The following is a 115,343-nucleotide window of genomic DNA, read 5'->3' on the forward strand; positions in this document are numbered from 1 at the left end:
TGGTTCGAACCCAGCTAGGACCACCATCGAATTTAGTTGGCCCGCCCCAGTAAGTAGGGGGCGGGCCATATGCTATTTCTGGGCCTAGCGGTGGGCCCCTGCCTGGTCTGGTCGAGGTCCCTCTTTCACCTGCCCGAGAATGTCGGGAGATAGGGGATAGGCTCAGGTGAAATGTGGGCGCAGAATGTGATGTTCACTCTGAATTAACCGGAACGGGAACTAAACCGGGGCGCCCGCCGACTATCTCAGGCAGTGCGGCGAGTTCCCCACCGCACATCTGCCGTCAACGAGGAGGAACCACTTCGTGAGTTTGACCCGCACCCGTACCCTGTCCTATCGGCCGTTGCTCGCCGCTGGCGCTGCCGCCACCCTGACCCTGATGTCAGGGGTGATAGGCCTGGGTCTTCCCCATGCTCAAGCCCATGACTCGGTCATCGGTGGCAACCCGGCCCCGGATGCGATCGTGGAGGAATTCCCGGACACCATCGAGCTGGAATTCTCCGGTATCCCGCAGGAATCCTTCAACACGGTCGCGGTCAGTGACACCGACAGCGGCGAGGTGCTCTTCTCCGGGGAACCCACTGTGGAGGACCAAATGGTGGTTCTTCCGGTACCTGAGGATGTGACTCCGGGCGCCGGCAGCTACACCGTGGGCTTCCAGATCACCTCCTCCGATGGGCATGCCACCCGGGGGTCCATCGCTTTCGAGGTCGCCGGCGAAGCCACCGATGAGGCGGCCGCTGAGACAGCCTCCGCCGAGGTCACCGATACTCCCACCACGGCGGAGCCCGACGAGACCACCTCCCCTGAGGATCAGCTGCTCTCGGGACCCCTGGGCTGGGTCTTCGGGGGTGTGGGCGTGGTCCTGGTCATCGGCGTGCTGATCATGATGATCACCAAGAACCGTAACCAGCCCTAGTCGACTGGTACACCCGCACTAATACAGCTGACCCGCACAACCTTTTTGAGAACCAGGAATGATGATCTTGAAGCGCACCCGTCTGTTCAGCATGTCCCTGCTCGCAGTCTCTTCCCTCACCCTCGCCTCCTGCGGGAACAGCTCGGAGGAGGGTGCCACCGGCATGACCGCGGCTGAGTCCGCTGCGGCCGCCACCAGCTCGGCGAGTACCGCCACCGATACCGTGGTCTCCCTTGCCGACGGTGTCATCCGCGCCTCCACCGAGGACAACCCGATGACCGCCATCTTCGGGGAGCTGCACAATAACTCCGCCGAGGAGATCACCATCACCGGCTTCATCGCAGCTGTCGAGGCCGGTTCCTATGAGATCCACGAGACCGTCAACGGCACCATGCAGCAGAAGGCGGGCGGCATCACGGTACCCGCTGGTGAGGATCATGAACTGGAACCCGGTGGCGACCATTTCATGATGATGGAGCTGGCTTCCCCGGTGGCGGCCGGTGAGGCGGTCACCCTGACTCTGGAACTCAGTGACGGTTCCACCGTTGAGCTCGGCGAGGTCCCGGTGCGTACGATCGCCGCCGGCGATGAAGATTATGGCGATATTGATGATCACGGCAGCCATGACATGCACGATGATGCTGATGAGGAAACGGGGAATGAGCACTAACAGCCGTACCGGTCTCTCCCGTCGGGGTTTCCTTTCCGGGCTCGGACTCGGTGCCGGCGGCATGGCCCTGACCGCCTGCACCACCGCGCCGGCCGAGGTGCCCACCAGCACCGCGCCGGAGCCACACCTCGGTACGGCGACCGTCGCCTTTGACGGCCCCCACCAGGCGGGTATCGCCACGCCGGCGCAGGCCAACCTGAACCTGATCGCCTTCAACCTCCGGGACGGCGTCGATAAGCGGGGTGTGCAACGCCTGATGCGATTGTGGACCGAGGATGCGCGCCGGCTGACACAGGGGCAGGCACCGCTGGGCAGCCTCGAGCCTGAGCTTGCGGCGGCGCCCGCCAACCTCACCATCACCTGTGGTTTCGGCCCCTCACTTTTTGCTGCCGTGGGCATGGCCGAGCAGCGCCCGGCCTGGCTGGCCCCGATCCCCGATTTCAGCCGCGACCAGCTCGATGGGCGCTGGGGGCAGTCGGACCTGGTGGTGCAGATCTGTGCCGATGATCCCCTGGCCCTGGCGCATGCCACCCGCCATATGATCCGGGCCGGGGTGGACTATGCCCGGACATACTGGATCCAACAGGGATTTCTCGATGCCCGCGGTGTTCGGCAGGAGGATGAGACCCCACGCAATCTCTTCGGCCAGAAGGACGGCACCGTCAGCGCCCGCACTGCGGAAGACATGGTGGAGCAGGTCTGGATCGATGAGGGACCGCAGTGGGCGCGCGGTGGTAGCGCCATGGTGGTGCGCCGGGTGTTCATGAATGTGGACACCTGGGAGATTCTCGACCGGACCTCCCGGGAGGTGTCCATCGGCCGCGATCTGGCTGAGGGCGCACCGCTCAGTGGTGAGCGGGAATTCGATGTGGCTGATCTCAGCCTGAGCGATGCCACGGGTCTGCCGGTCATCGACCCGGACAGTCATATGGCGCGGTCGATGCCGCCGGTGGATCACCCGGAACAGGTGATCCACCGGCGCTCCTACAACTATGACCTGCCCCCGGATGCCGCACTGTCCGAGGCCATGGAGACCGAGGGGGTTCCGGTGCTGGCGAATTCTGGGCTGGTGTTCATCTGTTTCCAAAAAGATCCGGGCCGGCAGTTCACCCCGATCCAACAGCGGCTGGATGAGTCGGACCGGTTGAACCAGTGGATCACCCACATCGGGTCTGCGGTCTATTTCCTTCCACCGGGAGTCACGGCTGAGGATTCCGCAGGTGATCGATATTGGGGCGCGGCACTGCTCGAAGCCTGATCGCCACGCGGTAGGATATGGGCGAACAAGCATGTTTCCCTCAGCCTCTGACTGGGGTGAGACGTGGATTGTGCCAGATCCCAGGGGGAGGCGGCCAGGTATGCCGCCTCCCACGTGAGCGTGTAAAGGACGCAACCTATGGTGAACGCCACCGAATCCGCCCAGGTCATTCCCGCTGCTTTCGAGGTTCCCGCCGGCACTGCCGTCGGTGCCGCGATGCGCGAGCTTGACCTCCCGAACAAGGGCCCCGAGGCCATTGTCTGCGTCAAGGATGCAGCGGGAAATCTCAAGGACCTGTCTCACACCCCGGAGACCACTGCGGTGTTCACCCCGGTTGCGGCGAACACCGCGGACGGCCGAGCCGTCATCCGCCACTCCTGCGCCCACGTGCTGGCACAGGCCGTGCAGGCCGAGTTCCCCGGCACCAAGCTGGGGATCGGCCCCGCGATCGAGAATGGCTTCTACTACGACTTCGATGCCGCTGAGCCCTTCACTCCGGAGGATCTCAAGACCATTGAGAAGCGGATGAAGAAGATCATCAAGACCGGTCAGAAGTTTGAGCGCCGAGTCTATGAGTCCGCCGAAGCTGCCGCTGAGGAGCTCAAGGATGAGCCCTACAAGCTGGAGCTGATTCAGGACAAGGGCAATGTCGACCCGAACTCCGATGAAGCCACCGAGGTCGGCGCCGGCGAACTCACCGCCTATGACAACCTCAACCCGCGGACCAATGAGGTGGAGTGGTCAGATCTCTGCCGAGGCCCGCACATCCCGACCACCCGCTACATCCCCGCCTTCGCCCTGACCCGTTCCTCCGCCGCCTACTGGCGTGGTGACCAGGCCAACGCCGGCCTGCAACGCATCTACGGCACCGCCTGGGAGGACAAGGAGGCGCTGGAGGCTCACCAGCACATGCTGGCGGAAGCCGAGAAGCGCGACCACCGTCGCCTGGGCAATGAGCTAGACCTCTTCTCCTTCCCGGATGAGATCGGTTCCGGCCTGCCGGTGTTCCACCCCAACGGTGCGACCGTCCGCATGGAGATGGAGGAGCACTCCCGCCGCCGTCATATCGCCGCCGGCTACTCCTTCGTGACCACCCCGCACGTGACCAAGGGCGATCTCTTCGAGAAGTCCGGACACCTGGGCTTCTACAAGGACGGCATGTTCCCGCCACTGCAGCTCGACGCCGAGCACGATGAAGAGGGCAATGAGACCAAGCCGGGCCAGGACTACTACCTCAAGCCCATGAACTGCCCGATGCACAACCTGATCTTCGACTCCCGGGGCCGTTCCTACCGTGAGCTGCCGTTGCGGCTCTTCGAGTTCGGCACGGTGTACCGCTACGAGAAGTCCGGGGTGGTCCACGGTCTGACCCGTGCCCGTGGCTTCACCCAGGATGACGCCCACATCTACTGCACCGAGGATCAGCTGGAAGCTGAACTGACCACCGTGCTGGACTTCATCATCTCGCTGCTCAAGGACTACGGCCTGGACGATTTCTACCTGGAACTCTCCACCAAGGACCCGAAGAAGTTCGTCGGCTCCGATGACATCTGGGAGCGTTCTACCGCGACCCTGCAGCGGGTGGCCACCAATTCCGGTCTCGAGCTGGTCCCGGATCCGGAAGGCGCCGCCTTCTACGGCCCGAAGATCTCGGTCCAGGCCAAGGACGCCATCGGCCGCACCTGGCAGATGTCCACCCTCCAGCTGGACTTCAACATGCCTGAGCGGATGAATCTGGAATACACCTCCACCGATGGCTCCAAGCAGCAGCCGATCATGATCCACCGCGCACTCTTCGGTTCCATCGAGCGCTTCTTCGGCGTGCTGCTCGAACACTACGCCGGCGCTTTCCCCGCGTGGTTGGCCCCGCAGCAGGTCATGGGTATTCCGGTCGCAGAGGATTTCACCCCGCACCTGGAGGACATCACCGCTAAACTGCGCGCCAAGGGAATCCGCGCCACCGTGGACACCTCTGATGACCGTATGCAGAAGAAGATCCGTAACCACACCACCGGCAAGATCCCCTTCATGCTGTTGGCTGGTGCCCGTGATGTGGAAGCTGAGGCCGTCAGTTTCCGCTTCCTGGACGGCACGCAGGTCAATGGTGTGCCGGTCGATGAGGCTGTAGAGCTCATCGCCACCTGGATCGGTGAAAGAATCAACACGCAGCCTAGCGAGGAAGCCATTGCCACACGACGCTGAGGAAACGGTCGGAGAGCCAGTTGAGGCTTCGGCCGGAAAGCACACCGGGGAGCACGTCTGGGTGGATAACGGGGTGGGTATCCCGGATCCGCTGACGAGACTATGGGCCCCGTACCGGATGAGCTATATCAGCCGCTCTCCGGGTTCCGGCGACCCGGAGGCAGCCGCCGTCCGGAAGCCGGACCCCTTCGTCGAGGCACCGAAGTACTCAGATGAGGAAAGCTTGATTGTCGCCCGCGGCAAACTGGTTTATGCCATCCTCAACCTCTACCCCTATAACAGTGGCCACCTGATGGTGATCCCGTACCGCAAGGTCGCTGACCTGGAGGCGTTGAGTGATGAAGAGTCTCTCGAGATGATGCGCTTCGGTAAGTTGGCGATCCGTACCATCAAGGCGGTCTCCCAGCCGGAGGGCATCAACCTCGGCTTTAACCTGGGCAAGGCCTCAGGCGGTTCGGTGGGGGAGCATCTACACATGCATATCGTCCCGCGCTGGCCCGGCGACGCAAACTTCATGACGGTTCTCAGTGGCACCAAGGTGCTTCCGCAGCTGCTGCGGGACACCCGGGCATTGTTGGCGGAGGAATGGCGTCGGATCGTCGCTGATGATGCTGCACAGGGGGATTCGGCATCCGGGAGGGTGTCTGATGCTTAGTGTGCACGGCCGCAAACCGGCCGCCATCATTGTGGAACCGGTGGCCCGGGTGTTCAATAAGATCGGCCTGTCACCCAATGCGGTGACCCTGCTCGGCGCGCTGGTCACCAGCCTGATCGCGGTGATCCTGATCCCCAGCGGTTATCTGATCTGGGCGGCCATCCTCTCCGGCATCTTCTCCGCCTTCGATATGGTCGACGGCACGATGGCCCGGATGCGTGGCGGCGGTACGAAGTTCGGTGCCACGCTGGACGCCACCTGTGACCGGATCACCGATGGCGCGCTCTTCGCCGCGATCACCTGGTGGCTGGTCTATACCTATGAGGCACACCAGTCGTTGGTGGCCGCCTCCCTGGTGGTGCTGATCTCTTCCCAGGTCATCTCCTATGTCAAGGCCCGCGGTGAAGCCAGTGGTTTCCGGATGGTTGGCGGCCTGGTCGAACGGCCGGAGCGACTAATCCTCGGACTGGTGGGAATCGGTCTGCAGGGGTTCGGTGTGCCCTATGCCATTGATGTGGCCATCTGGTTGCTGGCCGCAGGTTCGGTGATCACCGTGGTGCAGCGGCTGCTGATGGCGAGCCGGGCACCGCAGGCACAGGAGCTGATCAAGGCGCCGGAAGGTGCCCAGGAGATAGCGGAGAAAAAGACGGTGGAGAAATAGATGTCCCTGCGCAGCATGGTCCGGGATTTCGATCCGGTGGCCCTCGGTTATCTGGCCGGCTGGAAAGTCATCGGTCGGTTGCCTGAACCGCTGGCCCGTGGACTTTTCCGGGCGGGGGCGGATTATGCCTCAGGTCAAGGCCGGGGGATGGATCAGCTGCGTCGGAATCTCTCCCGGGTGGTCGGGCCGGAGAATGTCACGCGGGAGCTGGTGCGTGCTTCAGTGCGCTCCTATGCCCGTTATTGGTTGGAGGCTTTCCGACTGCCGCGGTTGATGAAGGACCCGGAGCTGCGTCAGGAACTCTCGGATTCCGTCATCGGCAAGGAGGCGCTGGATCGTTCCCTGGCTTCTGGGCGGGGTGTGATTCTCACCCTGCCGCACTCCGGAAACTGGGATATGGCAGGGCTTTTCCTGGTCGATCACCACGGTTCCTTCACCACGGTGGCGGAAAGACTGAAGCCGGAAGTGCTCTATAACGCCTTCGTGGATTATCGGGAGTCATTAGGTTTCACGGTACTTCCGTTGACCGGCGGGACCCCGCCCTTTCCGGTGATGCGCGAAACCCTCAGCGAGGGCGGCGTCATCTGCCTGATGGGGGAGCGTGACCTGAAGCTCAGTGGGGTGCCCTGTCTGATGTTCGGGGAACCGACCTCACTGCCGGCGGGGCCGGTACAGCTGGCCAGGGAGACGGGGGCGGCACTGCATGTGGTGCACTGCTGGTATCCCGAGGAGGGTGGCTGGGGTTTCTCCATCTCCGATGAGGTTGAGGTCGGGGAACTCGCTACCACCGTGCAGCGGGTCGCTGACCTGTTCAGCGCGAATATCGCGGCGCACCCGGCCGACTGGCATATGCTGCAGCCGCAGTGGACGGCAGATATTGAGGAGCGGCGACGCCGTCGCAGGCTTAAGAAACAGCTGGAGGGACATGAGTGAGAATCGGGATCGTTTGTCCGTATAGCTTTGATGAACCAGGGGGAGTTCAAGCGCACATCCTTGATCTTGCCCGGGTTCTTCTCGAGGGTGGGCATGAGGTGCAGGTGCTGGGTCCCTGCTCCCCGGAGACTGAGGTCCCGGCCTTCGTGGTCCGTGGCGGTCGTTCGATCCCGATCCGCTATAACGGCTCCGTTGCCCGACTGGCTTTCGGCCCCCAGGTGATCCGGCGGATGAAGGGGTTTCTCCGCAACGGAAACTTTGATGTCCTGCACATCCATGAGCCGAACTCGCCGAGCTACTCGATGGCGGCTCTCTGGCTGGCAGAAGGGCCCATCGTGGCCACTTATCACGCCTCCGCCTCGGGATCGCTGGTGCTCCGGGCCTTCCATTCCTTACTGCGTCCCTACCTGGAGAAAATCCGGGGTGGTATCGCCGTCTCAGAGATGGCGCGACGCTGGCAGGTGGAGCAGCTCGGCGGGGACCCGGTGCTCATTCCCAACGGGGTGGACACCGAGCTTTACCGCCGGGCCCACCGGGAGATTCTGGCCACTGCAGCCCCGGACCCGGCGCGGCCGGTGGAGATCGTCTTCCTGGGCCGGCTCGATGAGTCCCGCAAGGGGCTGGACATTCTGCTGCGGGCCCTGAGTCGGCTGGACCGTCAGGTTCGGGTCAGTGTCATGGGCGGTGGCCGGCCCCGGGTGATGGAGGGAGTGGACTTCCTCGGTCGCGTCTCCGATGAGGAGAAAGCGGCGGTGCTGGCACGAGCAGATATCTATGTTGCGCCGAACACCGGCGGTGAGAGCTTCGGCATCGTCCTCGTCGAGGCCATGGCCGCGGGTTGCGCGGTCGTCGCCAGTGATCTTGAGGCCTTCGCCGCGGTCTGCGATGCCAATTCCGAGAATCCTGCCGGCATCCTCTTCCACAACGGTTCCGATCAGGAACTGGCTGAGCGACTGCGCCTGCTTATCGACGACCCCGCCATCCGGGCTCGGCTGGTGAAGGCCGGGCAGGAGCGCGCCGGGCTCTATGACTGGTCGAGCGTGGCCCGTGACGTGCTCGCGGTCTATGAGACCGTCACCGACGGCACCGCAGTGGGTGTCCGGTGACCTTCTTCTACATCGCCCTCGCGGTGGCTCTGACCGCACTGCTGCTCTGGGCCTACTTCACCGCGCAACGGCTGAACCGCCTGCATATCCGCACGGATTCCGCCCTGCAGAACCTCCAGGCGGCGCTGGACCTGCGGGCCACCCTGGCGGAGGCGCTCCTGCCAGAGCTGGCCCCGGTGGCACGGGCGGCCGCAGCGCTCCCGCTGGCGCACAGTCAGTATGACCGACGGGCAGCGAAGGAGCGTCGTCTCTCTGAGGCGCTGGCGAAACACGTGGAGGGTCGCACCGCGCTGCCGCCGCAGCTGATCGACGCCAACGCCCGGGTAGAATTGGCTCACCGCTTCTACAATGATGCGGTCACCACCACCCGGGCGCTGCGTACCCGAAACCTGGTGCGGATCTGTCGCCTGGGGGGTACCGCTCCGCTGCCGGACTACTTCGAACTCGCCTATGTCGAGGTTGGCGAGTACTAAATGTCGGGATGAGACCTACACCCCTGTGGGGAGTGATGGGCTATCCGGTTCACAGCAGCCGAACTGTGCGGTCTATCATTGGACGGGATCTCTCGAATTACTCAATAGCAGGAGGCGTGACAAACACGTGAGCACCAACACTTCTACTCCCGGCACCGGCACCGGCCGCGTCAAGCGTGGACTGGCTGAAATGCTCAAGGGCGGTGTGATCATGGATGTGGTCACCGCGGAGCAGGCGAAGATCGCTGAAGACGCCGGCGCCACCGCCGTCATGGCGCTGGAGCGTGTCCCCGCTGACATCCGCGCCCAAGGTGGTGTGTCTCGTATGTCCGATCCGGACATGATCGACAGCATCATCGAGGCCGTCTCCATTCCGGTGATGGCCAAGGCCCGCATCGGTCACTTCGTCGAGGCTCAGGTCCTGCAGTCCCTGGGTGTCGACTTCATCGACGAGTCCGAGGTGCTCACTCCTGCGGACTACACCAACCACATCGACAAGTTCGATTTCAAGATCCCCTTCGTCTGTGGTGCCACCAACCTGGGTGAGGCCCTGCGCCGCATCAATGAGGGTGCCGCCATGATCCGCTCTAAGGGCGAGGCCGGCACCGGCGACGTCTCCAACGCTGTCACCCACATGCGCACCATCCGTGCCGAGATCAACCGGCTGAAGTCCATGGCCGATGACGAGCTCTACGTCGCCGCCAAGGAGCTGCAGGCTCCCTACGACCTCGTCCGCGAGGTCGCCCAGAAGGGTGAGCTGCCGGTCGTGCTCTTCACCGCCGGTGGTATCGCCACCCCGGCCGACGCCGCGATGATGATGCAGCTCGGTGCAGATGGCGTCTTCGTCGGCTCCGGCATCTTCAAGTCCGGAAACCCGGCTGAGCGTGCCCGCGCTGTTGTTCAGGCCACCCAGAACTTCGATGACCCGGACATCATCGCCAAGGTCTCCCGCGGTCTGGGCGAAGCCATGGTCGGCATCAACGTCGAGGAACTTCCGGCCCCGCACCGCCTGTCGGAGCGTGGTTGGTAATCACCAGCTGAGTTCAGACTCACGCTGAGGATATCAACGCCTGTCGCCGGGAATTCCCGGCGACAGGCGTTGGGCTTTTCATGGGTGCGGGGTTTGGGCGGATTCTAGGGGTTGCAGGAGTGAGTGTGGAAGTGGTGTGGCTGGGTCGCCGGGGGAGCACCTCCATCCGAGTTCGAATGCCTGTTCCCGTGTGTTCATCTAAAATTAGTACACACATTCGATAGGATGGGTTATGGTGGGGGCATCATAACAACGGGGCACACGGGGGGTGAGCCACAGCCATGACCTTGATCAACGACCATGTCCGCGCCATCGAGTCGCACTTGAGTGCCATCGCAGATATCTTCGGTACTCCGGATGCGGCGAAGTTCAATGCCAATGTCGCCTTCCTCCCTGCATTCGAGCGGGCCATGAATTTGAAAACCGGGATTGACGCTGCGATCGCCTATGCCGCAGAGCAGGCCCGTGCCGGTGACCGGGTCGGGTCATCTCGCACCGTGGACTACCTGATCAAGGAGCTGGGCCTGTCCTTCAATGCCGCCCAGGCTCGTCTCCGGCTGGGGCAGCAGAACCACGGGAGGGTCACCCTGCCGGAACCCGTGCCGCCGCCGGAGCCTGCTCCAGTCCCAGAGCCTGATCCTGGGGACGCGGGGGATCTGGGGGCGGAGGAGCGCCGCCGTCGTCTCCGGGCAGAAGCCGAAGCTGCTGCACAGGCGGCGGCCGCGGCACAGGCGCAGTGGGAACGGGAGCGGGCCGAGCAGCTCGCAAAAGAAGAGGCGGCCCGGACTCGTGCCCGGGAGCGGATGCGTCACAGCGGGGTGAGCAAGGAGAAACTAGACCTCATCACCCGGGAACTCGAGCAGCTCAACGATGACGCGAGCTCGGGAAAGCACGCCCTCTACGGTCTGTCCGTGGAACAGGCTGAGCACCGCAGCCCCGAGGATTTGCGGGACTGGGTGCGCACCCAGGTCGCCCGGGCCAACCGGGGGAGTCGGGATCCGTTAGCCAGCTGGAAGAAACGTGAGCTGAAGATCGGCCGCCCCGATGCCGATGGTGGTGCCCGGATTTATGGGTATATCACCGGCGATACCCTGGCCCTGCTGGAAACCGCCCTGGCTCCGGCCTCCCGCCCCGGGCATCTGATCGAAGACCCCACGGTGAAGGACACCCGCACCCTGCCGCAACGTCGCCATGATGGATTCCATGCGATCTTGATGAACCATAGTGCGGCTACGGTTGCCCGGACGGGGGTTGGGTCGGTCGTGATCAGCATGTCTGCGAAAGATATTGACCAGCTGTCTGATCCGACGGTGGATCATCGGTTTCCGACCAATACTAATGCGGTGCTCAGCCCGGTGGAGATTCTTCGCCTGGGTGCTGCGAGGTATGGGTTTGTGGTGGTACATGATCCGGAGACCGGGGATCCGTTGCATGTGGGCCGGACGAAGAGGTTGGCCACGATCGAGCAACGGATGGCATTGTTGGCGGCGCAGTTGGTCTGCACCAATCCAGGGTGTACCCAGCCCTTCTGTAACTGCGATGTGCACCACTTGAAGGCCTGGCAGCTCGGAGGAATGACGGATATCTTTAACTTGGCGGCGTTGTGTCGCACTCATCACGGTGATAACAATGATCGGCGTGATGGCTCGGGTGCGAGGGGGCACGCGGAGCGTGATCCCGTGACCGGGCGGGTGGGGTATCGGCCACCGCCGCGGCCGGGGAATCCTGATCCTGCGGTGGAGGTCAATGACACTGATCGGCAGGAGCAATCCGGTGGCTCGAAGGTGCGTGCTCAACCGTGGCCGATGAGGGCTTCGGCTGGTCGCGATCGGGAGGGACCTGACTTGTCTGGGGCTCCCCCTGGTCCGGGATCGCCTGCTACGGCTACTGGCGGAGCTGCCTCCGATGACACTTCGGGCCCTGCCGTGCCCGCAACCGGGGTGACGGAGGGCGGTGGGGCTGCTCCTCCCAGTCAGCCCTCACTCTTTCCGCTGGATGACGTGGCATGACGTGGCATGAGGCGGCATGAGGTGGCATGGCTAACCATTCCCACGTCACAGGTGGGCAGGGGCTATGGCCCGGCCATTATCCGACGGAATCGACAATGGCGTCGGGGTCGTAGGGCTGACCCATGTTCAGGAGCAGGGTGAAGATGATGGCGATGATCACCAACACAATGAGGATGGTGCGGACCGGGTGGCGCACCATCTGCGCCAGGCCCCAGTCCGGGAGAGTCGAGGGCTTAGTATCGTCATTGAGAAAGCGCCAGCCGCCTTCCAGGTGCCCCTTTTTGTCCGCCCAGAGGGTGAAGGGGAGTGCACCCCAGGGAATGATCGAGACAATTAGACCGAGCGCACCAAGGCCAAAGGTCCAGCGGTTGTTCACCCAGAGCAGTACCGTGATCGCGGCGAAGACCAAGAAACCGAAACCGTGGATCGGCCCTGCGATCGGGACCAGGGCTGCGGTGACTCCGGTGTATTTCAGGATCATGCCCAAGATGAGAAGGGTCCAGGTGATCATCTCGAGGCCGGCGGCAATCCGGTGAAGGTTCTTTGGTGTCATATCTGCAACGCTAACTGAAGCTGACCATTTCCTCCGAACCCGGGGACTGGCAGGCTAAAGTGTGTGAGGGATTTCACCGGCTGAGTCAAGCGGCTCCTCCGTTACCTCCAGAAACCAGGAAAGGCCGTGATTCCAGATATGAGCGGGATCGAATATATTCTCGACATCGAAGAGATCGACCGGGACATCTACCGCGGGCCGGTTGTGCAGTCGACCCTGACCCGCACCTTCGGGGGCCAGGTGGCAGCCCAGGCTCTTGTGGCAGCCACCCGGACGGTGTCCGAGGGGTTCAGCGTGCACTCCCTGCACGGCTATTTCGTGGCTCCGGGTAAATCTCATGAGCCGACGGTATTCCTGGTCGACCGAATGCGCGATGGGCGAAGCTTCCAGTCCCGCCAGGTCAAGGCGATCCAGGACGGCGAGACCATCTTCTCGATGCAGGCCAGCTTCCACCGTGATGGCGATGAAGGTCTGGATCATGCTGACTCCATGCGCTCAGTGCCGGGGCCGGAGGATTTTGGATATGATCGTTCCACGTTGCCTGCCAGCTCCCGGGCGCTCCTGGATGAGTGGTCGGACTGGGATATCCGGGTGGTGCCGGCGGACCGCTACGAACAGAATCCGCATACCGCCACGGAGCAGGTGGTCTGGTTCCGTTCCAAGGCGAAGCTTCCGGATGATCCAACCTTCCATGTCTGCACCCTGGCCTATATGTCGGATATGACTCTGCTGCACTCGGCACTGGGGCCACATCCGGGGCACAAGGTTCAGATGGCTTCTCTGGACCATGCGATGTGGTTCATGCGCCCTTTCCGGGCTGATGAGTGGCTGCTCTATGACCAGCGATCGCCCTCGGCGGCCAACGGGCGAGCGCTCACCCACGGCCGTATCTTCAATCAATCTGGTGACCTCGTCGCCATTGTCAACCAAGAAGGATTGACGCGGACCCTTCGGGAAGGGGCTAAAACCCTTCCGATGAAAAACCTCAAGGAGAATGAGTGACTAAGCCACATATCGGTATCTTGGCGGTTCAGGGAGGTGTCCGGGAGCATGAACACACCCTGGATCAACTCGGGGTCGTGCATCGGCAAGTCCGCCGTGCCGAGCATCTCAAGGGCATCGACGGTTTGATTCTGCCCGGTGGAGAATCCACCACCATGTCCCGACTGCTGGTCCTCGGTGGCCTCCTGTCACCGCTGCGTGAGGTGCTCGCCGGGGGGATGCCGGCCTATGGCACCTGTGCTGGCATGATTCTGCTGGCCAATGAGGTGCTGGATACCCGCGAAGACGCTGAACAGCTCAATGCGTTGGATATCACCGTGCGCCGCAACGCCTTTGGCCGGCAGGTCGATTCTTTTGAATCGGAGCTGGATTTCAGCGGCATTGAGGCACCGGTGCCCGCCGTATTCATCCGTGCCCCCTGGGTGGAGCGGGTCGGTGAGGGGGTCCAGAAGCTGGCGACGGTCCGATCTGGCCCGGCAGCGGGGGCGGTGGTGGCCGTGCGTCAGGGAAATGTGCTGGCCACCAGCTTCCACCCTGAGGTCACCGGTGACACCCGGGTGCACCGTTATTTCATGTCGATGGTGCAAAAAAGTACTGCTCGGCTGTAGTTGTTTTCGGCCAGTTGCTCAGGGGCCGTGCCGGCCCTGCGTATACTTGGCCAAGCAACACCAATAGCCGTAGCCGCGCTCCCCGCTGCTGATGCCCAGGATTTCCGGTTTCGCGAACTCCTGGTTTCAGTACCGGGTAGAGCGCGAGCGGCATCGCTGAAGGAGAGGATTGCTATGGCCGGCCACTCAAAGTGGGCTACCACCAAGCACAAGAAGGCGGCGAATGATGCCAAGCGTGGCAAGGAATTCGCCAAGATGATCAAGAACATCGAGGTTGCGGCCCGTACCGGCGGCGGCGATCCCAGCGCGAATCCAACCCTTGATGACATGATCAAGAAGGCTAAGAAGTCTTCCGTTCCCAACGATAATATCGAACGCGCCCGTAAGCGTGGCTCCGGCGAGGAAGCCGGCGGCGCTGACTGGGAAACCATCATGTACGAGGGCTACGGCCCCAATGGTGTGGCGATGCTCATTGAGTGTCTGACCGATAACCGCAACCGTGCCGCCACCGAGGTGCGCACCGCGATGACCAAGAACAACGGCAACCTGGGCGAGTCCGGTTCCGTGTCCTACATGTTCACCCGCCGGGGTGTCGTGCTGGTGGCCAAGGGTGAACTCGGCGAGGACGATGTCCTGATGGCGGTGCTTGACGCCGGTGCTGAAGAGGTCAAGGACATTGGAGATCACTTCGAGGTGCTCTGCGCGCCCGGTGATCTTCCGGCCGTCAAGAATGCGTTGGCTGAGGCCGGCATTGAGGTCGATGACTCCGACAGTGATTTCCGTGCCTCCCTGGAGGTCGCACTGGACGCTGAGGGTGCCCGCAAGATGTTCAAGCTCATTGACGCCCTCGAAGATTCCGATGACGTCCAGAATGTCTTCACCAACATGGACCTGTCTGAAGAAGTTCTCGCGGAGCTCGAAGACTAGTTTTCGCAGCTTCCGACTGAAGGCTGCTGTCACCTGCCGTGTTTCCCCGGCCCGATTCACCCGGGTCGGGGAAATTTTTTCCCCGGGGGAGTAGCGAGATCACGCATTAGCACTAATGTGCTAAGAATATATCCAGGTAGGGCAGCGACCGGGGAAGGAACTTTCCCGTCACCTGCCGGTGGGCAATCGAAAGGTGGAGCGTGCATGGACCTGGATGGGCTTCGGGTGATGGGGGTGGATCCCGGCCTGACCCGGTGCGGACTCTCTGTGGTTCAGGCCGGACGGGGCCGGGGGGTGCTCCCGGTGTCGGTAGGGGTGGTGCGCACCCCCGCGGATCTGGAGCTCGAGAAGCGCCTGCTCCGGATCTCCCGGGCTACGCATGACTGGATTGAGGAATATAAACCGGATGTGGTCGCTATTGAGCGGCTCTTCGAACGCGGTAATGTTTCCACCGTCATCCACACCGCTCACGCCGTGGGGGTGATCATGCTCGCCGCTGCGGAGCATGGCCTCGCGGTACACATGTACACCCCGAGTGAGGTCAAGAAGGCGGTCTCCGGCAATGGCCGGGCGGACAAGAAACAGATGACGGTGATGATCACCCGCATTCTGGGGCTGAGTGAAGCCCCCAAGCCCGCCGATGCTGCTGATGCCCTCGCGTTGGCGGTGTGTCATTGCTGGCGTGCCCCGATGATCGCCCGTGAGAAGGAAGCACTCGCTCGGCGGGACGCTGAACTGGCGGCCCGCCGCAGTAATCATCCGCTGACCGGCCGGGAATCCGGACCGGCCAGAACCCGAACACAAGGAGCTTGATCATGATCGCCTCATTGCGCGGCACGGTTATCGGCATCGGACTTGATCACGGGGTGATTGAATGCGCCGGAGTCGGTTACCACTTCACCGCCACCCCCAGGACCCTGGCGGAACTACGGCGGGGAGAGGAGTGTTTCCTCTTCACCTCCATGGTGGTGCGCGAGGACTCCATGCAGCTCTACGGCTTCAAGGACAATGAGGACCGGGAGATGTTCCACCTGCTGCAGACCGTCACGGGCCTCGGGCCCCGCCTGGCCATGGCCTCCCTGTCGGTGCTGCACCCGGCCGAGCTGGCCCGCGCGGTTACCGACGCCGATGCGAAGACCCTGCAGCGGATCCCGGGCGTCGGTAAGCGCATGGCCGAGCGACTGGTCCTGGAGCTGAAGGAAAAGGTGACGGCTTTCGCCCTCCCGGTTGAGGCTGATGGCGCCGCCGGAACTCAGCTTCCGGTGACCTCCGAGGCGGTGGCCGAGCAGGTCACCGCAGCGCTGCTGGGCCTGGGATTCGGCGAGAAGGAAGCCACCGGCGTGGTGAACGCAGTGCTCAGTGAGCAACCGGACCTCGAGACCAGCGCGGCGCTGCGTGCCGCACTGGCCGCCCTGGGTAAGAAGTAGGCGATACGATGTCGGATGTTGAGAAGACCGAGTTTCAGCTGCCTCCGGAGTACGCCGATGTCAGTCGGCCCGAAAAGGCTGTGGTGAACCCGCAGGCCGAGCCGGAGGAACAAGAGGGGGAGTCCACGCTGCGCCCCCGCAGCCTGGATGAGTTCATCGGCCAGCCGAAGGTCCGTGGCCAGCTGGACCTGGTGCTCACCGGTGCCAAGCGACGTGGTGTGACGCCGGACCATGTGCTGCTGTCCGGACCACCCGGGCTGGGTAAGACCACCATGGCGATGATCATCGCCCAGGAGATGGGGATGAGCCTGCGCATGACCTCTGGCCCGGCCCTGGAACGTGCCGGCGACCTGGCGGCGATGCTCTCCAATCTGATGGAGGGCGATGTGCTCTTCATTGATGAAATCCACCGGATCGCCCGCCCGGCCGAGGAAATGCTCTATATGGCCATGGAGGACTTCCGGATCGATGTGATCGTGGGGAAGGGGCCGGGGGCCACCTCCATCCCGCTGGAATTGCCCTCTTTCACTTTGGTCGGCGCCACCACACGTTCAGGCATGCTCACCGGGCCACTGCGTGACCGTTTCGGTTTCACCGCGCAGATGGAGTTCTATGATGTCGATGATCTGACGCGGGTGGTCACCCGAACCGCCAAGATCCTCGGGATCGGTATTGAGGCGAATGCCGCGGTCGAGATCGCCTCGCGTTCCCGTGGCACACCCCGTATCGCGAACCGGCTGCTGCGAAGGGTCCGCGACTATGCGGAGGTGGAGTCTCATGGTCTGGTGGATCTCAATGCCGCCCAGGAGGCACTGCGGATCTTCGATGTGGATGAGATGGGGCTGGACCGGCTGGACCGCGCGGTGCTCACTGCGCTCATCAAGGGCCACGGCGGTGGCCCGGTTGGCGTGAACACCTTGGCCGTCGCGGTGGGGGAGGAACCCTCCACCGTGGAGGAAGTCTGTGAACCCTATCTGGTCCGGGCCGGCATGATCGCGCGTACCGGGCGTGGTCGGGTGGCCACCGCTGCCGCCTGGCGTCACTTGGGGCTGACCCCGCCGGAGGGCAGCATCGGCCACTGAGCTGGGGCACCTGGGCCGGTCACCCCGTGATGCCTTCAAGTTAGCTGCTGATCTGGTGTGAAAAGCTGAAGAAAAATGGTGGTATACCGGGATTGTCTGGCAGACTAAGGGAACTATGGAAATTGTTCTTCTTATAATTCTGCTGTTGGTCTTTCTTCTTCCCTCTTTCCTGATGATGCGAAAACAGCGTCGTAACCAAGCGGAGATCCAGGGTTTCCAGAATAATCTCCAGCTTGGCGAGCGGGTTGTCACCGTCTCCGGTCTGCACGGCGCCATCGTCAGTGTGCGGGAGACGGAGATTGACCTGGAAATCGCGCCCGGCGTGATGGTCACCCTCGAAAAGATGTCGGTGGTCCGCAACGAGAACCAGGGTATGATCGGCACCGCTGACGCCGGCCACCCGGAGAACCTGATCGTAGAAGAACCCCGCGATGAGTTCGGTACCGAGGATGGCACCCAAGACGGCCACCCGGAAAACCTGCGCTAGAGACCTTGACCACCACGAACGCCACCGGGCGTCGTGGTGGTTTTTTCTGTGATCCTCATCATCCGTTCCTGCCAGGGTTGGGTCAGGTCAACCTAATCCACATGACGTACCATGATTCCTTGTGCTCTCGACGTCACGAGTCGGCGACGAGGTCCATCATTCCTATTTGTCCATAAACAGCTGAGTCAGTCCCGCCACCACCGGAATCCCATTGGTCGGTGGGACGGCCCTGCCCCAGGTGCCCACGGGTATCCGGGCGGGGCCACTTCGTCCCAGAGGGGAGACGTCCTTGTCCACAACAACCCGACGCAGTGGAGCCGGAGGTCGAGGCGGCTCCGGTGCGCCCCGGCGGAATTGGCCGAAGCAGGCCATTGCGCTCTTCACACTCATCATGATCGCCGTGTTCGCCCTGGTGTTTTTCACCGGTGATCGTTCGGCAAGCCCGAAGCTCGGAATCGATCTACAGGGCGGCACCCGGGTGACCCTGGTACCGCAGGGTGAGGAACCCACCGCAGATCAGTTGAACCAGGCCAGATCGATCCTGGAGAACCGTGTCAATGGCATGGGTGTCTCGGACGCCAGCGTCGTCGCTGACGGCAATACCCTGGTGATCACCGTCCCCGGTGAAGACACCTCCGAGGCCCGTGCCGTCGGCCAGACCTCCCAGCTGTACTTCCGACCGGTGGTCGGTGGTGGTACCCCGGTCGTGGCTGAGGTTCCTTCGCTCGCCGGTGAGCTTGCCAACCAGTGGGTGGAGCAGGGCGTCATCACGCCGGAAGAGGCACAGGAAGCGGTATCCCTCGTTATCGGGGCCGTCAATGATGCCAACCAGGCCACCGCTGAGGCACAGGTGCCCGAGGGTGAGGAAGCCCCGGTGGTGGATCCGGTCGAGGAACCCGAGATCACGGCGACCCCCCTGCCGGTGCCGGAGAACTCGATTGAGGCCGGCGAGCGTCGAGGTCAGGTTACCGAGATGCTGCGGGAGCACCGTCAGTCCGCAGACCCGACCGTGCAGTTTGTCACCCAGGCGCTGATGCGCTGCGGTCCGGAGGAAAATGATCCGCTGCAGGGCACCGATGATCCGACCCAGCCGCTGCTGGCTTGTGATCCCTCCACCGGCCAGGTCATGCTGCTCGGCCCTGTGCCCCTACTCGTCGGCGAGACCGATGAGCAAGATGGTCAGCGACTGACCGGTAATGAGATCGACACCAATCGTCCGATCACCGGTGGTTTCAACCCGCAGACCGGCCAGATGGAGATCTCCTTCTCCTTCAAGTCTGGTTCCGGCGAGCAGGGAGCTGCCACCTGGAGTCAGCTGACCACCGACTACCTGCAGCAGCAGGTTGCCATCACCCTGGACTCCCAGGTGATCTCCGCACCCGTGATCCAGTCGCCGACCCCGGTTGGTTCCGCTACCTCCATCACCGGTGAATTCACCCAGGAAGAGGCACAAGACCTGGCGAATAACCTCCGCTACGGTGCGCTGCCGCTCTCCTTCGCAGGTGAGGACGGCGAATCCGGTGGCACCGCCGAAACGGTTCCGCCTTCCCTCGGTGCCGCAGCCATGGAGGCCGCGCTGATTGCCGGTCTGGTTGGCCTGGCACTGGTCGCCATCTTTGTCTTCGCCTATTACCGGGTGTTCGGCTTCGTTTCCCTGATCACCCTGGTTGCCGCTGGTGCGCTGCTCTACGGTTCACTGGTGCTGCTGGGACGCTGGATCGGCTACACCCTGGACCTTTCCGGCATGGCCGGTATCGTCATCGGTATCGGTACCACCGCAGACTCCTTTGTGGTGCTCTATGAGCGGATCAAGGATGAGATCCGAGAGGGCCGTACCTTCCGTTCCGCAGTACCTCGCGGCTGGGACCGTGCCAAGCGCACGATTGTCACCGGTAATATCGTCACCCTGTTGGCGGCAGTGATTATCTACCTGCTGGCGGTCGGCGAGGTTAAGGGTTTCGCCTTTACCCTGGGACTGACCACCGTGTTCGACCTCCTGGTGACCTTCATGATCACCGGCCCGCTGATGATCCTGGCCTCGCGCAAGCAGTTCTTCGCTAAGCGCTGGGTCAACGGCATGGGTGAGTCCTTCGAATTCGCTGATAATGAACGCCTTAACCAGCCAGCTGTCACCACTGCAGCCAGCACCACTGCAGCTGTCACCACTGCAGCTGTCACCACTGCAGCCAGCACCACGACCACGCCGGCAGATGCTGGGGTTGCGGTGACCGGCGGCGCAGCTCCGGCTGACTCCGGAGCCGGGGAAACCACCGACACTGCTGCACCCGTCAACCGGGATGAGGAGAAGTAACCATGAGCACCGATACGAAGAAGAAGAGGGGTTCCTTCCAGAACCTCTATTCAGACACCGGCGGCATTGATTTCATCGGCCGGAGCAAGCTCTGGTACTGGATCACCGCCGTCCTGCTGGTGATCAGCATCCTGACCATCGCCCTCCGTGGGTTTTCCCTCAGCATTGATTTTGAGGGTGGCACGAAGGTAACGCTGCCGGCCGCCGAGCATTCGGTCGAGCAGGTCGAGGAGACCTTCATTGAAGCCACCGGTGTGCAACCGGAGTTGACCCAGGTCGTTGGTTCGGGTGCCACCCGGACCCTGGAGATCACTTCTGATCGGCTGAGCGAGGACCAGATCACCCAGGCGCGGCTCGCGATTTTCGAGGAGCATCAGCCGCTGAACACCGAGGGTGAGCCTTCCCCGGATGCGGTCGGTGACTCCACCGTCTCCGAGTCCTGGGGCTCGACGATTACTCAGCGGATGCTCATCGCTCTGGTTGTCTTCCTCCTTGCGGCTTTCGCCTACATCGCCTTCCGCTTGCAGCGGGCGATGGCCGGTGCCGCGATGATTGCCCTGGGCATCGACGCTGTCCTCATTGCTGGCATCTACGCGGTGTTCGGTTTCGAGGTCTCCCCAGCGACCGTGATCGGTCTGCTGACGGTGCTCTCGTTCTCCATCTATGACACCGTGATCGTTTTCGATAAGGTGCGGGAGAATACGGTCGGCCTGGAGGACTCCACCCGGAGAACTTATGGGGAGCAGGCGAACCTGGCGATCAACCAGACCGTGGTCCGGTCAATCTCCACCTCGGTGATCTCGGCATTGCCGATCATCGCGCTGATGATCGTTGCGGTCTGGATGCTGGGCGTGGGTACGCTGCGCGATCTGGCGCTGATCCAGCTGATCGGCGTCATCCAGGGCATCTTCTCCTCGATTTTCCTGGCCACCCCGCTGCTGGTGACCCTCCATAACCGGAGCAAGCAGGCCAAGGAGCATAACGCCCAGGTAGCCGCCGTTCGCGCCGGCGATGCTGGTGTGGAAGGTACGGCCGGTGACCTGGTCAGCTCCCACACCGGAGCAGCCGGTTCTTTTGAAGCTGATACCCCGGATTCTCCGGATGCCCCGGTCAAGCGCACCGTCATCGCGCCGACGCTGCCGGTCAGCCGTGGGCACAACGAGAACAGAGACATTGAGGGTGACGGCAACAGCGTCAGCTGGCGGCCGGGCCGCTAAAACCCCGCGTCTCGACGCGCGTCCCGACGCCCGCCCCGACCGGTGGCAGCTTCGGTCTGCCGCGGCGTCGAGAAGCGCTGAGCAGCACTGAGAACCCCGTTTCCGGGAACCGCAACACGCGGGTCCCGGGGGCGGGGTTTTGTGCTGCCTGATCCAACGTATAATTTTAGCTCTGTGAACATTGTGCGGTGAACGCCGCGCAACCATCAAACGGGGAGTCAGGTGGCAACACTGTGAAGTTCCAGGTATCCGGAAGTGGCTGGGTTCGATCGGCACTGACGGCAGTGACCTTGACCGCGGTGTTGGGAGTTGCGGCGTGTGCGCCGTCCGAGGACCAGGGGAGCACGGAATCCTCGCTGGATCACTTCGGTTATGCGGTGGACACTCCACTGTTGACCACCAATGCCGGCAGTTTGGTGGGGGCCTCGACCGATGCCCAGCTGCTCTCGGTGAGACTCTATCCCTCGTTTTATGTCGCGGGGCCCTCCGGGCAGATGATCCCGAACAGCGACCTGGTGCAGACCCAGGTGCTGCCCGGTGCAAATAAACAGGTGATCTACACCTTGGCGGAGGACGCGACCTGGAGCGATGGCGCGCCGATCACCTGCACCGACTATCTGCTCAATTACAAGGCCGGGGTGATGGGTTCGCTCTTTGAGTCCTACCTGCCGCTCAATGACCAGGTCGAGAAGATAGATTGTCAGCCGGGCGCAAAAAGGTTCACCGTTGTCTTCAAGGAGGACACCGGTGGGCGGTGGCGTAGTCTCTTCGCCCCGGGCACGGTGCTGCCGGCCCACGCGATTGCGGCGAAGGCTGGCCTAAGCATCGGGTCGCTTCACGATGCCCTGCAGAACGAGGATCACGCGGAGCTCACGGAGGTTGCCCGGATCTGGGGTGAGGATTTCAACCTCGATCGCTTCGACCCGGCGCTGCAGGTCTCCTCCGGCCCCTTCCAGATCGATTCGGTGGGGGAGGCCGGGGAAGTGACCCTGGTGGCCAATGAGAACTACGCCGGTGATCAGCCGGCCCTGGCTGAGCTGGTGGTCTGGCCCGGCAGCGTGGACAAGGCCGAGCTGGCGGCTCGTGGTGCACTGCAGATCGCAGACGCGGAAAATTATGACTGGGTCAACCGTGATGACCCGATGAATCCCTTTGAGGTGGAGACCCTGGAGGGTATTCTCACGGATTCGCTGGTGCTGGGTAGCTCTGGGTTGTTCTACTCCCAGGAGGCACGGCAGGCCTTTGCCGCCTGTGTGGACCAGCATGCGGTGGCGGAGGCCTCTTCTGGGGTCGCGGGCATTGAGGTGTCGCCGGTGGGCACGCATGTGGTCTCCCACTTTGATCCGGTGGCGCGTCAGCTGGCCGGGATCACTGATCCGCAGTTGGGGGTGGACCTGGCCAAGGCTTCGGCGTTGGCGGGGACCACCGTCCGCATCGGTTATGTCGGCCCGGAGGAGCGTAAGGCCGCGATGGTTGAGTCGATCCGGGCTTCCTGTGAACCCGCGGGGATCACTGTTGTCGATGCCTCCTCGGAGGGTTCGACCATGGCTGATCTCGCCCGGGTGACCACCGGCCAGTGGGGTGAGGAGGTCTATCTTGAGGGCACCGTGGATGCGGTGATCCGGGCGGTGGACCCGATGGTGGAGTACGGCAGCGTGAGCGCGACGGATGGTGATGTCGCTGGACTGCGGGCGGCGGAGGAGGAACTGTGGGAGCAGGTGCCGGTGATTCCGTTGGCTGCCCAACCCCGAACCTTCGCCATCAACGGTGATGTGGGTAACGTGGTGGTGTACACCGGATCATCTGGAATCGGTTGGAACATGGACAGATGGCGCTACGAGGGCCAACCGCTACAGGAAGAGGAATAAGTGCTGGAAAACAAGTACCGTGACGCACAGCACGCGCTCACTGAGAAGATCCGTCTGGTGGAGGACTTTCCCACGAGTGGGGTCCTTTTTGAGGACCTCACTCCGGTACTCGCGGACGCGGATGCCTTCCAGATCGTCGTCGATGATCTGGCTGCTGCCTGCACCCGTCTCGATGCCACTCTCATCGGTGGTCTTGATGCCCGCGGCTTCCTGCTGGGTTCTGCTGTGGCCTACAAGTTGGGCCTCGGTATCTTGGCGATCCGGAAGAAGGGTAAGCTGCCGCCGCCGGTCCATTCTCAGGAGTATTCCCTGGAGTACGGCACCGCAGCCCTGGAGATCCCGGCCAATGGTATGGGCCTTGAGGGTCAGCGCGTGGTGCTTGTCGACGACGTGCTGGCCACCGGCGGGACCCTGGTCGCCGCCCGAAAGCTGATTGAGAAGTGTGGCGGCGAGGTAGCCGGCAATGTTGTCGTTCTGGAGGTCCCCGGGCTCGGTGGCCGCCAGCGACTCGCTAGCTCCCCCCTCGTCGTGATCAACGACCCTGCGGAGCAGGATTAAGCGAAGGTTCGGGCCATGAGCACGGAACGCAATAATAAGCGCACTTCAGTGGGTGTGCGAAGCATGTCCGCCCGGCTGGCCCGCAGTCTGACCGGTACCCGGGGGAAAACCAACCCGGTGCTGGCACCGTTGCTGAGTATTCACCGGCAGTTCCACTCCCGCGCCGATGCGGAGCTACTCGGACGTGCCTATAACACCGCCGAACGTCTCCATGAAGGTGTCTTCCGTAAATCCGGTGATCCTTATATCACCCATCCGCTCGCGGTGGCAACGATCGCCGCAGAGATCGGCATGGACACGACGACGCTGGTGGCGGCCCTGCTGCACGACACGGTGGAGGACACCGATTACAGCCTGGCTGACCTGACCGCCGATTTCGGGGAAGAGGTCACCCGCCTGGTGGATGGGGTGACCAAGCTGGACAAGGTCGCCCTCGGGGCGGCCGCCGAGGCTGAGACCATCCGCAAGATGATTGTGGCGATGAGCCAGGATCCCCGCGTGTTGGTGATCAAGGTCGCCGACCGGCTGCACAATATGCGCACCATGCGCTTCCTGCCGCCCGAGAAGCAGGCCAAAAAGGCCCGCCAGACCCTCGAGGTGATCGCCCCGCTGGCACATCGCCTGGGCATGGCCAGCATCAAATGGGAACTTGAGGATCTCTCCTTCGCGATCCTCTACCCGAAGAAATACGATGAGATAGTCCGGCTGGTTGCTGATCGTGCCCCCTCGCGTGATCGTTATCTCAAGGACATCATCGATCAGGTGCAGGGATCGCTACGGGAGAACTCGATCCCCGCGGAGGTGATGGGACGGCCGAAGCACTATTGGTCGATCTACCAGAAGATGATCGTCCGGGGCCGTGAGTTCGACGAGATCTTCGACCTGGTGGGCATCCGTATCCTGGTGGAAAACATCAACAACTGTTATGCCGCCATCGGTGTGGTCCATTCGCTGTTCTCCGCGATGCCGGGTCGCTTCAAGGACTACATCTCCGCACCGCGCTTCGGGGTGTACCAGTCGCTGCACACCACGGTGATGATCCCCGGGGGCAAGCCCCTGGAGGTTCAGGTGCGCACCCATGAGATGCACTACAACGCCGAGTTCGGTATTGCCGCGCACTGGCGTTATAAGGAGACCAAGGGACATAACTCCGGGGATGCTGCCGAGATCGATCAGATGTCCTGGATGCGGCAGTTGTTGGATTGGCAGAAGGAGGCCGCGGACCCGAATGAGTTCCTCGACTCCCTGCGCTATGACCTGACCGCCAAGCAGATCTTCGTGTTCACGCCCAAGGGCGATGTGGTCAACCTGCCGGTGGATTCCACTCCGGTGGACTTCGCCTATACCGTTCACACCGAGGTTGGCCACCGCTGCATCGGCGCCAAGATCAACGGCAAGCTGGTAGCTCTTGAGTCCAAGCTGAAATCCGGTGACCGGGTGGAGATCTTCACCTCCAAGGACGCCAACGCTGGGCCCTCGCGCGATTGGCAGGACTTCGTGGTATCGCCGCGGGCGAAAGCCAAGATCCGGCAGTGGTTCGCCAAGGAGCGCCGCGAAGAGCACCTCGAGGCTGGCCGGGACTCCCTGGCTGCGGCGGTGCAGCGCGGAGGCCTGCCGATGCACCGACTGCTCACCGCTCAATCGATGAAAGCGGTGGCCAGCGAGCTGCACTATCCGGATGTCGATGCGCTCTATACCGCCATCGGTTCCGGATCGGTCTCTGCCCAGCATGTCGCCCACCGGCTCATGGCCGCCTTCGGGGATCAGGATGATGCCGAAGACGCGCTCGTTGACCGCACTCCTTTCTCCGAGATCATCAGCTCGCGCAGTCGCATCAGCGAAGGCGCCGGCGTGCTGGTGGAGGGCAGTCCGGATGTGCTGGCCAAACTGGCCAAGTGCTGCCAGCCGGTGCCCGGGGATGAGATTTTTGGCTTCGTCACCCGCGGCGGGGGAGTTTCCGTCCACCGCATCGACTGCACCAACGCCGATAAACTGAAGGAAGAACCGGCCCGATTGATCAGTGTCGCTTGGGAGACAGAGGGCTCAAATGCCTCTGCCTTTGCGGCAACCCTGCAGGTTGAGGCGCTGGACCGCTCAGGGTTGCTCTTCGAGCTGACGCGGGTGATCAGTGAGCTCAAGCTCTCTGTCATTGAGATGAATTCCCAGGCCTCGGAGGACCGCATCGCGGTGATCCGTTTCACCTTCTCGGTCTCCGACACCAAACAGCTGGGCTCGTTGATGACGACGCTGCGCAACACGGAAGGTGTCTTTGACATCTACCGCGTGCAGAACTAGCAGCAGGCCAAGACCAGTAGATCAGGACCGGCTGGCGGCAGGGGAGAGGTAGCGGTTGGCTCTTTCCCTGCGGTGTCGCCCGGAGTGCGGGTGGTTCCCGGGGTGATTCATCAGCGAGGGATCTCCGCCTCCAATAGACTGTGTTTTCATGCGTCAGTCCTATGCTTCCGCGCTCGCCCCCGATGGTTCTGCCATCGCCTATATCGTCCGTGACGGGGGCTACCCCTATGCGGTGCGCGCCAAGTTGGGGGAGTCGGGGCTCGGTGCTGAGGAGATCGTGCCACTGCCCATTGCAGACCGTGGCTCAGTGACAAAAGTGCTCTACTCCCCGGACGGCCAGTGGATCGCCTGCGAGGGGTCCCCGAAGGGAAGTGAGCGCCTGGTGACCTGGGTGGTTCCCGCCGACGGGAATTTCACAGATGTCGCGGAGGCCAAGATTCTGCATACCCAGGCAGACGTCCTGACCACTTTGGTGGAGTGGGACGGGGCCTTCTTGGCGATGAACGCAGTGACCAGTAACGGCGTGACAGAGGCCAGGCTGGTGGATCCGCGCAACAGCACCATGGAGGTGTTGGATCGACGCACCGACAGCCTGCTCATCGCCGCGGAACAACGACACGCCCTGATGCGGGTGGGGCCGCGCGGTAGCCGGGAGCTGCTGCTGGTCACCCCAGAGGGGAAGTGGTTGCCGCTGCTGCCGCCGGATCCGGGGTCCATTACCGAGGCCGGCACCTTTCTCTCCGATCCGGGGGAGGATGATCTGGCGGTCATTGTCTGCACCGACCACAATGGTGAACGCCGCCGGGTGGTGCGGCTGGGGATCACCGATGACCAGGTCACCGAGACCGAACTGATCACCAATGGCGATGCCGAGGTCGATGAGTTCGTGATCAGTGAGGATCTCTCCACCGCTGCGGTGCTGTGGAATTTGGCAGGTATCTCTGCCCTGGAACTGCTGGCGCTGGCGCCGGACCAGTCGATCACCATGCGGCGCACTGTGGAACTTGATGGCATGGTGGCTTCGGCACTGTCTATCACCGATGATGGCTTGCTGCTTTCGCTGACCGTGGAGGGCCCGAATCTCCCACCGACGGTGGAGGTCATCGTCACCGACCTCGGCCACCTGGAACATCTGCGTCCCCGGGAGGATCTGGCGCTGCGGATCCCACCCCGGGAGCATCTGGAACCGGAGTTGGTGCACTATACCGCCCGGGACGGACTCGAACTTTCCGGCTGGCTTTACCAGGGACTGCAGTCGGAAGCGGAAGGCGAGGAGGGGGGCGTTCCGCAGCCGACCTATATTCACCTCCACGGCGGCCCTGAGGGGCAGTCCCGCCCCATCAACCATGATGTGCTCACCGCGCTCATTGATTCCGGAGTCACCGTCTTCACCCCGAATATCCGTGGTTCCAAGGGATCAGGGCGAAAATTCCAGCACGCCGATGACCGTTACGGCCGTTTTGCCGCCATCAATGATGTGGCGGACACCGCTGCCTTCCTCATCGACGCCGGAGTGTCGGATCCAGCGCGGCTGGCGCTCGGGGGACGCAGCTATGGCGGCTATCTCTCGCTGATGGTGGCGGCACGGTACCCGGAGTTGTTCGCCGGCATCATCGACGCCTGTGGCATGACCAGTTTCCGGACCTACTTCCGGAGCACCGAGCCCTGGCTGGCCAGTGGGGCCTATCCCAAGTACGGCTACCCGATGCATGATGCGGAACTGCTGATGGCCATTTCCCCGCTCTACCTGGCAAATCAGATCCGGACCCCGGTGCTTTTCCTACATGGGGAGTGGGACAGTGCCGTCCCGCCGAAGGAGTCCCGGCAAATGCAACAGGCCCTGGCACGGCGTGGCGTGGACACCACCTTTGTGTTGGTTCCGGGGGAGGGGCACCAATTTGTCAAGCCCCGCAGCCGCAAGCTCATCGCCGAGGCCATGCTGGAGTTCCTGTGCAAACAGGGCTTGAGCAGCACCATTGATCTGGGACGTTTCCAGCCCCCGTCAGTGCTGTCCGCAGAGACCATGGCGGAGCCGCTTGACGACGCCGCGGGGGAGGGCGATGCGGCAGAGGATCAACCCGTGCCGAACGGGGGCACTCATGTGGTGATCCGCAAGGGGCGGGGTTTTCAATGGCTGGAGAACCGCTGATCAGCTAAGCCCCAGGTTAATGGTGCTATGAATAATCCTTTACGGGGAATGAATCTTTGACATCTCCTAAGTGAACCTGCAGGTGAAACTGAGAGGCTCCTCAATCTCGCACTGCAGAGCGGGTGAATATTCATTATGAACTTAAGGGTAGATCATTATTCCCACTGTAAGTTTCAGGAGCATTTCCGTGAAGAAGAACTCCCGCCCCGGTCGTTTCCGGAGCACCGCCACCGCGGTTGCCACCGCCAGCGCTCTGGCCATCTGCCTGGCACCGAACGCCCTCGCCCAGGACAACGAGAACGAGATCACCTTCTCTGTCTCGAATATCACCGATTTCCACGGACACCTCGAGCAGACCTCCGACGACGCCGGAGTCGTTGATGCCGGTGCCGCCGCCGTCACCGCCCAGGTTGATGCCCTGCGCGCTGAAGCTGCTGCAGCGGGCTCCACCCACATCCACACCACCTCCGGTGACAACGTCGGCGGATCTGCCTTCACCTCGGCCCTGCTCAATGATGAGCCGACCCTGGACGCCCTCAACGCCATGGGCGTGGACTACTCCGCAGTGGGTAACCACGAGTTCGACCAGGGTGTTGAAGACCTTCAGGATCGCATCATCCCGGGTTCGGAGTACCCGATCCTCGGCGCCAACGTCGTTGATGCCGATGGTGCTCCCATCCTGGAGGAGTACAAGATCCAGGAGATCACGAACGATAAGGGCGAGTCCATCGACGTGGCCTTCATCGGCACCGTCACCGAGCAGACCGCCAACAAGGTCTCCCCGGCCGCTGTGGAGGGCATCACCTTCCAGGACCCGGAGGAAGTCACCAACCGCATCGCCGCTGAGCTCTCTGATGGCAACGATGCCAACGGCGAAGCTGATGTGGTCATCGCGCTGTTCCATGAGGACGGTGCCACCAGCAACTTCTCCGATGATGTCGATGCCGCCTTCGCCGGTGACTCCCACCTGCAGTATCAGAGCCCCGCGGGATCCACCCCGGTCGTCGTCCAGGCCCTCGAGTATGGCCAGCTGATGGCCAACCTCGACTTCACCGTCGACGCTGCCACCGGTGATGTGGTCTCCATCGAGCCGAAGTTCTTCTCTGCCGCTGAGATGGCTGCACTGGAGCCGAACACTGAGGTGGCCGGTATCGTCGCCGGTGCCAAGGCGCAGGCTGACATCGAAGGTGCCAAGGTGGTCGCCGACCTGGACTATGGCTTCACCCGTGGTGATCGCAATGGAGAGTCTGGATCCAACCGCGGCATCGAATCCACGCTGAACAACCTCATTGCTGAGGCCCAGCGTTCCCAGATGTCTGAGTTCACTGGTCAGGACATCGACCTGGGATTGATGAACGCTGGCGGTGTCCGCGCCGACCTGGCAGCTGGCGAGGTCACCTACGCTGAGGCCTTTGCGGTCCAGCCTTTCGGCAACGATGTCGGATATGGCACCTTGACCGGTGCTGACATCCTTGAAGCACTTGAGCAGCAGTGGCAGGATCCGGAGGGCGGCCGCCCGCGTCTGGCATTGGGTGTCTCCGATAACTTCTCCTATAGCTATGATCCGACCGCAGCACAGGGGCAGCGCATCATTCAGGCCACGATCAACGGCACCCCGATTGATCCGGCAGCAGAGTACACCGTCGCCGCTTCCACCTTCCTCTTCGAAGGAGGCGATGGTTTCACCGCACTGGCCAACACACCGAAGTTCAACAACGTCGGTGTCATGGACGTCCAGATGTTCATCGACTACCTGTCCGAGACTGAAAACGTACAGCCCCGCTGGACCCAGAGTGCCATTGGCATCAGCGTGGAAGGCGAGCTGACCCCGGGTTCCGAGGTCACCATCAATCTCGAGTCCCTGGCGTATTCCCAGAACCCGACCGCCACTGAGGTCACCGTCCAGATCGGTGATGCCGTTGCGACGGCCCCGATTGACACCGAGGTTGTCGATGAGGGCTACGGTTCCACCGGCAAGGCACAGGTCAGCATGACGATTCCAGATGACTTCACCGGAGATTTCAGCGATATCATCGTGACCACCGATGCGGGAGTCCCGGAATCTCCCGTTGAGCGGCCTGCTGAAGGTTCCTCCGAGGGTGGCTTCCTTGCCGCCGCACTGGCAGCAGTTGCCGCCATCGCTGGTGCATTGGGTCTGGCCAACGTCTTCTCCGGCGGCCAGTTCTTCACGGATATTCAGGCCAACATCCAGCGCGAAATCAATCGCTTCCTTGGCTAGCAGTTACCATCAGGTGGCTGGCTGAAATTAGCGCCACCCGTAGAAGCTTTCACCCCCCACGTTGCTCCCTGCGAGCCGCGTGGGGGCTTTCGCATGCCGGGGTAGTCAATGGGGCAGAGCCGGTGAGAAGCGAGAGTAACTCCGTCCGGTGGTGGTCCGAGTAGGGGAGCTCGCGCGGTCTCCGGGGGAGAGGGCTCCGCTCCATTGCGGGGCTGGGCAGGGTCAAGACTGCTGATTCTCTGACCACCCAGAAACCTCAGCATGCCCATTGGAGAGGCGACCCTGAGGTAATCCCAGTCGAACTGCGCTTAAGGGAATGGGCCCCACAGTGGTTCACGGCGGTGCGCGCTCTTATTCCAGGCGCGCAAAAGCCACCGCGCGATAGGCGATGGCTTTGGGTGCTGCTGATTCTCGTGGCGTTGTCTCCTGGGGAGAACCAGCCGATGAGCTGTCGCGGAGTCAGACTCCGGACGTTCTTAGTTCATGCGCTCCGCAAAGATGAAGACGGTGGAGAGTGCACCGATGATGGCGGTGAACACTGCGATCCAGTCGCGGATAGCGGAAGCCTTCAGCTTGCCGTCGTCATCAGAGGAGCCAGCCATGAACTCATCGGAGGAGGACTGCTCGACCTCGGGGTCCTCGACCTCAGGCTCAGCGGTGACCGTAACGGTGCTGGTTTCCTTGGTGGAGGTTTCCTCGGTGCTGGTTTCCTCGGCGGAGGACTCCTGTGCGGAGGTTACAACTGTGGAGGAATCCACGGCGGAGGCCGGGGCAACCAGGACGCCGGAAATGAGGGCAGCGGAGGTGGCTGCTGCGACAAGGCTCTTGCGGGAGAACAGCTTCATGGAGAATCAGATCCTTCTTCGGGAATCAATGGAGACGAATCAGACACTAATCATAAAGCAAGTGTTCCGCAACCCGTTCACTGATCTTTCTTAGGGTGTTCTGCGTGCTTCTACCTGCAGAAACATTCGTTTGGGTTGAAAATAGAGGACTTTCTCACACCGAGAACCGCTCCCCTTCATGTGTTTGAGCCTCATTGGTCACAGCCGGAGTTAATTCCACACTAATTTCTCTTGAATTCTCGCAAAAAGGACTCGAAAGGTGAGCCGGTGTCAGATCCGGGTGAGTTAACCGGGGGATAGGTGAATGAAAAAGTCGCTTCCCCCAAAACCTTGGGGGAAGCGACTGTGTAGAGGACTCAGGTCTTAAGCGACCGAGGCTTCTATAATCCGGATTTCTTCGGCCGGAGCGCCATCGGCAGCCCCGCCCTCAACGCCGGTTTCAGCAATGGTGTCCAGGGTGGCCAGGCCTTCTTCGCTGATCTGGCCGAAGTAGGTGTACTGCGGGGGCAGCGGAGAGTCCTGGTAGTTGAGGAAGAACTGGGAGCCGTTGGTGTCGGGACCGGAGTTGGCCATGGCGATGGAGCCACGCGGGTAGATCACCGGGGAAGCGGTGTCGGTGGCCTCATCGGTCGGGTACTCATTGGCGAACTGAAAGCCTGGGCCGCCGGTACCGGTGCCGGTCGGATCGCCGCACTGCAGCACGAAGATGCCGGAGGTGGTCAGCCGGTGGCAGACGGTGTCATCGAAGTAGTCGGTGGCCGCCAGGTGCTCCATCGCGTTGACGGTGCAGGGGGCGACGGTGCGGTCCAGCTCCATCCCGATGGGTCCCTGGTTGGTGTCCAGGTTGACGGTGACGGTGCCGGTGGTGGAGACGTTCTCGGTCTCGCCCGGTGCGCTCACGCCTTCGGGAGCTTCACCGGAAGGCTCATAGGTGCAGGACACGGTCTCCGGCAGGGCTTCCGCGCGGCTCATGGCCAGTAGCTGCATCTCAGGGGTCTCGGTGGTCTGCTCGGTGGAGGTCTCTTCTGCGATGATCTCCTCCTCACCGGTCTGGGTGGCGGCGAACCAGATGCCGCCGACCACTACGACGATGGCGCCGGCTGCCGCGATGACGGTCTTGAGCGGTCCGGACTTTTCTTTCCGGTCCCGGCTCTTGAGTGACTTATCCAGCTGGTCGAGTGCCTGCTCGCCGCGCTCCTTGTTAGTGCTCAACTTTGAAGTTCCCTTGTCTGCCGTGTCGGTGGACTATCACGATGATCTCGAACATACGCCGCTGGTTCGGACTGCAGTGTGCAGCACCGGAAGTGGGATATGAGGTCATCGGCTCCGCATTATTGTAGCGGTCCACTTGTGATCTGGCCCCGCAGGTCAACCCCAGTCAGGCTCTCGGGGAAACCATTCGGGGTGGTACGTGCTCCGCGCCCTGTGGCAGAGGAGGAAAAAGATACCTATCCTGGCTGTCATGGCAACCACTAACTTTCAGAATGATCCCACCCAGACCTCCGGCGAGCTGCCGAAGGTCGGCGACACCCTTCCCGATTTCACCCTGGTCGGTACCGACCTGGCGGAGTTTTCCGCCGGTGAATTCTCCGGCAAGCGTGTTGTGCTGAACATCTTCCCTTCCGTGGACACCGGTGTCTGCGCCTCCTCGGTCCGCAAGTTCAATGAGCTGGCTGCTGACCTGGAGAACACCGCAGTGCTGAGCATCTCCCACGACCTGCCTTTCGCACTGGGCCGCTTCTGCGGCGCCGAGGGCATCGAGAATGTCACCTCCGGCTCCGCCTTCCGCACTTCCTTCGGCGAGGACCTGGGCCTGGTGCTCGAGGGTTCCCCGCTGAAGGGTCTGCTGGCCCGCTCCGTGATCATCGCTGATGAAGCCGGCAAGGTCACCCATGTCGAGCTGGTCCCGGAGATCACCACCGAGCCGGATTACGACGCCGCTCTCGCAGCGCTGAAGTAGGACTCAGGACCGCAACCCACGGGGCGTCGACAAGCGCCGCCGGGCCGGGCCGTTAAACTCGGGGCATGCAGATCTCGGGTTTCGCCGCCGGCCCCTACCAGACCAATTGCTACCTGCTCCATAATGAGGGGCAGGTGGTGGTCATCGATCCCGGCATGCACACGCATGACCGGGTGCTCGAGTTTCTCCGGGAGACCGCGGGCACGCTGAGCAAGATCGTGCTCACCCACGGCCACATCGATCACACCCGCGATGCCGGGCAGCTGGCCCGCCGACTGAATGCCCCGGTCTATATTCACCCTGAGGATGCCTTCATGCTGGAAGGTGAACGTGGGGTCTCTGAGAACGCCCGGGTTCTCTTCGATTCCGCGAACATGACCCCCATCGAGGACCTCCGGGAATTCCACGGGGGAGAACAGATCAACCTCGCAGGCATGGATTTCGAGATCAGTCACGCGCCGGGTCATTCTCCCGGGTCGGTGCTGCTGCACACCCCGGAGATCTGTTTCTCCGGCGATGTTCTCTTCAAGGGCGCGATCGGCAGAACCGATTTTCCGGACTCGGATCCGGCAGCCATGACGGCCTCGCTGCGGGGGCCGGTGTTGGCGATGGGGGATCAGGTTCAGGTCCTGCCCGGTCATGGTGCGGCGACGACGATGCGGGCGGAACGGCTGGGCAACCCCTTTCTGCAGGGTCTGACTCCGGCCTAGACCGGTGCTCACGCTAAAGTTGTCCGGGTGAGCGATAAGCAGAAGTTTCAGGCCCTGTCCGCCCCGAAGGGTGTCCCGGACTATGTTCCCCCGGCGTCCCCGAAGTTCCTCGCGGTGCGCGAGACCTTCACCACCCAGGCCCGGCTGGCCGGTTACCAACATATCGAGCTGCCGATCTTTGAGGACACCACGCTCTTCGCGCGTGGTGTCGGCGAGTCCACCGATGTGGTCAGCAAGGAGATGTACACCTTCGCCGACCGCGGTGACCGTTCCGTCACGCTGCGGCCCGAAGGTACCGCCGGTGTCGTGCGCTCGGTGATCGAGCACAACCTGGATCGCGGACAGCTGCCGATCAAACTCAACTATGCGGGTCCGTTCTTCCGCTATGAGCGCCCGCAGGCCGGCCGCTACCGTCAGCTGCAGCAGGTCGGCGTCGAGGCCATCGGTATTGATGATCCGGCCTTGGACGCCGAGATCGTCGCCCTGGCGGACCGGAGCTTCCGCAGTCTGGGCCTGTCCCAGTTCCGGCTGGAGCTGACGAGCCTGGGTGATGAGCACTGCCGCCCGGCATACCGTCAGAAGCTCCAGGACTTCCTCTTCGCCCTGCCGCTGGATGAGGAAACCCGCCAGCGCGCGGAGATTAACCCGTTGCGTGTGCTCGATGACAAACGCCCGGAGGTGCGGGAGTTGACCGCTGAGGCCCCGCTGATGCTCGACCACCTCTGTGCGGACTGCCGTGAGCACTTCGAGACCGTCACCGGTCTCCTCGATGACATGGGTGTGCCCTATGAGATCAACTCCCGCATGGTCCGCGGCCTGGATTATTACACCAAGACCTGCTTCGAGTTCGTCCACGATGGCCTCGGCGCGCAGTCCGGCATCGGCGGCGGCGGGCGTTATGACGGCCTGATGGCACAGCTCGGCGGTCAGGACCTCTCCGGCATCGGTTATGGCCTCGGCGTCGACCGCACCCTACTGGCCCTCGAGGCTGAGGGTGTGGAGCTCACCGACTTCGGGGTGGACCGCCGCGTCGATGTCTACGGTGTCGCCCTCGGCGGAGAGGCCAAGAAGGCGATGGCCGGGCTGATCAACCGTCTGCGTAGTGCCGGCATCTCCACGGACATGGCCTATGGCGACCGTGGTTTGAAGGGGGCGATGAAGGGCGCGGACCGCGCCCACGCCAAGTTCGCGCTGGTGCTGGGGGACCAGGAGCTGGCAGGTGGCACCGTCGCGGTGAAGAACCTGGAGCAGCACTCTCAGGAGGAGGTGGCCCTGGATCAGGTGCTCGAGCACCTTCGGGCTGCCTTGAGCTAGTTCTCCATGAGTGAAGCCGGCCCCGGGGCGGTCTCCCTGAATCGGGAGGCTACCACGGGGCTCTGGTCTCGTTGGATGGGGTCTTGCCGGATGGCTAAGCTGCCGGCCTGCCGCGCTACTCCACTCAACAGCGCTGCTTCACTCAACAGCGCTGCTCCTCAACCGCCGAGCATTACTGCGGTGAGCGGACCTCGGTGAGGGGTTCGCGCAGGTGGCCTTCGACCACCTGCCGGACCTCATCGGTCTCGGGGGTGGAGAGGTAGCGCTCGAAACTGTCATCAAGTTCCTGGATCCACTCGGTGTGGTGGCGGGCGGACAGGGTGCCGGTGATCACGGAGCGGTAGACCGCATTGCGGTAGCCCATGATGTCCCGCTTCTTGTCCAGCGTCCAACCCTTGAGAATCTTGGCGACCTCATGGAGATCAAACATCGGGTAGTCGGTCTGCTTGATCAGATCTCGGACATAGTCCGTCTGGAAGTCGATCTCATCGGCGGCATCCTTGAGTCCCCGGAAGCGATTGAGCCAGCTGTCGATATGGGCTCGCTGCTCTTCCGCGTCCGGCAGACTGATCCGGCCGAGGATGATATCTCGGACAAACCAGGCCTGGGCGTCAAACATGTTGAAGGTCAGCCACTGGTCCTGGGCACCGAGGTAGAACAGGCGGTTGTTCGCCGCTGAGACGACACCGCGGTAGAGGTGATCGGGATAGAGGTTATTGGGGGAGTTCAATGCCAGATCAGCGGGCAGGTAGGGGTAGTGGTGAAGGTAGCCGGTGCACAGGATGATGGCGTCGAAATTGCGGGTGACACCATTACTGAAGGTGACTTGGGTGCCCTCGATCGCTACAACTAGCGGCTGCTCTTCCATCTCTTCGGGCCAGTCATAGCCCATGGGCCGGGAACGGTAGCTCAGGGTCACCGAGCGGGCCCCCATCTTGTAGGCCTGGGAACCGATGTCTTCGGCGGAGTAGCTGGCACCGATCATCAGGACATTCCGGTCCGCAAGGTTCTCTGCCCCGCGGAAATCATGGGCGTGGATGACCTGGCCGGGGAAGGTTTCGATGCCCTGAAAGGAAGGAACATTCGGGAAGGTGAAGTGGCCGGAGCCGACGATGACATAGTCGAACTCGCTGGTCTCCGTCTCACCGGTGCGCAGGTTCTCCACGGTCACCGAGAAGGTCTCGCTCGCCGGGTGATAGTCCACCCAGCGGACCACGGTGGCGAAGCGGACGAGATCCTTGACCCGGGAATCCTTCAGTCGGCCGTTGATATAATCCCAGAGCACCTCACGCGGCGGGTAGGAGGAGATAGGGCGGCCGAAGTGCTCATCGAAGGTGTAGTCAGCGAATTCCAGGACCTCCTTGGGCCCATTAGACCAGAGGTTGCGGTACATGGAGGAGTGGACCGGTTCACCGTATTGGTCGGTGCCGGTGCGCCAGCTGTAGTTCCACTGGCCACCCCAATCGTCCTGCTTTTCAAAGCAGACGATCTCGGGAATATCCGCCCCGCGCTGCTGGGCAGATTCACATGCCCGGAGGAAAGCCATGCCGCTGGGTCCGGCTCCGATTACTGCAATCCGATCGCTCATTTAAACCTTTCCGGCCACTTCGGTGGCCTGAGGTGCCCCGCGTGATGCCCCATGGGAGGCCCAGCCATCAATCGACTGGCCACTGGCACCCTGCCAGTTCACGTGCACCTCGTCCAACGTCAGCCCGGTCGTTCCGCGCGACGTCAATCATGTCCTCGGCCCATAATCCTGGGGCCCGATCATGCGAACCGGATATCTCTCACCGGTGGCGCGGAACTATGGATCCGCACAGGTAGTGGTCACCGTGCCAGGTATCTCCGCAGCCGCTGGAGCCGCCCTGCAGTCTCTGAAAAGACGCGGGCGTGATGGTCGGGAGAATCCAGGGACGGGGCAGTAACGCTCACCCCCGTGTACCGGGATTCCGATTCGCAACAAATGTAGATACTGGCACACATTAGTTTATGGTCACGTCGCTGTGCTGCGTAAATGTCTCGTTAAGAGGTGGGGGGAGTGCAGGGCGGGGGTAATTCTCTCATTAATTTTTGAGGAATGATCATCCCTGATCGGGAGGGCGGAAAACTCCCCCGGACCCAGCTCGGGGCGGGGCCGGGGGAGCGGCGTCGTCAAGCGGGAGCGGTGTTCAGCACTCCGTGAAGGACACCGGCAGACCGATGTTCACCGCGAGCCCTCCCAGGGAGGTTTCCTTGTATTTGGTGAGCATGTCGCGACCGGTTTCGGCCATGGTCCGGATGACATCATCGAGGGTGACACGGTTGGTGCCCTCGCCGAGGCAGGCCAGGCGGGCGGCATTGATGGATTTGACCGCACCAATGGCGTTGCGCTCGATGCAAGGAATCTGTACCAGGCCGCCGACCGGGTCACAGGTCAAGCCGAGGTTGTGCTCGAGGGCGATCTCCGCGGCGTTCTCTACCTGGGCGGGATTGCCGCCGATGATGGCGCACAAACCGGCCGCAGCCATCGCCGAGGCGGATCCGACCTCACCCTGGCAACCGACCTCGGCGCCGGAGATGGAGGCGTTCTGTTTGATGATGATGCCGACAGCCCCGGCGGTGAGGAGAAAAGTATGTATCTTCTCGGCGGTGAAATCCCGGGTGAAATCGCGGGCGTAGTGAAGGACGGCGGGGATGATGCCGGCGGCACCATTGGTCGGGGCGGTGACCACCCGGCCGCCAGCGGCGTTTTGTTCATTGACGGCCAGTGCGTAGAGGTTGACCCATTCCATGGCATCGAGCCCCTCGCCGTGCGGCCGTTTGATGCCGTCCATCAGGCTGTCGAAGACCAGCGGAGCACGGCGTACCACCCCAAGTCCGCCGGGCAGGATTCCGGAGGCGGACATGCCATCTGAGACGGAGACCTTCATGGTGTGCCAGACCTGGTCGAGATGCTCATAGATCGGGGGAATCGTGGAGCCCGCCGGGAGGGGATTCAGGGCCAGTTCATTGGCCAGCACTATCTCGGCGAAGGTCTTTCTTTCCCGGTCGCAGTGGGCCAGCAGTTCCGCTGCGGTACGGAAGGGATAAGGGACCGAGATCTCGCGGTCTGCGGAGGCGGCACCAGCCTTCATGCCGTCACCGGCGAGCTGTTCCGCCAGCTCTTCCGCAGTGAGGATGAAGCCGCCACCGACGGAGAAATATTCGAGGGTATCGCCGAGCTGATCACCGGCGGTATTGAAGGCTCGGAAGATCAGGCCATTGGGATGTTGAGGCAGCGCCTCATTGTTGAAGATAAGGGCATAGTCCAGCTCACCGGCTGGACCTGAGTGGTGGCCTTCGGGGGAAATGCGCTCCCCGGAAGCGGGCTTGGCATCTACGGGGAGGGTGGTGGGTTCATATCCAACCAAACCCAGGATGATGGCGCGGTCAGTGCCGTGGCCATGACCGGTCGCCGCGAGGGAGCCCCGCAGCTCCACCTCGACCCTGGCCGGAAGCTGTGGGCACTGTCTGATGAAGGCGAGGGCGGCGCGCATCGGGCCCACGGTGTGTGAGGAAGAGGGGCCGATGCCGATGCTGAAGAGGTCGGAGACGCTGATCATGGTAAGGGGCCTCCTGGGGCTGTTGAGGGAGGGTGATCTCCCTCAACAGTAGTGCCTAGGAGCCGTCGTAGTCGGCGAGCAATTCAGAGAAGGAGGTGAAGTCCTCTTCCAGATCGGTACCGGACTTTCGATCGCGGGTGGTGGTGCGGGTGATCGGACCCGCCAGCCCGCCGACCACGCCGCTCTGGGCGAGCATGAGCTCAGATAGTTCGGCGGCGGCACGCTGGATCCGGCGCTCCATGTTGGCGCCCTCTGGGCTGCCGAAATCCTCAGTCGCGGCAAAGACCGCGGTGGGCAGGACCCGGGCATGCATGTAGCTCAGCAGCGGGCGCAAGGTGTGATCCAGGACCAGGGAGTGGCGGGCGGTTCCGGCGGTCGCGGCGATGACGGTGGGCATGTCGTTGATGGCTTCATCGTCGAGGACGTCAAAGAACATCTTGAGGAGCCCGGCATAGCTGGCCTTGAACACCGGGGTGACCACAAGCAGGCCGTCTGATTCGCTGACCTGCTGCTTGGCCTCGGTGAGGGCTTCGGAACTGATACCACCGGTGGTCATGGCGTGGGCCAGGTCGATGGCCAGGTTCTTCACCTCGATGACGTTGGTCTCAAGGGCCTCACCGCGGGCGGTGACAGCGGTGTTCACGGCCGCGGAAATCTGGTCGGCCAGGGAGCGGGTCGATGAGGGGTTGGACAGTCCCGCCGAAATGACGGTCAAAGTGGGCATGATCTATGCCTTCCTGAGGGAGATGCTGACGGTGAGAGGGGGCTCGGGGGAGCGAACCTGAGGCGGTTCCTGGCTTTTAGGCCTGATCCTTGCCCGGGCGGACCCGGTGGTGCGGGTTCTCGGGGTCGGCTACCAAGGTGGCATGAGTCGGCGGGTTGGAGGGTACGTGCTCCGGGCGGCGCTCCTCCATGCGGCGGCGGACCTCCGGGACGACCTGGGTGCCGAGGATCTCGATCTGCTTGAGCACGGTCTCCAGGGGCAGGCCGGCGTGGTCCATGAGGAAGAGCTGGCGCTGGTAGTCGCCCACCCAGTCCGCGTGGTCCATGGTGGCTTCGATGACCTGCTCGACGGTGCCGACGGTCAATGGGGTCATGGCGGTGAATTCCTCGAGGGAGGGGCCGTGGCCGTAGACCGGGGCGTTGTCGAAGTAGGGCCGGAACTCCTTCTTGGCCTGTTCCTCGGAGTCAGCGATGTAGACCTGGCCGCCGAGGCCGACGATGGCCTGGTCTGCCTGGCCGTGGCCGTGCTTCTCAAAGCGGCGGCGGTAGGTATCCACCATCTGCGCCGTGTGTTCCTTGTTCCAGAAGATGTTGTTGTGGAAGAAGCCATCGCCGTAGAAGGCTGCCTGCTCGGCGATCTGCACGGAGCGGATGGAGCCGTGCCAGACGAAGGGGGCGACGTCGTCAAGCGGGAAGGGGGTGGAGGTGAAGCCCTGCAGCGGGGTGCGGAACTTGCCCTGCCAGTTCACGTTCTTCTCGCGCCAGAGGCGGCGCAGCAGGTGGTAGTTTTCGATCGCCAGCGGGATGCCCTGACGGATGTCCTGGCCGAACCAGGGGTAGACCGGACCGGTGTTGCCCCGGCCCATGATCAGGTCCACGCGGCCGTTCGACAGGTGCTGCAGGTAGGCGTAATCCTCGGCGATGCGTACCGGGTCGGTGGTGGTGATCAGCGTGGTCGCGGTAGACAGCAGCAGGGTCTCGGTCTTTGCGGCGAGGTAGGACAGCAGCGTCGTGGGATTGGCCGGGGCCACGAAGGGCGGGTTGTGGTGCTGGCCGGTGGCGAAGACATCCAGGCCCACTTCCTCGGCCTTCTGGGCGATCTTGACGGTCGCCTCGATGCGCTCGTGCTCGGTGGGGGTCTGGCCGGTGGTGGGATCGGTGGTGATATCACCGATGGTGAAGATGCCGAACTGCATGATTTACTCCAATGTTCGTGTGATTAACGCTCTTTGTTGTTATGTCAACAACTATAGTCCCAAACTATTCCCGGGCGCCAATGGGGGGCTTTCGTGACCTTCTGCTGAAGGTTCCACTACTCCACCGCGTCCAGCAGAAGTGCCACGTCAGAGCCGCCGATCACCCGGATTGGCCGCTGGTCCCGACGGCCATGTTCGGTGAGCAGTACTGCCCTGGGGAGCGCCCCTTCGGGGTCCACTGCGGTGAGGGCGTCAATGACTTCCCTTGCGGTGACCTCCCGGGGCAGGAAGACTGCAGCGTCACTGTCCTCGGCGAACGCCAGTACCTGCTCGATGGTGCGGGCATCGAGGTGATCATTGTCATCGAGGTCTGCGGCCACCCAGCGCGCGATGGTGTTGGTGGTCAGCAGGGCGAGAAAGGTCTCGCCCTGGTAGATCGGAAACTGGGAGATCTTGGTCACGCGGATGATGTGCAGGGCCTCCCGGACATCATCATCCGGGGCAAAGGAGCGCACCTGGTGTGGGCCCAGCACGCTCAGTGCGAGTGGGGGATCCAGCAGCAGGTCCCGGATTCGGCTGATCTCGGCGACGGTTTCCGGCAGTGGCTCGGCGATCGGACGATTGTCCCGGTAGGTGCCGTGGCTGATGGCATTGCGGAGGTCTGCAAAGGCCTGCAGGGCTTCGGACTGGGGATCGCGTAGGAGGTGTCGGCGGTGTGCCTGCCTCACCATCCAGCTGAAACCATCAGACTTCTTGGCCTGCAGGATGTGTCGCAGGTGCTGCTCGATCTCATTGAAGGCCGCCAAAAACGGGATTGCCCGATTGGCTGGCCCGCTCGTGGGGTGCGTGGTCTCGGGGGATTTCTCGTTCACCAGGCCGAGGGTAGTGCTAGCCCGGCGCGCGTGCCGGGCTGGTCGCGGTGCTGTTAAGCGTGGCTGCGCCGGTGGTGCTCAGGTGTTCGGGCAGGAATCTTTCAGCGACTCGGGCCCGTGTCTTAGTCCGGAGACGTAGAGCTCGATCAGGGTGCGATTCGGTCCGGGGGTGATCTCGGCCAGCGCCTGGGCCGGGGGGCGGGAGACGGTGATCAGGCCAATCAGGAAGGTGCGGATATCCACGTCCGGATGTACCAGTCCAGCCCCCTGGACGGCGGTGATGATTTTTCCGCCCAGTTCCTCAGCGGTGGCGCGCAGCGGCTTCAGATCGGCAGGCAGGTCAGCGATATTCTCCGGTGTCAGCACCGGGATCAATGCGCCGAGGCCGAGGTTGACCAGATCAATCACATAGCGGTGCCAGAGGGCGGTGGGGATGGTAGGGCTAGTGGGGCAGGTGGTGAGGTCGACCATGACCTGCAGTTGGAGGTCGACGACCTGTTCTAGGAGGTATTTGGCACAGGCGTGCCAAAGCTGGTTTCGGTCGGCGAAGTTGCGGTAGAGGGTCGCGATACCGACATCTGCATTGCGGGCCACCTCTCCCAGGGTCACCGGCTGGGCATCTCTACTGCGTAGCATGTCGCATGCGGCAACGATAATTCTCTGGCGTCGTTCGCGGGCATCGGTACGCATATCTGGTGTCTACCTTTCGGCTGGTGTGTGAGCTGTTCAATTCGGTCTATTTGACAGCGGTGTCAGGGCGGAGAAATACGCCCCCGTATGTAAGTGATGGTCAATCCTCCGGCTGTTCGGGTGGAAACCTCTGGAAACCTATCTGGAGGTCGGGCACGTCACCCATTAGGAACCCATTAGGAAGCCTTTGTGGGGAAAACTTTAACCCAAGCCCAACCTGATATCACCATTCGCCACCGCCGGAACCTACCCCTGACCGAAACTGAGCTCACTAGCCCGATCCCCGAAGGCTGTTTCCGGCGCCCGCGCCGGGAATCTCGGGCCACCACGCCCCCTCTCCAGCTCATTGATCGGATGGCCCCGCATAAGGGCACGGTGATGATTATCGACGCCGCGGGAACAGCCCTCGCCGACCGGCCGCGCCCACTGGCGCGGCTCATCGCCCTGGTTCGGGGCGCCTTCCGGGAATAACTGGTCTGGGCTCCTACCGCTGGTATCAGCGGGTTCCCCAGGGTATCCAGGAGGTCCCTGCCGTCCGGCGGACTCCATTGCTCTCACTGATCTTCGGCGGGTTATTCCGCTGGTGCCACGTCTGGCACTACGTCTGGTGCCGGGTCGACGCGATCGATCATCTGAACTGGCTGCCGGCTTCCCTGGCCAGCTCAGATCAAGGGGAAGGGCTAGATAAAGAACTTCTCGCCACCGGGGATCAGGTCATCGAGGTCGCTGCGGAGCAGGCCCGCCCCGAGGAGCTCCACCGTTGCCGCCTGGCACAACCGGGCGATTGCCGTCAAGGACCTGCCCCGGAGCTGGCGCTATAGCTGCTTCTCGAGCGTGTCCACCCCTTCTGGCACAATCACATTTCGTGAACAAGGTGGAGAAAGCCGAATTGGAACAACTGCTGGCGGCCACGGACCGCGCCCTGGATGTGGCCACCGCCGCCGGGGACACCCTGGCCCGGGTGAACTCCGCTGAGGGCACCACCCCAGGCCAGGTGCTCTCCGGGACCAGGCTTGAGGAAGATGAGTTCCGGGCAGACATCCTCTACCACGGGAGCCTCACCTGGCCGCCAGCCTTCAACGCCCACCACGAGCTCAGCCACACCCCCCAGGGCAGCAACACCCTCCACCAGGTGATTGATTCCTGCCGGGACCTTCCCCAGCTACGGGAAAGTGCCCGCCACGCCGCGCCGGGATTCCTCGGACGGCTCTTCGGTGGTCAAAAAGTGCCGCGGGGGCAGGAGGCCGCCGCCGAGCTCCAACGCAGACTCACCAACCCCACGCTGCAGACACTGCTCGCCGATACTGGCAGGCTGCTTGAGCAAATCCGCCGTGCGGAGGGATTCCAGCAGGCCGGTATCCGGCTCTTCGCCGGCTCCCACGGCACCCCAGAGCACCTGATCGCAGCCGCCCGCTCCGCCTTGAGCGCGGGGCTTGGACAGGAGAATCCCACCTTCACCCAGCTGGAGCAGGCGCAGATCCAGCAGGTGCTACGCATGATCCGGACCCTGGAGGCCGACCCGAACAGCGAACCCCGCCTGCGCCAGTCGGCAGATATCGCCCTCAAGGCACTCAACCGGGAACGCTCCGAGATTCTGCTGCGGCAGCTCCCAGTGGAGGCACTCAAGACCGCCACCAAGGAGCGGCTCCGCTTCGCCGGTCTGGAAACCCGGGGCTATGCCACCGTGGCCGATGTTCTCCATGCCGGGGTGGGGGAGCTGACCGCGATCAACGGCATCGGCGAGATCACCGCCACCCGGATGAAAGCCGCGGCCCAGACCCTGCACCGGGAGGCACTCGGGGAACACTCCACCGCCATCGGCGAAACCCCCAGCGCCGCAGCCCTGACACTCCTCGGGATACTGGGCCGTTTCGACGCCATCAATGATCTCGATGAGATGGAACGCGCGCGCCGCAACCGCCTGCTCGATGACCTCGAACACCTGCCGCTGACCGACTCCCCGGAACCCTGGACGGTGATCCTGAACTCCCCGGAGCGGCAGAACCGACTCTGGCAGCGCTTCCTCGACGACCTCGCCTGGGCCAAAGCACATCCCGCCCCGTTCCGCCCGGTCGGTGAGCTGCGCTCGGAAACCCTCCAGGGAATGTCCGCCTGGCAGGATTATCTGCTCCGCCCCACCCGCTATCAGGGACTCCTGGTCGCCTTGCTGCGCCTGGAGGTGGAGGGCGCCGGGGACCTGAGCGGGGACACCCTGGAAAAGATCCGCGCCCTGCGCCTGAACCGCACCCACCTCAGGGATCTCCAGCTGCGTGGCTACCAGTCCTTCGGAGCCCGCTTCGCACTGGTGCAGCGCAAGGTTCTGCTCGGCGATGACATGGGGCTGGGCAAGACGGTGCAGGCGCTCGCCGCGGCCGCCCACGTCGCCGCAGTGACCGGGGACCCCGGGGAGAGTTCAGCCGCGAAGATACTGGTGGTCTGTCCGGCTTCTGTTCTGAGCAACTGGGTCCGTGAAACCCACCGCTTCACCGACCTGCCGGTCCACCGCGCCCACGGCGTCGATAAGCACGAGGCGGTGGCCAGCTGGCGGGGGATGGGCGGAGTGCTGGTCTGCACCTTTGACGGTGCCCGCACTCTTGACCTCGGCCACCCCGACATGGTCATCGTGGATGAGGCCCACATGATCAAAAACCCGGATACCCAACGCTCCCGGGCACTGGCCCGCCTGATCAACACCGCCGGGCACGCGCTGCTGATGACCGGCACCCCGCTGGAGAACAAGGTCGCCGAATTCGCGAACCTCATCCATTACATCCAGCCCGAACTGATCACCGAAGCCATGACCACCATGGCCGCCGCCGACTTCCGGACACACATCGCCCCGGCCTACCTGCGGCGCAACCAGAGCGAGGTGCTCGACGAGCTTCCCGAGAAACTCGAACAGATCGACTGGATCGATCTCACCGAAGCCGACCGGGTGCACTACAACCAGACCGTGCTCGAGGGTGGTTGGATGGACATCCGCCGCGCCGCCCTGAACACTCCCGGCACCGAACCCGCCAAACTCACCCGCATTCATGAGATCCTCGCCGAAGCAGCGGAATCCGGACGCAAAACCATCATCTTCACCTACTTCCGCGAAGTCCTCAGCCGACTCGAAGCGGAACTGGGGGAGCAGGTGGTGGGCACCATCTCCGGATCAGTCCCACCCGCCCGGCGCCAGGACCTTATCGACGCCCTCGGTACCGCCCCCGGCGGCACGGTCCTGCTCATCCAGATCACCGCCGGCGGTGTCGGCCTGAACATCCAGGCCGCCAGCGTCGTCATCATCGCTGAACCCCAGGTCAAGCCCAGCATCGAAGCCCAGGCCATTGCCCGGGTCCACCGCATGGGGCAAATTGCCACCGTCCAGGTCCACCGGCTGGTCGCCGATGAAACTGCCGAAGAACGCATGCTGGAAATGCTCGCCGGGAAACGCCAGCTCTTCGATGCCTATGCCCGCCCCAGTGAATCCGCCCAGGTCCACGACGCCGTCGACATCAGCGAAACCGACCTCGCCGCCGCGATCATCGCCCAGGAACGCGAGCGCCTCGGGTACTCGGTGGCAGCCGGGAATACCACCGGGGCGGATTAGACACCGGCGCCGGATCTACTACCGGTAGACCCCGCGCTCCAGGGTGTCGCAGGCCGCCATGGAACCGGTCTCATAACCGGTCAGGAAAGCCTGCTGCCGCTGCTCCGAGGAACCATGGGTCCAGGACTCCGGCGAGACATCACCACCCGAGCGCTGCTGGATATTGTCATCCCCGACCGCACCCGCCGCAGCCAACGCATCAGCAACCTGCTCCGGAGTGATCGTCTCCAACATGCCCTCACTACCGTCATCGGCATAGTGAGCCCAGAGACCGCCATAACAGTCCGCCTGCACCTCGATCTTCACCGCGTTCGACTCCACGCCCGGATCGTTGTAGTCGCTCAGCCCCAGGGTGCCCTCCAGATTCTGGATATGGTGGCCGATCTCATGGGCGACGATATACATCTGCGCCAGCGGAGCGTTCTCCCCACCGAGCTGCTCCAACTGTTCAAAGAAGGAGACATCGAAAAAGGCGGTCTGATCCGTGGGGCAGTAAAAAGGCCCGGTGGACGCCGAGGCAAAACCACAGCCTGAATTGGTGGACTGCTCGAAAATTATCAGCCCCGGCTCGGAGTACTCAATACCCGCCTGTGCCGGGAGCTGCTCCTGCCACACCTGATCCACCGAGATCGCGGTGAACTCAACCCGGCAGTCCGCCATGGTGTTGGCATCCTCCGCGGTCTGACAGTGATCCAGGGTGCCGGTACCCGCGCCGGGCTCCAGCTGTTCCTGGTTCTGGGTGCCGAGCGCATTGTTGATGTCCCCGGGATCGCCGCCCAGCAGCAGGAACAGGCCCACCAGGAGTAGGGAGCCGATACCACCGCCGGCGATCATGCCGCCTCTACCGCCACCGCCGGTCCGTGCCCGGGCACCGGATTTACTCACATCGCCACGAAAGGTCATGAACAAATCATGCCACGAGAACCCGGAATAAGTGATACGCAACACTATCTTCCTGGTTGGTGGGAGTCGCAGGGAGCGCGGTGAGCACGGTTCCGCAGACCGGATTTCTGGCGGCTGATGTGGGCCGGTCCCTGAGTGTGTCCGGGGGAGCAGGTAAAGTGAGCGCCTGACAGAAGCTGCTTGAATACTGGAAGGACGTAGACGCCTTGCTGCGTACTCATCTCGCGGGTGACCTCCGCAAAGAAAACGCTGGACAGACGGTAACCCTGACCGGTTGGGTCTCCCGTCGTCGCGATCACGGTGGAGTGATTTTCATCGACCTGCGTGACCGCACCGGTCTCGCCCAGGTCGTGTTCCGTGATTCCGAGGTCGCCGAGCGGGCCCACGACCTGCGCAGTGAATACTGCGTCCAGGTCACCGGCATCGTCGAACCCCGCCCCGAGGGCTCGGAGAACCCGAACCTGCCCTCCGGTGATATTGAACTCAACGTCACCGAGCTCAACGTGCTCAACGAGTCTGCGGCGCTGCCCTTCCAGATCGAGGATTCCGCCACTGGCGGTGAGGTCGGCGAGGAAGCCCGCCTGCGCCACCGCTACCTCGACCTGCGCCGCCCGGCCCAGAGCGAGGCCCTGCGGCTGCGCTCCCGCGCCAACCAGGCTGCCCGCCGGGTGCTGGACAACCACGATTTCACCGAGATCGAGACCCCGACCCTGACCCGCTCCACCCCGGAAGGCGCCCGCGACTTCCTGGTGCCGGCCCGCCTGCGTCCGGGTTCCTTCTACGCCCTGCCGCAGTCCCCGCAGCTGTTCAAACAGCTGCTCATGGTGGCCGGCATGGAGCGCTACTACCAGATCGCCCGCTGCTACCGCGATGAGGATTTCCGCGCCGACCGTCAGCCGGAATTCACTCAGCTGGACGTGGAGATGAGCTTCGTCGACCAAGATGATGTCATTGCCCTGGCAGAGGAGATCCTCGCTGAGGTCTGGAAGTTGATCGGCTACGAGCTGAGCGGCCCGATCCCGCGCATCACCTACGCCGAGTCGATGCGTCGCTTCGGCTCCGATAAGCCGGACCTGCGCTTCGACATTGAGCTGACCGAGTGCACCGAATTCTTCCAGGACACCACCTTCCGCGTGTTCAAGAACGAATACGTCGGCGCCGTGGTTATGAAGGGCGGAGCTTCCCAGCCCCGCCGTCAGCTCGATGCTTGGCAGGAATGGGCCAAGCAGCGCGGCGCTAAGGGTCTGGCCTATATCCTCGTCGGCGAAGACGGCGAGCTGGCTGGCCCCGTGGCCAAGAACATCACCGAGGCTGAGCGTGCGGGCATTGCCGCCCACGTCGGCGCGCAGCCGGGTGACTGCATCTTCTTCGCCGCCGGTGAGACCAAGTCCTCCCGTGCGCTGCTCGGTGCCGCCCGCGGCGAGATCGCCGATAAGCTGGGCCTGATCAAGGAAGGCGACTGGGCCTTCACCTGGGTCATCGATGCCCCGATGTTTGAACCTGCTGCCGAGGCCACCGCCTCCGGTGACGTTGCCTTGGGTAACTCCACGTGGACCGCCGTCCACCATGCCTTCACCTCCCCGAAGCCGGAGTTCATGGACTCCTTCGACGAGAACCCGGGTGAGGCCAACGCCTACGCCTATGACATCGTCTGCAACGGCAATGAAATTGGTGGTGGATCCATCCGTATCCACCAGCGTGATGTCCAGGAGCGCGTGTTCAAGGTCATGGGCATCGCAGAGGAGGAAGCCCGCGAGAAGTTTGGCTTCCTGCTCGATGCCTTCGCCTTCGGCGCACCGCCGCACGGCGGCATTGCCTTTGGCTGGGACCGGATCGTCTCCCTGCTGGGTGGCTTCGACTCCATCCGCGATGTCATCGCCTTCCCGAAGTCCGGTGGCGGAGTCGACCCGCTGACTGATGCGCCGGCTCCGATCACCGTGCAGCAGCGCAAGGAGTCCGGCATCGATGCGAAGCCGAAGAAGGCTGAAGCGGTGCCGGCCGCCCAGAAAGATGCCGTAGCCGCGGACCTCAAGTAGTCTGCACCCCCGAACCGGGAGAGCTTTTGCCCCCGAATTCAGTTTTCTGCGAATTCGGGGGCATTTGCTTGCCCGACAGGCATAATCAATAGCAGGTGGGTAATCAACCTACCCGCACCGTGACTCCCCTGTACAACTTCGGAGTCACACCCCCTCTTGAAGGAGAAACCCTGGTGCTGTCCACGGAAGAGATCGTCCAGATCGCTGAAAACCTGCTCTCGGAGCGATTCGGCGGTCGGCAGGAGATCACGGAGACTGAACAGCTCAGTGGTTCCGGCAGCGCCACCGTGCTCCGCGCCCGGGTGGCTGCCTCACCTTTCCTGCAGCAGCGCAGCATCATCTTGAAGTTCATCCCGAAGACGGGGGACCGGCTTGATGATGCCGCGCTGGTGCGCGAAGTAGTCGCCTACCAGTTCACCACCTCACTGCCGGAGGATGTCCGCCCGGGCCCGGTGCTGCTGGCCCATGACATTGACCGGCGCATCCTGGTGATCACCGACTCCGGAGACGGCGATACCTTTGCCGACCTGCTCAGCAGCACCGGCGGTGAGAACCGGGTGCAGATCCTGCGCAACCTCGGCCAGGCGCTGGGCCGGATGCACGCCGGCACCGCGGATCGGGAAGAGGACTTCAACATCCTCATGGCCCGCATGCTGCGCACTCACCCGGAGTTCGCCGATGTCAATCGACTGCGGGACCGGGTGCTGGTTTTCTCCATCCAAGCGGGCCTGGACCTGCTCGGCGATGCCGGATTCGAGATTCCCCAGATCGTGCTCAACCTGGCCAAGGAAGCCGAACGTCGGCTCCTCACCGGCCGGCACCGCGCCTTCACCCCCTTCGATCTTTCACCCGACAACATCATTGTCGCTGAGCGCACCCACTTCCTGGACTATGAGTGGGCGGGCTTCCGCGATGTCTCCTTCGACATCGCCAGTGTGGTCGCCGGGTTCCCGCAGTTTCTCTTCTCCCGCCCCATCACCGATGATGAGGCTGATGTGTTCATCGATGCCTGGGTGCGCGAAATCTCCCCTCGCTGGCCCACCACCCGGATTGAGGAGGACCTCAATCTCCGGGTCACCGCAGCTCTGATCGGTTGGCTCCTGGAGTCCATCGCCCTCATGCGTTTCGGTTCCCTGACCAGCACTGTCTTTGCACTACGGGATAGTAAGGACGCGCCTGAACTTCCCGCGGGGATGGTGGCACCGGAATCCTCGGCGTTGAATGAGGATGAAGGCCTGGGAGATATTCTCCGGCCCGCGGTGGAGGGCCCCTTCACCGAAGATGAACTCCTGGTCCGGCAGGATCTCTATGAGACGGCAGAGGCGTTGTCCCGCTTCGCTGAGCGCAGCAAGGACCCCAAGCTGAGCATCGTGGCGACCTTCGCCAGCGAGATCGCTGACCGGGTCGCAGTAGCGCAGGGGTAGACTCCCTCCCGATGAGTCAGGATTCGCTTTTCGGCCCCGCAGACCCGCTATCCGGAACTTCCCTGGAGGACACCGGGAACGCCACGGAGTTCTTCAAGATCACCGCCGGGGCACCCCTGGCCGCACGGATGCGCCCCCGGACCCTCGAGGAAGTCGTCGGCCAGCAGCACCTGCTTGGCCCCGGTCGGCCGTTGCGCCGCCTGGTGGAGGGATCCGGGGAGGCCTCAGTGATTCTCTACGGCCCGCCCGGTACCGGGAAAACCACGGTCGCCTCATTGATCAGTTCTGCCACCGGACAGAAATTTGTCGGCCTCTCCGCCCTGAACTCCGGGGTCAAGCAGGTGCGGGAGGTTATCGACCGGGCCCGCCGGGACCTGATCAACGGTCAACGCACCGTCTTGTTCATCGATGAAGTCCACCGCTTCTCCAAGACACAGCAGGATGCCCTGCTCGGTGCCGTCGAGAACCGCACCGTTCTCCTGGTGGCCGCCACCACGGAGAACCCTTCCTTCTCGGTGGTGGCACCCCTGTTGTCCCGCTCGCTCCTGCTGCAGCTGGAATCTCTTGAGGCCGGGGATATCCGCCAGCTTCTGGCGCGGGCGCTCAAGGATGAGCGTGGGTTGGCCGGGCGGATCAGCGCGAGTGCGGAAGCCCTGGAACAGCTGGTCCTGCTCTCTGGAGGTGATGCCCGACGTGCCCTGACCTATTTCGAAGCCGCGGCCGAGGCAGTCGCCGATGGCGGGGAACTGGACGTCGATACGGTTCGGGATAACGTTAACCGTGCGGTGATCCGCTATGACCGCGACGGTGACCAGCACTATGACATCGTCAGTGCCTTCATCAAGTCCATTCGTGGTTCCGATGTTGATGCGGCGCTGCACTACCTGGCCCGCATGGTGGAGGCGGGGGAGGATCCGCGATTCATCGCGCGGCGTCTGGTGGTCCACGCCAGCGAAGATATCGGCATGGCGGATCCCACCGCTTTACAAACTGCGGTGGCCGCTTCTCAAGCGGTCCAGTTCATCGGAATGCCGGAAGGACGGCTTGCCCTGGCGCAGGCCACGATCCACCTGGCCACCGCACCGAAATCCCCGGCGGTGATCAACGCCATGGGTGCCGCGATCGCGGATGTCCAGGCCGGAAAGTTGGCTCCGGTTCCCGCACACCTACGCGACGGGCACTATGAGGGTGCGAAGAAAATGGGCAATGCCGTGGGATATAAATTCCCGCATGATGACCCCCGCGGAGTGCTCACCCAGCAGTACCTGCCGGATGGTATGGAGGACGCGGTGTACTACCAGCCAACCGAGCATGGGGCGGAGAAGCGGATCGCGGGATACCTCGGTCGGTTGCGCCGCATCGTGCGTGGGCGGGGCTGAGATCCTGGGTGACGGTGGCCGACACCGACGGTGGATGGGGCTGACACTCCGGAAGATCTGCCAGACAGGTAATGTAGGGCACCGTTCACCTTCGATCCAGTGCAGCATTCCCGGATCGAAATAGCTAGCCATACCGAATGGAACAAGGAGCACGTCGTGCAGACCCATGAGATCAGGGAGCGGTTTAACGCTCATTTCGTTAATGCCGGTCACACCGAGGTCCCGAGCGCGTCGCTGATTCTCGATGACCCTAACCTGTTGTTCGTCAACGCGGGCATGGTTCCCTTCAAGCCCTACTTCCTGGGGCAGCAGAATCCGCCTTTCGCGAACGGCACCGCCACCTCCATCCAGAAGTGTGTGCGCACCCTGGACATCGAGGAAGTCGGCATCACCACCCGACACAACACCTTCTTCCAGATGGCCGGCAACTTCTCCTTCGGTCAATACTTCAAGGAAGGTGCCATCACCCAGGCCTGGACCCTGCTGACCAGCCCGCTGACGGCGGGCGGCTACGGCATTGATCCGGAGCGGCTCTGGGTCACCGTCTACCTCGACGATGATGAGGCCGCCAAGATCTGGGAGGAGAAGATCGGCGTTCCCGTCGAGCGTATCCAGCGCCTGGGCATGGCCGACAACTACTGGTCCATGGGTGTGCCCGGCCCCTGCGGCCCCTGCTCCGAGATCTACTACGACCGCGGTCCGGAATACGGCCAGGAAGGTGGCCCCGCCGTCGATGACAACCGCTACCTGGAGATCTGGAACCTGGTCTTCATGGAGTTCGAGCGCGGCGAGGGCATCGGCAAGGACAATTTCGAGATTCTCGGCGAGCTGCCCAAGAAAAACATCGACACCGGTATGGGTGTCGAGCGCGTCGCCTGCATCCTGCAGGGCGTGGAGAACGTCTACGAGACCGACCTCCTGCGCCCGGTCATTGATGTCGCGGAGAAGATCACCGGATCCACGTATGGCAGGGACAACCAGTCTGATATCCGCTTCCGGGTAATCGCGGACCACTCCCGCACCGGCATGATGCTCATCCTCGATGGGGTGACCCCGGGCAACGAGGGACGCGGCTATATTCTGCGTCGCCTGCTGCGCCGTATCATCCGCTCTGCTCGTCTGCTGGGCTCCACCGGCGAGACCATGACCCAGTTCATGAACACCATCATGGACACCATGACCGCTTCCTTCCCGGAGATCGCCGACAACCGTGAGCGCATCCTCAACGTTGCCGTCAACGAGGAGAAGGCCTTCCTGCGCACCCTGGAGTCCGGTACCCAGCTCTTCGAGCAGACCGCCGAAGGGGTCAAGAAGTCCGGCTCCACCACCGTCAACGGCGAGCAGGCTTTCGCCCTGCACGATACTTACGGCTTCCCGATCGACCTGACGCTGGAGATGGCCGCCGAGTCCGGCCTGGTGGTCGACATTGAGGGCTTCGAATCCTTGATGTCAGAGCAGAAGGCCCGGGCCAAGGCAGACAGCCAGGCCAAGAAGCATGGCCACGCCGACCTGAGCGTCTACCGACAGTGGGTTGATGGGAATCCGACCGAGTTCACCGGCTATGAGGAGCTTCACTCCGAGTCCCGGGTCCTGGGCCTGGTCCGTGATGGGGTGGCCGTCAACGAGGCCACCGCAGGTGAGGAGGTCGAGGTCATCCTCGACCACACCCCGATGTACGCCGAGTCCGGTGGCCAGCTCGGTGACCGTGGCCAGCTCATCGCCGGCGACACCCTGCTCAACATCCACGATGTGCAGAAGATCGGTAAGAAGCTCTGGATCCACAAGGCCACCGTCGCTTCCGGCGGCCTGGATCTGGGGTCTGCGGTCTCCGTCAACGTCGATGAAAAGTGGCGTCACGGTGCCCGGCAGGCACACACTGCCACGCACCTGATCCACGGGGCGCTGCGTCAGGTTCTCGGCCCCACCGCCATCCAGGCCGGTTCCCTGAACCGGCCCGGCTACCTGCGCTTCGACTTCAACTACACCGCTGGTCTGAGCAACGAACAGATGGCACAGATCGAATTGATCGCCAACCAGGCGGTGGATACCGACTGGGCCGTCAACACCGTCGAGACCTCCCTGGCGGAGGCCAAGAAGATGGGCGCCATGGCCCTGTTCTCCGAAAACTACGGCGATGAGGTCCGCGTCGTCGAGATCGGTGGGCCCTTCTCCATCGAGCTCTGTGGTGGCACCCACGTCAGCCATTCCTCCCAGATCGGCCCGGTGTCGGTCCTGGGTGAATCCTCCGTCGGCTCCGGAGTGCGCCGCATTGAGGCTTATTCGGGCCTGGATTCCTTCCAGTACCTGTCCAAGGAAGCCGCCCTGGCCAATGGCCTGGCCAGCTCGCTGAAGACCCCGACGGTGGATCTGCCGGAGCGTATCCGTCAGCTCACCGACAAGCTCAAGGCCGCTGAGAAGGAGATCGAGAACCTTCACAAGGCCCAGTTGGCGGCAAACACCGGCAAGTTGCTGGAACAGGCCGTAGAGATCAATGGCTTCACCATCCTGACGGTGCAGCTGCCCAAGGGCACCGACGCCGGTGATCTGCGGACCGTGGCCACCGACCTGCGCGGCCGTCTCAGCGAGCGTGCGGGCATCGTTGTCCTGGGCTCTGAGGATGGGAAGGCTAAGGCTCCTTTCATTGTCGGTGCCACCAAGGCCGCCATCGCCCGTGGCGTGAAGTCCGGCGACCTGGTTAAACTGCTCGGCGGCTACGTCGACGGCCGGGGCGGCGGAAAGCCTGACATGGCTCAGGGCTCGGGTAACGACGCCGCCGGCTTCAGCGCCGGTTTCGAGGCGCTCAAGACCGAGCTCGGCCAGCTCTGACCCCATTGACACCACTCCGATGATTCTCGGGGTGGTGTCTTCATGTCTGGGGATCATTCGCGCAGAATTTCCCCGGCTGCAGATCCTCAGCAGGAGATCCCAGCGGAAAGTGCTCCTAGCAGCGAAAACCGGGATTTTGAACTGATGGTGAAGATTGGGTGTGAATACCCGTTAAGTGACACACACCCGAAATGCCGCCATAGACGATGCGAAACCGTTACATTAGAGCAGCACCTGCGTGATCAGCCTCACGCCGTGTCCCCACACCGAAACCGAAAGGCGGCGGTTACCAGATGAAGGTCACCCCTGACACTCCGGGCATTGACGATCCAGGATCCGGACGAAGGATGGGCATCGATGTCGGTACTGTCCGCATCGGGGTCGCTTCCTCAGACCGTGATGCGAAACTAGCCACTCCGGTGGAGACCGTGCCACGGGTGACCGGCTTCAAGGGCCGTGACGGAGCCGATATTGACCGGCTCATCGAACTGATCGGGGACTACCGGGCAGTGGAGGTGATCGTGGGGCTTCCCCTTGATCTCAAGGGTGATGGTTCCAGCAGCGTCAAGCATGCCAAGGAGATTGCTTTTCGCCTGAAGCGGCGTCTCCGGGATCCGGAGAACGGCGCGGCACCGGTTGTGGTGCGTCTCGGGGATGAACGGCTGACCACGGTCGTGGCGGCCCGGGCAATGCGCGACTCCGGAGTCAATGAGCAGGCTGGCCGGAAGTTCATCGACCAGGCCGCTGCCGTGGAGATCCTGCAGACCTGGCTGGATGCCCGGAGCAACTACCTGACCCGGGCCCTGGAATCCGAGGCTGCACAACCCCAGAACGCACCAGCCACACATGAGTCCGTGACTGAAAAGTCCGTGACTGAAAATGAGAATGGAACGCTATGACCCAGAACCCGAAGCGTGCGGCCAACGGACGGCGGATGGAGAAGAAGTACATCAAACGACGGCAGCGGGGTCTGTCGGTGTTCATCGCTGCCCTGGTATTGATCATCGGGGGAGTGATCTACATCGGTGTCCGGGTGTCCAGCGGCGAAGGCAGCGACTCCGCCACCTCCCTGGACTATGAGGGCACCGGCAATGGTGAGGTGCAGTTGGTGGAGATCCCCGAGGGGTCCTCACTCTCGGCGCTGGGCCCGGAGCTGGAGGAGCGTGACATCGTCAAGAGCGATGCTGCCTTCCAGACCGCAGCCGCCTCGAACCCGGATGCCGCCAGTGTGCAGCCCGGTTTCTACCGGCTGCAGGGTCAGATGAGTGCGGTCGAGGCAGTCGAGGCTCTGCTGGCCCCGGAAAGCCGCAATGAGCCGCTCGATATCCACGGCGGCGCCACCCTGATGGATGTCAATGTCATCGGTGGTGCCACCCGCCCGGGTGTCTACTCCCAGATTTCCGCACTTACCGCGGTGGCGCAGGGGAGCCCGAGCATCACCCCAGAGGAGCTGCAGGACGTTGCGGCGAATACCCCGCCGGAGCAGCTGGGTGTCCCGGAGTGGGCGTTGGACGCCGTCAAGGCCCGCGGCAACGATCCCAAGCGATTGGAAGGTCTGATCGTTCCCGGTCAGTACGTGATCAATCCGGAGCTTTCCGCCGAAGAGGTTCTCACCGATCTGCTCACCCGTTCCACCAGCCAATACAACGAGTCCGGGATTGTCGGCCGCGCGCAGGCGCTGGGGCTGACCCCCTATGAGCTGCTCACCGCAGCTTCATTGGTCGAGCGGGAAGCCCCGGCCGGGGAGTTCGACAAGGTTTCCCGGGTGATCCTGAACCGCCTGGCGGAGCCGATGCGCCTGGAGTTCGACTCCACCGTCAACTACGGCCTGGTGGAGGTCGAGGTGGCCACCACCGATGAGGATCGGGCCCAGGTCACCCCGTGGAACACCTACGCCAAGGACGGCCTGCCGGATACCCCGATCGCCGCGGCTTCCATGGAGGCGATCAGTGCGATGGAGAACCCGGCTGAGGGTAACTGGCTCTTCTTCGTCACCATCAGCCAGGATGGCACCACGGTGTTCAATGACACCTATGAGGACCACCTGCGCGATACCGAGCAGGCCCTGAACTCCGGGGTATTGGACAGTCAGCGATGAGTGAGATCAGGTATCGCGCGGCGGTGCTGGGTTTCCCCATCGACCATTCCCGTTCCCCGCTGCTGCACAATGCGGGTTACCGCGAGCTTGGTCTCGGGGATTGGGAGTACGGCCGTTTCGAGTGCACAGCGGAGCAGCTACCGGAGCTGGTGGCTAAGGCAGATGAAAGCTACGCCGGTTTTTCGGTGACCATGCCCGCGAAATTCGCGGCCCTGGAGTTTGCCGATGAGGTCACCGACCGGGCAGCCGAGATCGGTTCCGCCAACACCCTGGTCCGCACGGATTCGGGCTGGCGGGCGGATAACACCGACTGCGATGGCATTGCCGGCGCCCTCGCTGAACTGCTCGGTAGTGCTTCCCTCGAGGGGGCGCATGCCCTGGTGCTCGGTGGGGGCGGGACCGCTCGCCCGGCACTGTGGACCTTGGCTGCCGCGGGCGTCGAGAAGCTCACGGTGCTCAATCGTTCGGACAAGAGTGCGGAGCTGGCACCGCTGGCCACGATCCGGGGTGCGCAGTTCGAGATGGCTGATTTCAGTGGGGATCTCAAGGAGATCGCTGTCGGCGCGGATCTGATCGTGTCCACCTTGCCGGCCGGGGTGTTGTCCGGAATGGAGCGCCAGCTGGCGCACGCCCCGATCTTCGATGTCAGCTACGAGCCTTGGCCGACCCCGCTGACCGTTCAGGCAGCAGCGAACGGTCACCGCACTGTCGGCGGTCACGTGATGCTCGCACACCAGGCCTATGGCCAGTTCGAACAGTTCACCGGGCAGCCCGCCCCCCGCGAGGCGATGTGGCAGGCGCTGCAGGAGTCGCTGCGCTAATCTCAGCCCTATGATCGGGGAAGCCGCGGGGGCGGCACTTTTTCAGGGCGCGCTTATCGACACCGCGGCAGCGTCGATGGGCGCGTTCTGGTTGTTGTTTGTGAGTTGGGCCGTGATGCTGTGTCACCGGGATCTCCGGGATCGGCGGCTTCCGGACCGATTGACGTTACCTGCCGTCGCCGTGGCCTCGGGGCTGGCCGTGCTGCTCAATCCCTGGGCAATTCTGGCAGGGGCGGCCTGGGGAGGTTTCCTCTTGCTGATCGGCATATTTCTGGGTGGGGTCGGCGGGGGAGACATCAAGTTGGCGGCATCGCTGGGGACCCTGGTGGTGCTGGCTTCCGGTTTTGCGGTGCTGCCCTGGGTCATGATGGGGGCGTCGGTGATTGCGTTGGCGATCATGCTGGTGACCCGGCGCCCCTCCCTGCCCTATGGGCCGGCGATGCTGTGTGCCGCGGTGCTCGGCATGGTGTCCTGAAGACTCCAGGGGTGCGCTCCGGGGGTGTCACCCGGTACCCCGCAGAGCTGCTGAGGTGACTTAGTTGCTGCTTAAGGGGAGTCTACGCCGGCGGTGTCCGGTCGCCATGAGATAATGCGAACATGCTTCGATGGACTACTGCAGGGGAATCTCACGGTCAGGCGTTGATCGCCATGATGGAACACATGCCAGCGGGGGTGCCGGTCTCCCGTGAGGAGATTTCGGCCCAGCTTTCGCGCCGTCGTCTCGGCTACGGCCGTGGCGCCCGGATGAAGTTTGAGGCCGATGAGCTCTCATTGCTCACCGGTATCCGCCACGGCGAGACGCTGGGCGGACCAATCGCCATCATGATCGGGAATACCGAGTGGCCCAAATGGACCACCATCATGTCGGCCGAGCCGGTCGATCTTGAGGATCCCGAGGTGGCCAAGGAGATGAGTTCCGGCCGTGGTGTCAAGCTCACCCGGCCGCGCCCGGGGCACGCTGACTTCGCGGGCATGCTCAAATATGATTTTGATGAGGCCCGGCCGGTGCTGGAACGTTCCTCCGCCCGAGAGACCGCCGCCCGTGTGGCGGCTGCGACCATTGCTCGCAGCTTCCTCCGGGAGGCCCTCGGCGTCGAGGTGCTCTCCCATGTCGTCTCCATCGGCCGCTCCGAGCCCTACACCGGCGAAACCCCTGGTTTCGCTGATCTGCCGAAGATCGACGAGTCCCCGGTGCGCGCCTTCTCACCGGATGCGGAAGCATCCATGATCGCGGAGATTGATGCCGCCAAGAAGGCCGGTGACACTCTCGGTGGCATCGTCGAGGTCGTGGTTGAGGGGCTGCCGATCGGCCTGGGTTCCCACGTTTCCGGTGAGGACCGGCTCGATGCCCAGTTGGCTGGCGCCCTGATGGGCATCCAGGCCATCAAGGGAGTGGAGGTTGGTGACGGCTTCGAGGAAGCCCGCCGCCGCGGCTCCGAGGCCCACGATGAGATGGTCCGCACCGAGCACGGGGTCGACCGACTCAGCAACCGGGCGGGCGGGCTGGAGGGCGGCATGACCAATGGCCAGACCCTGCGGGTCCGCGCCGCCATGAAACCGATCTCCACCGTGCCGCGCGCGCTGAAGACCGTTGACATGGCTGATGGCTCCACCGCCACCGGCATCCACCAGCGTTCCGATGTCTGCGCCGTTCCGGCTGCGGGTGTCGTCGCTGAGGCCATGGTCGCCCTGGTTCTCGCTCGGGCCGTGCTGAGCAAGTTCGGTGGTGATTCCCTCACCGAGACCCGCCGCAACATCGAGGGCTACCTCAGCCACATCAATGCTCGACTGGACTTTGATGCCCCTGGGGAAAGTGATTCCTGAGGTGACCGGTTCATCCCCGCGCCCGCGCCCGCGGGTGGTCCTGGTGGGCCCGCCCGGTGCCGGAAAGTCGACCATCGCCCGGCGGCTTTCCCGGGCGCTGAATCTTCCGCTGGTGGATTCCGATGAGCTCATCGAAGAAGCTACCGGCCGCACCTGCGGCGAAACCTTCGCAGCGCTGGGTGAGCCTGCTTTCCGGGAACTTGAGGCGGAACATGTTGCTGAGGCGTTGAAGACCGCCGGGGTGGTCAGCCTCGGTGGTGGCGCGGTACTGACTACCTCCACCCGCGAACTGCTCGCTGAGCATGACGTGGTCTGGATCGATGTCTCCGCCTCGGAGGGCTATCTCCGTACCTCCTCTGACGCCACCCGCCCGGTGCTGGCGGCAGCCAACCCCTATGAGCACTACCGGAATCTGCTGGAGAGCCGCATGCCGCTCTATCACGAGGTTGCGGGCTTCCGGGTCCGCACCGACCGACGTACCCCGCAACAGGTGGTCGCCGACGTGCTCAGCCACCTGGACACCCTGGCCTGACCTAAGCTTGAGCAACTGCCCTATAACGGTTTCCCGATCCTTAGGGCGTGCCGAATCAATCCCTGCAGGAGGACCCACCCCGCCATGACCATCATCGACGTCAACGGCCCCAATCCCTATCAGGTGCACATCGACCGTGGACTCAACTCCGCGATCGCCGACCGTGCCCTTGCCACGGGTGCCGCCCAAGTGGCGATCATCCATCAGCCTTCGCTGGTTGAGCCGGTACGGGAACTGACCCGGGTGCTCGGTGAGCGCGGTTTCCAGGTGGTGCCGATCCTGGTGCCCGATGCTGAGGCTGGCAAGGGCCTTGAGGTTGCCGGTCAGTGCTGGGACGCCCTGGGACAGGTCGCCTTCGGCCGTCGTGACGTGGTCATCGGATTCGGTGGCGGGGCCGCCACCGACCTGGCCGGTTTCGTGGCCGCCGCCTGGATGCGCGGAGTCAAGATCATTCAGGTACCCACCACACTCTTGGCCATGGTTGACGCCGCAGTGGGCGGCAAGACCGGGATTAACACCGCCGCGGGAAAGAACCTGGTGGGAGCCTTCCACGAGCCCGACAGCGTCTTCATCGACCTCGATCGTCTGGACACCCTGCCCGCCGATGAGATCGTGGCGGGCTCCGCGGAAATCATCAAAACCGGTTTCATCGCGGACCCCGTGATCCTGGAACGCTATGAGACCGATCCGGCCGCAGCCCTGGATCCGGCGGGCTTCCTACCGGAACTGATCGCCCGTTCCGTCCAGGTCAAGGCCGCCGTGGTCGGCCAGGACCTCAAGGAGTCCGGGCTGCGTGAGACCCTCAACTACGGTCACACCTTCGGCCACGCGGTGGAACTGCGGGAACGCTACCAGTGGCGCCACGGTAAGGCGGTGGCGGTGGGCCTGATGTTCATCGCCGAGCTCGCCGAAATCAACGGGCTTATCGACGCCGAGCTGGTCACCCGCCACCGCGCGATCCTCAGCTCGGTGGGGCTGCCCACCACCTATGAAGCCGGGGTCTTCGATGACCTTTACCAGGGCATGACCCGCGACAAGAAGAACCGTGACGGTAACATCCGCTTCGTGGCATTAACTGCGGTCGGGGAGACCACCCGCTTAGAAGGCCCCGAGCTGTCGCAGCTACAGGAAGCCTACCGACGAATCAGTGAAGGAGCTTGAACACATGAAGGTACTCGTCATCAACGGCCCCAACCTCAATCGGTTGGGTAAACGACAGCCGCACATCTACGGTTCCACGAGTCTCGCCGATGTTGAGACGATGATCGCCGAGTACGCCACTGGTCTGGGGTTGGCAGTGGAGTGCCGCCAGTCCAATGCTGAATCTGACCTGCTGAACTGGGCTCATGAAGCCGCAGACAACGGTTGGGCCGTGATCATCAACCCTGGTGGATTCACCCACACCTCCGTGGCCCTGCGGGATGCGCTGGCAGAGGTTTCAGACGGACTCGGATTCGTGGAGGTCCACATTTCGAATGTGCACGCCCGTGAACCCTTCCGTCAGCACAGTTACCTCTCGCCGATTGCGAAGGGCGTGATCGCCGGACTCGGCGTGCAAGGCTACCGGATGGCGCTGGATTACTTCGCCGCTCAGGGTTAGCGGGAACTCAGGTACCGGTGATCAGGGAGGGATAGCGGCCGTGGGGCCCGCATCCCTCCCTCAATCGTTCAGTTTCGAACCGGTTTGCTGAGTTGCCTGATCGACCCCAGCGTCAGAGAAAACCTGTGGAGCGGAACCGCAACTCAATCCGGGTGGAGAAGTCCGAGAAATAGCAGCTGAACCAAAAAGCATGCGGGGAGTCCTCGTGGTAGCTGCTGCGCATGGCCGTCTCAAATTCTGCCCCGTTACTGAAGAACACGAGCCACCCGTCCAAGGCATGCCATAGGCAATCCAAGGCGTCCGCGGTACTCGCTTCCCGCCAACTGGGTGGGAAGCTCACCACCTCGTGAGTACCCGGGCGGGCGAAGGAACCAGGCTCATGACGGAGCAGATCATCGATGACCGAGCCCCGGTCGATGAACAGTGGAACGGTGATCTCACTGAGCTTTTCATTGCCGAGGTAGATGTCATCGCCGATCGGGATGGTGCAGTCCGGAAAGAAGAAGAGATCCTCTGAAAACCTGATGACCTCTCCCAACCGGACAGTGGATTCATCTGCCGCAGCGCTCGCCCACACCGGAAAATTCCGGATCAGGCAGTTCCTGATTTCCTCTTCATGGGTTCCCACCGGGTTTTCATCTCCTAGGGTTTCCGAACAATACTTGCAGCATATATATCCCTGGACCCGGCCACCTCGGGTGGCACCATGGCTCGGTCTGGCGCGGCGTCGAGAAGCATCTTTTCCGGCAGGGAAACTACCAGCCTGTCCGGTGATTCCGGCCCCCTTTTCAGCAGCCACGGGATAAGGTGGGTTGAACAGTTGGAACATACGTCGCTCGGTGCTGGTTTCGCCCGATTCCCGGGGAATCCGTGCCTGCGACCGATCTACGTGGAGGTTAAGGTCCAATGGCTCTCGCGGACACCCGTTTCGCCACCCGCCGCCGCGCTCTGGCAGCCAAGCTCGCCGGGCAACGCATTGACATGATGCTGGTGACCAACCTGATTCATGTCCGCTATCTCTCCGGTTTCTCCGGATCCAACGCAGCGCTCCTGCTGTCCAAGGATCTCAGCGCCCAGATCGCCACCGACGGCCGCTACATCACCCAGATCGCCGAAGAAGTCCCCGATATCGAGGCGCTGATCGCCCGCCCTTGCGCTGAAGCCCTACTGGGCAAAGCCGAGGGTCCGCGTCGCGTTGGTTTTGAGGCGGGCTATGTCACCGTCGCGCAATTGGAATCCCTTAAGGAAGCCACCGGCGAGGACGTGCAGCTGGTTCCGGTCAGCGGGGTCATCGAGGAGATCCGTCTGACTAAGGACAGTCTGGAGAAGGACCGGCTGCGCAGCGCCGCCGAGATCGCGGCAACGGCCTTCAAAGACATGATCGCAGCCGGAGAACTGGCTATCGGCCGCACCGAGCGTGAAGTTGCCGCGGACCTGGAATACCGGATGCGCCTGGGTGGGGCGGAGCGGCCTTCCTTCGATACCATCGTCGCTTCAGGCCCGAACTCCGCTAAGCCGCATCACGGTGCCGGCGACCGCATCCTCGAGAACGGTGATCTGGTCACCATCGACTTCGGTGCCCACGACCGAGGCTTCAACTCTGACATGACCCGCACCCTGGTGATGGGGGAGGCCGATGAATTCTCCCGCGAGATCTACGAGATTGTGCTGCGTGCCCAGCTGGCCGGTATCGAGGCCGCTAAGCCTGGCACCGCCCTGGTCGACGTGGATAAAGCCTGCCGCGATGTCATCATCGAATCGGGCTACGGCGAGTACTTCGTGCATTCCACCGGTCATGGGATCGGCCTGGAGGTGCATGAAGCGCCGGGTGCCTCGCAGTCCAGTTCCGGGGTGCTTGCGGAGGGCATGACACTGACCATCGAACCCGGAATCTACGTTCCCGGCAAGGGCGGTGTCCGGATCGAGGACACCCTGATCATTACCCAGGGAATGCCGGAGATCATCACCGATATTAATAAGGAACTACACGTGATGTAGGATATGTAAGCTATTCACACCAGGTCATCAACCAAGCGCAAAGGGAGACACCTCAGTGGCGACCACAGCCGATTTCAAGAACGGTCTTGTACTCAAGATCGATGGCAAGCTGCAGCAGATCATCGAGTTCCAGCACGTTAAGCCGGGCAAGGGCCCCGCATTCGTGCGCACCAAGCTCAAGGATATTCTTGCAGGCAAGACCCTTGACAAGACCTTCAACGCCGGTGTCAAGGTTGAGACCGCGACTGTTGACCGTCGCGATATGACTTACCTGTACAACGACGGTTCTTCCTTCGTCCTCATGGATGATGAGAACTTCGAGCAGTTTGAGCTCTCGCTCGATGCCTTCGGCGACGCCGGCGGATTCCTGCTGGAGAACATGCGGGTCCAGGTTTCTTTCCACGAGGGCGAAGCCCTCTTCGGTGAGCTCCCGCTCTCTGTCGACCTCAAGGTCGAGCACACCGATCCGGGTCTGCAAGGTGACCGCTCCACCGGTGGCACCAAGCCCGCAACCCTCGAGACCGGCGCTGAGATTCAGGTCCCGCTGTTCATTGAGACCGGCAATGTCCTCAAGGTTGACACCCGCTCCGGTGAATACCTTTCCCGCGTGAACAACTAATTCGGCGGTAGAGACATTTCCGTGAGTGATCCCAAGAACTACCGCCGACATGGTGCGCGCTACCGCGCCCGCCGTCGCGCCGTGGACATCCTCTTCGAGGCAGAAGCCCGGGACCTTGATCCCGTGGACATCGTCGAGGACCGCATCAAGCTTTCTGCAAACCGCGATAACGGCGTGCCACCCGTTGCCGAGTACACCCGGACGATCGTGGCGGGAGCCGCCACCGAGCTCGATCGGATCGACGACACCGTGGAGAAGTACCTCTCTTCGGAGTGGGAACTGCACCGCATTCCGGCGGTGGACCGCGCTATCATGCGCGTGGCCACCTGGGAGATGCTCTTCAACCCCGATGTTCCGGTAAAGACGGCACTGGTTGAAGGTGTGGAGATGGCCAGCGAGTACTCCAACGACGCTGCCGCCCCCTACATTCATGCTGTCCTCGATGACATCGTGGATGTCGTTGATGAGCTGCGCGCGGAATTCGCACCTACCGCCGCCGCTGAGGCTCCGGCAGAAGCATCGGCTGAAGCTCCGGTTTCAGCTGAGGTTGAAACTGAGGCTGAAGCACCGGCTGAGTCCCAGACTGACGCGGAATCCTCGGTTGAGGACTCGGTTGAGGTTGAAGCTGCTGAGGCTGAAGCTACCGAGATTAAGTCTGAGACCGCTGAGATCTCGGCAGATGCCGAGACCGAGGTGTCCCCGGAGTCTGCTCCCACCACCACCGAGGTCGATTCAACGCCTTCGGCTGAGGTCGAAGCTGCTGAGGTTCCGGCTGAAGCTGGAGCACCGGCTGAAGCTACCGAGGTTAAGTCTGAGACCGCTGATCTCGAGCCTGCCGCTGTGAAAGCTGCTGAATCTGAGGATGAAACCAGCAACTAGCTGCACTTCTCGAGGCTGTAACCCGCCGCTGTACCCCTAACTCCACGACCTGGTGTTTGGGGGTACAGCGGTTTTGGCGTTCCCTGAGCTTCCCCGGAGTTTGCCAAGCTGAAACCACCACGACGGTAGGTGTGACACCTCTAACATGGAGACATGTCCGAATTCAGCATAAAAGATGCGCATCGCACCATCGTCGGCCCCAAGTTTGACCTGCGGGAGGTCTCACCGGATTCCACCCCAGGATTCAAGGGCAAAGGCAAAGACCTCGATGCAGCCTTTGAGGAACCCGATGAAGAACTACTGAGGCTGCAGAAGATGCTCTGGGCCAATTGGCGAGCAGGAACCCCGGGTACCGGTTCACTGCTGGTGGTGCTGCAGGGCATGGATACCTCAGGAAAGGGTGGGGTGGTCCGCCAGGTATTCGGTCTCTTCCCACCTTTCGGTCTGAAGGTAACGGCCTTCTCTAAGCCCACGGAGGAGGAGCTGGCACATGATTTTCTTTGGCGGATCAGGCCACATGTGCCGGAGACCGGAGAGATTGCGGTCTGGGACCGCTCCCACTACGAGGACGTGCTGGTTCATCGGGTATATCAACTCAGCTCGCCGGATGAGATTGATCGCCGCTATGGGGCGATCACTGACTTCGAGTGGGAGTTGGCACAGCGTGGCACTCGCATCATCAAGGTGATGTTGCATATCTCGCCGGAGTTCCAGGCCGAGAATCTGCTGGCGCGGCTGGAGGATCCGGAGAAGTTCTGGAAGTACAATCCGGGCGATATCGATGACCGCCAGAACTGGGATGCCTACCAAGAGGCCTTCCAAATAGCCATGACCAGGACTTCCACGGCCTACGCACCCTGGTTCTGCGTGCCTGGCGATAACAAGGACTATGCCCGCATGGTGGTGAAATACCTGGTGCTTGATGCAATGCGCTCCATGAATCTGAGCTGGCCGGAGAACCATTTTGATCCTGAAGTGGAGAAGCAGCGGTTGGCGGCGGTCCAAATATAGGGACTGTAGGAAAGCCTGAAAAGGAGCCCTCTCTGCCAGTCTGGTTGCAAAGTGGGCGAGTGATGTCCCCGGGAGTCAACGCGCGCAGGTCAGGTTGTTGCGGCGGAAGAGCGGGGCTCCTACATCGCAGAAATTCCTATCGGTAACAGCATCATGGAGTGCGAGCCATGTTAGCTGGAGTAAGGCATCCAACCATTATTGCAGGAGCGGTCTTATCATGGGCCATTTCTATGGGTGGAACACTTCGGGGAATCGTGTGATATCCAGCAACAGGGGAAGTGAAATCTGGAATCCCCTATCGATTGACCAGGACAGGGATCGGCTTCTCCTTGACTTAAGGATCAAGGTGTTCCGTAGATACTCAGCATCAGACACCGCCCCTGAAATCGGAAGCCACACCCGCCCAAACGGGCGGGGCCTTCAGCTGGGGGCGGCGTCGAAAAGCGAAGCTGTTGCGTCAGTCTTCGGCGGGGGCAGCACTGCGGATGCCAGCGGCGGCCTGCTGCACCGCGGTCTGTGCGGCGAGCACCGCATCCACGGATTCCTGCAGGTTATCGCGAAGCTGCGCATCTGTCATACCAGCGGCGATGAGAATATCATGCTCGCTGCGCAGGATGAGCTTTTCCCCGCGGTCCACGACGGCGGCTTTGGCGGCGAAGGTATGGCTGTTGACCTGGTTGCAGGCCAGATGAAGCGTCGGATCGCCATCCGCGGTGGTTTCCTCGGTGGGAAGATCCGCTCGGATAATGAGCACGGAACTCAGCAGCGCGAAGGTCACCGGGGTGCCGTTGAGGTTGGCGGTGCCCATATCCCCTGATTCCGCAGGGTAGAGCTCAATGCCGAAGCCTTCCATGGTGGTGGCGACTCGTTGAAAGTCGACGGTGCTCAGGGGCTGATCGTTGAAATCCTGTGGGGACTGGCCCTGCTTCTTAGTGCTCATCGTGCTTCTCCTCCCATGTCACGAGTTCCGGGAATTGGTTTTCCACCCACTGGACACAGTTGTTGATAGCATCCAGGGTCGACATCACGAATGCGCCGATCTGGTTGCGGCTCATGCCGGCGGTGGCGTTAGCCTGGCGGCTAGCGCTCAGCACCAGGGTGCCGGACTTGGATTCAAAGAAGCGCAGGGTCGGGGTGAACTGAGTGAGGTTCCACTCGTTGACCACGGCCACCACCTTCGCAGCAATCTCGGGGGTGGGGGTGCCACGCCACATCGAGTCAAAGATCAGGTGATCTTTGTCTACTGCGAAGGAGATGGCCACATTGACGAACCCGGTTCGGACAATCGTCTGAGTGTCGCCATCGGGGCCGGGGGCTTCCTCAAGTCGGTACTGGAGGTTTTCGTTCTCCAGGATTTCTGCCACCCGCTGCGGTGTCACCGCGGCAATGGGGGTATCGGGTTCTCTCTCCGGTTCAGGTGTGGTCACGCCAGCTACGTTCCTTCGCAAGATCGGGATCAGGTTCTCGCGGTCCATCCTAGCTGTCAGACCAGGAGCCAGTTTTCGCCTCGTCCTCCCAATCATCATCATCGGTTTCCCGGGTGGGGTTAGGCACTCCGGGCTTAGCGGCATCCGCCCGGTCCGGGGTCTCGGTCGAGCGTTCCGGCTGGTGGGTGGAACCGGTGGCAATCCCTGGGATCTCAACTCCGTTCCCAGCAGGTTGCGCACTCAGCGCCGCCGGCTCGTTGTCCTCGGTGAGTTCAGCGGTGTGCTTCGTTCCCCAGAGCTCTTCATGGCCGAGTTCATGGGCGAGCGCTGCTTCAATGGTGGGGTAGCGGAAGTGATGGTTCAGCTGCTTGAGGACGCGGGGGCAGACCTTCTGGTCGGCCATCGCCAGCTGCTCGGAGCCTTCTTTGCCCAGTACCATCCGGGGGCCGATGCTGGGGATCTGGAAGAGCTTGGGTCGGTGCATACTGGCGGAGAGCGCGGTGACCAGGTCACGGTTGAGGACCGGGTTGGGGGAGACCGCATTGACCGGGCCCTGCAGCTGCCTATCGAGAATCGCCCGGACATAGATGTCGGTGATGTCGTCGATGGCGATCCAGGACATCCAGAAATTACCGTCACCGAAGTTGCCGCCGAGGCCGGCACTGAAGAGGGTGCGCAATGGGGGGAGCATGCCGCCCCGGCCGCTGAGTACGATGCCGGTGCGGATCTGGACGGTCCGGGCCCCGGACTCGGCGGCTGGGGTAGTGGCTTCCTCCCAGTCGTGGACGACCTCGGCGAGAAAGCCCTTGCCCTGCTCGGCGGATTCATCCAGCTCTTCATCGCCCCGGTCGGCTCCGTAATAACCGATGGCGGAGGCGGAGACCATGGTGGTGCAGCTGGGGGAGTTGGCTACCAACTCGGCGAGCCGTCGGGTCGGTTCCATGCGGGAGTCTCGAACAGACTTCTTGTGTGCTTCATTGAAACGGCCGGAGATCGGTTCGCCAGCCAGGTGTACCAGAACGTCGACTCCCGCTAGCAAATCCTTTTCCGGGTAATGCTCGTCCCAGAGTCGCTGGCCGGGTTTGGGGGTTTTACGGACCAGTTGAATCACCTGGTGGCCGGCGGTGGTCAGTTGGGCGCTCAGGGCCCGGCCGATCAGGCCGCGGGAACCGGTCATGGCGATGACCAGGGACTTCGGCTCGCCGGATTTATCCGGTGGGCTGAACTCCGCGAAGCGGCCGAGGGCCTGGATGTCCTCGATCAGCTGGTGCTGGCGGTAGGAGAACATCGGGGCCAGGCTGCCGGCGGGCAGGCGGGTGCTCACCGAGTCGGTGATCAGGGTGCCCTCGGGGTGGTCCTCGAAGGAGTGGATGTGGCGCCAGTTGGCCACCGCCTTGAAGGGGGCGCTGGTGCAGACATCGGTGAATTGGAAGCCCCGCCGGTAGGCGGAGAGGTCGTGCCGGGAAACCCACTTCAGGCCGGCGGGTAGGGCGAAGATGGTGGTGCCGTCCGAGAGGCGTTGAGCCTGTTGGATCGGGGTCATGGATAGGAAAGGTGGGGAGAGTCGGGCGAGTGCGCCGGGGCGGGTGTGCCACTCCCAGACGAGTTCGCGGGACGCTGGAACGATATGGCTGGCGGTCAGGCTCATCCGACGGCCCTCCCTCTGCTGATGTTGATGGGGTGTACTAGAAAGTCTCCATGGTAGAATTCGACTGTCTCAAGCATAGACAAAGTTTTTCGACCCATTCAGACATCCTTTAATGACCGCCCAGAGAGGCGGGGAAGGAGGTTACGATGAGCGAACACGACGTCTCCGGCGAAACCGTCGAGCTCTTAAGCTCCGACGAAGTCCGGCGTACCGTCGCGCGCATCGCGCACCAGATCATTGAACAGACGGCTCTCGACTCCGATGATGCCCCCAGGGTTCTGCTGTTGGGAATACCCTCCGGTGGTGTCCCGTTGGCCAAGCGCTTGGCGGAGAAGATCGAGGAGTTCACTGGAATTCAGGTGCCTATTGGCGCGCTGGATGTCACCCTCTACCGCGATGACCTGCGAAATAAGCCTCACCGGGCACTGCGGCCGACGAGCATTCCGGCCGGTGGTATCGATGATGCCATCGTGATCCTGGTGGATGATGTCCTCTTCACCGGTCGTACCGTCCGCGCCGCTTTCGATGCGCTGGGCGATCTCGGGAGTTACCACAGCATTCATCTCGCGGTCCTGGTCGACCGGGGCCACCGTCAGCTGCCGATCCGTGCCAACTACGTGGGCAAGAACCTGCCGACCTCCCGCAATGAAGTAGTCGATGTGCTGCTCGCGGAGATCGACGGTCGCGACTGCGTTCAACTGACCCGAGCCCGCCGGGAGGGCGCCAAGTGAAGCACCTACTTTCCATCGCAGATTTGAGCCGGGACGAGATCATCGGGCTCCTGGATGAGGCGGATCGCTTCCGGGAGGCCCTCGAGGGGCGGGAAATCAAGAAACTCCCCACCCTGCGTGGTCGCACGATCTTCACCATGTTCTATGAGAACTCCACCCGCACCCGCGCCTCCTTCGAGACCGCCGGCAAGTGGATGAGCGCCGATGTCATCAACATCTCCGCTTCCTCATCCTCGGTCTCCAAAGGCGAGTCCCTCAAGGACACCGGTGCGACCCTCGCCGCCATCGGCGCTGACGCGGTCATCGTGCGCCATCCGGCTTCGGGTGCCGCGCAGCAGCTGGCTGGCTGGCTGGCCCCGAACGGCATCGGCCCCAGCATCATCAATGCTGGTGACGGTTCGCACCAGCACCCCACCCAGGCGCTTCTCGATGCCGTGACCATGCGCCAGCGCCTCGGCGACATCGCCGGCCGCAAGATCCTCATCGTCGGTGACTGCCTGCATTCCCGTGTCGTGCGCTCGAATGTGGACCTGCTCGCCAAGTTGGGCGCTGAGATTGTCCTGGTCGCCCCGCCGACGCTGCTGCCTGCGCGGGTGGAGACCTGGCCGGTGCGCACCACCCAGAACTTCGATGCCGAGCTCAAGGACGCCGACGTCGTGATGATGCTGCGGGTGCAGGCGGAACGTATGCACGGCGGCTTTTTCCCCTCGCACCGCGAGTATGCCACCTACTTCGGTCTCTCCAAGGCACGTGCGGCCACCATGAAGAAGGATGCGATCGTCATGCACCCCGGTCCCATGCTGCGCGGCATGGAGATCAACTTCGCCGTCGCCGATGCCCCGAACACCGCAGTGCTCCAGCAGGTTTCCAATGGTGTGCACCTGCGGATGGCGGTCCTGTTCACCCTTCTGGCTGGCACCAACCAGCCGGGCTTCTAGTCCAGCTCACCGGAGAAAGAAACGAGAACCCATATGTCAGAAAAGATTCAGGCACAGGATTTCCCGGCTACCGGCCCGCTGGCACCGGCCGCTGCGGGAACCCTGCTGCTGAGCAATGTCCGCGTCTACGGTGAGGGCGAACCGGTTAACGTGCTGGTCCGCGAGGGGCTGATCGTCGACCTCGATGCCGCCGCCGATACCGCAGCCGATGAAACCGTCGACGGTAACGGGGGAGTGCTGCTGCCGGGTCTGGTGGATATGCATGTCCACCTGCGTGAGCCCGGCCGCGAGGACACCGAGACCATTGCCACCGGTTCCGCCGCCGCCGCCCAGGGTGGTTTCACCGCCGTGTTCACGATGGCCAACACCTCCCCGGTGATGGACCAGCCGGTGATCGCCGAGGGGGTCTGGCTCAAGGGCCAGAACATCAACCTCTGCGATGTTCACCCGGTCGGCTCAATCACCAAGGGACTCCAGGGCAAGGAACTCACGGAATTCGGCATGATGGCCGCTTCCGAGGCGAAGGTCCGGATGTTCTCCGATGACGGCAAATGCGTGGAGAACCCGCTGCTGATGCGCCGGGCCATCGAGTATGCCCGGGGCATGGATGTCTTGTTGGCACAACACTGCGAGGAACCCCGCCTGACCGAGGGGGCGGTCGCCCACGAGGGTGAGAACGCCGCCAAGCTGGGTCTGCGTGGCTGGCCGCGTGCCGCGGAAGAGTCCATTGTCGCCCGCGACGCGCTGCTGGCCCGGGACTACGGTAACCGGATCCATATCTGCCACGCCTCGACCGAGGGGACCGTGGAACTCCTCAAATGGGCCAAGGGGCAGGGCATTCCGATGTCCGCCGAGGTCACTCCGCACCATCTCATCCTCACCGATGAGCGTCTGGCCACCTATGACGGGGTCAACCGCGTCAATCCGCCGCTGCGTGAAGAGCGCGACACCCTGGCGCTGCGGCAGGCACTGCTCGACGGGACCATCGACGTGGTGGCCACCGATCACGCCCCGCACGGTTCCGAGGACAAGTGTGTCGAGTTCGAACACGCCAAGCCCGGCATGCTCGGCCTGGAAACCTCCCTGTCCATCATTGCGGACACCTTCGTCAAGTCCGGCCTGGCCGATTGGCGTTGGGTGGCCAAGGTGATGAGTGAGCGCCCCGCCGAGATCACCAGGCTCCCAGGGCATGGACGGCCGATCGAGGTTGGTGAGCCCGCCAACCTCTGCGTGGTGGACCCGGGGCAGAGTTGGACCGCCCACGGTGCTGCGATGGCCTCGAAGGCTGAAAACACCCCCTTTGAGGGAATGGAGTTCAGCGCGAAGGTCAGCACCACCATTCTCCGGGGCAGGGTGACCTGCCGCGCGGGTGTCGCTTCCACTTCCGTGACCTAGTCGCATAAAATACAATCCAATGAATCATATACACTCAATTGAGCAACCCTCCCAGTTGAAAGGTGACGCCTTGACGTCTACTACTGACCTCGCCCTGCTGGTCCTCGCCGACGGCCGTGTTTTCCGTGGCCGCGGTTTCGGAGCTACCGGCACCACTCTCGGAGAAGCCGTGTTCACCACCGGCATGTCCGGTTACCAGGAGACGATGACCGATCCCTCCTTCCACCGTCAGCTGGTCACTATGACCGCCCCCCAGATCGGCAACACCGGCTGGAATGACGAAGACAATGAAAACGCGGAGGGCAAAATCTGGGTCGCCGGCCTGATCATCCGTGATCTCGCCGCCCGGGTCTCCAATTTCCGCGCTCAGCGCAGCCTCGAGGAGGAGATGAGCAAGCAGGGTGTCATCGGCATCCGCGGCATCGATACCCGGGCGCTGACCCGCCACCTGCGCAACGAGGGATCCATCGCCGCCGGCATCTTCTCCGGCGCCGATGCCCAGCGCGACGTCGATACGCTGCTGGCTGAAGTCAAGGCTCAGCCCTCCATGGCCGGCGCCGACCTGGCCGCCGAGGTCACCACCACGCAGAGTTACACCCTGGAGCCAGCGGGCGAGGTCAAGTTCACCGCCGTCGCCTATGACATGGGCATCAAGTCCGCCACCCCGAACAACCTGGTCAAGCGCGGCATCCGCACCATCGTGGTGCCCGCCAACACCCCCTTCGCCGAGGTGCAGCAGCTCAACCCAGATGGCGTGTTCATCTCCAATGGTCCCGGTGACCCGGCCACCGCCGACACCATGGTCGGTATCGTCCGCGAGATTCTCGAGGCAAAGGTGCCCCTGTTCGGAATCTGCTTCGGTAACCAGATCCTGGGCCGCGCCCTGGGCATGGAGACCTACAAGATGAAGTTCGGCCACCGTGGCATCAATGTCCCGGTGATTAACCATCTCACCGGCAAGATCGACATCACGTCCCAGAACCACGGCTTCGCGCTGAAGGGAGAGGCCGGGAAGACCTTCGAGACCGATTTTGGTCCTGCTCAGGTCACCCACTCCTGCCTCAACGATGACTGCGTCGAGGGCGTCGCCCTGGAAAACGGCCTGGCCTTTTCCGTGCAGTACCACCCGGAGTCCGCGGCCGGTCCGCACGACGCCAACCCGCTCTTCGATCAGTTCCTCGAGCTCATGTCCGCTCAGCAGACCACCCAGGAGGGTTAATACACCATGCCCAAGCGCAACGACATCAAGCACGTCCTGGTCATTGGCTCCGGCCCGATCGTCATCGGCCAGGCCTGTGAATTTGACTACTCCGGTACCCAAGCGTGCCGAGTTCTCAAGGAGGAGGGCCTGCGGGTCACCCTCATCAACTCCAACCCGGCCACCATCATGACCGACCCGGAGTTCGCCGATCACACTTACGTCGAGCCGATCGAGACGGAGTACATTGACAAGATCTTCGCCAAGGAGATCGAGCAGGGCCACCCGATTGACGCTGTCCTGGCCACCCTGGGCGGACAGACTGCCCTGAACGCAGCTATTCAGCTCGACCGGGCAGGCATCCTCACCAAGTACGGCGTGGAGCTGATCGGCGCCGATATCGACGCGATCGAGCGTGGCGAGGACCGTCAGAAGTTCAAGGATATCGTCGCCAAGATCGGTGGCGAGTCCGCTCGCTCGTGGGTCTGCCACAACATGGACGAGGTCCACGAGGCCGTCGCCGATCTCGGCCTGCCAGTCGTGGTCCGGCCTTCCTTCACCATGGGTGGTCTGGGCTCCGGCCTGGCCTACAACGACGCTGATCTTGAGCGCATCGCCGGTGGCGGGCTGGCTGCTTCCCCCGAAGCCAACGTGCTGATCGAGGAGTCCATCCTCGGTTGGAAGGAATTCGAGCTCGAGCTCATGCGTGACAGCGATGACAACGTCGTGGTCATCTGTTCCATCGAGAACATCGATGCGATGGGTGTCCACACCGGTGACTCGGTTACAGTGGCACCCTCCATGACCTTGACTGACGTCGAGTTCCAGAAGATGCGCGATCAGGGTATCGATATCATCCGTGAGGTCGGCGTGGACACCGGCGGCTGTAATATCCAGTTCGCCATCAACCCGCGCGACGGTCGTCTGATCACCATTGAGATGAACCCGCGTGTCTCCCGTTCCTCGGCGCTGGCCTCCAAGGCCACCGGCTTCCCGATCGCGAAGATCGCCGCCAAGCTGGCCATCGGCTACACCCTGAACGAGATCACCAACGACATCACCGGCTCCACCCCGGCCGCTTTCGAGCCGACCCTGGACTATGTCGTGGTCAAGGCCCCGCGCTTTGCTTTCGAGAAGTTCCCCGGCGCCGATGACACCCTCACCACCACCATGAAGTCCGTGGGTGAGGCCATGTCCCTGGGCCGTAACTACACCGCTGCCCTGAACAAGGTCATGCGTTCCCTGGAGACCAAGGCCGCCGGTTTCTGGACGCTGAGCGATGAGGCCATCGCCGGTGAGCGTGCCACCGATGTCAAGGCTGTCCTGGAAGACCTCAAGCGTCCGACCGAGGGCCGGATGTACGATGCTGAACTCGCGCTGCGCCTGGGTGCCACCATTGAGGAGCTCCACGAGGCTTCCAGCATCGATCCGTGGTTCCTGGCTGAGCTGAAAACCCTGGTGGATCTCCGCGAGACCCTGGTTGACGCCCCGACCCTGGATGAGGATCTGCTGCGTGAGGCCAAGTTCCACGGCCTTTCCGACGCCCAGATCGCCGCCCTGCGTCCGGAGTTCGCCGGTGAGGACGGGATCCGTCGTCTGCGCTGGTCCCTGGGCATCCGCCCGGTCTTCAAAACGGTGGATACCTGTGCCGCCGAGTTCGAGGCCAAGACCCCCTACCACTACTCGGCCTATGAGCTGGATCCGGCCGCCGAGTCCGAGGTTGCCCCGCAGACCGAGCGCGAGAAGGTCCTCATCCTGGGTTCCGGCCCGAACCGTATCGGCCAGGGCATCGAGTTCGACTACTCCTGTGTCCACGCTGCGCTGGAGCTTTCCCGCGTCGGCTATGAGACCATCATGGTCAACTGCAACCCGGAGACCGTCTCCACCGATTATGACACCGCCGATCGTCTCTACTTCGAGCCGCTGACCTTCGAGGACGTCATGGAGGTCTATCACGCGGAGTGTGAGTCCGGCACCGTCGCCGGCGTCATCGTCCAGCTGGGTGGCCAGACCCCGCTGGGCCTGGCCCAGAAGCTGGAGGACGCGGGAGTCCCGGTCGTCGGCACCTCCCCGAAGTCCATTGACCTGGCGGAGGACCGTGGCGAGTTCGGCGGCGTTCTCCAGCGCGCCGAGTTGCCCGCCCCGGCCTTCGGTACCGCCACCTCCTTCGAGGAGGCCAGAGCCGTGGCCGCCAACGTCGGCTACCCGGTTCTGGTCCGCCCCTCCTATGTGCTGGGTGGCCGTGGCATGGAGATCGTCTACGACGAAGACTCCCTGCACGATTACATCGACCGCGCCACCGAGCTCAACACCGACCACCCGGTGCTGGTGGACCGCTTCCTGGACTCCGCCATCGAGATCGACGTCGACGCCCTGTGTGATGGGGAGAACGTCTACCTTGCCGGTGTCATGGAGCACATTGAAGAGGCTGGTATTCACTCCGGTGACTCCGCCTGCGCCCTGCCGCCGATGACCCTGGGTGACGAGGATATTGAGAAGGTCCGTACCGCCACCATCAAGTTGGCCCACGGTATCGGTGTCAAGGGCCTGATGAACGTCCAGTTCGCGCTCAAGGATGACATCCTCTACGTCATTGAAGCCAACCCCCGCGCCTCCCGCACCGTGCCCTTCGTCTCGAAGGCCACCGGGGTGCACCTGGCCAAGGCCGCCGCCCGCATCTCGCTCGGCGCCACCATTCCGGAGCTGCAGGCTGAGGGCATGATCCCCACCTCCTACGACGGTGGCTCCCTGCCGCTGGACGCACCGATCGCGGTGAAGGAAGCGGTGCTGCCCTTCAACCGTTTCCGTCGCCCCGACGGCACCATGCTGGATTCCCTGCTCTCCCCGGAGATGAAGTCCACCGGTGAAGTGATGGGCTTGGCCGATAACTTCGGTGCCGCTTACGCCAAGGCCGAGGCCGGGGCATTCGGTGCCCTGCCGACCGAGGGAACCATCTTCGTCTCGGTGGCCAACCGTGACAAGCGCACCGTCATCCTGCCGATCCAGCAGCTGGCCAGCCGTGGTTTCAAGATCCTGGCTACCCAGGGCACCGCCACCATGCTCAAGCGCAACGGCATCGAGTGTGAGGTCGTGCTCAAGCAGAATGAGGTCAAAGCCGGTGCCGAGGGCACCTCTGTCGTCGATCTGATCAAGGCCGGCGAGATCGACCTGATCCTGAACACTCCGGCAGGCTCCGCCGGCGCCCGCCACGATGGTTATGACATTCGTGGTGCCGCCGTGTCCAAGGGTGTTCCGTTGGTGACCACCGTGCAGGGCATCACCGCCGCTGTCCAGGGCATCGAGGCCCTGCGCTCCGGTGAGCTGACCGTCCGTGCACTGCAGGAGCTCACGCACACCGTGCTGGGGCAGCAGCAGTGAGTGCCGCATCGGTGACCTTCGGGGAGAAGCTGCGGGATGTCGCGGCGGAGCGTGGCCGACTCTGTGTCGGCATCGACCCGCACGCGAGCCTGCTGCAGGCCTGGGGCCTTGGTGATGACATCGAGGGACTGGCTGAATTCAGCCGTCGTTGCGTGGCCGCCTTCGCGGACACCGCAGCCCTGGTCAAGCCCCAGGTGGCCTTCTATGAACGCTTTGGCTCCCGTGGCTTCGCCGTACTAGAGGAGACGATCGCGGAGCTGCGTGAGGCCGGCTGCCTGGTGGTCGCGGATGCAAAACGTGGTGATATCGGCTCCACCATGGCCGGTTATGCGCAGGCCTGGCTGGGCGAGGGGTCCCCCTTGCTTTCCGACGCCGTGACCGTCTCGCCCTTTCTCGGGGTCGGGGCACTGGCTCCGGTGCTGGAGTTGGCCGAGGAGACCGGTCGGGGAGTGTTTCTGCTCGCCGCGACCTCGAACCCTGAGGCCGTGGAGCTGCAATCCCATATCGACGCCACCGGGCGCACACTGTCCCAGCGGATCGTCGATGAGGTGGCGGCCTATAATGCGCCCCACCGTGCAGCGGGGCGCGCGGGAAATCTCGGAGTGGTGGTCGGGGCGACCCTGACCTCGCCGCCGGATCTTTCGGCGCTCAACGGCCCGGTACTGATGCCGGGTGTCGGCGCCCAGGGTGCCGGCCGGGAAGATATCTCCCGGATTGCCGCCGGGGTCGAGGAGCTTGCCTTCCCGAACATCTCCCGCGACATTCTCAAGGCGGGACCCGCGGTTGCGGATCTGCGGATTTCCTTGGCGGCGGCAGCCGCTGAATTTCCGGGTTTCCCCAGGTGAGAATGCTAAGTGAATGACCTGGTGTTTTGTGTTTTGCACGTCGTTGACGTGCTGAAACGCTGATGAAATGCGAGGTCTGAAACGACCTAGTGCTAGACTGAACGAAAATCCCCGGGGTGCAATCAATGTGTCCTATCGAATGTGCCCCGGGGATATCTGGTACCCATGTACCACAAGAACTATCCATTAATCCGAATCGGAGGAACCCGTGGCCCTTCCACAGTTGACTGATGAGCAGCGTAAGCAAGCCCTCGCAAAGGCCGCTGAGGCCCGCAAGGCACGTGCCGAGCTGAAGGAGAACCTCAAGCGAGGTGACACCAACCTCAAGGCTGTCCTGGAAAAGGCGCAGACCGATGAGATCATTGGCAAGACCAAGGTCTCCGCACTGCTTGAGGCTCTGCCGAAGGTTGGCAAGGTCAAGGCCAAGGAAATCATGGAGGAGCTCGAGATCGCCCAGACCCGTCGTCTGCGTGGCCTCGGCGATCGCCAGCGTCGTGCTCTGCTTGAGCGTTTCGGTTTCTCTGAGGACTAATCGGATGGCCGACGATAACTCCGAGGCCAATCTGGTCGTTCTGGCTGGCCCTTCGGCCGTGGGAAAATCCACGGTGGTTAATCGTCTTCGCAGTGATGTCGAGAGTCTTTATTTCAGTGTCTCGATGACCACCCGGGCTCCGCGGCCCGGTGAGGTGGATGGACGGGACTATTTCTATGTCTCTCCGACGGAGTTCCAGGCGACGATCGATCGTGGTGAAATGCTCGAATGGGCAGAGATCCACGGTGGTTTGCAGCGCTCGGGAACCCCGGCCGCCCCGGTGAAGCTAGCTCTCTCGGAAGGCCGACCTGTTTTGGTCGAGGTTGACCTTGAGGGTGCGCGTAACGTGGCGCGTATGCTCCCGAGCGCAAAGACCGTGTTTTTGGCACCGCCCAGCTGGGAGACTCTCGTTGAGCGTCTCACCGGCCGTGGTACTGAACCGGAGGAGGTTATCCAGCGTCGTCTGGAGACCGCTCGCGCGGAGCTGGCTGCGAAGGACGAGTTTGATTATGTCGTCATCAATGACGATGTGAATGAGGCCGTCAGCGCCATCAGTGCTATTCTGCAGGGCAGATAAGCGCCACCGGCCATGGTGAGGCAGTACCTTCCGGGGTACTGCCACTCAAGTATTTTCCGCAATTCCAGTGAAAGGGTGCTACGTGAATAACGCGAGCAACGAGACCCAGGCGGTGTTCGATCCGCCGATCGGTATTACCTCTCCGCCGATCGATGAACTGCTGGAGAAGGTTTCTTCCAAGTACGCTCTGGCGATCTTCGCCGCTAAGCGCGCGCGGCAGATCAACAGCTACTACCAGCAGGCAGATGAGGGCGTGTTCGAGTTCGTCGGACCGCTGGTGACCCCGGAACCCGGGGAGAAGCCGCTCTCGATCGCGCTCCGCGAGATCGATGCCGGCCTCCTCGACCACGAGGAAGGTCAGTAGCCTCAAGCTACTGTCCGGCGAAATGTTTTTCGCCCCGACCCCGGTCGCTTCCCCACCATATCGGTGGGGAAGCGACCGGGGTTTCTCATTGTCTTAGCCAGCCACGGGGCAGGGGGCAGGGTTCTCGGTAGGCTTAGGTATAAGGGAAATCCCCCTCAAATAGTCCGCATAGATGAGGTACACAGAACAGTGAATCAGCAGCCCAATGAAGTCGGCCGGAAGATCGTGGTGGGGGTGGCCGGTGGCATTGCCGCGTATAAGGCGTGCCATGTGGTGCGGGATCTCAAGGAATACGGCGATGAGGTCCGGGTGGTGCCCACCGCCGCGGCCCTGAATTTTGTCGGGGCGGCGACCTTTGAGGCCTTGTCCGGCAACCCGGTGTCCACCACCGTTTTTGATGCGGTGGAGGAGGTCCAGCACGTGCGGGTGGGGCAGGAGGCGGAAGCGATTGTCGTGGCCCCAGCCACCGCGGACCTCATGGCGCGGGTCGCGGCCGGGCGGGCTGATGATCTGCTGACCGCCACCATCCTGGTGGCCACCTGTCCGGTGATCCTGGCCCCGGCCATGCACACCGAGATGTGGCATAACCCGGCTACCCGGGCGAATGTGGCGACCCTCAGACAACGCGGGATCATCGTGATGGAGCCGGCTCATGGCCGGCTGACCGGCAAGGACTCCGGTCCGGGCCGCCTTCCGGAGCCCAGCCAGATCGCTGAGCTGGTGCGGACCGTCTTGGACGGCCAGGTGCCCAGCTACACCTGGGAGGGCAAGAAGGTACTGATCACCGCCGGTGGTACCCAGGAGAATATTGATCCGGTGCGCTATGTGGGGAACCGCTCCTCAGGTCGCCAGGGATACGCCCTGGCCGAGATCGCTGCCCAGCGCGGTGCCGAGGTCACCTTGATCGTCGGAAATGTTGATGAGCTGCCCACGCCGGCCGGGGCGCGGGTGATCCGCGTGGTATCCACGGGTGACCTTGCCGCGGCCGTCGCAACGCATGCTCCGGAGATGGACCTGGTGATCATGGCGGCCGCGGTCGCGGATTTCCGCCCGGACACCGAGGCCACCTCGAAGATGAAGAAGGGCAGTGATGAGGATTCACTGCAGACGCTGCGGATGGTGGAGAATCCGGACATCCTGCGGACACTGGTGGTGGATCGGGCGGCAGGGAAGCTTCCGGCATCGATGGTGATTGTCGGTTTTGCCGCAGAAACCGGGGATGACGGGCACTCGGCTCTGGACCTGGCGGTGGCGAAGCTCGCCCGCAAGGGTTGTGACCTGCTCATGTGCAATGAAGTCGGCGTGGGCAAGGTATTCGGTGAGAAGCGGAACCGGGGTTGGCTGCTGGCGCGGACTGGGGAACCGGCCCAGCCGACGGTGGTGGAGATCGAGGACGGTTCCAAGCAGGTGGTGGCGGCTCAGATCCTGAAAGCGGTGGATGCTCTCACGGAGAGCGCTGACCGGGCAGCTCGAAGTTAGCCTTCGAAAACACGACCGGCCTGAGCGGTTCATAGTCCCATTGCAAAACGTAGACCGCTTGGTCTAATGTGGCGGGGTACCTAAAATTTTGTGTTGATTCAGCAAGTAAGGATTGATTTCGTGGCAACTACCGCAGTGCGCCTGTTCACCAGCGAGTCCGTGACCGAGGGCCATCCCGACAAGATCTGCGACGCCATCTCTGACACCATCCTCGATGCCATCATCGCGCAGGATCCCGGCGCCCGGGTGGCCGTGGAGACCCTCGTGACCACCGGCCAGGTTCATGTGGTCGGTGAGGTCCGGACCTCGGCCTATGTCGAGATTCCGACGCTGGTCCGCAAGAAGCTCAAGGAAATCGGCTTCACCTCCTCCGAGGTCGGATTCGATGGCAGTACCTGTGGTGTCAATATCGCCATCGGCGAGCAGTCCCCGGAGATCGGTCACGGGGTGGACAACTCCCAGGAGCTGCGTTCGGATTCCGGCGTCGAGGATGATGACCGGGCCGGTGCCGGTGACCAGGGTCTGATGTTCGGTTATGCCTCGAACGAGACCCCGGAGTTCATGCCGCTGCCGATCGCATTGGCACACCGCCTGGCACGTCGGCTGACTTATGTCCGCAAGGAGGGGATCGTTCCCAACCTTCGCCCGGACGGCAAGACCCAGGTCACCTTCGCCTACGACGGGGACCAGCCCTCCCACCTGGATACTGTGGTCATCTCCACCCAGCATGACCCCGAGATCACCCAGGACTGGCTCGCTGAGCAGCTTCGTGAGCACGTGCTGGAGTGGGTCATCGCGGATGCTGCGCTGGAAAAGTACTACACCGATGAGCTGACGCTGCTGATCAACCCCTCCGGTTCCTTCATCCTCGGCGGGCCGATGGGCGATGCCGGCCTCACCGGTCGCAAAATCATCGTCGACACCTACGGCGGCATGGCCCGCCACGGTGGCGGCGCCTTCTCCGGCAAGGATCCGAGCAAGGTGGACCGCTCCGCCGCCTATGCCATGCGATGGGTGGCCAAGAACATCGTCGCCGCCGGCCTGGCTGATCGCGCTGAAGTTCAGGTCGCCTACGCCATCGGCCGGGCGACTCCGGTGGGGCTCTACATCGAGACCTTCGGCACCGCACATGAGGGTCTGGATGATGAGAAGATCCAGGCTGCCGTGACCGAGGTCTTCGACCTCCGCCCGGCCGCGATCATCCGCGAGCTTGATCTGCTGCGTCCGATCTACGCCACCACCGCCGCCTACGGCCACTTCGGTCGCACGGATGTGGACCTGCCCTGGGAGAGCCTTGACCGCGTCGATCAGCTGCGCCAGGCAGCCGGCCTGTAAAGTATCTCTTCATGGCTTCACCCCGCGTCCCCGCTTCCACAAAGTCGGTGGCGCGGGTTCTTCCCCTTCTGGGCCTGGCACATCTGGACCGGCTCTTCGACTACCGCATTGACACGGTGCAGGACCCCGAGGTCCAGCCCGGCGTGCGGGTCCGCATCCGTTTCGGCGGCAGGCTTGTCGACGCCCTCGTCATCGAACGGACCCACGACACCGCGCACGAGGGTCGGCTGGTGTGGCTGGAGCGGGTGATCTCTCCGGTGGTGGTCTTTCCGGAACAGACCCGGAAACTGGTGGAGGCGCTGGCACAGCGCTATGGCGGGGTGCGCTCGGACATCATCCGTTCGGCGATTCCTTCCCGCCATGCCCAGGCGGAGAACTCCGATGTTGAAACGTCCTGGGAGGACCTGGGGGAGTATTCCGAACCGGATCTCTCTGCCTGGGCGGTCTACACCCACGGGACGTCCTTCGTCGATGCCGTGCTCGCAGGCACCACGGCGCGAGCTGCCTGGCAGGTGGCCCCCGGCGGGGACTGGGCTTCAACCATTGCCGCATTGGCGGCGAAGGTCGTCATCGACGGTGGCGGTGCGCTGGTGGTGGTGCCGGACCAGCGTGACCTGGACCAGCTGGAGGAGGCACTGCGGGAGATCCTCGCAGCAAAACAAATTACGGTGCTCAATTCCGGGCTCGGCCCGCAAGCCCGCTACCGACGCTATCTTTCCATCCTGGCCGGGCAGGGCCGGCTGGTTATCGGGACCCGGAGTGCGGCTTTCGCGCCGGTGAACAACCTCAAGCTGGCGGTGATTTTCAATGATGGCGATGAGAACCTTGTTGATCCACGGGCACCCTATCCACATGCGCGGGAGGTGCTGACCACTCGTTCGGTGCAGGAGGGCTGCTCGCTGGTGGTGGCGGGGCACTCCCGGACCGCAGAGACCCAGCTGCTCGTGGAGAGTGGTTGGGCCCATGATCTGGTGGCTCCGCGAGACACCCTGCGCACTCGGATGCCCTGGATCCGGGCGGTGGGGGAAACCGACTTCGAGCTCGAACGTGACCCGCTGGCACGTTCTGCCCGGCTGCCCAAGGTGGCTTTTGATGCGGTGCGTTCCGCACTGGCACGCAAGGATCCGGTGCTGGTCCAGGTGCCCCGAAAAGGCTATGTGCCGACGCTGGCCTGCGGGACGTGCCGGGCACCGGCCCGCTGTCGTCACTGCAATGGACCTCTCGGTCTGCCGGCAGGCGAGGGCCAAGCCGCAGTTCCCACCTGTCGCTGGTGTGGCCGACCAGACTCGCGGCACCGCTGCGGTGAGTGTGGTTCCCCGAAGCTGCGTGCCGTGGTGCTGGGTACGCAGCGCACCGCAGAGGAACTCGGTAGGGCCTTCCCCAGCGTCAAGGTCAGTACCTCAGGCGGTAACCGGATCATTGACACCCTGGAACATGGACCCCGCCTGGTGATTTCCACGCCCGGCGCGGAACCCCGGATCCTCGGGGGCACCTATGGTGCGGCGCTGCTGCTGGATACCTGGGCGCTGCTGGGGCGCCAGGATCTGCGGGCCACCGAGGAGACCCTGGCCAAGTGGGCGGCAGTGGCCACCCACGTGAAGTCCCGGGCAGCGGGTGGGGAAGTCATCGTCGTCGCCGATCCAGCACACACCGCGGTGCAGGCCCTGATCCGCTGGGACATGGTGGGGGCGGCGTCGATGGAGTTGGCGCAGCGGCGCGAGGTCGGCTTCCCGCCCTCGGTCCACATGGCGGCCCTGGATGGGGCGAGCGCCTCCTTGGAGCACTTCATGGAGATGATGGAGCTGCCGGAGAACTCCGAGGTGCTCGGCCCGGTAGACCTGCCACCCGGGGTGACGCTGCCGGGCGAGTATGACGAACGCAAGTACGGGCCACCCCAACGGTTGCTGATCCGTACTCCGTTGGGGTCTCGCTCGGACCTGGGCCGCGCACTGCGCGCGGCGATGGTGGCCCGGGCCGCCCGCAAGGATGACCTTCCGCTGCGGATTCAGGTGGACCCGATCCACATCGGTTAGCCGCTTATCGACGCCCCGCTCAGGCCCGCAGCGCTATGGTTGCCCTCATGCAGCACATAGTGGCCCAACAGGCCCTCGATGATGCGCTGTCTCGCCTCCCACAGGAGGCGGACCAACTGTCGTGCTTTGCACCGACGCGCGAAAGGCTCGAGAACCTGGCGGCGCAGGCTCTGGCGGATCTGGCGGCGGCGATGGTGGACAGCCCGGTTACCGAAGAGCGCAGTGGTCGGATCCTGGTGCTCGCCGGGCCGGGCGGTAACGGAGCAGATGGGTTACGCGCCGCAAAGGTACTGGTGGAGCGGGGCCGGATTGTCGACGTGATGGCGCTGGCCACCCCGGAGGGCGGGTGCTTCGAGGAGGACAGTAAGAATCACGCCCTCCTGGCCGAGGTGCAGAAGGCCGGTGGCTACGAAACCTCGGGGGCGCACCTCATCCAGGAGGACATCGGTCAGACCCACTGCCTGATCATTGAGGCCCTGGTGGGCAGTGGACTGAATGGGCCGCTGAGGGATCAGTGGGCTCGCTACGCCGAGATCTCACGGTGGTTTCCCACGATCGCGGTGGATGTTCCGGCGGGGGTCCACGCCGACAGTGGGGAACAGCCGGCGCTACCTTCAGCCGCGTGGGAGGAGGGTGAACACCCCGGGGCTCCCACAGTCACGCTGGCACTCGGGGCACTGCGCGGCGCCCACACCGGGGAGCACTGCGGCATGGTTCTGTTGGCCGGCAACCGTTTCGACCTCGGGAATGAATGGCCGGAGAGCTTCTCTCGGTTGATCAGGCCGCAGCCGGGATTCGCGATTCCGGCAAGCATCGATGATCTCTACCCCGGGGACTTTCTCCCGGTGTCCCAGGCGTGGCAGCAGGTTCTCCCGGGAAGCGCCACCCTGGTTCTCGGGGATCATGAGAGTCTCGGTTTCGGCATCCTGGCGGAGCGGATCAGTGAGCTGCCAGCATATCCACCTGCCACCGCCGAGGAGATCGCCCAGGGCGATCCAGCGCAGCGTCGATGAGCCGGGTGACTCAGTTGATGATCTCGCCCCGTTGATCCTCCCGCCGCCAGATCAGTCGTTCCCGCCACATCTGCAGTGCCTCCGGGGTCAGGCGCGTCCAGTCCGAAACCACCCGGATGACGAGTAGCGGCTCCCGGCTGCGGTAGGAACGCGTGGGGTTTCCGGGGAACTTCTTGTCCGTGACATTCGGATCATCTTCGAAGGGCCCGGTCGGTTCCACCTCGTAGACCTGCGGGGTGCCCTCACCGCCCGCCAGTTCCACGGCAATCTCGGCGGCCAGCCCCGCGCCGTCCGGCAGCGCGGTGAAGTAGATGTGGTTCATCACGACATCACTGCGGTAGTTGGAGTGGAAGCCCGCAGACAGTAGCTCACCGGGGAGCAGTCGAGCCCCAGTGCCGTGGTAGAAGGGGCCAGGGTCGGGATCTCGGGTGGTCATCGGGGCAGTCTATCCATGGCGGGGTCGGGGAGCTAGGGGGCGGGGAAGCTGCGCGGGGAACGCGATATCAGCATGCCTCATGACAGGCGGTTTCCTGAGGTGTCCACCCGCAGGGATACCATGGACACCGATAGAGTCCACCTTCACCTGAGGAGCCCATCCCCGCAATGACCCTCCGATCCATCCGTATGTTCGGCGACCCGGTCCTGATGACCCGCGCCGAGGAGATCACCGAATTTGATGAGTCACTGGCTGTCCTGGTCGCGGACATGCTCGAGACCATGGATGACAGCGGTGGTGTCGGCCTGGCCGCCAACCAGATCGGGCTGACCCGTCGGGTCTTCGTCTATGACTGTTCCGCCACCGAGGGCGGCCAGCGTGGACATGTGATTAACCCGGTGTGGGAGGCGGTGGGCGAGGAGACCCAGACGGGTACGGAAGGCTGCCTTTCCATCCCGGACATCTCCAAAGACACCACCCGTTTCAAGACGGTCAGTCTCAGTGGTCAAGACATCCACGGTAACCCGATCTCCCTGGTGGCCTCCGGTCTGATGGCCCGGTGCATCCAGCATGAGACCGATCACCTGGACGGGGTGCTCTTCCTCAAACGACTGGCCCCGGAGCTCCGCAAGGAAGCCATGCGTGAGATCCGTAATTCAACCTGGTTCAATATCTAGGAAAGGAGAGTTCAAGGATATGCGCTTGATTTTCGCCGGTACCCCGGAGCCTGCTGTCGTTGCACTGCAGCGATTGCTCGACTCTGAGCATGAGATCATCGCGGTGATCACCCGGCCTGATGCCCGTAAAGGCCGCGGTCGGTCCCTGCACCCCTCGCCGGTTTCGGCACTCGCCCAGGAGCACGGCATTGAGGTGCTCACCCCTGCCACGCTCAAGGCCGGTACCGAGGACGGGGAGGCACTTCGGGCCCGCCTGAAGGAACTCGCCCCGGACTGTATCCCGGTGGTCGCCTACGGCAACCTGATCACCGAGGACCTACTGGCGCTGCCGACCCATGGTTGGGTCAACCTGCACTTCTCCCTGCTTCCGGCGTGGCGGGGCGCCGCCCCAGTCCAGGCCGCCATCAATGCCGGGGATGACATCACCGGCGCCAGCACCTTCCGCATTGAGAAGGGGCTGGACACCGGTCCGGTCCTGGGCACCGTCACCGAGACGATCCGCCCGACCGACACCGCCGATGATCTGCTGACCCGGTTGGCCTATTCCGGCGCGGAGCTGCTGACGGCCACGATGGATGGCCTGGCCGCCGGGCAGATCCAGGCGCAGCCGCAGCAGGGTGAAGCCAGTTATGCCTCGAAGATCACCACCGAGGATGCCCGGATCATCTGGGCCAACCCAGATTTCGCGGTGGAACGCCACATCCGGGCGCATACCCCAGGGCCCGGGGCCTGGACTCTGTTGGGTGAGGAAAGATTCAAGGTGGGCACAGCGGCTCGACTCGATGCCGCGGAGCTGCCCGAGGAGCTGAAAGGCCTGCGCCCGGGTGAGGTGTGGGTGACCAAGGAAGCGGTACATATCGGTACCGGGACCACCCCGCTGCGACTGGATCAGATCCAGCCGCCGGGTAAAAAGATGATGGCTGCGGTCGATTGGGCCCGGGGTCGCCAGGACACAGATGGGATGATTTTCGAATGAGCTTGAACAGTAATGGTGGGGGTTTCCGCTCCCGATCCCGCAAAACCGGGGAGAACCCGGGCGGTCAGGGCCGGGAGGGCGCTTCCTCAAATCAAGGATCCAAGCGGGATAGTTCCGCACGGGGATCCGCCAGGACCGGTGGGAAACGTCCCCAGGGCAGTGGCAACCAGGCTAATAAGCAGGGCGACTCCCGCCCGCAGCGGGCAAAGGTCGAGCAGCTTGATCTCGGCGTCGACGTCGCCCGGACGGTGGCCTATGAGGTCATCTCGAAGGTGCGCACCAACGCCGCCTACGCGAACCTGCTGCTGCCGCAGTTGTTAAGGCAGCGCAAACTCAGTGGTTCCCGGGATGCCGCCTTCGCCACGGAGCTCGCCTATGGCGCGCTCCGTTCCCAGGGGGTGCTGGATGCGGTGATCGCCGAGTGTTCCAGCCGGCCGCTCAAGGAGATCTCCCCGGAGGTGCTCGACGCGCTGCGACTGGGTGCTTATCAGCTGCTCTATACCCGGGTGGAGCCCCATGCCGCGGTGGACACCACTGTTCGAATCGTCGAGGGTCTAGACCAGGTTTATGTCAAGGGTTTCGCCAACGCGATCATGCGCACCATCTCGCGCTCAACGCCGCAGTCCTGGATCGACAAGCTGACCCCCGAGGGGGAGATCGAGGGCCTGGCCTTCCGTCACGCCCATCCGGCCTGGATCGCGGAGTCCTTCGCCAAGGTCATCGGGATCGAGGATCTTCCGGATGCCCTGGAGGGCGATTCCGAGCGGCCGAGGGTCCACCTGGTCGCCCGTCCCGGCGAGATCAGTGCCGAGGAGCTGGCCTTGTCCATCGGCGCGGAGGAGGGCAAGTACTCTCCCTATGCCGTGTATCTGGAGTCCGGTGATCCCGGCGAGCTGGGGCCGGTCCGCGATGGCCTGGCTGCGGTGCAGGATGAGGGTAGTCAGCTCGTCGCCCGGGCGGTCACCGAAGCCCCGATCGAGGGCAAAGATCAAGGCCGCTGGCTGGATCTGTGTGCCGGTCCGGGTGGCAAGGCCGCGCTGCTCGGCGCATTGGCGCGTATCGACGCCGCGAAGGTCGACGCCGTGGAGATCTCCGAGCACCGCGCGGAGCTGATCCGCAAGACCGTCGGCGATCTGCCGGTGAAGATCATGGTCGGCGACGGCCGTAACCCGGACCTGGAACCCGGCTATGACCGGGTGCTGCTCGACGCCCCCTGCTCCGGACTCGGCGCGTTGCGTCGCCGCCCGGAGGCCCGCTGGCGCAAGAGTGAGGCAGATATCGCTGAACTCAACGTGCTCCAGTCGGAGCTGCTGGACTCAGCCTTCAAGCTGGTACGCCCCGGCGGTGTGATCATCTACTCAACCTGTTCCCCGGACCTGCGGGAAACCCGCGGGGTCGTCGACAAGGCCTTGGCCGAGCATGATCTGGTTGAGCTTGACGCCCATGCGCTGGTGCCGGGCATGGTGGGTACCGGCGAGGAAAAGTCGGTGCAGATGTGGCCGCACCGCCATGGCACCGACGCGATGTTCTTCGCCGTGCTCCGCAAGCCGCTGGGATAGTCCCGCGATCCCTGGCCGGTGAGCTGGGGCCATATCGGTGACGCGTATGATCGGGGTCATGGCAACCCCGATCATTGCGCCCTCGATTCTCGCGGCTGATTTCTCCCGGTTGGACCGGGAGATCGCCGCTATACCTGATGCCGACTGGATCCACATCGACATCATGGATGGGCATTTTGTCCCGAATCTCTCCTTCGGCCCGGGTATCACCGCGACCGTCAACCGGATCACGGATAAGCCCCTCGATGTTCACCTGATGATCGAGAACCCGGAAAAGTGGGTCGATGACTACATCAAGGCTGGCGCGGACTGCATCATCTTCCACGTGGAGGCCGTGAACAACCCGGTCGCCCTGGCCGATGAAATCCGTGCCAAGGGCGTCAAGGTCGGCTTCTCGCTGCGTCCCGGCACCCCGATCGAGCCCTATCTGCTGCACCTGGAGCACTTTGATGAGGTGCTGATCATGAGTGTGGAGCCCGGCTTCGGTGGACAGTCCTTCATGCCGGAGCAGCTCGACAAGGTCCGTACCTTGCGCGCCATCATTGATGAGAACAACCTGGATGTCATTATCGAGATTGACGGTGGCATCTCCGCTGCGACCATCGCCGAGGCAGCTGAAGCTGGCTGTGACGCCTTTGTCGCTGGTTCTGCGGTGTATGGTGCCGAGGATCCCAACGCTGCAGTGGCGGAACTCCGCCGATTGGCCACCCGTTAAGAAGATGGACCAGCCCGTAGTTTCCCCCGGGGCACTGGATGAAGAGGTCGCTGCAGCGTTGCAGGCGGCGTTGCAGGCGGCGCATCGGGTGCATGGTGCCACCAGCCCCAACCCCCCGGTGGGGGCCGCGATCCTGGACTCCCGGGGCGCCTTGGTCGGTGTCGGCGGGACCCAACCGGTCGGCGGCCCACATGCTGAGGTGATGGCCCTGTCGCAGGCGGGGGAGCAGGCCCGGGGCGGCACCGCCGTGGTGACGCTGGAGCCCTGCAATCACCTCGGCCGGACCGGCCCCTGTAGCCACGCCCTGCTCAAGGCGGGGATCAGCCGGGTGTTCTATGTGCACCCGGACCCCGATGAGCAGGCCAGCGGCGGCGCGCGCTACCTCCGGGACAAGGGCGTGGCGGTCACCCGCATTGACACCCATTCCCCGGATCTGGTGCCTTGGTTGAGTTCCCTGAAACTCGGCCGACCTCATGTCACACTCAAATTCGCCCAGACCCTGGACGGCTTCACCGCCGCGACAGATGGCAGTAGCCAGTGGATCACCGGCGAACCGGCCCGGCGGCAGGTCCATGAGGACCGGCAGCACCGTGATGCCATCATCATCGGCACCGGCACTGCGCTGGCAGATAATCCTTCGCTGACTGCCCGGAAGGCAGACGGCGTGCTCTTTGCCAACCAGCCCCGTCGGGTGGTCATCGGCGCCCGCGAGCTCCCCGCGGAGCAGGTGCCGAATCTGCATGCACTCGGGTTTGAACAGTATCCGGAAATATCCGGGGCCTTGGCAGCGTTGTGGGACTCAGGGGCACGAGACGTGCTCGTCGAAGGCGGCGCTGCGCTGGCCTCGGCTTTTGTGGCTGCGGATCTGGTGGATGCGATCCAGGCTTATATCGCCCCCACCCTGTTGGGCCAGGGACGCGGGGTCCTCGCCCAGGCGGTGGGCGGCACCCTCGCGGATGCCGCCCGCTTTGAACTGGCCGAGGTATCCCGCCTGGGCTCAGATGTGCTCTTGGAACTGCGAAGAAAGGTTGCGTGATCGAGTTATGTTCACTGGAATTGTGGAGGAGATCGGCACGGTGGAGGCCGTCTCCGATCTGGGGGACTCCGTGCGGATGAGTATCCGGGCACCGCGGGTGCTCACTGATGCTGCGCTGGGAGACTCCATCGCAGTCAACGGTGTCTGCTTGACCGTTGCCACCCAGGAGGTGGGGATCTTCACCGCCGATCTGATGAAGATCACCCTGGACACCAGCAATCTGGGGGCGCTGGAGGCGGGCTCAAAGGTCAACCTTGAGCGCGCCCTGGCCGCCAATGCCCGGCTCGGTGGACACATCATGCAGGGGCATGTCGATGGCACCGGAACACTGCTCAGCCGTGTCCCCTCGGAACACTGGGAGGTGCTGCGCTTCAGCCTGCCGGCGGACCTGGCCATCTATGTGGTGGCCAAGGGATCCATTGCGGTCAATGGCACCTCCTTGACGGTGGCGGCATTGGGGGAGGACTGGTTTGAGGTCTCCCTGATCCCGACCACCCTGGCGGACACCACCCACGGCGAACTCAAGCTCGGTGACACCGTCAACCTTGAGGTGGACGTCCTGGCGAAGTATGTGGAACGCATGCTCAGCCATGGGGTAGTGCCCGGCCTGGGCGGACCGGTGTCCGATCACACTCCCACGTCAGACTAAGGTAGGTCACTGTGACTGAGGAAGAATCGCGCAGGCTGCGCCTGGATACCGTTGAAGAGGCCATTGCCGCCATTGCCGCCGGAGAAGCGGTCGTGGTCGTCGATGATGAGGACCGTGAGAACGAGGGCGACCTCATCTTCGCTGCGGAACTTGCCACCCCGGAACTCGTGGCCTTCATGGTCCGCTACAGTTCGGGCTATATCTGTGCCTCGATGACCGAGGAGGATTGTGACCGGCTCAACCTGCCGCCGATGATCGCCCGGAACCAGGATGCCCGGCAGACGGCGTACACGGTGACCGTGGACGCCGCCACCGGCACCACCGGTATCTCCGCGACCTCCCGCTCCGAGACCCTCCAGTGGTTGGCTGACCCTGAGCGGGGACCGCAGGACTTCACCCGCCCGGGACATGTCGTGCCGCTACGTGCCCGCGACGGTGGCGTGCTCGCCCGCGACGGACACACCGAGGCCGCGGTGGATCTGGCCCGCGCCGCTGGGCTGCGCCCGGCCGGTGTGCTCTGTGAGATCGTCAGTGAGGAAGATCCCACCGACATGGCCCGCGGCCCGGAGCTGCGAACCTTCTCCGACCGCCACGGGCTGAAAATGATCTCCATCGAACAGCTCATTGAGTGGCGTCGCCACCATGAGACCCAGGTCGAGCGGATCGTGGAGACCGTCCTGCCCACCGAGTTCGGTGCTTTCCGCGCCTTCGGTTACCGCAACAAGATCAACGGCGTCGAGCATGTCGCGCTGGTCGCCGGTGAGCCGGAATCTGATGGCGGTGAGGACGTACTGGTCCGGGTGCATTCCGAGTGCCTGACCGGGGATGTGTTCACCTCCCGCCGTTGCGACTGCGGGTCCCAGCTCCATGAGTCGATGCGGCTGGTCCAGGAGGCCGGCCGCGGCATCATCGTCTATATGCGTGGCCATGAGGGGCGCGGCATTGGCCTACTGGCCAAGCTGCAGGCCTACCACCTGCAGGACAACGGTATCGACACCGTCGACGCCAACCTCCAGCTCGGCCTGCCGGCGGATGCCCGGGAGTACTCGAGCGCCGCCCAGATCGTCCGGGATCTCGGGGTGAAGTCGTTGAGCCTGCTCAGCAACAATCCCTATAAGTCCGCCGCATTGGCAGGCCACGGCATCAAGATCAAGCCCTCGACCCCGGTGCCGGTGTCCCCGAACGCCGATAACATCAAGTACCTGCGCACCAAGCGGGACCGGATGGGCCACAACCTGCCCTCCGTGGCCGCCTGGGACGCGACCCATCCCGTCAAGGACCCAGAGGAGAACTGATGAGCAAGGAAGGTCTGCCGGAGATCACCGAGATCGATGCCTCCGGACTGAAGGTAGCGGTGGTCACCGCCACCTGGAACCGCGAGATTTGTGATCAGCTGCATACCCGCGCGGTGGAGACCGCCCGGGCAAACGGGGCAGAGGTCAGTGAATATCGCGTGGTCGGCGCCCTTGAGCTGCCGATCGTGGTGCAGGAAGCCGCCCGGACTCATGATGCCGTCGTGGCCTTGGGCTGCGTGATCAAGGGCGGCACCCCGCACTTTGATTATGTCTGTGACTCGGTCACCCAGGGCCTGACCCGCATCGCCCTGGACACCGGGGTTCCGGTGGGCAACGGGGTGCTGACCACCAACACCCAGGAGCAGGCGGTGGACCGCGCTGGCCTGCCGGGTTCGGTGGAGGACAAGGGCGCCGAATCGATGATGGCCGCGCTGGATACCGCGCTGCTGCTTTCGTCGATGCGGGCCTCCCGCGACTAGACTGGTTTCTGCAGAAATAACCAAGGCTCAAGGAAGAGTGTGAAGCTACACCGTGGACGCTAAGAACAGCGAGGCCGAGAACATGAATGTTCAGAATGGCGGCACCGCCGGGCAGCAGCTCGGCGACCGACAGATCCACGCCTACACCGCCGCGGATGCGGCACTGACCACTGATAAGCCCTGGGAATTGGAAGCCAGCTCGCCGCGACTGAAGCAAATGTCCTGGGTGCTGGTGGTCCTGATCATGGCGGTCCACATCTTCATGGGCGTCACGGTCGGTATCGGCTACACCGGTGCCGCGATCACCTTGATCGACCAATTTGCCTTTGTCGGCATCGGGATCATCCTCTCGATTGCCACCGTGATCGGGTTGTCCCGCCCCCGGGTCCGCGTCAACGAGGACGGCATCGAGGTTCGCAATCTGATCGGCGCGCGCTTCTACCCCTGGTCTGTGGTCTATGGCCTCTCCTTCCCGAAGGGCACCCGCATCGCCCGCCTGGAGCTGCCGGAGTTCGAGTACGTGCCGGTCTGGGCCCTGCAGTCCGCTGATGGTGAGAAGGTGGTCAAGGCCGTGAGTCAGTTCCGCGACCTCGAAGCCAAGTACATGCCGAAGGACTAGGTTATCCGGAGACTCAATGGCTGATCCAACAACCTACCGCCCGGCGCCGGGGAGCATTCCCACGCAGCCGGGCGTTTATAAATTCCGGGATGACACCCGCCGAGTCATCTACGTGGGCAAGGCCAAAAATCTGCGGTCGCGGCTGTCCAGCTACTTCCAGGACCCCACGCAGCTGCACCCGCGCACCCGCCAGATGGTGTTCAATGCGGCTTCGGTGGAGTGGACCGTGGTCTCCACGGAAGTGGAGTCGCTGCAGCTCGAGTACACCTGGATCAAGAAGTTTGATCCGCGCTACAACGTCAAGTACCGCGATGACAAGACCTATCCCATGCTGGCGGTCTCGACCGGGGAGCGGATCCCGCGGGCCTTCTTCTACCGGGGGCCCCGCCGTAGTGGAGTGCGCTACTTCGGCCCCTATTCCCATGCCTGGGCGGTCCGCGAGACCCTCGACCTGCTGCTGCGGGTATTCCCGGTGCGAACCTGTTCCAAGGGGGTGTTCAACCGTCATGAGAATCTCGGTCGACCCTGTCTATTGGGCTATATCGATAAATGCTCGGCACCCTGCATCGGCCGGGTCTCCGAAGCGGAACACCGGGAGATCGTCGCCGGTTTCACTTCTTTCATGGCGGGCAGCACGGATAAGGTGACCAGACAGCTCGAAGTCGAGATGACGGCGGCAGCCGAGGAACTCGACTTCGAAAAAGCCGCCCGGCTGCGCGATGATCTCGCGGCAGTGCGCAAGGTGATGGAGAAGCAATCGGTGGTCCTCGGTGACGGCACCGACGCCGACATCATCGCGGTGGCCTCGGATGAGCTGGAGGCTGCGGTGCAGATCTTCCATGTTCGAGGCGGTCGGATCCGCGGCCAGCGTGGCTGGGTGGTGGAAAAGGCCGGTGACCAGGCCGCGGCCGGTGATCTTATCGACGCCGCCGGGGACGACGACCACCCCGCAGATCCGGCCTTGCCGGCGTTGCTGCAGAACTTCCTCACCCAGTTCTACGGTGATGCCGCAGAGCGCTCCAAGCAGGAGGCCGAGGAGGACGCACACGAGATCGAACGTCGCGGCGTCGATAAGTTCTCCCATCTTTCCCCGGACAAACCAAATGTGGTGCCCCGGGAAATCCTGGTGCCGGTGCTGCCGGTGGAGGCGGCCGAGACCGAGGACTTCCTCAGCGCACTGCGGGGGTCCCGGGTGGATCTGCGGGTGCCGCAGCGCGGGGACAAGCGGGCTCTGGCGGAGACCGTGGAACGCAATGCCAAGGATGCGCTGCGCCAGCACAAGCTCAAACGCATCGGTGATCTGACGGCTCGCTCGGCGGCCCTGCAGGAACTGCAGGAGGCACTCGGGATGGATGAGGCGCCGCTGCGGATTGAGTGCACCGATATCTCGCATATCCAGGGCACTGATGTGGTGGCCTCCCTGGTGGTCTTCGAAGATGGTCTGCCCCGCAAATCCGATTACCGGCGCTATCGGATCAAGGAGGCCGCGGGGGAGGGGCGCTCGGATGATGTCGGCTCCATCGCGGAGGTGACCCGGCGGCGGTTCCTGCGTCATAACCAGGATAAGTTGGCGGTTCCGGCGGCTGAGGAATTCGACGGCTCCACTTTCGAGGATGAAACCGTGGAGGAGATGAGCACCGATAACCGGCGTTTCGCCTACCCGCCGCAGCTGTTCATCGTCGATGGTGGTGCCCCGCAAGTCGCCGCCGCCCAGCGGGTGTTCGATGAACTCGGCATCATCGATGTCACGCTCATCGGCCTGGCCAAGCGGCTGGAGGAGGTGTGGGTCCCCGGGGAGGAAGACCCGGTGATCCTGCCGCGAAACTCCCAGGCGCTGTTCCTGCTGCAGCAGATCCGTGATGAAGCGCACCGCTTCGCCATCACCTACCACCGGCAGCAGCGTTCCAAGCGGATGCGGGTCTCGGAGCTGGATGCGATCCCCGGTCTCGGGCAGGTGCGCCGCACCGAATTGGTCAAGCATTTCGGCTCGGTGAAGAAGCTCAAGACCGTCAGCGCCGAAGAGATCGCCGAAGTCAAGGGCTTCGGCCCGAAGCTGGCAGCGACGGTGTATGAAAACCTGCACCGCGATGGCTGAGCCCGGGAGTGGCTAATATAGGGACCATGATTCACAAGTCATCGGCCGATGTGCCACAGCGATTCAGTACGCCCCCGGTTCTGATCACGGGCATGTCCGGTGCCGGACTCAGCAGCGCCGCCAAGGTTTTCGAGGATAAAGGCTGGTATGTCGCCCACAACCTGCCACCCGCGCTGATTCTGGACCTGCTGGAGATGTGCTCTGAACCGGATTCCCCGGTGGACCGTGTCGCGGTGGTCACCGATGTCCGCTCCCGGATGTTCCGGGGCAGCCTGCAGCAGACGCTGGCGGAACTCCACGAGCGGGGGATGGCTCCGACGATTGTCTTCATGGAGGCCCGGGATGAGGTCCTGATCAGCCGTTTCGATAATGTGCGGCGTACCCATCCGCTGCAGGGGGACGATACCCTCCAGCATGGCATCATCCGCGAACGCCGAGCCATGTTGCCGATCAAGGAGGAGGCGGACGTGGTCCTCCACACCTCCGATCTCTCGGTGCATGATCTCCGCCGGGCCATCGAGTCCAGCTTCGACAGCGTGGGCAACCCGCAACAGCATGTGACTGTCCAGTCCTTCGGCTTCAAGCACGGCTCCCCGAAGGATGCCGACATCACCCTGGACGTGCGCTTCCTGCCCAACCCCTTCTGGGTGCCGGAACTGCGTCCCTACCGCGGCATTGATGCCCCGGTCGCCGAGTACGTCCTCAGCCGGGAGGGCGCACAGCCCTTCATCGACAGTTTCGTGGAAATGTTTAGTTCGATGCTCTCCGGGTATCGTCATGAGGGCAAAAACTTCATCACGGTCTCAATTGGTTGCACCGGTGGACACCACCGTTCGGTGGCCGTCTCCGAGGAACTTGGTCGACGCCTCCGCGAGATCGAAGAACTTGACGTCAACGTCATTCACCGCGACCTGAACAATTAAGCCTGATCTACAGGAAGGTCGACTCACCAGTGACCCTTGACTCCACCATGCCCGCCGCCATCACCAGTCTCGGCGGCGGGCATGGTCTCTACCAGACCCTGTTGGCTGCCCGGCAATGCAATGCCGTGGACATCTCCGCGGTGGTCACTGTCGCTGACGACGGCGGCTCCTCCGGCAGAATCCGCCGTGAACTCGGCATCATCCCACCAGGTGATCTACGGATGGCACTGGCTGCCCTCTCTGATGACGCCGAGCAGGGCACCATGTGGGCGAAGACCCTGCAGCACCGCTTCGGCGGAACCGGGGCACTCGCCGGACATGCGGTGGGCAACCTGCTCCTCGCCGGTCTGACCGAGGTCCTCGGCAGCGAGCAGCGGGCGCTGGATGCCGTTGCCCGGCTCACCGACTCCCACGGTCGGGTACTGCCGGTGTGCAATGAACCCCTCGAAATCGAGGCTGATGTCGCCGGGCTGGCCGACGACCCGCGGGTGATGTTGCAGGTGCGCGGCCAAGTTGCCGTGGCTACCACCCCGGGGTCAGTGCGCCGCGTCCGCCTGATCCCCGCTGATCCGATGCCCAGCCCGGAGGCGATCAGCGCAATCCGTCACGCTGATCTACTCACCCTAGGTCCCGGTTCCTGGTTCAGCAGCGTCATCCCGCACCTGTTGGTCCCGGCTGTGGTCCAGGCGATCAATGAGAATATGGGGCTGCGGATGGTCGTCCTCAACCTCAGCGCCGACAACGGCGAGACCAGCGGGTTTTCCCTGGAACGGCATATCCACATGCTCAGCCAGCACGCCCCGGGGCTGCGCGTGGACCGCATCCTCGTCGACGACGGCGAGAACCAGAAGTCCAGCGATCGTCGCCACCTCGACCGCGCCGCCGAGACCTTGGGCGCCGAAGTGGTCTACCACGATCTCCGGGAACTCGATCAGGCTGGTCGACGCACCGGGCGGCATGATCCCGCCAAACTTGCGACCGCTCTGCTGCATAATTTCCGCGAGCGCTAAGATTGGGGGTCCCCGCCGCCCGTACGTCCCCGACCCCGGGGAAAACCCTGTGAGCGCTCCCCAGTTGGTCCAGATCGCGGGACCAGTGGGAGAGCAACCGGAGAATTTTCACGGGGGAGTAGCACCCCAACTCCGCAGCCAGTCTGTGGATCGGGGTCTCCCGGGTGGCACTATCCCCCGAAAATCTCCCCAGAAAGGCGGCAAAACCATGGCGTTGACGCCGAAAGTCAAGGAGGAGCTGGCTCGGGTTAAGGTATCCCGGCACTCCGCACGGGCCGCAGAAGTTGCGGCTCTGCTACGTTTCTCCGGTGGACTCCATGTCGTGGCCGGACGCATCATCGTCGAAGCCGAACTGGACTCAGAGTTGGTGGCCAACCGATTGGCCACCGCCCTGGAAGAACTCTATGACGTAAAGGTTCATCTCCACTCGATCTCCCCAGGTGGAGTGCGTAAAACTGCCCGCTATCTGCTGCGGGTCACTGATGGGGCAGCTGACCTGGTTCGCCGGGTCGGTCTGGTCACCCGTTCCGGGCACCCGGTGTTGGGTTTGCCGCCCCAGGTGATCTCGGGGTCGGTCTCCGATAATGAGGCCGCCTGGCGCGGTGCTTTCCTGGCGCAGGGTTCCCTGACTGAACCCGGCCGTTCCTCCACCCTTGAGGTGAGTTGCCCCTGCCAGGAGGCGGCATTGGCCTTGGTGGGTTGTGCCCGACGCCTGGGTATCGCCGCCAAAACCAAGGAGACCAGGGGCTCTGATCGGGTGGTCATCCGGGACGGGGATGCCATCGGAGCCTTGTTGACCCGCATGGGCGCTCAACAGGTACGTCTGGAATGGGAGGAAAAGCGGCTGCATCGGGAGGTCCGTGCCACCGCGAACCGCCTGGCCAACTTCGATGATGCTAACCTGCGTCGTTCCGCCCGGGCTGCGGTGGCTGCCGCGGCCAGGGTCGAACGTGCCATGGCGATTCTCGGCGATGACGTGCCCGATCATCTTGCGGAGGCCGGCCAGCTGCGGGTACAACACCGGCAGGCATCCCTGGAGGAACTCGGCCGCCTGGCGGACCCCCAGATGACCAAGGACGCGGTGGCCGGTCGGATCCGTCGGCTGTTGTCGATGGCGGATAAGCGGGCGGAAGACCGTGGGATCCCCGATACCTCGGAGGCTGTGACTGAGGATCTGCTGGACGAGGTCTAGTTAGGTGAGGCCTAGCTAGGGGTGGTTCAGGTGCCGGTTTAGGGGTGGTTCTTCGGGATTTCTTCGGGGATTCCGCTCCGACCGGAGTTCCGTTCAAGGTGTGAAGCTAGACACAGTAGGTCTGGTGGAGGTGCGTTCCCGCAGTCGCCACCACTCCCGCCTTTGGTAATATCTTCCTCCTTTTGGGGGTGTGTATTCACAGCTCGGGTCTGTTATTCGGGTGAGGTTGGTCGAAGTCGATCATCTTGGGCGGACAAACCTTCCGAAGCTGTGCTATTGGCGGTGTATTCGGGGGTGAAATATCCACAATGGGGATACCTCTGCGGGTCGTGGAGTACGTCGGTATGCTCGGCTTCGATGGCGAGTGAGGGTGCCGCACAGCGAACATTCCCTCATGAGCGGACACAATCGCAACAATGAGGAGTAAATCGTGACCATTCGCGTAGGAATCAACGGCTTCGGCCGTATCGGACGTAACTTCTTCCGTGCCGTACTTGAGCGCAGCGAGGATCTTGAGGTGGTCGCGATCAACGATCTGACCGACAACAAGACGCTGTCCACCCTGTTGAAGTTCGACTCCATCCTGGGCAAGCTCGGCCAGGACGTCGAGTTCGATGATGAGTCCCTGACCGTCGGTGGCAAGCGCATCGCCGCCTACGCTGAGCGCGATCCGAAGAACTTGGACTGGGGCAAGCACGATGTTGACATCGTCATCGAGTCCACCGGCTTCTTCACCGACGCTGAGGCTGCCAAGGCTCACATCGAGGCTGGTGCCAAGAAGGTCATCATCTCTGCTCCGGCGAAGAACGAGGACGCCACCTTCGTTTACGGTGTCAACCACCAGGACTACGATCCGGCGAACCACAACGTCATCTCCGCTGCATCCTGCACCACCAACTGCCTGGCTCCGATCGCCAAGGTGCTCAACGACAAGTTCGGCATCGAGAACGGTCTGATGACCACCATCCACGCCTACACCGGTGACCAGCGCCTGCACGACGCCCCGCACAAGGATCTGCGTCGCGCCCGCGCGGCAGCCGTCAACATCGTCCCGACCTCCACCGGTGCCGCTCAGGCTGTCGCTCTGGTCCTCCCGGAGCTCAAGGGCAAGCTGGATGGCTATGCACTGCGCGTCCCGGTCATCACCGGCTCCGCCACTGACCTGACCTTCACCACCAAGTCCGAGGTCTCCGTGGAGTCGGTCAACGCCGCCATCAAGGAAGCCGCCACCGGCGAGTTCGGCGAGACCTTGGCCTACACCGAGGAGCCGCTGGTCTCCACCGACATCATCCGCGACCCGCACGGTTCGATCTTCGACTCCGGTCTGACCAAGGTCTCCGGTAATACCGTCAAGGTCGTTTCCTGGTACGACAACGAGTGGGGCTACACCTGCCAGCTGCTGCGTCTGACCGAGCTGGTTGCCGCGAAGCTTTAAGGACCTCCCGGGACCGTCATCACACCTGAAAAGGTGAAGGTGGGCCCGGAAAACCCTCTTCGGTCCGGGGTGTGCCTCGGCACACCCCGGACCATTTTCATAAGTTAGCTAACATCGACTTCGGCCACAGAGCCTCAGTACTGAAAATCAAGGAGAACACATGTCCCTGAAGACCCTCCAGGATCTGCTCGACGAGGGTGTCGACGGTCGCCACGTCCTCGTCCGCTCGGATTTCAACGTGCCGCTGAACGACGCCGGTGAGATCACCGATGCCGGTCGCATCAACGCCTCGCTGCCCACCCTGCAGGCACTGCTCGAGGGCGGTGCCAAGGTCATCGTCAGCGCTCACCTGGGCCGCCCCAAGGGCGAGGTCAACCCGAAGTACTCCCTGGCCCCGGTCGCTGAGGCACTGTCCGAGGCGCTCGGCCAGTACGTCGCCCTGGCCGGCGATATCACCGGTGAGGACGCGCACGAGCGTGCCAATGGTCTGACCGAGGGCGAGATTCTCCTGCTCGAGAACGTGCGTTTCGACGCCCGTGAGACCTCCAAGGATGAGGCCGAGCGCGGTGCTTTCGCTGATGAGCTCGTCGCCCTCGCCGCCGATAACGGCGCTTTTGTCTCCGATGGCTTCGGCGTGGTCCACCGCGCTCAGGCCTCGGTCTACGATGTCGCACAGCGCCTCCCGGCCTTCGCCGGCTCCCTCGTGGAGAAGGAGATCTCGGTGCTGTCCAAGGTCGCCAGCGCACCGGAGTCGCCCTATGTGGTCGTCCTCGGTGGCTCCAAGGTCTCCGACAAGATCGGCGTCATCGAAGCATTGTCCGCCAAGGCCGACAAGCTGATCATCGGTGGCGGCATGTGCTACACCTTCCTCGCGGCCCAGGGCTACAACGTCCAGAAGTCCCTCCTGCAGGAAGAGATGATCGACACCTGCAAGGACCTGCTGGAGCGCCACGGCGACAAGCTGGTCCTCCCGGTCGACCTGCTCGCCGCCGCTGAGTTCAGCGCCGATGCCGAGAACAAGATCGTCGAGCTGGATTCCATCCCGGAGGGTTGGCTCTCCCCGGACATCGGACCGAAGTCCACGGAGCTCTTCGCGCAGGTGCTGGCCTCCGCCAAGACCATCTTCTGGAATGGTCCGATGGGGGTCTTCGAGATCGAGGCCTTCTCCCGGGGCACCGCCGGTGTTGCCCAGGCCATCATTGATGCCACCGCCAACAACGGCGCCTTCTCCGTGGTCGGCGGCGGCGACTCCGCAGCGTCGGTACGCGTCCTCGGCCTGGATGAAGAGGGCTTCTCCCACATCTCCACCGGCGGTGGCGCCTCCCTCGAATTCCTCGAGGGCAAGGAACTGCCCGGCGTCGCCGTGCTTTCCGCCTAGTTTCATCCCCTGATGCCGGTGGTTTCGCTGCTGCGAAACCCCTCGGTGTCACCCCCGCATGAAAGGAGGGCCCATCATGGCCCTTAAGCCGCTGATCGCTGGCAACTGGAAGATGAATCTGAACCACCTGGAGGCGATCTCCAGTGTCCAGAAGCTGGCATTCGCCCTGCCCAAGGAGTACTACGAAAAGGTTGATGTGGCGCTGACCGTGCCCTTCACTGATATCCGTGGCGTGCAGACCCTGATCGAGGCGGACAAGCTGCCGATCACCTATGGTGCGCAGGATGTCTCCGAGCATGCCAATGGCGCCTACACCGGTGAGATCTCCGCTGAGATGCTGTCCAAGCTGGGTGTCACCTGGATCGTGGTGGGCCATTCCGAGCGTCGTGAGTACCACCATGAGACCGATGCCCAGGTGGCGGCGAAGGCCAAGGCCGCCCTCGGTGGCGGCATGAAGCCGATCATCTGTGTCGGCGAGCCGTTGGCGGTCCGGGAGGCTGGCACCCACGTCGAGTATGTGCTCAACCAGACCCGGCAGTCGCTGGCGGGCCTGAGCACCGCGGATCTGGCCAATATCGTCATCGCCTATGAGCCGGTCTGGGCCATCGGCACCGGCAAGGTCGCCTCGGCGGCGGATGCGCAGGAAGTGTGCGCCGCCATCCGCGGCCTGATCCGCGAGCTTGCCGACGACGCTGTGGCTGCGGAACTGCGCATCCTCTACGGCGGTTCCGTCAAGGTCGACAGCGTCGCGGAGATCCTCACCCAGCCCGATGTCAACGGCGGTCTCGTCGGTGGTGCTTCGCTGGATGGCGAGCAGTTCGCCAAGCTGGTCGCTGCGGCCGGAAACGCCATCTAAAGCTGTTCCCAGGGTGCCCGGAAAATCTCTGGGCTCCCACAAACTTCGAACCAGGGGAGTCCCGTCGTGTCAGCTCCGGATCATCTTCAGGAGGACATCCGCTATCTTGGGCGGATCCTCGGCAATGTCATCGCTGAGCAAGAGGGGCGGGAGGTGTTCGACCTCGTTGAGGGAGCGCGCCAGACCGCCTTCGAGATTGCCCGGGGTGAGGCCGGGATGGATGCCCTGGTGTCGAAGTTCCGCAATATCGACCCCAAACGCACCACCCCGATCATCCGTGCCTTCAGCCACTTCGCCCTCATGACGAACCTGGCTGAGGACCTCCACGATGAGACCACCCGCCAGCGCGCCCTGGATTCCGGGGAGCCTTCGCCGGACTCCACCCTGGCGGCGACCTGGGCCAAGCTTGCCGACGCCCGCGTCACCGCCACCGAGGTTCAGGACACCCTGCGCCGCGCACTGGTGGCCCCGGTGCTCACCGCGCACCCCACGGAAACCCGGCGTCGTACCGTTTTTGATGCGCAGAAAGTCATCTCTGAACTGATGGCCGCCCGCCATCAGATTATCGAGGCGCCGGAGAATGCCCGGACAGCGTCCCGGCTGGCGGAATTGGACCGGCAGATCCACCGCCGGATGACCATCCTCTGGCAGACCGCGCTGATCCGCATGTCCCGTCCCCGGATCGAGGATGAGATCGAGGTGGGCCTGCGCTACTACAAGCTCAGCCTGCTCGAAGAGATCCCGCGCATCAACCAGGACGTCTTTGAGGCTCTCCGTGAAGCCTATGGTGAGGTGGTTCCGGAGTTGGCGATCCTGCGCCCGGGATCCTGGATCGGCGGTGATCACGACGGCAACCCCTTCGTCACGGCCGAGACCCTGCGATACGCGACCACCCGGGCCTCTGCCACCGCCCTGAAGTATTACGTCTCCCAGCTCCATGCCCTGGAACATGAACTCAGCCTCTCTGACCGGCTCTCGGATGTCACCGTGGACTTGGTGGCCCTGGCCACCAAGGGCCACGATGACGTGCCCAACCGGGTTGATGAGCCCTATCGCCGGGCGATCCACGGGATGCGCGGCCGGATGTGCGCCACCATTGCCCACCTGATTGGCCCTGATGAGGTCGAGGGCACCTGGCACGAGAGCTTCGAGCCTTATACCGGTGCCGAAGACTTCGCCGTTGACCTGAAGATCATCGATGAATCCCTGCGCTTCTCTCACGATGAGACCATCGCCGAAGACCGGCTGGCCACCATCCGGGCCGCCCTGGGCAGCTTTGGATTCCACCTCTACTCGATGGACCTGCGCCAGAACTCCGAGAGCTTCGAGCAGGTGCTCAGCGAGGTATTCAGCATTGCCCAGGTTCACCCGGACTACGCCTCCCTCAACGAGGCGGAGAAAGTTGAGGTGCTGACCCGGGAACTGCAGACCCCGCGTCCGCTGGTTCCCCGTAATTACCGCGGTTTCAGCGAACCAGTGCAGCGCGAGCTCGATATCTTCGCCGAAGCGGCGGCCGCTTCCGCAAAGTTCGGACCCGAGATGATCCCGCACTGCATCATCTCCATGGCGGAATCTGTCAGCGATATTCTCGAGCCGATGGTGCTGCTCAAGGAAGTCGGATTGATCCGCGCAGCCGGGGACACCCCGAGCGGGGAGGTGGATGTCATTCCACTTTTCGAGACCATCGGGGACCTCCAGGCGGGGGCCGCGATCCTGCGCGAACTTTGGCAGCTGCCGCTCTACCGGGCATACCTTGCCCAGCGAGGTGATACCCAGGAGGTGATGCTCGGCTATTCCGACTCCAACAAGGACGGCGGCTACTTCGCCGCTAACTGGGCGCTTTATGATGCCGAGATGGCACTGGTCGGCGCGGGTAAGGAGGACGACATCAGCCTGCGGCTCTTCCACGGCCGTGGCGGGACCGTCGGTCGTGGTGGCGGGCCCTCCTATGAGGCGATTCTCGCCCAGCCCAAGGGTGCGGTCACCGGTTCGGTGAGAATCACCGAGCAGGGTGAGATCATTTCGGCGAAGTACGGCTCCCGTGAGACCGCCCGCCGAAACCTCGAGGCTCTGGTCTCAGCCACCCTGGAGGCCAGCCTGCTGCCGGTGGATGGGCTGAACAAACCGGAACGGGTCTATGAGATCATGGGGGAGCTCGCTGAACTCAGCCAGACGAAGTATTCCTCCCTGGTGCACGAGGACCCCGGCTTCATCAACTACTTCACGCAGTCCACTCCGCTGCAGGAGATCGGATCGTTGAACATCGGTTCCCGCCCTTCATCCCGGAAACAGACCGAAGCGGTGGAGGACCTCCGGGCGATCCCCTGGGTCTTATCCTGGTCCCAGTCGCGGGTCATGCTGCCCGGTTGGTTCGGTGTGGGCACCGCCCTGTCCCAGTGGATCGGGGAGGGGCCTGACGCTGAACATCGGCTCGAGGAACTGCGGCACCTTTATGAAGTGTGGCCGTTCTTCGGTTCGGTGATGTCGAATATGGCGCAGGTGATGAGCAAGGCAGAGATGCGGTTGGCATCCTTGTACGCGGAATTGGTTGATGACTCGGAAACCTCGCAGCGGATCTACTCGGTCATCACCGCCGAGTTTGAGTTGACCCGTGAGATGTTCTTCCAGGTCACGGGTTCTGAACATCTGCTCGCGGATAATCCGATGCTGGCCCGCTCCGTGCGCAGCCGCTTTCCCTATCTGCTGCCGCTCAATGTCATCCAGGTAGAGCTGCTGCGCCGCTACCGTGCGGGTGATGAACGCGAGGCTGTCTCCCGTGGCATTCAGCTCACCATGAACGGCCTGTCCACTGCCTTGCGAAACTCCGGATAACCCGGGGTGTGACATCAGGCGGCATTGCCGCAGCCAACCCTAATCCCGCAAGTCACCTCATGTATACTGTCCAGAGTTAAGGTGAGTGCCTCGGAGACGAACTCCCACGCCGCGCTCACACCCCGACCCGCTGTCGTCAGCCTAAGGAAATCAATGACTCTCGCACTCCAGATCATTCTCGTACTTTCGAGTATCCTGCTGACCGTCTTCGTCCTGCTGCACAAGGGCAAGGGCGGCGGACTGTCCAGCCTCTTCGGTGGCGGCGTTCAGTCGAACCTCTCCGGTTCGACCGTGGTGGAGAAGAACCTCGACCGCTACACCGTGCTCACCGCACTGATCTGGATTGTCTGCATCGTGGCGCTGAACCTGCTTCAGGCTTTCGGAGCTTAATAACTCCAGCGCACGCCGGAGACTGCCGTCCATCCCTCCGGGGTGGGCGGCAGTTCTCAATGTTCGCCCTGGGAGGGGATTCCGGGAGGGGTGGGAATTCAGGGTGCGCGGCTGAGAGCACTGCTTATCGACGGCCGCGGCATCTGGTCCGGGTCAGACTGCGCTCGAGTTTGGGGTGCGGCCGACAGCGCGATAACGCGGTCCAGAGACCGCGTTATCGAAGGATTTCCCTGAAATCAACTCACCTTGAACATAACGCTGATCATCGTCGACCCGCCCGGCGGTGCCTCGGCGAGAGGTCGACCGCACTATCCGGGAAGAAAAACTTCAGCAAGGTCGGATCGCCCGGCCGGACCTGGGGGTGCAGTGTCCCCGCAGTATTGTGGTCATCGGGGCCTTTATATGCTCAGCGATAGCTTCTGGCGCACCAGGGAGGTCACGGGTCTGGAATCAGCTAGTAACTCCCGCGAGCAGCCCCGACGGTTGCTATACTGAGAGGCTCTTAACGATGACGGGGAATCTTTAATTTCCCCTTCGGTGGCCTCGGCTTGTGCTGACACTGTGGTGGAGGTTAGATGTCTGCCAGTGTTCCGCCGGCGGCGAGATAGCCCGCCCAATCCTTGATGTGGGAGCTTTTTCGCAGTAGAGCGCGACGCTGACGCTCAGTGAGCCCGCCCCAGACACCGAATTCCTCATGGTTATCCAAGGAGGTGGCCAGGCAGTGGTTGCGCACGGTACAGTGCCGGCACACCGTAGTAGCCTTGCGCTGTTGCGCACCCTGGACAAAGAGTGCATCGGGGTCACCCTGACGGCACCTGGCCTGGGAGATCCAAACTTCCCGCTCGGAGGGCACCACCTGACTACTTGTCCCGGCAGGTTTTTGCCCCTTGGGGAAAGAGCGCGGCTGATCAAAGTAGAGCGATGTTAACATCGTGAATTTTCCTTCGCACGGAGCCAGCCCAGAACATACTTTGTCCTGAAAAACCAAATCATATTCATTTGGTCGACTGAATGTCGACATATTCATCTGAAAGGATAATAATTCCCCTATTTTCCGTGAGCTCACCAGGACGTGAACACGGAATCTGTAACATATATAGATCAGCTGCTCGGCTCAGGTCCGGCCGAGACGGAGGGCCTCAAGTGGGCCGAGAAGAGTGGTCTGCGGCAGAAAGGCGGCATCGACCAGAGGTAGGGCTTCTTCCGCTCCGAAGCTTCGCATGGGTCAGTCACACCCGTCGCTGACAAGGCTACTTAGCAGCGTAAACCTGGAGGATGGAAAACCAACGGTAATCAACGCTGCCATGGTGTACTCCTTAGCGGGGAGATCAGATAGCGGGGATGTAGTGCTTCGGCGGCACTGCCAGGCTGTCTTTTGCGCACACAGATCCACCTGTGCCCCGCCCCTGGAACAGCGGAGTTTTGCAGATCATACGATCCCGCCGGAGGGCAGGGGAGACAAAAGCCCTGCCCGACCACTTGGGTCGGGCAGGGACGGCGCTAGAAAAACTTGAGCTTAGCGGTTGTGGCGGGGATTTCGGGTGGCATCGGGGTCGGCGACACCATCGGTCTCAATCTCTTCCCGGGCCACGTCCTCAGTGACGGTTTCGGAATCGGTGACTGTTTCCTTGGCCAGCTTCACCTTCTCCACCGGCACGGATTCCTTGGTGACACGGACCCGCTCCTCATGGAGGGTCACTGAGGCTTCGCCCTCAGCGATGTCATCGCGGAGATTGGCCGCATCCTCGGGATTGATCGGGGTGCGCTCTACATGGGCTTCTTCACGCTCAACCGGCACCTCGACGGTTTCAGTGTCGTGGACAACATACTTGCGCAGTCGTGCCTGTCCCGTGGTCTCCCGGTCCTTGGCGATGCGCAGCTGCTCCTCGGAACGGGTCAGCTCACCAGTCTCTTGGGGGTGTGCTGCTCTGCCGGGGGTGTCCGGAACGCCGGCGGGGTACACATCAGTGCTGGACTCTTGGGTGTGGGATAGTCCGGAATCACTGCTCGGCGCCTGCCCGGGGGCGGTACCGCCGACAACCCCACCTGCGATACCGCCGGTAGCCGCCGCATCGGCTTCCGCCTGGGTGAGCCGGGGGTCGCGGCCGTGCTGATCGTAGTTCTCCACGTTCTCGGTGTTCTCGAGACCGTAGTGACGGTAGAGGGTATCTAGCTGTGTTGGATCGAGGTGTTCATCGACATTGAGATCTGGTGCGTCCTTGATGTGCTCCTTGGGGAACGCCAGATGCAGTTCTTCGGAGTTGAGGCGGTGGCCGCGCAGTGGCACCAGGCTGGAGTTCATGCCGAACAGTCCGTGGCCCACCTCGATGAAGTCGGGCTGGCCGGTCCCGTCGTTGACAAAGACTTCCTTGACTGAACCGAGCTTTTCGTTGTTGCTGTCGTAGGCGGTGGCACTGCTCAGATCTTGAATGTTCTTCTTGGTCATCGTCGTTCACCTTTCCTAGAATCTCCGTCGTGGAGTTCGCTCTTGGTCACTTACCGTTCCCCGAAGTCTGCAGCCGCGGGGCTGTGGCGTCGAACCGGTGGCGATGTCAATCCCATGAACTAACTGGGTGCTTTCCGACTGTAGCCGGAGCCGCGGGGGCGGCTGCGGATTTTCCGGCGATCCAGCCAGCGAAAGCTTTTTCCTTGAACTTTGCGCGAATTGAGGTACCCTGCTCCTCCCCGGCCGAGTCGCTGCCTGAAACGGGGAGAGACTGCCCTTGAGGGCTAGCTAAGCATCCCCGTTCAGAGTGCCGTTGCCCGAGGGAGTTCGCGTGCAAGGCGGTGGTGCCGACTCCTGAAAGTTTGACGCATACTCCTAAGCGAAACACCACATCGACAATATGTGTTTTATGACACAGTATTTTTTATGGTTACTGTTCTTCGGTGTTTCGTGACATCCGTTTAGGGTGACTAGCTGATGTGCCGGAGCATATCGGTCTTTCGGCCCTATCCTCGACGGCGGCGTCGTCTCCAAATGGCGTAGTTCCAGATCTAATTGGGCAGCTTCGAAAGATCGCCCGTCTTCTGCACGTCAGGGCGGAACGTCTACAGAACGCGAGGCACCATCGACCTGTTCGGCTTGCCAGGGAAGTTTTTCGTGGCTGCGCCCAAGTGTTTTTCCACAGTAGGACACACGCCATGGAAGGGATAAGGATGAAAGGACCGAAACAGGTAAAATCTCTCTCGGCGACATCAGTGCTGGTCCAGAGGTCAGTTGCGGTGTGTGATTTCCGGATCACGGCCGAACTCAAAGACCAGCAGGATCATGACCCCGTAAATCACAAGCGGGTTGCGAGGATGATGCGCTCGCTGAAGGCGTTCGGCTATTCGAAGAAACGCAAGGTTGGGGTTGATCCTCGAGTGGTGGGCATCCCATGGTGATGGGCCGCAGCCTGTTGAGATAAGGATGATCACCAGTCAGGAGCACGAAGGAGGGATCTACCCCCGAAATACCGGCAGGAAGCCGCCCGCTTGGTCATCGACCCGAACAGCTGAGCACGGATGCCGCCCGCGAGTTAACTCTGGGCGCAGGTCTGCTGGACACAGGGGTCAAGATAGAACACGAACACACCGGTGAGTGCCGGTTGTAATTGTCTGTGATCACGGGATGGGCATTCCCGTCGAGTGCTGACATGCGCGATGGATTCCACCTATATTTCCGATCTGGTGGAGTAGGTTTATGGATCGTTCGCACGCTGCGAAGCGAGGTGGCTGATTGCCTTGTGTTCCACGCTAACCGGGGTGGCAATGGCAGATTATAGGAGTGTCTCCGACGTGGTCACCTCCGAAAGCCTCGGTCGAGACGGTGTCCGGGGATTGGTGGCTGCTGCCGGCGCGCTGTTGCGTCCCGGTGAGATGCCAGTGGCATCGTCTCCGCGACCGTCGATAAGTGGTCTGCACAGGAAAAACTCCCCACCCGCTAATTAAGCTGAGGTGGGGAGTCCGGGGCATACCTACCGCGAGTTACTTGTTCTCGCCGGCCGCATCATCAGTAAGGAAGAGCACGGTCTCTACGGAGCCGGCGACACCGGCTGCGGGCCAGTCCACCGACTCCGCACTGCGCAACACTGCGGCGGCGGCTTCAGCTTTCTCCGCACCGGCAACCAGCAGCCAGACCCGGCCTGAGGTGTTGATGGCGGGCAACGTCAGCGTGACCCGCTCTGCCGGGGGCTTCGGGGAATCCTTCACCGCCATGACCAGCTTCTCCTGTTCGCGCACGGCATCGGTGTGGGGGAACAGTGAATTGATGTGTCCCTCTCCGCCCATGCCCAGGAGGTGAAGATCAAAACCATTCGGAGCATAGCGCTGGAGGAGCTGCTCATACTCCAGGGCAGCGTCATCCAGGTCCTTCTCACCCAGACCATAGCTGTGGATATTCTCCGCCGGGATGTTGACATGGTCGAGCAGGGCTGCGCGGGCCTGACCCTCGTTGGAGTCCGGGTGGGAGGCCGGCACATTGCGCTCATCGCCGAAGAAGACATGGACCCGGGACCAGTCGACCCTGAAGGTGGGGAAGGTTTCGGACTGGGCCTCAGCGGCGGCGTCGAGACGCGTCAATTCCTGTAGCAGGCCGATACCGGCGCCGCCGCCGGTGAGCACGACCCGCACCAGACCATCGCCATGGCGACGACCGGAGGTCTGCAGGTGGCTGATGGTTTCCACGAAACGGCGGGAGGCGGCGTTGATCAGGGCATCAAGATCAGAAACACGGGCGAGAGCGACCATGGAAGGAGACCTTTCGTCGTTTTAGGGGCTGCATAAAGGAGAGAATAAGTGCCTAGCGGCGAGTCAGCTGGCCGAGACCGCGAAGTGCGTGGGCGTAGGCGGTATCCGGATCCAGGTGACGCATTTCCTCGGCCAGGCATTCCGCGATTCCGCGGCGGCTCAATGCCACCAGGGAATCAGGACGGCCGGGCACACTGAGGCAGATGGTGCGGTAATCCACCACCGAGACGACGATGACGCCATCTTCCTGCTCCAGCTCGAGTCGGGAGATCATGAAGTGTCCGGCCTCCCGGGCGGCATCTTCTTCCGCGGCCTCAGTGGAGGTACGGATGATCTCCACCCCGAGGCGGTCCGCCAGCCAACCGGCGGCGATATCGACACTGGGATGGTTTAAGGGGCCATAGACCCGGGCCCGGAGGATCCCCTTGGGCCGCTGCTCCAGCGATGAAGCGACGATGCCTCGCCAGTGGGTGATGCGGGACCAGATCAGATCAGAGTCGCCGGGGGAGTAATTCTCCCGGCGGGCCGAAAGCACCAGCGAGCGGGTGTCATTGAGGGCATCTGTGATGCGGCGCTGGGCAATCCGGCCGATCGGGTGCTCGGAGGGGTTGGCCGGTGCGGCAGAGGGCCACCAAGCGACGATCGGGGTATCGGGCAGCAGCAGCGGGGTGACCACGGATTCCAGGTGGCCGGCGATCTCACCCTTGAGCCGCATCACCACCATCTCCGCCGCCCCGGAGTCTCCTGCGACCAGCACCTCGGCATCGAGTCGGGATTCACCGGTGGCGGGGCCGGTCAGCATGACCAACACCCGGGCGGGGTGCTCATGGGCAGCGTTCTCGGTGGCGGAAATGATCTCCTCCACATCGTCATTGGTGGAGGCGACGACGATCAGGGTGAGCACTCGGCCACTGGCCTGGGGTGCATTGTCCCGGGATTCCAGCAGCGCCTGAGAAATTTTCCGGGTGGTGGTATCGGGAAGCTTAATGATCATGAGGGCCTTTCAGACTCAAGATTCGAGTGGTGGAGATCGCAGAAAGAGTTCGGGTAGGTCCTAGGGGCGTCGCCAATGGCGGTCCGTGCGCGCCAGCATCTTATTGGCGGATTCCGGTCCCCAGGTTCCGGCCTCGTATTCATCGGGCAGGCCGTGATCCTCCCAGTAGTTGAGTACCGGATCGAGAATCTCCCAGCTCAACTCGACCTCTTCATTGGTGGGGAAGAGGCTGGACTCATCCAGCAGGGCATCGAGGATCAACCGCTCATAGGCTTCCGGGGACTCCTCGGTGAAGGCCTCTGAGTAGGAGAAGTCCATGTTGACGTCACGGACCTCCATGGTTGAACCCGGCACCTTGGAGCCGAAACGCATCAGCACACCCTCATCCGGCTGCACCCGGATGACCACCGCATTGTTGCCCATCGCACTGGTCATTCCCTCAGCGAAGGGCTGGTGCGGGGCCTCCTTGAAGACCAGGGCGATCTCGGTGACACGACGGCCCAGTCGTTTACCGGTACGCAGATAGAAGGGGACACCGGCCCAGCGGCGGGAGGAGATCTCCAGGGTGCAGGCGGCGAAGGTTTCGGTGGTGGACTTCGGGTCGAAGCCCTCCTCCTCACGGAGCCCCTTCACCAAGGTGGATCCCTGCCAACCGGAGGTGTACTGACCACGCGCGGTGGTCTTGGACAGCGGGTACACCGGTTTGGTGGCGCGCAGCACCTTGATCTTTTCGGTCTGCAGTTCGTTCGGGGAGAAGGAGACCGGCTCCTCCATGGCGATCAGGGCGAGCAGCTGAATCAGGTGGTTCTGGATCACATCACGGGCGGCACCGATACCGTCGTAGTAGCCGGCCCGGCCGCCCAGGCCGATGTCCTCCGCCATGGTGATCTGCACATGATCGACATAATGGGCGCTCCATATCGGATCGAAGATCTGATTGGCGAAGCGCAGCGCCATGATGTTCTGCACCGTCTCCTTACCGAGGTAGTGGTCGATGCGGAAGACCGACTTCTCGGGAAAGACCGCGTTGACAAGCGCATTGAGCTTGCGGGCTGATTCCTGGTTGTGGCCGAAAGGCTTTTCGATGATCACTCTTCGCCAGGCATCTTCCCGCGACTCCGCCAGACCCGAACGCTGCAACTGGTGGCAGACGTCGGCGAAGTAGTCCGGCGGCACCGAGAGGTAGTAGGCCCAGTTGCCACCGGTGCCACGGGTGGCATCCATCTCCGCGAGGGTCTCTGAGAGGGTGTCGAAGGCCGCGTCATCGTCGAAGTTTCCGGAGACGAAGTGCATGCCCTCGGCCAGGCGCTCCCACACATGCTCGCGGAACTTGGTACGCGAACCAGCGTGCACCGCCTCCATCACATAGGCCTCGAAGTCTTCCTTGCTCCAATCCCGCCGACCATAACCGATGAGGGTGAAGCCGGCCGGCAGCAGACCGCGGTTGGCCAGGTCGTAGACCGCCGGCAGCAGCTTGCGTCGTGCCAGGTCTCCGGTGACACCGAAGATCACCATGCCGGAGGGTCCGGCGATCCGGGGCAGTCTCTTGTCGTGTGGGTCACTCAGCGGATTGACCCAGGAGGTTTCGGGCGAATCGGAATCGGTGTGCAGCTCAGACAATGCGGTGTCCTTTGAGGGAAGGAAGGATGAGCGGAGAAAAGAGTGAGGACCGGCCCCACCCTCAAGAGAGAGCATGGGGCCGGAAGGAGACTAGGCCAGGCGGGCCTGCATGGAGTCGAGCAGTTCGACCCAGGAGGCCACGAACTTCTCGACGCCCTCGCGCTCGAGGACCGCGAAGACGTCCTCGAGGTCGATGCCGACCTCGCTGAGGGAACGCAGCACCTGCTCGGCTTCAGCGACATCACCGGAAAGGGTTACGCCGTGGAGGTTGCCCTCGGCGAGTACGGCGTCGATGGTCTTCTCCGGCATGGTGTTGACGGTATCCGGACCTGCTAGCTCGGAGACGTAGAGGGTGGTGGGGTAGTCGGGGTTCTTCACACCGGTGGAGGCCCACAGCGGACGCTGGACGTTAGCGCCGGCCGGCAGTTCCGCGCCGTCGAAAAGCTGGGTGAACACGGAGTAGGCGCGCTGGGCGTTGGCCACGCCGGCCTTGCCGCGCAATGCCAGGGCTTCCTCGGTGCCGATGGCCTCGAGACGGTTGTCCACCTCGGAGTCCATGCGGGAGACGAAGAAAGAAGCCACCGAGTGGATCTTGGAGACATCCTTGCCGTTCTCGGCGGCGCGCTTGATGCCGTCGATGTAGGCGCCGATGACCTCACGGTAGCGGGAGACCGAGAAAATCAGGGTCACGTTGACGCTGATGCCCTCGGACAGGGCGTCGGAGATCGCGGGGATGGACTCCGGGGTGGCGGGGATCTTGATCATCACGTTCGGGCGGTCAACCTTGGCCCAGAGCTCACGCGCCTGGGCGATGGTGGCCTCGTACTCGGCGGCGTGGCGCGGGTCGACCTCGATGGAGACGCGGCCGTCCTTGCCGCCGGAACGCTCGTAGATCGGGGCGAAAATATCGCAGGCATCGCGGACATCATCGATGGACATCGCGAAGACAGCCTCATCTACCGCCGCACCGGCGGTCTTGAGCTCCGCGATCTGGGCATCGTAGGCGGTGCCCTTGCTCATGGCAGCAGCGAAGATGGACGGGTTCGTGGTCACGCCGACGATGGACTTCTCCTTGATGACCTCTGCCAGGTTGCCGCTGGTGATGCGGTCGCGGGAGAGATCATCGAGCCAGGTGGAGGTGCCGAGTTCAGCGAGGGTGTCAATGTGGGACATGTGAAATCTTCCTTTTCTTGGGGACTACTGAAGGGATAGCGGGGAATCGAAACCCGCCCCGATCAAGTGGGGCTTGAGCTGATGGGGCGGGGGTCAGGGCGAGCTGCTAGGAGTTCAAGGAATCCTGGGCGGCAGCGACAACAGCCTCGGTGGTGATGCCGAACTCCTGGTAGAGACGCTGGTAGGGGGCGGAGGCACCGAAGTGCTCCAGGGACACGGCACGGCCGCGGTCACCGATCCAGCGGTGCCAGGACATGGCCAGGCCAGCCTCGACGGAGACACGGGCGGTGACAGCCTTCGGCAGCACCGACTCGATGTACTCTGCGTCCTGCTCCGCGAACCAGTCCATGCAGGGCACGGAGACCACGCGGGCGGCGGTGCCCTCGGCTTCGAGCTGCTTGGCGGCCTCGACGGCGAGCTGCACCTCGGAACCGGAGCCCATCAGGATCACGTCCGGGGTCTGCTTGGAACCCTCGACCAGGACGTAGGCGCCACGACGGACACCCTCATCGGCCTTCTCCTTGGTGCCCTCGAGCACCGGGACGTTCTGACGGGTCAGCGCCAGACCCTTCGGGCCGGCGGTGTAGAGCAGGGCGTTCTTCCAGGCAGCAGCGGTCTCGTTGGCATCAGCCGGACGCAGCATGGACATCCCCGGGATCGCACGCAGGGTGGTCAGCTGCTCCACCGGCTGGTGGGTCGGGCCATCTTCGCCCAGCCCGATGGAGTCATGGGTCCAGACATAGTAGGCATCCGTGCCCTGCAACGCCGCCAGGCGAATAGCGGGACGCATGTAATCGGAGAAGATCAGGAAGGTGGCACCGTAGGGGCGGGTGCCGCCGTGCAGCGCGATGCCGTTGAGGATCGAACCCATGGCGTGCTCACGGATACCGAAGTGCAGGTTACGGCCATAAGGGGTGGCCGAGAACATGTCGGTGGTGATGGCCTCCGGGCCGAAGGAGGGAGAGTCCTTGATGATGGTGTTGGTGGAGCCAGCCAGGTCAGCCGAGCCGCCCCAGAGTTCCGGCAGGGTCTTGCCTAGAGCCTGCAGCACGGCCTCGGAGGCCTTACGGGTGGCTACGCCCTTGGCGTCCGGCTCCCAGCTCGGCAGCTCAGCAGCGAAATCGGCCGGCAGTTCGTGTTTGACCAGACGGTCATGGAGTTCCTTGCCCGCCGGGTTCTTCGCGGCCCAGACATCGTAGCGCTGCTGCCACTCGGCATGCTTGGTGGCGCTGCGCTCGGCCAGGGAACGGGTGTGCGCCAGAACCTCGGGAGCCACATCGAAATGGGTTTCCGGGTTGAAACCAAGCT

The 115,343-nt window shown here is 63.1% G+C and carries 98 protein-coding genes, 1 tRNA gene and 2 pseudogenes (2 of these 101 running past the window's edge); 79 read left to right on the plus strand and 22 right to left on the minus strand.

Annotated elements, in window-relative coordinates; translation table 11 throughout:
* The 12 genes from ACTU46_RS02595 to ACTU46_RS02650 form a co-directional block, all read left to right on the plus strand.
* A tRNA-Val gene (locus ACTU46_RS02595) sits at window positions 1-26 on the plus strand; it begins 49 nt to the left of the window's first position.
* Between the two features lie 278 nt (window positions 27-304).
* Window positions 305-919: a copper resistance CopC family protein gene (locus ACTU46_RS02600; RefSeq protein WP_443378632.1), complete on the plus strand. Its 615-nt coding sequence runs from the start codon at window positions 305-307 to the stop codon at window positions 917-919.
* A gap of 61 nt (window positions 920-980) precedes the next feature.
* Window positions 981-1,589, plus strand: coding sequence for a copper chaperone PCu(A)C (locus tag ACTU46_RS02605; protein ID WP_443379423.1), 609 nt, complete (start codon window positions 981-983; stop codon window positions 1,587-1,589).
* A complete protein-coding gene (locus tag ACTU46_RS02610) occupies window positions 1,579-2,847 on the plus strand; it encodes a Dyp-type peroxidase (protein WP_443378634.1) in 1,269 nt (422 codons plus the stop codon). The genes ACTU46_RS02605 and ACTU46_RS02610 overlap by 11 nt, the downstream gene beginning before the upstream one ends.
* Before the next feature lie 138 nt (window positions 2,848-2,985).
* The gene (gene thrS / locus ACTU46_RS02615) at window positions 2,986-5,049 is read left to right on the plus strand and encodes a threonine--tRNA ligase (RefSeq protein WP_443378636.1); all 2,064 of its coding nucleotides are present in this window, start codon (window positions 2,986-2,988) and stop codon (window positions 5,047-5,049) included.
* Window positions 5,033-5,704 carry an HIT family protein gene (locus tag ACTU46_RS02620; RefSeq protein ID WP_443378638.1) on the plus strand — a complete coding sequence of 224 codons (672 nt, stop codon included), beginning with the start codon at window positions 5,033-5,035 and terminating at the stop codon, window positions 5,702-5,704. Before thrS ends, ACTU46_RS02620 begins: the two co-directional genes overlap by 17 nt.
* A complete protein-coding gene (gene pgsA, locus ACTU46_RS02625; RefSeq protein ID WP_443378640.1) occupies window positions 5,697-6,365 on the plus strand; it encodes a phosphatidylinositol phosphate synthase in 669 nt (222 codons plus the stop codon). The genes ACTU46_RS02620 and pgsA overlap by 8 nt, the downstream gene beginning before the upstream one ends.
* Window positions 6,366-7,298, plus strand: a complete 933-nt coding sequence (locus tag ACTU46_RS02630) for a phosphatidylinositol mannoside acyltransferase (protein ID WP_443378642.1) — start codon at window positions 6,366-6,368, stop codon at window positions 7,296-7,298.
* Window positions 7,295-8,404: a glycosyltransferase family 4 protein gene (locus ACTU46_RS02635; RefSeq protein ID WP_443378644.1), complete on the plus strand. Its 1,110-nt coding sequence runs from the start codon at window positions 7,295-7,297 to the stop codon at window positions 8,402-8,404. The genes ACTU46_RS02630 and ACTU46_RS02635 overlap by 4 nt, the downstream gene beginning before the upstream one ends.
* Entirely contained in the window at window positions 8,401-8,877 is a 477-nt protein-coding gene (locus ACTU46_RS02640; protein ID WP_443378646.1) for a hypothetical protein, read from the plus strand. Before ACTU46_RS02635 ends, ACTU46_RS02640 begins: the two co-directional genes overlap by 4 nt.
* A 127-nt stretch (window positions 8,878-9,004) precedes the next feature.
* Window positions 9,005-9,907, plus strand: coding sequence for a pyridoxal 5'-phosphate synthase lyase subunit PdxS (pdxS, locus tag ACTU46_RS02645; protein WP_443378648.1), 903 nt, complete (start codon window positions 9,005-9,007; stop codon window positions 9,905-9,907).
* 281 nt (window positions 9,908-10,188) lie between these two features.
* Window positions 10,189-11,916: a DUF222 domain-containing protein gene (locus tag ACTU46_RS02650; RefSeq protein ID WP_443378650.1), complete on the plus strand. Its 1,728-nt coding sequence runs from the start codon at window positions 10,189-10,191 to the stop codon at window positions 11,914-11,916.
* Between the two features lie 76 nt (window positions 11,917-11,992).
* Here the strand turns inward: ACTU46_RS02650 and ACTU46_RS02655 are convergent, their stop codons facing one another.
* Window positions 11,993-12,469, minus strand: coding sequence for a DUF3817 domain-containing protein (locus tag ACTU46_RS02655; RefSeq protein WP_443378652.1), 477 nt, complete (start codon window positions 12,467-12,469; stop codon window positions 11,993-11,995).
* 138 nt (window positions 12,470-12,607) lie between these two features.
* On the opposite strand from ACTU46_RS02655, the gene ACTU46_RS02660 reads away from it, so the two are divergent.
* From ACTU46_RS02660 to ACTU46_RS02725, 14 genes are all read left to right on the plus strand, one after another.
* On the plus strand, window positions 12,608-13,471 hold the full coding sequence (locus tag ACTU46_RS02660) for an acyl-CoA thioesterase (RefSeq protein WP_443378654.1): 864 nt from the start codon (window positions 12,608-12,610) through the stop codon (window positions 13,469-13,471).
* Entirely contained in the window at window positions 13,468-14,079 is a 612-nt protein-coding gene (pdxT, locus tag ACTU46_RS02665) for a pyridoxal 5'-phosphate synthase glutaminase subunit PdxT (protein ID WP_443378656.1), read from the plus strand. Before ACTU46_RS02660 ends, pdxT begins: the two co-directional genes overlap by 4 nt.
* Before the next feature lie 174 nt (window positions 14,080-14,253).
* On the plus strand, window positions 14,254-15,006 hold the full coding sequence (locus tag ACTU46_RS02670) for a YebC/PmpR family DNA-binding transcriptional regulator (protein WP_443378658.1): 753 nt from the start codon (window positions 14,254-14,256) through the stop codon (window positions 15,004-15,006).
* 204 nt (window positions 15,007-15,210) lie between these two features.
* Window positions 15,211-15,819 carry a crossover junction endodeoxyribonuclease RuvC gene (ruvC, locus tag ACTU46_RS02675; RefSeq protein ID WP_443378660.1) on the plus strand — a complete coding sequence of 203 codons (609 nt, stop codon included), beginning with the start codon at window positions 15,211-15,213 and terminating at the stop codon, window positions 15,817-15,819.
* A gap of 2 nt (window positions 15,820-15,821) precedes the next feature.
* Window positions 15,822-16,433, plus strand: coding sequence for a Holliday junction branch migration protein RuvA (gene ruvA, locus ACTU46_RS02680; protein WP_443378662.1), 612 nt, complete (start codon window positions 15,822-15,824; stop codon window positions 16,431-16,433).
* A gap of 8 nt (window positions 16,434-16,441) precedes the next feature.
* Window positions 16,442-17,515, plus strand: a complete 1,074-nt coding sequence (gene ruvB, locus ACTU46_RS02685; protein WP_443378664.1) for a Holliday junction branch migration DNA helicase RuvB — start codon at window positions 16,442-16,444, stop codon at window positions 17,513-17,515.
* Between the two features lie 115 nt (window positions 17,516-17,630).
* Window positions 17,631-18,002, plus strand: a complete 372-nt coding sequence (gene yajC, locus ACTU46_RS02690; protein ID WP_443378666.1) for a preprotein translocase subunit YajC — start codon at window positions 17,631-17,633, stop codon at window positions 18,000-18,002.
* 391 nt (window positions 18,003-18,393) lie between these two features.
* Window positions 18,394-20,313, plus strand: a complete 1,920-nt coding sequence (gene secD / locus ACTU46_RS02695) for a protein translocase subunit SecD (RefSeq protein ID WP_443379425.1) — start codon at window positions 18,394-18,396, stop codon at window positions 20,311-20,313.
* A gap of 2 nt (window positions 20,314-20,315) precedes the next feature.
* Window positions 20,316-21,530: a protein translocase subunit SecF gene (secF, locus tag ACTU46_RS02700; protein WP_443378667.1), complete on the plus strand. Its 1,215-nt coding sequence runs from the start codon at window positions 20,316-20,318 to the stop codon at window positions 21,528-21,530.
* A 233-nt stretch (window positions 21,531-21,763) separates the two neighbouring features.
* Window positions 21,764-23,398 (plus strand): ABC transporter substrate-binding protein, encoded by a 1,635-nt coding sequence (locus ACTU46_RS02705; protein ID WP_443378668.1) that lies wholly within the window; start codon window positions 21,764-21,766, stop codon window positions 23,396-23,398.
* Between the two features lie 3 nt (window positions 23,399-23,401).
* Entirely contained in the window at window positions 23,402-23,956 is a 555-nt protein-coding gene (locus tag ACTU46_RS02710) for an adenine phosphoribosyltransferase (RefSeq protein ID WP_443379428.1), read from the plus strand.
* 15 nt (window positions 23,957-23,971) lie between these two features.
* Window positions 23,972-26,251 (plus strand): RelA/SpoT family protein, encoded by a 2,280-nt coding sequence (locus ACTU46_RS02715; RefSeq protein WP_443378670.1) that lies wholly within the window; start codon window positions 23,972-23,974, stop codon window positions 26,249-26,251.
* A gap of 148 nt (window positions 26,252-26,399) precedes the next feature.
* Window positions 26,400-28,400: an alpha/beta hydrolase family protein gene (locus ACTU46_RS02720; RefSeq protein ID WP_443378672.1), complete on the plus strand. Its 2,001-nt coding sequence runs from the start codon at window positions 26,400-26,402 to the stop codon at window positions 28,398-28,400.
* Between the two features lie 187 nt (window positions 28,401-28,587).
* Window positions 28,588-30,639: a bifunctional metallophosphatase/5'-nucleotidase gene (locus tag ACTU46_RS02725; protein WP_443378674.1), complete on the plus strand. Its 2,052-nt coding sequence runs from the start codon at window positions 28,588-28,590 to the stop codon at window positions 30,637-30,639.
* A gap of 476 nt (window positions 30,640-31,115) precedes the next feature.
* Here the strand turns inward: ACTU46_RS02725 and ACTU46_RS02730 are convergent, their stop codons facing one another.
* Both ACTU46_RS02730 and ACTU46_RS02735 read right to left on the minus strand, forming a co-directional pair.
* Complete coding sequence (locus ACTU46_RS02730) at window positions 31,116-31,484, minus strand: hypothetical protein (protein WP_443378675.1); 369 nt, start codon at window positions 31,482-31,484, stop codon at window positions 31,116-31,118.
* Between the two features lie 363 nt (window positions 31,485-31,847).
* Complete coding sequence (locus ACTU46_RS02735) at window positions 31,848-32,696, minus strand: peptidylprolyl isomerase (RefSeq protein WP_443378677.1); 849 nt, start codon at window positions 32,694-32,696, stop codon at window positions 31,848-31,850.
* A gap of 250 nt (window positions 32,697-32,946) precedes the next feature.
* Between ACTU46_RS02735 and tpx the strand changes: the two genes are divergently transcribed.
* The 3 genes from tpx to hisS all read left to right on the plus strand — a co-directional run bounded on the left by tpx (window position 32,947) and on the right by hisS (window position 35,468).
* Entirely contained in the window at window positions 32,947-33,444 is a 498-nt protein-coding gene (gene tpx / locus ACTU46_RS02740; protein ID WP_443378679.1) for a thiol peroxidase, read from the plus strand.
* A 65-nt stretch (window positions 33,445-33,509) separates the two neighbouring features.
* Window positions 33,510-34,154 carry an MBL fold metallo-hydrolase gene (locus tag ACTU46_RS02745; protein ID WP_443378681.1) on the plus strand — a complete coding sequence of 215 codons (645 nt, stop codon included), beginning with the start codon at window positions 33,510-33,512 and terminating at the stop codon, window positions 34,152-34,154.
* Between the two features lie 27 nt (window positions 34,155-34,181).
* Window positions 34,182-35,468 (plus strand): histidine--tRNA ligase, encoded by a 1,287-nt coding sequence (hisS, locus tag ACTU46_RS02750; RefSeq protein WP_443378683.1) that lies wholly within the window; start codon window positions 34,182-34,184, stop codon window positions 35,466-35,468.
* A gap of 172 nt (window positions 35,469-35,640) precedes the next feature.
* On the opposite strand, the gene ACTU46_RS02755 is transcribed toward hisS, so the two are convergent.
* The 6 genes from ACTU46_RS02755 to ACTU46_RS02780 form a co-directional block, all read right to left on the minus strand.
* Entirely contained in the window at window positions 35,641-37,056 is a 1,416-nt protein-coding gene (locus ACTU46_RS02755; protein WP_443378685.1) for an NAD(P)-binding domain-containing protein, read from the minus strand.
* A 580-nt stretch (window positions 37,057-37,636) separates the two neighbouring features.
* The gene (locus ACTU46_RS02760; RefSeq protein ID WP_443378687.1) at window positions 37,637-39,049 is read right to left on the minus strand and encodes an L-serine ammonia-lyase; all 1,413 of its coding nucleotides are present in this window, start codon (window positions 39,047-39,049) and stop codon (window positions 37,637-37,639) included.
* Between the two features lie 55 nt (window positions 39,050-39,104).
* Complete coding sequence (locus ACTU46_RS02765; RefSeq protein ID WP_443378689.1) at window positions 39,105-39,773, minus strand: FMN reductase; 669 nt, start codon at window positions 39,771-39,773, stop codon at window positions 39,105-39,107.
* Between the two features lie 76 nt (window positions 39,774-39,849).
* Window positions 39,850-40,968, minus strand: a complete 1,119-nt coding sequence (locus tag ACTU46_RS02770; RefSeq protein WP_443378691.1) for a CE1758 family FMN-dependent luciferase-like monooxygenase — start codon at window positions 40,966-40,968, stop codon at window positions 39,850-39,852.
* A gap of 116 nt (window positions 40,969-41,084) precedes the next feature.
* On the minus strand, window positions 41,085-41,840 hold the full coding sequence (locus tag ACTU46_RS02775) for a hypothetical protein (RefSeq protein WP_443378693.1): 756 nt from the start codon (window positions 41,838-41,840) through the stop codon (window positions 41,085-41,087).
* A 78-nt stretch (window positions 41,841-41,918) separates the two neighbouring features.
* Window positions 41,919-42,530, minus strand: coding sequence for a TetR/AcrR family transcriptional regulator (locus tag ACTU46_RS02780; RefSeq protein ID WP_443378695.1), 612 nt, complete (start codon window positions 42,528-42,530; stop codon window positions 41,919-41,921).
* 548 nt (window positions 42,531-43,078) lie between these two features.
* Here ACTU46_RS02780 and ACTU46_RS02785 point away from each other — a divergent pair.
* The gene (locus tag ACTU46_RS02785) at window positions 43,079-43,351 is read left to right on the plus strand and encodes a hypothetical protein (RefSeq protein ID WP_443378697.1); all 273 of its coding nucleotides are present in this window, start codon (window positions 43,079-43,081) and stop codon (window positions 43,349-43,351) included.
* A 44-nt stretch (window positions 43,352-43,395) separates the two neighbouring features.
* A complete protein-coding gene (locus ACTU46_RS02790; protein WP_443378699.1) occupies window positions 43,396-46,122 on the plus strand; it encodes an SNF2-related protein in 2,727 nt (908 codons plus the stop codon).
* 18 nt (window positions 46,123-46,140) lie between these two features.
* Here ACTU46_RS02790 and ypfJ read toward each other — a convergent pair whose 3' ends face one another.
* Window positions 46,141-47,025 carry a KPN_02809 family neutral zinc metallopeptidase gene (gene ypfJ, locus ACTU46_RS02795; RefSeq protein ID WP_443378701.1) on the minus strand — a complete coding sequence of 295 codons (885 nt, stop codon included), beginning with the start codon at window positions 47,023-47,025 and terminating at the stop codon, window positions 46,141-46,143.
* A 206-nt stretch (window positions 47,026-47,231) separates the two neighbouring features.
* Between ypfJ and aspS the strand changes: the two genes are divergently transcribed.
* From aspS to aroQ, 12 genes are all read left to right on the plus strand, one after another.
* Complete coding sequence (gene aspS / locus ACTU46_RS02800; protein ID WP_443378703.1) at window positions 47,232-49,061, plus strand: aspartate--tRNA ligase; 1,830 nt, start codon at window positions 47,232-47,234, stop codon at window positions 49,059-49,061.
* A 173-nt stretch (window positions 49,062-49,234) separates the two neighbouring features.
* The gene (locus ACTU46_RS02805) at window positions 49,235-50,485 is read left to right on the plus strand and encodes a phosphotransferase family protein (RefSeq protein WP_443378705.1); all 1,251 of its coding nucleotides are present in this window, start codon (window positions 49,235-49,237) and stop codon (window positions 50,483-50,485) included.
* A gap of 11 nt (window positions 50,486-50,496) precedes the next feature.
* A complete protein-coding gene (locus tag ACTU46_RS02810; protein WP_443378707.1) occupies window positions 50,497-51,864 on the plus strand; it encodes a replication-associated recombination protein A in 1,368 nt (455 codons plus the stop codon).
* 156 nt (window positions 51,865-52,020) lie between these two features.
* Window positions 52,021-54,690, plus strand: coding sequence for an alanine--tRNA ligase (alaS, locus tag ACTU46_RS02815; RefSeq protein ID WP_443378709.1), 2,670 nt, complete (start codon window positions 52,021-52,023; stop codon window positions 54,688-54,690).
* Window positions 54,691-54,983: 293 nt separating this feature from the next.
* A complete protein-coding gene (ruvX, locus tag ACTU46_RS02820) occupies window positions 54,984-55,589 on the plus strand; it encodes a Holliday junction resolvase RuvX (protein ID WP_443378711.1) in 606 nt (201 codons plus the stop codon).
* Complete coding sequence (mltG, locus tag ACTU46_RS02825) at window positions 55,586-56,788, plus strand: endolytic transglycosylase MltG (protein ID WP_443378713.1); 1,203 nt, start codon at window positions 55,586-55,588, stop codon at window positions 56,786-56,788. Before ruvX ends, mltG begins: the two co-directional genes overlap by 4 nt.
* Complete coding sequence (locus ACTU46_RS02830) at window positions 56,785-57,609, plus strand: shikimate dehydrogenase (RefSeq protein ID WP_443378715.1); 825 nt, start codon at window positions 56,785-56,787, stop codon at window positions 57,607-57,609. The genes mltG and ACTU46_RS02830 overlap by 4 nt, the downstream gene beginning before the upstream one ends.
* A gap of 10 nt (window positions 57,610-57,619) precedes the next feature.
* Window positions 57,620-58,084 (plus strand): prepilin peptidase, encoded by a 465-nt coding sequence (locus ACTU46_RS02835; RefSeq protein ID WP_443378717.1) that lies wholly within the window; start codon window positions 57,620-57,622, stop codon window positions 58,082-58,084.
* 122 nt (window positions 58,085-58,206) lie between these two features.
* A complete protein-coding gene (gene aroC, locus ACTU46_RS02840; protein WP_443378719.1) occupies window positions 58,207-59,433 on the plus strand; it encodes a chorismate synthase in 1,227 nt (408 codons plus the stop codon).
* Window positions 59,408-59,965 carry a shikimate kinase gene (locus ACTU46_RS02845; protein ID WP_443378721.1) on the plus strand — a complete coding sequence of 186 codons (558 nt, stop codon included), beginning with the start codon at window positions 59,408-59,410 and terminating at the stop codon, window positions 59,963-59,965. Before aroC ends, ACTU46_RS02845 begins: the two co-directional genes overlap by 26 nt.
* Window positions 59,966-60,049: 84 nt before the next feature.
* Window positions 60,050-61,126, plus strand: coding sequence for a 3-dehydroquinate synthase (aroB, locus tag ACTU46_RS02850; protein ID WP_443378723.1), 1,077 nt, complete (start codon window positions 60,050-60,052; stop codon window positions 61,124-61,126).
* A 4-nt stretch (window positions 61,127-61,130) separates the two neighbouring features.
* Window positions 61,131-61,565: a type II 3-dehydroquinate dehydratase gene (aroQ, locus tag ACTU46_RS02855; protein WP_443378725.1), complete on the plus strand. Its 435-nt coding sequence runs from the start codon at window positions 61,131-61,133 to the stop codon at window positions 61,563-61,565.
* A gap of 112 nt (window positions 61,566-61,677) precedes the next feature.
* Here the strand turns inward: aroQ and ACTU46_RS02860 are convergent, their stop codons facing one another.
* A complete protein-coding gene (locus ACTU46_RS02860) occupies window positions 61,678-62,193 on the minus strand; it encodes a hypothetical protein (RefSeq protein WP_443378727.1) in 516 nt (171 codons plus the stop codon).
* Between the two features lie 278 nt (window positions 62,194-62,471).
* Here ACTU46_RS02860 and ACTU46_RS02865 point away from each other — a divergent pair, with 278 nt between their 5' ends.
* From ACTU46_RS02865 to ACTU46_RS02880, 4 genes and pseudogenes are all read left to right on the plus strand, one after another.
* Entirely contained in the window at window positions 62,472-63,563 is a 1,092-nt protein-coding gene (locus tag ACTU46_RS02865; RefSeq protein ID WP_443378729.1) for an aminopeptidase P family protein, read from the plus strand.
* 55 nt (window positions 63,564-63,618) lie between these two features.
* Complete coding sequence (gene efp / locus ACTU46_RS02870; RefSeq protein ID WP_443378731.1) at window positions 63,619-64,182, plus strand: elongation factor P; 564 nt, start codon at window positions 63,619-63,621, stop codon at window positions 64,180-64,182.
* Between the two features lie 21 nt (window positions 64,183-64,203).
* A pseudogene (nusB, locus tag ACTU46_RS02875) lies at window positions 64,204-64,746 on the plus strand (transcription antitermination factor NusB); the annotation flags it as partial.
* 468 nt (window positions 64,747-65,214) lie between these two features.
* Window positions 65,215-66,072 (plus strand): PPK2 family polyphosphate kinase, encoded by an 858-nt coding sequence (locus ACTU46_RS02880; RefSeq protein ID WP_443378733.1) that lies wholly within the window; start codon window positions 65,215-65,217, stop codon window positions 66,070-66,072.
* 457 nt (window positions 66,073-66,529) lie between these two features.
* On the opposite strand, the gene ACTU46_RS02885 is transcribed toward ACTU46_RS02880, so the two are convergent.
* The 3 genes from ACTU46_RS02885 to ACTU46_RS02895 are packed head-to-tail and all read right to left on the minus strand — an operon-like array spanning window position 66,530 to window position 69,147.
* A complete protein-coding gene (locus ACTU46_RS02885; protein WP_443378736.1) occupies window positions 66,530-67,012 on the minus strand; it encodes a YbjN domain-containing protein in 483 nt (160 codons plus the stop codon).
* Complete coding sequence (locus ACTU46_RS02890) at window positions 67,002-67,499, minus strand: YbjN domain-containing protein (protein ID WP_443378739.1); 498 nt, start codon at window positions 67,497-67,499, stop codon at window positions 67,002-67,004. The genes ACTU46_RS02885 and ACTU46_RS02890 overlap by 11 nt, the downstream gene beginning before the upstream one ends.
* Window positions 67,500-67,548: 49 nt before the next feature.
* Entirely contained in the window at window positions 67,549-69,147 is a 1,599-nt protein-coding gene (locus ACTU46_RS02895; protein WP_443378742.1) for a TIGR01777 family oxidoreductase, read from the minus strand.
* Window positions 69,148-69,293: 146 nt separating this feature from the next.
* Between ACTU46_RS02895 and pyrR the strand changes: the two genes are divergently transcribed.
* The 13 genes from pyrR to ACTU46_RS02960 all read left to right on the plus strand — a co-directional run bounded on the left by pyrR (window position 69,294) and on the right by ACTU46_RS02960 (window position 84,965).
* Entirely contained in the window at window positions 69,294-69,878 is a 585-nt protein-coding gene (gene pyrR / locus ACTU46_RS02900) for a bifunctional pyr operon transcriptional regulator/uracil phosphoribosyltransferase PyrR (RefSeq protein ID WP_443378745.1), read from the plus strand.
* The gene (locus tag ACTU46_RS02905; RefSeq protein WP_443378748.1) at window positions 69,875-70,816 is read left to right on the plus strand and encodes an aspartate carbamoyltransferase catalytic subunit; all 942 of its coding nucleotides are present in this window, start codon (window positions 69,875-69,877) and stop codon (window positions 70,814-70,816) included. The genes pyrR and ACTU46_RS02905 overlap by 4 nt, the downstream gene beginning before the upstream one ends.
* Before the next feature lie 33 nt (window positions 70,817-70,849).
* A complete protein-coding gene (locus ACTU46_RS02910) occupies window positions 70,850-72,211 on the plus strand; it encodes a dihydroorotase (RefSeq protein ID WP_443378751.1) in 1,362 nt (453 codons plus the stop codon).
* Window positions 72,212-72,230: 19 nt separating this feature from the next.
* The gene (gene carA, locus ACTU46_RS02915; protein WP_443378754.1) at window positions 72,231-73,430 is read left to right on the plus strand and encodes a glutamine-hydrolyzing carbamoyl-phosphate synthase small subunit; all 1,200 of its coding nucleotides are present in this window, start codon (window positions 72,231-72,233) and stop codon (window positions 73,428-73,430) included.
* 6 nt (window positions 73,431-73,436) lie between these two features.
* Window positions 73,437-76,787, plus strand: coding sequence for a carbamoyl-phosphate synthase large subunit (gene carB / locus ACTU46_RS02920; RefSeq protein WP_443378757.1), 3,351 nt, complete (start codon window positions 73,437-73,439; stop codon window positions 76,785-76,787).
* A gap of 11 nt (window positions 76,788-76,798) precedes the next feature.
* A complete protein-coding gene (gene pyrF / locus ACTU46_RS02925) occupies window positions 76,799-77,632 on the plus strand; it encodes an orotidine-5'-phosphate decarboxylase (RefSeq protein WP_443379431.1) in 834 nt (277 codons plus the stop codon).
* A 208-nt stretch (window positions 77,633-77,840) separates the two neighbouring features.
* On the plus strand, window positions 77,841-78,164 hold the full coding sequence (mihF, locus tag ACTU46_RS02930; protein WP_156230992.1) for an integration host factor, actinobacterial type: 324 nt from the start codon (window positions 77,841-77,843) through the stop codon (window positions 78,162-78,164).
* Between the two features lie 4 nt (window positions 78,165-78,168).
* Window positions 78,169-78,741 carry a guanylate kinase gene (gmk, locus tag ACTU46_RS02935; protein WP_443378761.1) on the plus strand — a complete coding sequence of 191 codons (573 nt, stop codon included), beginning with the start codon at window positions 78,169-78,171 and terminating at the stop codon, window positions 78,739-78,741.
* Window positions 78,742-78,823: 82 nt separating this feature from the next.
* The gene (rpoZ, locus tag ACTU46_RS02940) at window positions 78,824-79,105 is read left to right on the plus strand and encodes a DNA-directed RNA polymerase subunit omega (RefSeq protein WP_443378763.1); all 282 of its coding nucleotides are present in this window, start codon (window positions 78,824-78,826) and stop codon (window positions 79,103-79,105) included.
* A gap of 189 nt (window positions 79,106-79,294) precedes the next feature.
* On the plus strand, window positions 79,295-80,584 hold the full coding sequence (gene coaBC / locus ACTU46_RS02945; protein WP_443378766.1) for a bifunctional phosphopantothenoylcysteine decarboxylase/phosphopantothenate--cysteine ligase CoaBC: 1,290 nt from the start codon (window positions 79,295-79,297) through the stop codon (window positions 80,582-80,584).
* A 120-nt stretch (window positions 80,585-80,704) separates the two neighbouring features.
* Window positions 80,705-81,919, plus strand: a complete 1,215-nt coding sequence (gene metK / locus ACTU46_RS02950; protein WP_443378769.1) for a methionine adenosyltransferase — start codon at window positions 80,705-80,707, stop codon at window positions 81,917-81,919.
* 11 nt (window positions 81,920-81,930) lie between these two features.
* Complete coding sequence (locus ACTU46_RS02955) at window positions 81,931-83,952, plus strand: primosomal protein N' (RefSeq protein WP_443378772.1); 2,022 nt, start codon at window positions 81,931-81,933, stop codon at window positions 83,950-83,952.
* 47 nt (window positions 83,953-83,999) lie between these two features.
* Window positions 84,000-84,965 carry an NAD(P)H-hydrate epimerase gene (locus ACTU46_RS02960; protein ID WP_443378775.1) on the plus strand — a complete coding sequence of 322 codons (966 nt, stop codon included), beginning with the start codon at window positions 84,000-84,002 and terminating at the stop codon, window positions 84,963-84,965.
* A gap of 10 nt (window positions 84,966-84,975) precedes the next feature.
* Here the strand turns inward: ACTU46_RS02960 and arr are convergent, their stop codons facing one another.
* Entirely contained in the window at window positions 84,976-85,401 is a 426-nt protein-coding gene (arr, locus tag ACTU46_RS02965) for an NAD(+)--rifampin ADP-ribosyltransferase (protein ID WP_443378778.1), read from the minus strand.
* Window positions 85,402-85,568: 167 nt separating this feature from the next.
* Here arr and def point away from each other — a divergent pair, with 167 nt between their 5' ends.
* The 18 genes from def (at window position 85,569) to secG (ending at window position 105,517) form a co-directional block, all read left to right on the plus strand.
* Window positions 85,569-86,078, plus strand: coding sequence for a peptide deformylase (gene def / locus ACTU46_RS02970; RefSeq protein WP_443378781.1), 510 nt, complete (start codon window positions 85,569-85,571; stop codon window positions 86,076-86,078).
* A gap of 19 nt (window positions 86,079-86,097) precedes the next feature.
* Entirely contained in the window at window positions 86,098-87,054 is a 957-nt protein-coding gene (gene fmt / locus ACTU46_RS02975; RefSeq protein ID WP_443378784.1) for a methionyl-tRNA formyltransferase, read from the plus strand.
* On the plus strand, window positions 87,051-88,613 hold the full coding sequence (locus tag ACTU46_RS02980) for an RsmB/NOP family class I SAM-dependent RNA methyltransferase (protein WP_443378787.1): 1,563 nt from the start codon (window positions 87,051-87,053) through the stop codon (window positions 88,611-88,613). Before fmt ends, ACTU46_RS02980 begins: the two co-directional genes overlap by 4 nt.
* A 58-nt stretch (window positions 88,614-88,671) precedes the next feature.
* Window positions 88,672-89,328: a ribulose-phosphate 3-epimerase gene (rpe, locus tag ACTU46_RS02985; protein ID WP_443378789.1), complete on the plus strand. Its 657-nt coding sequence runs from the start codon at window positions 88,672-88,674 to the stop codon at window positions 89,326-89,328.
* 4 nt (window positions 89,329-89,332) lie between these two features.
* A complete protein-coding gene (gene ribD, locus ACTU46_RS02990; RefSeq protein ID WP_443378792.1) occupies window positions 89,333-90,364 on the plus strand; it encodes a bifunctional diaminohydroxyphosphoribosylaminopyrimidine deaminase/5-amino-6-(5-phosphoribosylamino)uracil reductase RibD in 1,032 nt (343 codons plus the stop codon).
* 7 nt (window positions 90,365-90,371) lie between these two features.
* Window positions 90,372-91,013, plus strand: a complete 642-nt coding sequence (locus tag ACTU46_RS02995) for a riboflavin synthase (protein WP_443378795.1) — start codon at window positions 90,372-90,374, stop codon at window positions 91,011-91,013.
* An 11-nt stretch (window positions 91,014-91,024) separates the two neighbouring features.
* On the plus strand, window positions 91,025-92,308 hold the full coding sequence (locus tag ACTU46_RS03000) for a bifunctional 3,4-dihydroxy-2-butanone-4-phosphate synthase/GTP cyclohydrolase II (protein WP_443378797.1): 1,284 nt from the start codon (window positions 91,025-91,027) through the stop codon (window positions 92,306-92,308).
* Window positions 92,308-92,787 (plus strand): 6,7-dimethyl-8-ribityllumazine synthase, encoded by a 480-nt coding sequence (gene ribH, locus ACTU46_RS03005; protein WP_443378800.1) that lies wholly within the window; start codon window positions 92,308-92,310, stop codon window positions 92,785-92,787. The genes ACTU46_RS03000 and ribH overlap by 1 nt, the downstream gene beginning before the upstream one ends.
* 82 nt (window positions 92,788-92,869) lie before the next feature.
* Window positions 92,870-93,406: a PH domain-containing protein gene (locus ACTU46_RS03010; RefSeq protein WP_443379434.1), complete on the plus strand. Its 537-nt coding sequence runs from the start codon at window positions 92,870-92,872 to the stop codon at window positions 93,404-93,406.
* A 16-nt stretch (window positions 93,407-93,422) separates the two neighbouring features.
* Window positions 93,423-95,501 carry an excinuclease ABC subunit UvrC gene (gene uvrC, locus ACTU46_RS03015; protein ID WP_443378803.1) on the plus strand — a complete coding sequence of 693 codons (2,079 nt, stop codon included), beginning with the start codon at window positions 93,423-93,425 and terminating at the stop codon, window positions 95,499-95,501.
* Between the two features lie 26 nt (window positions 95,502-95,527).
* Window positions 95,528-96,424 carry an RNase adapter RapZ gene (gene rapZ / locus ACTU46_RS03020; protein WP_443378805.1) on the plus strand — a complete coding sequence of 299 codons (897 nt, stop codon included), beginning with the start codon at window positions 95,528-95,530 and terminating at the stop codon, window positions 96,422-96,424.
* 47 nt (window positions 96,425-96,471) lie between these two features.
* Window positions 96,472-97,434, plus strand: coding sequence for a gluconeogenesis factor YvcK family protein (locus ACTU46_RS03025; protein WP_443379437.1), 963 nt, complete (start codon window positions 96,472-96,474; stop codon window positions 97,432-97,434).
* Window positions 97,435-97,642: 208 nt separating this feature from the next.
* The gene (gene whiA / locus ACTU46_RS03030; protein ID WP_443378808.1) at window positions 97,643-98,626 is read left to right on the plus strand and encodes a DNA-binding protein WhiA; all 984 of its coding nucleotides are present in this window, start codon (window positions 97,643-97,645) and stop codon (window positions 98,624-98,626) included.
* A gap of 430 nt (window positions 98,627-99,056) precedes the next feature.
* Window positions 99,057-100,061, plus strand: a complete 1,005-nt coding sequence (gene gap / locus ACTU46_RS03035; protein WP_443378810.1) for a type I glyceraldehyde-3-phosphate dehydrogenase — start codon at window positions 99,057-99,059, stop codon at window positions 100,059-100,061.
* Between the two features lie 160 nt (window positions 100,062-100,221).
* On the plus strand, window positions 100,222-101,439 hold the full coding sequence (pgk, locus tag ACTU46_RS03040) for a phosphoglycerate kinase (RefSeq protein WP_443378813.1): 1,218 nt from the start codon (window positions 100,222-100,224) through the stop codon (window positions 101,437-101,439).
* Between the two features lie 76 nt (window positions 101,440-101,515).
* Window positions 101,516-102,295 carry a triose-phosphate isomerase gene (gene tpiA, locus ACTU46_RS03045; RefSeq protein WP_443378816.1) on the plus strand — a complete coding sequence of 260 codons (780 nt, stop codon included), beginning with the start codon at window positions 101,516-101,518 and terminating at the stop codon, window positions 102,293-102,295.
* 66 nt (window positions 102,296-102,361) lie between these two features.
* The gene (ppc, locus tag ACTU46_RS03050) at window positions 102,362-105,127 is read left to right on the plus strand and encodes a phosphoenolpyruvate carboxylase (RefSeq protein ID WP_443378819.1); all 2,766 of its coding nucleotides are present in this window, start codon (window positions 102,362-102,364) and stop codon (window positions 105,125-105,127) included.
* Window positions 105,128-105,280: 153 nt separating this feature from the next.
* Window positions 105,281-105,517: a preprotein translocase subunit SecG gene (gene secG, locus ACTU46_RS03055; protein ID WP_443378821.1), complete on the plus strand. Its 237-nt coding sequence runs from the start codon at window positions 105,281-105,283 to the stop codon at window positions 105,515-105,517.
* A 571-nt stretch (window positions 105,518-106,088) separates the two neighbouring features.
* Here secG and ACTU46_RS03060 read toward each other — a convergent pair.
* Entirely contained in the window at window positions 106,089-106,448 is a 360-nt protein-coding gene (locus ACTU46_RS03060) for a WhiB family transcriptional regulator (protein WP_443378824.1), read from the minus strand.
* Between the two features lie 585 nt (window positions 106,449-107,033).
* The gene (locus ACTU46_RS03065; protein ID WP_443378827.1) at window positions 107,034-107,963 is read right to left on the minus strand and encodes a PRC and DUF2382 domain-containing protein; all 930 of its coding nucleotides are present in this window, start codon (window positions 107,961-107,963) and stop codon (window positions 107,034-107,036) included.
* Window positions 107,964-108,754: 791 nt separating this feature from the next.
* On the opposite strand from ACTU46_RS03065, the pseudogene ACTU46_RS03070 reads away from it, so the two are divergent.
* Window positions 108,755-108,868, plus strand: a pseudogene (locus ACTU46_RS03070) (IS3 family transposase); the annotation flags it as partial.
* A 618-nt stretch (window positions 108,869-109,486) separates the two neighbouring features.
* Here ACTU46_RS03070 and pgl read toward each other — a convergent pair.
* The 5 genes from pgl to tkt all read right to left on the minus strand — a co-directional run.
* Window positions 109,487-110,248, minus strand: coding sequence for a 6-phosphogluconolactonase (pgl, locus tag ACTU46_RS03075; RefSeq protein ID WP_443378830.1), 762 nt, complete (start codon window positions 110,246-110,248; stop codon window positions 109,487-109,489).
* Between the two features lie 52 nt (window positions 110,249-110,300).
* On the minus strand, window positions 110,301-111,242 hold the full coding sequence (locus tag ACTU46_RS03080; RefSeq protein WP_443378833.1) for a glucose-6-phosphate dehydrogenase assembly protein OpcA: 942 nt from the start codon (window positions 111,240-111,242) through the stop codon (window positions 110,301-110,303).
* Between the two features lie 60 nt (window positions 111,243-111,302).
* Complete coding sequence (zwf, locus tag ACTU46_RS03085) at window positions 111,303-112,937, minus strand: glucose-6-phosphate dehydrogenase (RefSeq protein WP_443378836.1); 1,635 nt, start codon at window positions 112,935-112,937, stop codon at window positions 111,303-111,305.
* A gap of 15 nt (window positions 112,938-112,952) precedes the next feature.
* Window positions 112,953-114,035: a transaldolase gene (gene tal, locus ACTU46_RS03090; protein ID WP_443378838.1), complete on the minus strand. Its 1,083-nt coding sequence runs from the start codon at window positions 114,033-114,035 to the stop codon at window positions 112,953-112,955.
* A 106-nt stretch (window positions 114,036-114,141) separates the two neighbouring features.
* Window positions 114,142-115,343 carry the 3' portion of a transketolase gene (tkt, locus tag ACTU46_RS03095; RefSeq protein WP_443378841.1) on the minus strand. The gene runs 892 nt beyond the window's last position, so 1,202 of the gene's 2,094 nt are visible here — the last part of the coding sequence; its start codon lies beyond the right edge, outside the window; its stop codon occupies window positions 114,142-114,144.

The organism is Corynebacterium sp. A21 (assembly GCF_052266655.1).
Lineage (GTDB): Bacteria > Actinomycetota > Actinomycetes > Mycobacteriales > Mycobacteriaceae > Corynebacterium.

Excerpts from the sequence above, each read along its gene's own strand:
- ACTU46_RS02605 (WP_443379423.1), top strand. The coding sequence starts at position 981 with ATGATCTTGAAGCGCACCCGTCTGTTCAGCATGTCCCTGCTCGCAGTC.
- ACTU46_RS02610 (WP_443378634.1), top strand. The coding sequence starts at position 1,579 with ATGAGCACTAACAGCCGTACCGGTCTCTCCCGTCGGGGTTTCCTTTCC.
- thrS (WP_443378636.1), top strand. The coding sequence starts at position 2,986 with ATGGTGAACGCCACCGAATCCGCCCAGGTCATTCCCGCTGCTTTCGAG.
- pgsA (WP_443378640.1), top strand. The coding sequence starts at position 5,697 with ATGCTTAGTGTGCACGGCCGCAAACCGGCCGCCATCATTGTGGAACCG.
- ACTU46_RS02630 (WP_443378642.1), top strand. The coding sequence starts at position 6,366 with ATGTCCCTGCGCAGCATGGTCCGGGATTTCGATCCGGTGGCCCTCGGT.
- ACTU46_RS02650 (WP_443378650.1), top strand. The coding sequence starts at position 10,189 with ATGACCTTGATCAACGACCATGTCCGCGCCATCGAGTCGCACTTGAGT.
- ACTU46_RS02655 (WP_443378652.1), bottom strand. The coding sequence starts at position 12,469 with ATGACACCAAAGAACCTTCACCGGATTGCCGCCGGCCTCGAGATGATC.
- ACTU46_RS02660 (WP_443378654.1), top strand. The coding sequence starts at position 12,608 with ATGAGCGGGATCGAATATATTCTCGACATCGAAGAGATCGACCGGGAC.
- ACTU46_RS02670 (WP_443378658.1), top strand. The coding sequence starts at position 14,254 with ATGGCCGGCCACTCAAAGTGGGCTACCACCAAGCACAAGAAGGCGGCG.
- ruvC (WP_443378660.1), top strand. The coding sequence starts at position 15,211 with ATGGACCTGGATGGGCTTCGGGTGATGGGGGTGGATCCCGGCCTGACC.
- ruvA (WP_443378662.1), top strand. The coding sequence starts at position 15,822 with ATGATCGCCTCATTGCGCGGCACGGTTATCGGCATCGGACTTGATCAC.
- ruvB (WP_443378664.1), top strand. The coding sequence starts at position 16,442 with ATGTCGGATGTTGAGAAGACCGAGTTTCAGCTGCCTCCGGAGTACGCC.
- yajC (WP_443378666.1), top strand. The coding sequence starts at position 17,631 with ATGGAAATTGTTCTTCTTATAATTCTGCTGTTGGTCTTTCTTCTTCCC.
- secD (WP_443379425.1), top strand. The coding sequence starts at position 18,394 with ATGATCGCCGTGTTCGCCCTGGTGTTTTTCACCGGTGATCGTTCGGCA.
- secF (WP_443378667.1), top strand. The coding sequence starts at position 20,316 with ATGAGCACCGATACGAAGAAGAAGAGGGGTTCCTTCCAGAACCTCTAT.
- ACTU46_RS02715 (WP_443378670.1), top strand. The coding sequence starts at position 23,972 with ATGAGCACGGAACGCAATAATAAGCGCACTTCAGTGGGTGTGCGAAGC.
- ACTU46_RS02720 (WP_443378672.1), top strand. The coding sequence starts at position 26,400 with ATGCGTCAGTCCTATGCTTCCGCGCTCGCCCCCGATGGTTCTGCCATC.
- ACTU46_RS02730 (WP_443378675.1), bottom strand. The coding sequence starts at position 31,484 with ATGAAGCTGTTCTCCCGCAAGAGCCTTGTCGCAGCAGCCACCTCCGCT.
- tpx (WP_443378679.1), top strand. The coding sequence starts at position 32,947 with ATGGCAACCACTAACTTTCAGAATGATCCCACCCAGACCTCCGGCGAG.
- ACTU46_RS02745 (WP_443378681.1), top strand. The coding sequence starts at position 33,510 with ATGCAGATCTCGGGTTTCGCCGCCGGCCCCTACCAGACCAATTGCTAC.
- ACTU46_RS02755 (WP_443378685.1), bottom strand. The coding sequence starts at position 37,056 with ATGAGCGATCGGATTGCAGTAATCGGAGCCGGACCCAGCGGCATGGCT.
- ACTU46_RS02760 (WP_443378687.1), bottom strand. The coding sequence starts at position 39,049 with ATGATCAGCGTCTCCGACCTCTTCAGCATCGGCATCGGCCCCTCTTCC.
- ACTU46_RS02765 (WP_443378689.1), bottom strand. The coding sequence starts at position 39,773 with ATGCCCACTTTGACCGTCATTTCGGCGGGACTGTCCAACCCCTCATCG.
- ACTU46_RS02770 (WP_443378691.1), bottom strand. The coding sequence starts at position 40,968 with ATGCAGTTCGGCATCTTCACCATCGGTGATATCACCACCGATCCCACC.
- ACTU46_RS02780 (WP_443378695.1), bottom strand. The coding sequence starts at position 42,530 with ATGCGTACCGATGCCCGCGAACGACGCCAGAGAATTATCGTTGCCGCA.
- ypfJ (WP_443378701.1), bottom strand. The coding sequence starts at position 47,025 with ATGACCTTTCGTGGCGATGTGAGTAAATCCGGTGCCCGGGCACGGACC.
- ACTU46_RS02810 (WP_443378707.1), top strand. The coding sequence starts at position 50,497 with ATGAGTCAGGATTCGCTTTTCGGCCCCGCAGACCCGCTATCCGGAACT.
- ruvX (WP_443378711.1), top strand. The coding sequence starts at position 54,984 with ATGAAGGTCACCCCTGACACTCCGGGCATTGACGATCCAGGATCCGGA.
- mltG (WP_443378713.1), top strand. The coding sequence starts at position 55,586 with ATGACCCAGAACCCGAAGCGTGCGGCCAACGGACGGCGGATGGAGAAG.
- ACTU46_RS02830 (WP_443378715.1), top strand. The coding sequence starts at position 56,785 with ATGAGTGAGATCAGGTATCGCGCGGCGGTGCTGGGTTTCCCCATCGAC.
- ACTU46_RS02835 (WP_443378717.1), top strand. The coding sequence starts at position 57,620 with ATGATCGGGGAAGCCGCGGGGGCGGCACTTTTTCAGGGCGCGCTTATC.
- aroC (WP_443378719.1), top strand. The coding sequence starts at position 58,207 with ATGCTTCGATGGACTACTGCAGGGGAATCTCACGGTCAGGCGTTGATC.
- ACTU46_RS02845 (WP_443378721.1), top strand. The coding sequence starts at position 59,408 with ATGCCCCTGGGGAAAGTGATTCCTGAGGTGACCGGTTCATCCCCGCGC.
- aroB (WP_443378723.1), top strand. The coding sequence starts at position 60,050 with ATGACCATCATCGACGTCAACGGCCCCAATCCCTATCAGGTGCACATC.
- aroQ (WP_443378725.1), top strand. The coding sequence starts at position 61,131 with ATGAAGGTACTCGTCATCAACGGCCCCAACCTCAATCGGTTGGGTAAA.
- ACTU46_RS02865 (WP_443378729.1), top strand. The coding sequence starts at position 62,472 with ATGGCTCTCGCGGACACCCGTTTCGCCACCCGCCGCCGCGCTCTGGCA.
- ACTU46_RS02880 (WP_443378733.1), top strand. The coding sequence starts at position 65,215 with ATGTCCGAATTCAGCATAAAAGATGCGCATCGCACCATCGTCGGCCCC.
- ACTU46_RS02885 (WP_443378736.1), bottom strand. The coding sequence starts at position 67,012 with ATGAGCACTAAGAAGCAGGGCCAGTCCCCACAGGATTTCAACGATCAG.
- ACTU46_RS02895 (WP_443378742.1), bottom strand. The coding sequence starts at position 69,147 with ATGAGCCTGACCGCCAGCCATATCGTTCCAGCGTCCCGCGAACTCGTC.
- pyrR (WP_443378745.1), top strand. The coding sequence starts at position 69,294 with ATGAGCGAACACGACGTCTCCGGCGAAACCGTCGAGCTCTTAAGCTCC.
- ACTU46_RS02910 (WP_443378751.1), top strand. The coding sequence starts at position 70,850 with ATGTCAGAAAAGATTCAGGCACAGGATTTCCCGGCTACCGGCCCGCTG.
- carA (WP_443378754.1), top strand. The coding sequence starts at position 72,231 with ATGAATCATATACACTCAATTGAGCAACCCTCCCAGTTGAAAGGTGAC.
- carB (WP_443378757.1), top strand. The coding sequence starts at position 73,437 with ATGCCCAAGCGCAACGACATCAAGCACGTCCTGGTCATTGGCTCCGGC.
- gmk (WP_443378761.1), top strand. The coding sequence starts at position 78,169 with ATGGCCGACGATAACTCCGAGGCCAATCTGGTCGTTCTGGCTGGCCCT.
- ACTU46_RS02955 (WP_443378772.1), top strand. The coding sequence starts at position 81,931 with ATGGCTTCACCCCGCGTCCCCGCTTCCACAAAGTCGGTGGCGCGGGTT.
- ACTU46_RS02960 (WP_443378775.1), top strand. The coding sequence starts at position 84,000 with ATGCAGCACATAGTGGCCCAACAGGCCCTCGATGATGCGCTGTCTCGC.
- arr (WP_443378778.1), bottom strand. The coding sequence starts at position 85,401 with ATGACCACCCGAGATCCCGACCCTGGCCCCTTCTACCACGGCACTGGG.
- def (WP_443378781.1), top strand. The coding sequence starts at position 85,569 with ATGACCCTCCGATCCATCCGTATGTTCGGCGACCCGGTCCTGATGACC.
- fmt (WP_443378784.1), top strand. The coding sequence starts at position 86,098 with ATGCGCTTGATTTTCGCCGGTACCCCGGAGCCTGCTGTCGTTGCACTG.
- ACTU46_RS02980 (WP_443378787.1), top strand. The coding sequence starts at position 87,051 with ATGAGCTTGAACAGTAATGGTGGGGGTTTCCGCTCCCGATCCCGCAAA.
- rpe (WP_443378789.1), top strand. The coding sequence starts at position 88,672 with ATGGCAACCCCGATCATTGCGCCCTCGATTCTCGCGGCTGATTTCTCC.
- ribD (WP_443378792.1), top strand. The coding sequence starts at position 89,333 with ATGGACCAGCCCGTAGTTTCCCCCGGGGCACTGGATGAAGAGGTCGCT.
- ACTU46_RS02995 (WP_443378795.1), top strand. The coding sequence starts at position 90,372 with ATGTTCACTGGAATTGTGGAGGAGATCGGCACGGTGGAGGCCGTCTCC.
- ribH (WP_443378800.1), top strand. The coding sequence starts at position 92,308 with ATGAGCAAGGAAGGTCTGCCGGAGATCACCGAGATCGATGCCTCCGGA.
- ACTU46_RS03010 (WP_443379434.1), top strand. The coding sequence starts at position 92,870 with ATGAATGTTCAGAATGGCGGCACCGCCGGGCAGCAGCTCGGCGACCGA.
- uvrC (WP_443378803.1), top strand. The coding sequence starts at position 93,423 with ATGGCTGATCCAACAACCTACCGCCCGGCGCCGGGGAGCATTCCCACG.
- rapZ (WP_443378805.1), top strand. The coding sequence starts at position 95,528 with ATGATTCACAAGTCATCGGCCGATGTGCCACAGCGATTCAGTACGCCC.
- ACTU46_RS03025 (WP_443379437.1), top strand. The coding sequence starts at position 96,472 with ATGCCCGCCGCCATCACCAGTCTCGGCGGCGGGCATGGTCTCTACCAG.
- whiA (WP_443378808.1), top strand. The coding sequence starts at position 97,643 with ATGGCGTTGACGCCGAAAGTCAAGGAGGAGCTGGCTCGGGTTAAGGTA.
- pgk (WP_443378813.1), top strand. The coding sequence starts at position 100,222 with ATGTCCCTGAAGACCCTCCAGGATCTGCTCGACGAGGGTGTCGACGGT.
- tpiA (WP_443378816.1), top strand. The coding sequence starts at position 101,516 with ATGGCCCTTAAGCCGCTGATCGCTGGCAACTGGAAGATGAATCTGAAC.
- secG (WP_443378821.1), top strand. The coding sequence starts at position 105,281 with ATGACTCTCGCACTCCAGATCATTCTCGTACTTTCGAGTATCCTGCTG.
- ACTU46_RS03060 (WP_443378824.1), bottom strand. The coding sequence starts at position 106,448 with ATGTTAACATCGCTCTACTTTGATCAGCCGCGCTCTTTCCCCAAGGGG.
- ACTU46_RS03065 (WP_443378827.1), bottom strand. The coding sequence starts at position 107,963 with ATGACCAAGAAGAACATTCAAGATCTGAGCAGTGCCACCGCCTACGAC.
- pgl (WP_443378830.1), bottom strand. The coding sequence starts at position 110,248 with ATGGTCGCTCTCGCCCGTGTTTCTGATCTTGATGCCCTGATCAACGCC.
- ACTU46_RS03080 (WP_443378833.1), bottom strand. The coding sequence starts at position 111,242 with ATGATCATTAAGCTTCCCGATACCACCACCCGGAAAATTTCTCAGGCG.
- zwf (WP_443378836.1), bottom strand. The coding sequence starts at position 112,937 with ATGCTCTCTCTTGAGGGTGGGGCCGGTCCTCACTCTTTTCTCCGCTCA.
- tal (WP_443378838.1), bottom strand. The coding sequence starts at position 114,035 with ATGTCCCACATTGACACCCTCGCTGAACTCGGCACCTCCACCTGGCTC.